Raw genomic sequence first — 112,474 nt, 5'->3', positions numbered from 1 at the left:
CCGTAGGTGTCGAGGAGAGAACGGACGGCGTCCGCGCCTCCCTCGTCGCGGAAGGAGAACCGCTTGGTGAACTTGCGGAAGAGGTCCCACACCTCGTCCGCGTCGTTGCGGGTGATCGTCTCGCGGACGGTGTCGTTGACCGCTTCGATCGAGTCGCCGTAGTCGAGGTACGCGGTGGTGTCCGAGTGCACGAGGAGGTGGCCGTCGACCTCCTCGACGGCGTCGAGGCGGGCCATCCACTGGAGGTGGTGGTCCTGGAGGCGGTCCATGTCGGACTTCTGGCCGCCGTTGAGCAGCCAGGCCGCCTGGAAGGTGGCGGTGCCCGCGCCGGAGTTGACGGGGGTGTCGCCGAACCGCTTGGCACCGAGCAGCAGCAGTTCGTGGTTGCCCATGAGGGCCTTGCAGTAGCCGCCGGCGGCGGCGGCCTCCGCGGACAGCCGCATCACGAGGTCGATGACGCCGATGCCGTCCGGGCCCCGGTCGGTGAAGTCGCCGAGGAACCACAGGCGGGCGGTGCCCGCGCACCAGTTGCCCGCCTCGTCGACCAGCCCCTGTTCCTGGAGCGCGGTCACCAGTTCGGTCAGGTAGCCGTGGACGTCGCCGACGACGAAGAGCGGGCCGGGGCCGGTCGCGGCCTGCGGGGCCGGGGCGGGCGCGGGGTCGACGGGCACCTGGAGGGTGTCGCCCCGGTTGATCACCGGCAGGTCGCGCTGGGTCGGTGTGTACCCCTCGGGGTGCTCCAGCGGCTCGTCGACGGGTACGGCGTTCCCGGGGTGGGTGCTGTCGGCGTACGGGCCGGTCTCGTGCACGTACGCGGGCACCCGGAAGTCGCGCACCGTCGCCGTGCGCTCCACCTCGGGTCCCGGACCGGCCCCCTGAGTCATCAGACCCCTCCACCATCGCGCCGCATCTGCACCGCATCGGACTGCCTGGTCGCGACGGCCCGCGGTGCCGTGCGCCCATCATAGGAATGCGGATCGTGCCGTGTGATGACCCAGGGGTGGTGAATCACGGCAAGGCGCGGGTTCGTCGGGGCTTTCGCCCTGATTGGGCCGGGCTTGGTCCGTCACCGCTCACCCACGGACCACCGTGCTCCCGCCCGTCCACCGTCCGCACGGCCGCCCCTCACCGTGCTCACGCCTCACCCTGTACGCCGCCGCGCCACCGTGTCCCCCCTCCCGGGCACCCGCGGCTACTTGCCCTCGGGTGTCCGGGGCGGGCTGACTGTCGTGCGCGGCGGACGCCGCTGGGACGAGGTGCGCACGATCAGTTCGGTCGGTATCACCTGCTCGACCGGCCGGTCCGCGTGGACGCCCTCGATCGCGTCGATGAGGAGCTGCACCACGGCCGTCCCGATGCGGCGCGGCTTCAGGGAGAGCGTCGTGATCGGCGGCTCGGTGTTGGCGTACACCGTGGACTCGCTGCAGCACACCAGCAGCAGGTCCTCCGGCACGCGCAGTCCGTAGCGGCGGGCGGCGGCGAGCAGGTCGGTGCCGTTGGGGTCGAACAGGCCGTACACCGCGTCGGGGCGGTCGGGGCGGGCCAGCAGCCGGTCGGCCGCGACGGCGCCCGCGCAGGGGTCGTGGGCCGGATAGGCCTCGTAGACCGGGTCCTGCCCGACGCGTTCGCACCAGTGCAGGTACGCGCTGGTCGACAGGTGCGTGTAGGTGTCGGTCGTGGTGCCCGTGAGCAGGCCGATACGGCGGGCGCCCGCGTCCGCGAGGTGGTCGAGGATGTCGAGGACGGCGGCCTCGTGGTCGTTGTCCACCCAGGCGGTGACCGGGAGTTCGCCGCCGGGTCGGCCGTCGGAGACGACGGGTAAACCCTGCCGGACCAGTTCGCCGACCACGGCGTCCTGGTCGGAGGGGTCGATGACGACCGTGCCGTCCAGGGCCACGTTGGACCACACGTCGTGCCGCGAGGTCGCGGGCAGGATGACCAGGGCGTAGCCGCGGGCGAGGGCGGCCGAGGTCGCGGCCCGCGCCATCTCGGCGAAGTAGGCGAACTCGGTGAAGGTGAAAGGTTCATCCCCGTACGTCGTCACGGTCAGGCCGATGAGCCCCGACTTGCCGGTACGGAGGGTGCGGGCCGCGGCCGAGGGCCGGTAGCCGAGTCGGTCGGCGACCTCGCGGACATGGCGGCGGGTGGCGTCCGGGAGCCTGCCCTTGCCGTTGAGGGCGTCCGAGACGGTCGTGATGGAGACTCCGGCGGCGGCGGCCACGTCCCTGATGCCCGCCCGGCCCGGCCGGCCGCCTCGGCGTGAGGTATCCGCGCGGCTCACCTGGTGCTTCCCTGCTGCTGTCATGGCGAGCCGATAGTAGGGCTCATCCGGTGGGGTAGGGCGGACGCATATGCACGTATTGACAGGCACGTTTCTGCATGGTCGCACAGGGTCAAACACATATGAAACCAAGGCAGTTGACGGCTTTGCTGGCAAGACGTGGGGCGTGGGTACGGATGAACCTGCCGAGGGGTCCATGTCTCGAAGAGGTCTCAACTCACCTGCACGAGGGATGCGCGCCAGGGCGTGAGCTACCGGCGCATAGATATATGTGCAGCGCGCCCCCTGATTCGTACGCCTTGGTAGGGCTTGATGCCCTTTCCTGGCGGGATGGGGAACGGCCGCTCGGCGGGCCCGGTTGCGCGGTCTCCGGAGGCTGGTGCCTCCTCGCCTGTACGCAGGAGCGGCGAATCCTCATAAGGTGTGGAGTATTCGAGCCGGTGGTGGTCACGAGGAGGACTGCGGTGAGCGAGACGAACCCCAAGCTGCGCGCCGAGCTGGCGGGTATCCCCACCTACAAGCCGGGCAAGCCGGCCGCGGTGGCGTCCGCGGGGCCGGTGGCCTACAAACTGTCCTCCAACGAGAACCCCTATCCGCCGCTGCCGGGCGTGCTGGAGCGGGTCACCGCGCTCGCCGCGTCCTTCAACCGCTACCCGGACCTGGCCTGCACGGGCCTGGTGAACGAGCTGTCCGAGCGGTTCGGCGTGCCCGCCTCCCACATCGCCACCGGCACCGGGTCGGTCGGCATCGCCCAGCAGCTGGTCCAGTCGACGGCCGGTCCCGGCGACGAGGTGCTCTACGCCTGGCGGTCCTTCGAGGCGTACCCGATCGTCACGCAGATCAGCGGCGCCGCCTCGGTGCAGGTGCCGCTCACGCCGGGCGACGTGCACGACCTGGACGCGATGGCCGACGCGATCACCGAGCGGACCCGGCTGATCTTCGTCTGCAACCCCAACAACCCGACCGGCACCGTCGTGGGGCGTGCCGCACTGGAGCGGTTCCTGGACCGGGTCCCGGACGACGTGCTCGTGGTGATCGACGAGGCGTACCGGGAGTTCGTCCGTGACCCCGAGGTCCCGGACGGCGTCGAGCTGTACCGCACGCGGCCGAACGTCTGCGTGCTGCGGACCTTCTCCAAGGCGTACGGCCTGGCCGGGCTGCGGGTCGGCTTCGCGATCGCCCACGAGCCGGTGGCGGCGGCGCTGCGCAAGACCGCCGTGCCCTTCGGGGTGAGCCAGATCGCGCAGGAGGCGGCGGTCGCCTCGCTCCAGGCCGAGGACGAGCTGCTCGGGCGGGTCGGCTCCCTGGTCTGCGAGCGCAACCGGGTCGTCGAGGGGCTGCGCGCCCAGGGCTGGACGGTGCCCGAGACGCAGGCCAACTTCGTCTGGCTGCGGCTGGGTGAGCACACGGTGCCGTTCGCGGCCGCGTGCGAGCAGGCCGGTGTCGTGATCCGGCCGTTCCCGGGCGAGGGGGTGCGGGTGACGATCGGGGAGACCGAGGCCAACGACATCTTCCTGAAGGCGGCCGAGGGGTACCGGCAGCACCTGTAGCGTCCGGCCACCCGGCCACCGACCCGCCCACCCGGCGTACGGCTTGAGGGCGCCCCGGTTTCACGTGAAACCGGGGCGCCCTTCGCTGTGCCCGCAGGCCGTCCGCCCCTCGCGCACGGAAGGCCTGATTCCGGCCAGGGCCGGACGGTCCGTCCCTGGTGGGGACCCTCGGGGCCGAAAGAGGACCCCCGCCGTACCGGCGTCGAACGGGTATGCGTCATACTTGCTTGTGAATGTGAACGCGTTCACAAGCGCGTCTCCCTTGTCATGTGATGTGCGTGACACAAGGGGCAATCCGCCGCCCGAGGGTGGCGACGTGGCGAGGTAAGGAGAGTGACGACGTGGACCTGGCTCTGGCGCCGGAGACACTGGCGCGCTGGCAGTTCGGCATCACCACCGTCTACCACTTTCTCTTCGTCCCCCTGACGATCTCGCTCGCGGCCCTGACCGCCGGCCTGCAGACCGCCTGGGTGCGCACGGAGAAGGAGAAGTACCTCAGGGCGACCAAGTTCTGGGGCAAGCTCTTCCTGATCAACATCGCGATGGGGGTCGTCACCGGCATCGTGCAGGAGTTCCAGTTCGGCATGAACTGGTCGGACTACTCGCGCTTCGTCGGCGACGTCTTCGGCGCCCCGCTCGCCTTCGAAGCCCTTATCGCCTTCTTCTTCGAGTCCACCTTCATCGGCCTGTGGATCTTCGGCTGGGACAAGCTGCCCAAGAAGATCCACCTGGCCTGCATGTGGATGGTCTCGATCGGCACGATCCTGTCGGCCTACTTCATCCTCGCGGCCAACTCGTGGATGCAGCACCCGGTCGGCTACCGGATCAACGAGGCCAAGGGCCGGGCCGAACTCACCGACTTCTGGCTGGTGCTGACCCAGAACACCGCACTCGCCCAGGCCTTCCACACCCTGTCGGCGGCCTTCCTCACCGGCGGCGCGTTCATGGTCGGCGTCGCCGCCTTCCACCTGGTGCGCAAGCGGCACATCCGGGAGATGAAGACCTCGCTGCGCCTCGGCCTGGTCACCGTCGCCGTCGGCGGGCTGCTGACCGCCGCCAGCGGTGACGTCCTCGGTAAGATCATGTTCGAGCAGCAGCCCATGAAGATGGCCGCCGCCGAGGCCCTCTGGGACGGCGAGGCACCCGCCCCCTTCTCGATCTTCGCGTACGGCGACGTCGAGAAGGGCCACAACAAGGTCGCCATCGAGATCCCCGGCCTGCTGTCCTTCCTCTCGAACGACGACTTCAGCTCCTACGTCCCCGGCATCAACGACGTCAACAAGGCCGAGCAGGAGAAGTTCGGTCCCGGCGACTACCGGCCCAACATCCCGGTCGCCTACTGGGGCTTCCGCTGGATGATCGGCTTCGGCATGGCGTCGCTGACGGTCGGCCTGGCCGGACTGTGGCTGACCCGCAAGAAGTTCATGCTGCCCCAGCACCTGCGGGTCGGCGAGGACGAGGTGCCGCGCCTGGTCCTGCTCCCGAGGAAGGAGCTGAGCCCGAAGTTCACCCGGCTCTACTGGCTCGTCGCGATCTGGACCATGGGCTTCCCGCTGATCGCCAACTCCTGGGGCTGGATCTTCACGGAGATGGGCCGCCAGCCGTGGGTCGTCTACGGCCTCTTCCAGACCCGCGACGCGGTCTCCCCCGGCGTCTCCCAGGCCGAGGTCCTCATCTCGATGATCGTCTTCACGTCCCTCTACGCGATCCTCGCCGTCATCGAGGTCAAGCTGCTCGCCAAGTACGTGAAGGCCGGTCCGCCGGAACTCACCGAGGCCGACCTCAACCCGCCCACGAAGATCGGCGGCGACGCCCGTGACGCCGACAAGCCGATGGCCTTCTCGTACTAGGCCGAGGGAGCTGCACTGTCATGGAACTGCACGACGTCTGGTTCGTCCTGATCGCCGTCCTGTGGATCGGCTACTTCTTCCTGGAGGGCTTCGACTTCGGGATCGGTGTCCTCACCAAACTGCTCGCCCGCGACCGGCCCGAGCGGCGGGTGCTGATCAACACCATCGGCCCCGTCTGGGACGGCAACGAGGTCTGGCTGCTCTCGGCGGGCGGCGCCACCTTCGCCGCCTTCCCCGAGTGGTACGCCACCCTCTTCTCCGGCTTCTACCTGCCGCTGCTGCTCATCCTGGTCTGCCTCATCGTGCGCGGGGTGGCCTTCGAGTACCGGGCCAAGCGGCCCGAGGAGAACTGGCAGCGGAACTGGGAGCATGCGATCTTCTGGACCTCCCTGCTGCCCGCCTTCCTGTGGGGTGTGGCCTTCGGCAACATCGTGCGGGGCGTCAAGATCGACCGTGACTTCGAGTACGTCGGCGGCCTCTGGGACCTCCTCAACCCGTACGCCCTGCTCGGCGGGCTGGTGACGCTCACGCTGTTCACCTTCCACGGCGCGGTGTTCGCCGCTCTCAAGACTGTCGGGGAGATCCGGGAGCGGGCGCGCGCGCTCGCGACCCGGGTCGGTGTCCTCACCGCCGTCCTCGCCCTGGTCTTCCTGCTGTGGACACAGGTCGAGAACGGTGACGGCACGAGCCTGGTCGCCCTGGTCGTGGCGGTCGCCGCCCTGGTCGCGGCGCTGGGGGCCAACCTGGCCGGACGCGAGGGCTGGTCGTTCGCCTTCTCCGGCCTCACCATCGTGGCCGCCGTCGCGATGCTCTTCCTGACGCTCTTCCCGAACGTCATGCCGTCCTCGCTGAACGAGGAGTGGAGCCTCACGGTCACCAACGCCTCGTCCAGCCCGTACACGTTGAAGATCATGACCTGGTGCGCGGCTGTCGCCACCCCGATCGTGATGCTCTACCAGGGCTGGACCTACTGGGTGTTCCGCAAGCGGATCGGTACGCAGCACATCGCCGACCCGGTGCACTGAGTCCCGATCAGGGTGTGTTTCCCGATCAGGGTGTGTTTCACGTGAAACACACCGCTCGAGAAGAGGGTGTGTTTCACGTGAAACCGATCGACCCACGACTGCTCCGGTACGCCCGTGCCACCCGTGTCTTCCTCGTGGCGGTCGTCGGCCTCGGTGCCGTCGGGGCGGTGCTGGTCATCGCCCAGGCGATGCTCATCGCCGAGGTCGTGGTCGGTGCGTTCCAGCACGGCTACGCGGTGGCTGAACTCCGCACCCCGCTGCTGCTGTTGGTGGCCGTGTCGGTCGGTCGCGCCGTCGTCTCCTGGCTCACCGAACTGGCCGCGCACCGTGCGAGCGCGGCCGTGAAGTCGGAGCTGCGGGGACGGCTGCTGGAGCGGGCGGCCCTGCTGGGGCCGGGGTGGCTGAGCGGGCAGCGCACCGGTTCGCTGGTCACGCTCGCCACCCGGGGCGTGGACGCGCTCGACGACTACTTCGCCCGCTATCTGCCGCAGTTGGGGCTCGCGGTGGTCGTCCCGGTCGCGGTGCTGGCGCGGATCGTGACCGAGGACTGGGTCTCCGCCGCGATCATCGCCGGAACGCTGCCGCTGATCCCCGTCTTCATGGTGCTCATCGGCTGGGCCACCCAGGCGCGGACGGACCGTCAGTGGCGGCTGCTGTCCCGGCTGTCGGGGCACTTCCTCGACGTCGTCGCCGGGCTGCCGACGCTGAAGGTGTTCGGCCGGGCCAAGGCCCAGGCGGACTCCATCCGCCGCATCACCGGCGAGTACCGCCAGGCCACCCTGCGGACCCTGCGGATCGCCTTCCTCTCGTCGTTCGCGCTCGAGCTGCTGGCCACGATCTCGGTGGCTCTGGTCGCCGTGACCATCGGCATGCGGCTCGTGCACGGCGACATGGACCTGTACATCGGCCTCGTCGTCCTGGTCCTCGCGCCCGAGGCGTATCTGCCGCTGCGGCAGGTCGGCGCCCAGTTCCACGCGGCGGCCGAGGGGCTCGCCGCCGCCGGGGAGATCTTCGAGGTCCTGGAGACCCCGGTCCCCGCGTCCGGAACCGGGCCGGTGCCCGAGGGCGGGCTCACCTTCGAGGGTGTGACCGTCCGCTACCCCGGCCGCTCGGCCGCGGCCGTCTCGGCGGCCACCTTCTCGGTCGCGCCGGGCGAGACGGTCGCCCTCGTCGGCCCCAGCGGCTCCGGCAAGTCGACCCTGCTCAACGCCCTGCTGGGCTTCGTCCGCCCGGCGGAGGGCCGGATCACCGTCGGCGGAGCCGACCTCACCGGCCTGGATCTGGCGCGGTGGCGGTCCCGGACCGCCTGGGTGCCGCAGCACCCGCACCTGTTCGCCGGGACGATCGCCGAGAACGTCCGGCTGGCACGGCCCGACGCCGACGACGACGCCGTCCGAAGGGCGCTGGCGGACGCGGGTGCCCTGGAGTTCGTGGACGGACTGCCGGACGGTGCCGACCATGTGCTCGGGGAGGGCGGCGCGGGACTCTCCGCGGGGCAGCGGCAGCGGCTGGCGCTGGCCCGCGCCTTCCTCGCGGACCGGCCGGTGCTCCTGCTGGACGAGCCGACCGCCGCGCTCGACGGACGGACCGAGGCCGAGGTCGTGGCGGCCGTACGGCGCCTCGCGGCCGGGCGGACCGTCCTGCTGGTGGTGCACCGCCCGGCCCTGCTGGCGGTGGCGGACCGGGTGGTGCGACTGGAGCCCCCGGAGGCGGAGCACGGCAGCCGGACGCGGGAAGCCAGCCGAGTGGACCGACCGGCCACGGGCGCGCCGCAAGCCGACGGCCCGGAAACGGCGGCCCACCCGACCTCGGGCGTCTCCGTGTACGCCGTGCGCGAGTCCTCGACGGCGGACGCGCCCCGGCCGGGGACGGCGGCCGGGGGCGTCCTCGCCCGGGTCCGCGCCATGGCCCGCGCCCGCCGAGGACGCCTGGGGCTGGCGCTCCTGCTGGGCAGCCTCGCCCTGGGCAGCGCCGTCGGCCTGATGGCCACCTCCGGCTGGCTCATCTCGCGGGCCTCCGAGCAGCCGCCGGTGCTCTATCTGATGGTGGCCGTGACCGCGACGCGGGCCTTCGGTATCGGGCGGGCGGTGTTCCGGTACGCGGAGCGGCTGGTGTCGCACGACACCGTGCTGCGGATGCTCGCCGACACCCGCGTGGCCGTCTACCGGCGGCTGGAACGGCTCGCCCCCGCCGGGCTGCGCGCCACCCGGCGCGGCGATCTGCTGACCCGTCTGGTCGCGGACGTGGACGCGCTCCAGGACTACTGGCTGCGCTGGCTGCTGCCCGCCGCGTCCGCCCTGGCCGTCTCCGCCGGGTCCGTCGCCTTCACCGCGTGGCTGCTGCCCGAGGCCGGTGCGGTGCTCGCCGTGGGACTGCTAGCCGCCGGGGTCGGTGTCCCGCTGGTCACCGGCGCCGTGGCGCGCCGCGCCGAGCGCCGGTTCGCCCCCGCGCGCGGACTGCTCGCCACCCGCGCGGCCGACCTGCTCACCGGCACCGCCGAACTGACCGTCGCCGGTGCCCTCCCCGCCCGGACCGCCGGAGCACGGGCGGCCGACGCCATGCTCACCCGGATCGCCTCGCGGGCCGCCGGGGCCACCGCGCTCGGCGGCGGCCTCACCGCCCTCGTCTCGGGCCTCACGGTCACGGCGAGCGCTCTCGTCGCCGCCCAGGCCGTCGCCGCCGGCCGGCTCGACGGCGTGGCCACGGCCGTCGTCGTCCTCACCCCGCTCGCCGCCTTCGAGGCCGTCCTCGGACTGCCCCTCGCGGTCCAGTACCGGCTGCGGGTGCGCCGCAGCGCGGAGCGCGTGTACGAGGTGCTGGACTCCCCCGAGCCGGTACGCGAACCGGAGCGGCCCCGGCAGGCGCCCGCCTCGCCGTTCCCGCTCGTGGTCAAGGGGCTGTCCGCCCGGCACGCGGGCCAGGACCGCGACGCGCTGGCCGACGTGGACCTGACCGTGCGGGGCGGGCAGCGGATCGCGGTCGTCGGGGCCTCCGGCTCCGGCAAGACGACCCTCGCCCAGGTGCTGCTGCGCTTCCTGGACCCGGCGGCGGGCGCGTACACGCTCGGCGGCGTGGACGCGTACGCCCTGGACAGTGACGACGTACGGCGGCTGGTCGGGCTGTGCGCGCAGGACGCGCACCTCTTCGACAGCTCGCTGCGGGAGAACCTGCTGCTCGCGAGGAAGGACGCGACCGAGGCCGAGGTGAGGGACGCGCTGGCGCGGGCCCGGCTGCTGGAGTGGGCCGACAGTCTGCCCGACGGGCTCGACACGCTCGTCGGCGAGCACGGTGCCCGGCTCTCCGGCGGTCAGCGGCAGCGGCTCGCCCTGGCCCGCGCGCTCCTCGCCGACTTCCCTGTCCTGGTGCTCGACGAGCCCGCCGAACACCTCGACCTGCCGACCGCCGACGCCCTCACCGCCGATCTGCTGGCCGCCACCGAGGGCCGGACGACGCTGCTGATCACCCACCGGCTGGCGGGGCTCGACGCGGTCGACGAGGTCGTCGTCCTGGACGGGGGCCGGATCGCGCAGCGCGGCACGTACGCGGAACTGGTCGCCGCGGAGGGGCCGTTGCGTGAGATGGCCGAGCGGGAGGACGCGGCGGAGCTGCTGGTGGGGGCGGCGTAGCGCGGCCCAAGGGAGGTCCGGGCCGGTGCGGTCCGGTTCGTCGTGGGTCCACCCGGTGGGTGATTCGGTCTTTCCGGCGGATAGCGGTCTTACTAGGCTCGGCGCATGTCCGCTCCGCCGCCCTCCGGGCCCGCCGCGACCGCCACCGTGCCGACCGGCGTCCCCGGCGCGGGCGACCTGCGCGCCACGCTGGAGCGGATCTGCGCGACGGCCGCGCGGGTGACGGGGGCACGGCACGTGTCCCTCTTCGTCGCGGCGGAGGACGGCGCGGACGGTGACGACGGCGAGAGCCGCAGGGACGCAGCCCCGCCGGTGCCCGACGGCACCGGACGGCCGTATGTCGTCGCGCACGGCAGCCCGGAACCCCGCGTGTGCGGCAGCGTCCTGGAGGAACCCGTCCGGCTGCGCGGCGAACTCCTCGGCACGCTCCGCCTGGCCGGGAAGCGCGGGCCGTGCGGAGGGCACGGCGAGGAGCCGTTCGGCGACGACGACCGGAGCGCCGTCCGCGCGCTGGCCACCGAGGCGGGCATCGCCCTCGGCAACGCCCGCCTGTACGAGGCCGCCCGGCGCCGCGAGCGGTGGATCGACGGGTCGGTGGCCGTCACCACGGCGTTGCTGTCCGGCGCCGACACCGACGACGCCCTCCAGGTCGTGGCCGAGCAGGCGCGGGAGCTGTCCGCCTCGGCGGCCGGGATCGTGCTGCTGGCCACCGAGGCGGGCGGTGCTCTGGAGGTCGCCGCCGTCGCCGCCGACCGGGACGCGCCGTCCCCACCCCTGGGCGTGCCGGTTCCCGCAGATGTCCCGCTCGTCGTCGAGATCCTGGCGGGACGGCCGGTGTTCCTGGCCGACGCGGCGACCGACCCGCGGGTGCGGTCCCCGCACGCGCGCCTCTTCGGCCCGGTCATGGTGCTGCCGCTGCGCGACGAGGGCCGGGTGCTCGGCGCCCTGGTCACCCCGCGCCCGCGCGGCGGGACGCCGTTCACGCGGGCCGAGCGCGCGCTCGCCCTCCGCTTCGCCGCCCAGGCCGCGCTCGCGCTGAAGATGGCCGACGCCCAGCGCGACCGCGAACGCCTGGCCGTGTTCGAGGACCGTGACCGCATCGCCCGCGACCTGCACGACCTCGTCGTCCAGCGGCTGTTCGCGACCGGCATGACGCTGGAGGCGGCCCGGCGCGCGCCCGTGCCGCCCGAGGTCCGCGACGGGGTCGGCCAGGCGGTGGACGCCCTCGACGTCACGATCCAGGAGATCCGCGCCGCCGTCTTCGCGCTCGGTGACGCGCCCGCCGAGGCCCCGGCCGGGCTCCGCGCCCGCGTCCTGCGGGAGATCACCACGGCGGCCGTACCGCTCGGGTTCACGCCCGCGTACCGGTTCGCCGGGCCCGTGGACACGGCTGTCCCCGAGCCCGTCCGCGCCCATCTCGTCGCGGCCCTGCGCGAGGCGCTCTCCAACGCGTTCCGGCACGCCTGCGCCACCCGGATCGAGGTGGTCGTCGACGCGGCGGCACCGCTCCCCGACGGGCGGCCGGGCGTACGGCTGACGGTCGCGGACGACGGCGTCGGCATCCCCGAGGGCGGTCGGCGCAGCGGTCTGCTCAACCTGGCCCGGCGCGCCGAGTCCCTCGGCGGCACCTGCTCCCACGGCCCCGGCCTCGGCGACGGCGGGCGGGAGACCCCGGCCGGGGCCGCCCCCGCCGGGAGGACGGCGCGCGGCACGACCGTGGTGTGGCACGTACCGCGCTGAACGGCTCCCCACCCGACCGTCCCCGTCCCGGCCGTGTCCGCCGGGTTGAGCCGTTCGGGAGCGCCGGTCCCCCGGCCGTACGCCTTCAACAGGACGGCTCCGCCGGGGCGGGACACGATCGCTGACATGCACTCACTTCGCCGTCGTCCCCTGCTCGTCACGGTCCTGCTGTGCGCGGGCGCCGTCCTCGTGGCACGTCCCACGACCGGTGACGGGCGCACGGACGGCGGGGACGGGCGCGGCGGCGCGGGCACCGGGGCGGGTGCGCGGGTGGCGACGCTGTACGAGGAGGCCGCCGACGCGAGCCGCCGGTACGAGGCGGGCCGGGTGGAGGCGGCGGAGCGGCGGCGCGAGGCCCGGCTGCTTGAGGGGCGCCTCGCCCGGGAACGGCGTGAGGCCGCCGCGCTGCGCGAGGAACTGGGGCGGCTGGCGCGCGCCCAGTACCGCGACAGCGGAGGCCTCTCCGCCGCCGCGCAGGCCGTTCTCGCCCGCGGCCCCGAGGAGTTGATGCGCCACGAGCACGTCTTCTCCCGGTCGAACGGGGCGGTCGAGCACGCCGTCGAGCGCAGCCGCGCCGCCGAGGCGGCCCTCGCCGCGGACGAGGCACGCGCGGTACGGGCCTGGCAGGCGCTGGAACGGCGCACCGCCCGACTCGCCGTGCTGAAGAAGGACATCGAGAGCAAGCTCGACGAGGCGCGCCGCCGGTTGCAGGGGCAGGCGGACGCCGCCGTCACGGCGGGCGCCTGCCGGGGCGCCGAACGGCTCGACCAGCCGCCCCTGACGGACCGGCGGGCCTGGGTCGCGCCCGTCGACGGCGCCACCCTGTCGGCGGCGTTCGGCAGCGGCGGCGACCACTGGGCGAACCGGCACACCGGCCAGGACTTCGCGGTGCCGATCGGGACACCGGTGAAGGCGGTCGGCGCCGGGCGGGTGGCGCGGGTGTCGTGCGGGGGGCCGTTCGGCATCGCGGTGGTGCTGAGGCACACGGACGGCTCCTTCACCCAGTACGCCCACCTGGCGTCGGTGGCGGTCGACCAGGGCGAGCGGGTCGCGGCGGGGCGGTGGATCGGCCAGTCCGGCACCAGCGGCAACTCCACCGGCCCGCACCTGCACTTCGAGGCGCGGGTGACGGCGGAGACGGGGTCGGCGGTCGATCCGGTGCCGTGGCTCGCGGACCGCGGGGTGCCCGCCGGGTAGGCCGGGCGGCGCCGGTCGGAGGGCGCTTGGCCCGCACGGACGGCGTGTGGGCCAGGCAGGGCCGCACCCAGACGGTGCGGGGCCCGGTGGCGGGCCGGGTCCGGGCTGTGGGGTCAGGCGTCGGCGCGGAGCCGTTCGGCGATCAGCCGCTCGACCACGACGGCCACGCCGTCCTCGTTGTTGGCGACGGTCTGCCCGGAGGCCGCCGCGATCACGTCGGGGTGGGCGTTGCCCATGGCGTAGGAGCGGCCCGCCCAGGTCAGCATCTCGACGTCGTTCGGCATGTCGCCGAACGCGACGACCTCCTCGTGCGAGATGCCCCGCTCCGCGCAGCACAGGGCGAGGGTGCTGGCCTTGGAGACGTCGGGGCCGCTGATCTCCAGCAGGGCGCTCGGGCTGGAGCGGGTGACGTTGGCACGGTCGCCGATGGCCAGCCGGGCGGTGCCGAGGAAGGCGTCCGGGTCGAGGGTCGGGTGGAACGCGAGGATCTTCAGCACGGGCTCCCCCGCTCCGGGCGCGTCGGGCGCCAGCAGCCGCTCGGCCGGGGCCAGCGCGTCGGGGACCTCCAGGTGCATCCGGGGGTACTCCGGCTCCTGGTAGAAGCCGTACGTCTGCTCCACCGCGTACATCGTGCCGGGGGCCGCGTCCCGCAGCAGCCGTACGGCGTCCAGGGCGTTCTCCCTGGCCAGCTCGCGCACCTTCACGAACCGGTGGGCGCCGGGGCCGCCGTGCAGGTCGACCACGGCGGCGCCGTTGCCGCAGATGGCCAGGCCGTGACCGTGGACGTGCTCGCTGACGACGTCCATCCAGCGGGCGGGACGGCCGGTGACGAAGAAGACCTCGATGCCCGCCTTCTCCGCGGCGGCGAGGGCCGCGACCGTGCGCGGGGACACGGACTTGTCGTCGCGCAGCAGCGTGCCGTCCAGGTCGGTGGCGATCAGCCGCGGCGGGGTGGTGGCGGCCGGGGTCTCGGGCTGTCTGGTCGCAGAGGTCACCGGGCCATTCTCCCGTACGCGTCCGCACGGTCGTGCGGGAGGCCGCACAGATGAGTCATCCGGCGGCACGGCCGGACGGCCCGCGGAGGAACGGCGGCCCATCTGGACGGCCGCCCGGCCCGCGGAGGACCGGGGGCCGGGTGCCGGGTGCTGGGGACCGGCCGGGCCAGGGGCCCGGCGGGGCGCCTCAGGCCAGTTGGGCGAGCGTCTCCGTGGCGATCGCGTCGAAGACCTTCTCGTCCATGGCGAAGTCGGAGTCCGGAATGGGCCAGTGGATCACCAGCTCCGTGAAGCCCAGCTCCTGGTGGCGCCCGGCGAAGTCGACGAAGGCGTCGAGCGAGGCGAACGGCGCGCCCCGGTCGGGGGTGAACCCGGTGAGGAGGACCTTGTCCAGGCCGCCGGGGTCCCGGCCGAGGGCCGCGCAGGCGTCACCGAGCCGCTCCAGCTGGCCGCGCAGCGCCTCCACCGACTGCTCGGGGGTGCCGGTCTCGTACAGCCGGGGGTCGCCCGTGGTGACCCACGCCTGGCCGTGACGGGCGGCCAGGCGCATGCCGCGCGGGCCGGTCGCGGCGACCGCGAACGGCAGCCGGGGCCGCTGGACGCAGCCGGGGATGTTGCGGGCCTCGTGCGCCGAGTAGAAATCGCCCTCGTAGGAGACGGAGTCCTCGGTGAGGAGGCGGTCGAGCAGGGGGACGAACTCCGCGAAACGGTCGGCCCGTTCCTTCGGTGTCCAGGGCTCCTGGCCGAGTGCGGTGGCGTCGAAGCCGTTGCCGCCCGCGCCGATGCCGAGGGTGATCCGGCCGCCGGAGAAGTCGTCCAGGGAGATCAGGTCCTTGGCGAGGGGCACCGGGTGGCGGAAGTTGGGCGAGGTGACCAGGGTGCCCAGGCGGAGCCGTTCCGTCGCCGCCGCGGCCGCGGTGAGGGTCGGGATCGCACCGAACCAGGGGCCGTCGCGGAAGGTGCGCCAGGACAGGTGGTCGTAGGTGTAGGCGGTGTGGAACCCGAGCTGCTCGGCCCGTGTCCACGCGGTACCGCCGCCCTCGTGCCAGCGTCGGTGGGGCAGGATCACGGTGCTCAGTCGCAGACTCATGGCGGGGAGCCTAGGCCCTGTCGTCCCCCGCAGTGTCCGGCGGCACCGACGTTTCACGTGAAACAGGCGGGGGCGGCTGCCGTGGTGGGCGCGAGCGCGGCGCCTGACGTACGAGCGGTCGGCGTGCAGGGGCTTGTCGTCCGGCGCACCGACGCGGCGCCGTATCGGCACCGAGGTGACCGGCGTACCGGCGCCGAGGTGACCGCCACCGTCGTGACCGGCGTACCGGTACCGACGTGACCGGCACACCGACGTACCCGACCGGCCGGCGGAGCCGTCAGCGGGCTCGGGCCGCGAGCCAGCGGGTGAGGCCGACCAGGATGAACTCCTTGTGCACCCGGTCGCCGGGGAGCGGCACCATCAGGAGGTAGCCGGGCGGGAAGCGGCGGATCTTCACCCAGGCGTGGCCGTCGTAGAGGGAACGGACGAAGGCGGGCACGTCGTCGCGGTCGATGTCGGGGCACTCCACGCCGTCGACCGTGATCATGCTGTCGCCGTCCGGGTAGAGCCGTACGTGCACATGGGGGAGTCCGCCGAGGTCGACGTAGGCCTCGTGGGGGAGGGAGCCGTCCGGGTCGGTGGTGACGCCGATGCCCGCGGCGCTGCGGCGGGAGGTCTGGTCGGCGCCGATGTCGTGGCTGACCTCGATCTCGCGCGCGTACTCGGTGGCTATGGCCCGCAGGGCATTGACCGCGGCTTCGGTGGTGGGGAGTCGGTTCACTCGTCGATCATGCCCGACGCGGAGCGTCACGCGCTGGGAAACCGCAGGTAGGCGGGGGGTACGGCGCGGGTCAGCCAGACTCCGTTGGCGCTCACGCGGAAGACGTGGCCGTCGCGGTGCATGGCGCCCGCGTCCACGGAGAGCACCACCGGTCGGCCGCGCCGGGCGCCGACCCTGGTCGCCGTCTCCCGGTCGGCGGACAGGTGGACGTCGTGCCGGTTCATGGGCCGCAGCCCCTCTGCCCGGATCGCGTCCAGGGTGCGGGCCACGGTCCCGTGGTAGAGGTACGCGGGCGGGGTCGCGGGGGGCAGGCCGAGGTCCACCTCGACGCTGTGGCCCTGGCTGGCCCGGATGCGGGTGCCCTCGACGGCGAAGCGCTTCTTGTCGTTGGCGGCGACCACGTGGTCCAGCTCGTCCCGGCTGAAGCGGAAGCCGTGCGCGCGGGCCGCCGCGATCAGTGTCTCGATCTCGGTCCAGCCGCCCTCGTCGAGGACCAGCCCGATGCGTTCGGGCTGGTGGCGCAGGTGCTTCGCGAGGTACTTCGACACCTTCACGGTGCGTTGTTCGTCCATCCGGACAGGATGGCGGGGGAGACACGGATCACGCAGCGAATTTTCGCGCACCAGGTTTGGTCCACAGCCAACTCGGCTTATCCACAGAATATTTGACGGTCCTGTGGACAACAGGGCCCCGGTGCGGGGGTTTTCGCCAACAGCCGCACCGGTAAGAGGAGTTCGCCAAACACCCTGCTCCGCATCCCCCTTGGCCGCTCGGCACCCAAGAGGGCCGTGTGCACACCCGGTTCTGGTGTCCGCACGACCCTCCCCGCCAACCGCCCTACAGGCGGGGCTCGTAGCGGGCGAGCCGCCTCAACACGCCCGGTGCGAAGCGCGACAGGCCGTGCACGACCCGCGCCTCCGGGGTCACGGGGACCACGGCCGCGTTGTCGAGCACGGACCGCAGGATCGCGTCCGCGACCTTCTCCGGCGGGTAGTTGCGCAGCCCGTACATGCGTGCCGAGCGCTCCTGGCGCCGCTTCTCCTCCGCCGCGTCGACCCCGACGAACGACGCCGTGGCGGTGATGTTGGTGTTCACCAGGCCGGGGCAGACGGCCGTGACTCCGATGTCCTGACCGGCGAGTTCGGCGCGCAGGCACTCGCTCAGCATGAGGACGGCCGCCTTGGAGGTGCTGTACGCGGGCAGGGCGCGGGACGGCTGGAAGGCCGCCGCGGACGCGGTGTTGACGATGTGGCCGCCCTGCCCGCGGTCCGCCATGTGCCGGCCGAAGAGACGGCATCCGTGGATGACCCCCCACAGGTTGACGTCCAGGACCCGGCGCCAGTCCTCGGGCGAGGTGTCGAGGAACGAACCCGACAGCCCCACACCGGCGTTGTTGACCAACACGTCCACCACGCCGTACTCCGCGAGCACCCGGTCGGCGAGCTTCTCCATGGCCTCGGCGTCGGAGACGTCCACGGTCTCCGCCCACGCCTCGGGAGCGCCGACCAGCCGCGCCATGTCGGCCGTGCGGGACGCGCTCTCGGCGTCCCGGTCGACGGAGATCACGCGGGCTCCCGCCTCGGCGAAGGCGAAAGCGGTGGCCCGGCCGATACCGCTGCCCGCGCCCGTCACCAGCACCAACTGCCCGCCGAAGCGCTGCGCGTAGGCCTCGCCGGACTTCGTCACGCCGCGCCGATCGGGCCGGTTCCGCCGATCCTTCCGGTTCCGCCGGTCCCCGTCGATGGCCTCGCCCGTACCGGGTTCCTGCCCCTGCGCGGACCCCGCGGCCGTGTCTTCCACCGACCGGACGAACTCCGTGACCCAGGCGGAGATCTGGTCGGGCCGGGTGCGCGGCACCCAGTGCTTCGCCTGGAGGGTGCGACGCGTCAACCGCGGCACCCACGCCTCCAGGTCGTCGTACAGCCGCTCCGACAGGAACGCGTCGCCCAGCGGTGTGACGAGCTGCACCGGCACATGCGCGTGGGCGTCGGGGCGCGGACGGCGCAGCCGGGGACGGACGTTGTCGCGGTACAGCCAGGCGCCGTGGGCGGCGTCCGAGGGCAGCGAGGCGGTCGGGTAGTCGCCGCCGGGCACGTTCTCCAGCCGCCGCAGCAGGCCGGGCCAGCGCTTGCCGAGCGGTCCCCGCCAGGCGAGTTCGGGCAGCGCCGGGGTGTGCAGCAGGTACACGTACCAGGACTTGGCGCCCTGGCCGAGGAGTTGGCCGACGCGGCGCGGGGTGGGCCGTTTCACGCGCCGGTCGATCCAGTGGCCGAAGTGGTCGAGGGAGGGCCCGGACATCGACGTGAACGACGCGATCCGGCCCCGCGTCCGCTCGACGGTCGCGAACTCCCAGCCCTGCACGGAACCCCAGTCGTGGCCCACGAGATGGACCGGCCGGTCCGGGCTCACCGCGTCCACGACCGCGAGGAAGTCGTCGGTCAGCTTCTCCAGGGTGAACCCGCCCCGCAGCGGGCGCGGCGCGCTCGACCTCCCGTGGCCCCGGACGTCGTAGAGCACCACGTGGAACCCGTGCCGGTCCGCCAGCCGGGTCGCGACCTGCGACCACACCTCCTTGCTGTCCGGATAGCCGTGCACCAGGACGACCGTGGGCCGCTCGGGGCCTGCCGGGCCGCCGAGTTCGGCCACGCACAGGTCGATCCCGCCGGTGCTCACCCGGCGCTCGCGCGCGCCCTCCAGCATCGTCATGCCTCCGCCTTTCCTCGCGCCCAGCGCCGCACGTGCGGCAGATCGTCGTCCAGCCAGAAGGCGTTCTCCACGGGGTCCCGGGAGTCGGTGACGACCAGGATCTCCTCGAACTTCGCGCCCGTGCCCCGGAATCCGAGGTGCGGCTCCACCGCCCACAGGCCCGGTCGCGGCGGATGGTCGGAGAAACGGTACGGGGACCACAGCGGCGACCAGCCCTCCCGGTGCCCGTGCAGCGCGTCGGACGCGAGCCCCTTCAGCGCCTGCGTCCCGAACCCGAACACCCTGGGCGACCAACGGCGTTCGCGCACCCGGTCGACCTTGTGGGCGATCACGCCGAACGGGTACGCGCGATGCCGGTTGGCGTAGCCCTGGCGGACCATCAGGCGGTCGACGTTCTCGTAGATCTCGCGCAGCGACCGCCGTTCGCGGACCTCCCGCAGGATCAGCTCCCGGTGGGCCGCGAGGTCGTCCCGCAGCCGCTCCTGCACCGGATGGGCGCCGAGCGCGCCCGAGTAGCCGATGTCGGCCGTGAACCCCTCGAACACCGGGGCCATGTCCAGGATGTACGGCATGCCCGGCTCCAGTCGGCGCCCGGTGGGGAAGAACTGGAGCGGCACCCGGAACCCCGCGAACGCCGTGCGGTCTCCGAACCAGGCGAACGGCAGGTGGAACCAGTCCCGCACCCCGCGCGCGGCCAGCCACTCCCGCTGCATCCGGGCCGCGTCGCGCTCCGTGATCCCCGGCTCCAGCCGGGCCGCGACCGCCTCGGCGCACTCGTACGCCAGCCGCTGCACCCGCCGGAACCCGCGCAAGGCGGCGGGGAGTTCACCGTCGTGCGGCGCACCTGTCGCCGTCCCCGCGGGACGCGCCCCTCCGGAGGAGGAAGCCGCCCCCGAAGGGCCTGCCGTCGCCCTGGCCTGTGTCGTCATGCCACCTCGTCCCACCGGTCCGCGCCGACTGCGGTACGTGCCCGTAACTTGACCCCGCCGAATCTGGCACTTGTTAGAGAAAGCGTCAATAGGGCGGGACGGCCGCGTCCGCCCCGGGCCGCGGGGCCCCGCTGTAGCTCTCAGGCACCAGAACCCCTACGGGCCCGTACATCTGGAGAGGGAGACGCGGACAGCTCTGCGGGCTGACGACCGGCGTGGCCCGCGTCACTATCGTCGTCCATGTGACTGTGATCGTGACCGAAAGCCTGAGCAAGCGGTTCCCCCGGGTGACCGCTCTTGACCGGCTCTCCGTGGACGTCGGGCCCGGTGTGACCGGACTCGTCGGAGCCAACGGGGCCGGCAAGTCCACACTGATCAAGATCCTGCTGGGTCTTGCCCCCGCGAGCGAGGGCCGCGCCGCCGTGCTCGGCCTCGACGTCGCGACCGAGGGCGCCGCCATCCGCGAGCGCGTCGGCTACATGCCGGAGCACGACTGCCTGCCGCCCGACGTCTCGGCCACCGAGTTCGTCGTGCACATGGCGCGCATGTCGGGCCTCCCGCCCGCCGCCGCCCGCGAGCGGACCGCCGACACCCTGCGCCACGTCGGGCTGTACGAGGAGCGCTACCGCCCCATCGGCGGCTACTCGACCGGCATGAAGCAGCGGGTCAAGCTCGCCCAGGCCCTCGTCCACGACCCGCAGCTGGTCTTCCTCGACGAGCCGACCAACGGCCTCGACCCGGTCGGCCGCGACGAGATGCTCGGCCTGATCCGCCGCATCCACACCGACTTCGGCATCTCGGTCCTGGTCACCTCCCACCTGCTGGGCGAGCTGGAACGCACCTGCGACCACGTCGTCGTGGTCGACGGCGGCAAGCTCCTGCGCTCCAGCTCCACCACCGACTTCACCCAGATCACCACCACCCTCGCCATCGAGGTCACCGACAGCGAGACCCACCCGGACGGCACCCGCGCGGTGCGCGAGGCCCTCGACGCGCGCGGCGTGGAGGTCCTCGACGCGCAGAACGGCCTGCCCGGCGCGGGCCACGTCCTGCTGCTGACCGCGCAGGGCGAGGAGACCTACGACGTGGTGCGCGACACCGTCGCCGACCTCGGCCTCGGCCTGGTCCGCATGGAGCAGCGCCGCCACCACATCTCCGAGGTCTTCCACGACAGCGACACAGAGCGGAAGGAGGCCGTCGGCCATGGCAGTTGAGCACCCGGTGACCACCCCCGCGGGCGACCAGACCCGCATCCACAACATCGGCTACCGCAGCTACGACGGCCCCCGCCTGGGCCGCGCCTACGCCCGCCGGTCCCTCTACTCGCAGTCCCTGCGCGGCGCCTACGGCCTCGGCCGCTCGGTGAAGTCCAAGGTGCTGCCGATGCTGCTCTTCGTCGTGATGTGCGTCCCCGCGGCCATCATGGTCGCCGTCGCCGTCGCCACCAAGGCCGACGCCCTCCCCCTGGACTACACGCGCTACGCGATCGTCATGCAGGCCGTCATCAGCCTCTACGTCGCCTCGCAGGCCCCGCAGTCCGTCTCCCGCGACCTGCGCTTCAAGACCGTGCCGCTCTACTTCTCGCGGCCTATCGAGACCGCCGACTACGTCCAGGCGAAGTTCGCGGCACTCGCCTCCGCCCTGTTCATCCTCACCGCCGCACCCCTGCTGGTGCTCTACGTGGGCGCCCTGCTGGCCAAGCTCGACTTCGCCGACCAGACCGAGGGATTCGCCCAGGGACTCGTCTCCGTGGCACTGCTCTCCCTGCTCTTCGCCGGACTCGGCCTCGTCATCGCCGCCGTCACCCCGCGCCGGGGCTTCGGCATCGCCGCCGTCATCGCCGTCCTGACCATCACCTACGGCGCTGTCTCCACCCTCCAGGCCATCGCCGACGAACAGGGCAGCGCGAGCGCCGTTCCGTGGATCGGGCTCTTCTCCCCGATCTCCCTCATCGACGGCGTCCAGTCCGCCTTCCTCGGCGCCGACTCCGCCTTCCCCGGCGGCATCGGCCCGTCGAACGGAGAGGGCGTGGTCTACGTCCTCGTCACCCTCGGCCTCATCGCCACCACCTACGCCCTCCTGGTGCGCCGCTACAAGAAGGTGGGACTGTGACCACGCTCTCGATCGACCACGTCTCCCGCTGGTTCGGCAACGTGGTCGCCGTCAACGACATCACCATGACCATCGGCCCCGGCGTCACCGGCCTCCTCGGCCCCAACGGCGCCGGGAAGTCCACCCTCATCAACATGATGGGCGGCTTCCTCGCCCCCTCCACCGGCACTGTCACCCTCGACGGCCGCCCGGTCTGGCGCAACGAGGACATCTACCGCCACATCGGCGTCGTCCCCGAACGCGAGGCGATGTACGACTTCCTCACCGGCCGCGAGTTCGTCGTCGCCAACGCCGAACTCCACGGCCTCGGCGCCAAGGCCGCCCAGAAGGCCCTGGCCACCGTGGAGATGGAGTACGCGCAGGACCGCAAGATCGCCACCTACTCCAAGGGCATGCGGCAGCGCGTGAAGATGGCCAGCGCCCTCGTCCACGACCCGTCGCTGCTCCTGCTCGACGAACCGTTCAACGGCATGGACCCGCGCCAGCGCATGCAGCTCATGGACCTGCTGCGCCGGATGGGCGACGAGGGCCGCACCGTGCTGTTCTCCTCGCACATCCTCGAAGAGGTCGAGCAGCTCGCCTGGCACATCGAGGTCGTCGTCGCCGGACGGCACGCCGCCAGCGGCGACTTCCGCAAGATCCGCCGCCTGATGACCGACCGGCCGCACCGCTACCTGGTGCGCTCCAGCGACGACCGCGCCCTCGCGGCCGCGCTGATCGCCGATCCGTCCACCTCAGGCATCGAGGTCGACCTCGCCGAGGGCGCGCTGCGCATCCAGGCCGTCGACTTCGGCCGCTTCACCGCGCTGCTGCCCCAGGTCGCCAGGGACCACGGCATCCGGCTGCTCACGGTCTCGCCGTCCGACGAGTCCCTCGAGTCCGTCTTCTCGTACCTGGTCGCGGCGTAGGAGGCCGAAGATGTACGACCCCACAGTCGCCCGACTCACCTACCGGGCCCTGCTCGGCCGCCGCCGGGCCCTCATCCTCGGCGCGCTGCCCCTGCTGCTGATCGTGATCTCGGTCGTGGTGCGCGCCCTCGCGGGCGCCGACGACCAGACCGCGGCCGACCTGCTCGGCGGACTCGCGCTGGCCACGATGATCCCGATCATCGGCGTCATCGCCGGGACCGGCGCGATCGGCCCGGAGATCGACGACGGCTCCGTCGTCTACCTGCTGTCCAAGCCGATCAAGCGGCCCACGATCATCTTCACCAAGCTGATCGTCGCCGTCGCCGTCACGATGGTGTTCTCCGCGCTGCCCACCCTGATCGCCGGGTTCATCCTCAACGGCAACGGCCAGCAGATCGCCGTCGCCTACACGGTCGCCGCGCTGGTCTCGTCCATCGCCTACGCGGCGCTCTTCCTGCTGCTGGGCACGGTCTCCCGGCACGCGGTCGTCTTCGGCCTCGTCTACGCCCTCGTCTGGGAGGCGCTGTTCGGCTCCCTCGTGCCGGGCGCGCGCACGCTGAGCGTCCAGCAGTGGTCGCTGGCCGTCGCCGACAAGGTCGCCGGGGGTGACCTCATCACCTCGGACGTCGGACTGACCACCGCCACTGTGCTGCTGGTCGTCGTGACGGTCCTCGCCACCTGGTACGCGGGACAGAAGCTGCGGACGCTGACGCTGGCGGGCGAGGAGTAGGACACCGGGGGAGGCGGGCGCGGGGGGCCCGCCTCCTTCTTGACGGGGCCTTCATCCGCCGCGCGGCACACTGGGGCGAGGTGGGTGAACCCACAACGACCGGGGCCGTACAGGCTCCCGCGGCGGCACCGGGCGGACGGCAGGAGGTCGGAATGGCTGAGCAGGCGAGGCGCTCCGGGGACGGCGAGCACGCCGGGGCCGCGGAGGGTGCCGGGGCCGCTGAGGGTGCCGGTGTCGCCGGGGACTGGTCCGACGACGACCTCGTGTTCGACGAGGAGTTCGTCCGGGGCGCCGGAACGTCCGAGCCGTCGGCCCGTGCGCGGATGCTGGCGGCGCGGTGGCGGACGGAGGCGCCCGAGCCGCAGCCCTGGCGGTCGGACGAGCCGCCCGCGGGGTGGTTCTTCAGCAAGGCGCGGCGTCGGCGGTGGCGGCGTAAGTAGGGGCTGCCGGCCGGGTGTGGCGGGGTCTGCCATCGGGGCCGGGGGGCGGGGCAAATTCGGTGGCGGTGGGCTTCTGTCCGGCGGGACCATGGGGGTGTTCGCGTCGCCGGGAGGGTCCGCCGGGGGACTGTCTCCGGGGGGATTCCGAGCGGCCGCTTCGAGCATGCGGCGGTCTGCGTCGTGTGGGTCGGTCGGGTCCGTCGCCGGAGGTGGGGCGGGGCCCTCCCGCGATGCGGGTGGTTGTCGGCGGGGGTTCGTGTTCGGGTGCGGGTGCGTTGTGGCTGGTCGCGCAGTTCCCCGCGCCCCTTGACGGCCTGCGGCCATCTCGTGCGGCGGCGTAGCCCTTGATGGCTGCGGCCAGCTCGGCGCGCGGTGGGGTGGCGCGCCCTCGGGACGCCTTGCGGTAGTCCCTTCGGGGCGCCGGGCACGTTGCCGAGTCACTCGCCGCCCCACCTGGCCTCGCGGCGCCGCCTCGCCCTGCGGCCCCATCTCGCCCTGCGGCGCGGCCTCGCCCCGCGGCCCCACCTCGTCCTACGGTCTACCCCGCCCCGCCCCGCCCCACGACGTGGCCTCGCCCCGCGATGCGTGATCGCTCGTGGCGCGTCAGTCCGCGCGTCCCGAACCGGGGCCTGGTCCCCCACGGGGCCACGGGGCGCGGTTCCTCGCGGTGCGCCCGTCGGGGAGCCGGGTCAGGGGAGGAGGCGGTTCAGGACGGCTGCGATGCCGTCCTCCTCGTTGGAGGTGGTGACCTCGTCGGCCACCGCCTTGAGTTCCTCGTGGGCGTTGGACATCGCGACGCCGTGGGCGGACCAGGCGAACATGGGGATGTCGTTGGGCATGTCGCCGAAGGCGATCGTGTCGGCGGACCGGAGGCCGAGACGGCGGGCCGCCAGGGAGAGGCCGGTGGCCTTGGAGAGGCCGAGCGGCAGCAGTTCGACCACGCCCTCACCGGCCATGGCCACGCCGACGAAGCCGCCCGCGGCCCGGCGGGCCGCCTCCGCCAGCTCGTCGTCGGACAGCTCGGGACGCTGTATGTAGATCTTGTTCAGCGGCGCGGTCCACAGGTCCGAGGCGTCCGTGAACGGTGTCGACGGCAACCGGTCGGTGACCGCGTACCCGGGGCCGACCAGCACCTCGCCGTCCAGGCCGTCGCGGCTGGCCGCAAGGTACAGCGGGCCGACCTCCGCCTCGATCTTGGCGAGGGCGACCCCGGCGAGCTGCCGGTCCAGGGTCACCGAGGTCAGCAGGCGGTGCGCGCCCGCGTCGTAGACCTGGGCGCCCTGGCCGCAGACCGCGAGGCCGTCGTAGCCGAGGTCGTCGAGGATGTGCCGGGTCCAGGGGACGGCGCGGCCGGTCACCACGATGTGGGCGGCGCCCGCCGCGGTGGCCGCGGCGAGCGCGTCACGGGTGCGCGCGGAGACCGACTCGTCGGAGCGCAGCAGCGTCCCGTCGAGGTCGGTCGCGATCAGCCGGTAGGGGAAGGCGGCAGCCGGGGCATCGCTCACCGGGTCACCGGCTCCAGGACCTCCCGGCCGCCGAGGTACGGCCGCAGCACCTCCGGCACCCGCACGGAGCCGTCGGCCTGCTGGTGGTTCTCCAGCAGCGCGACGATCGTGCGCGGTACGGCGCAGAGGGTGCCGTTGAGGGTGGCCAGCGGGCGGACCTGCTTGCCCTCGCGGACGCGGATCGACAGGCGGCGCGACTGGAACTCGGTGCAGTCCGAGGTCGAGGTCAGCTCGCGGTACTTGCCCTGGGTCGGAATCCAGGCCTCGCAGTCGAACTTGCGGGCGGCCGAGGCGCCGAGGTCACCGGTGGCGACGTCGATCACCCGGAACGGCAGCTCCAGCGAGGTCAGCCACTGCTTCTCCCACTCCAGCAGCCGCTGGTGCTCGGCCTCCGACTCCTCCGGGGTGACGTAGGTGAACATCTCCACCTTGTCGAACTGGTGGACGCGGAAGATGCCCTTGGTGTCCTTGCCGTGCGAACCGGCCTCGCGGCGGAAGCAGGGCGAGAAGCCCGCGTAGCGCAGGGGGAGGCGGTCGGCCTCGATGATCTCGTCCATGTGGTACGCGGCGAGGGGGACCTCGGAGGTGCCGACGAGGTAGAGGTCGTCCTTGTCGAGGTGGTAGACGTCCTGGGCGGCCTGGCCGAGGAAGCCGGTGCCGGCCATCGACTGCGGGCGGACCAGCGCCGGGGTGAGCATCGGGGTGAAGCCCGCGGCGGTGGCCTGCGCGATCGCCGCGTTGACCAGGGCCAGCTCCAGGAGGGCGCCCACGCCGGTGAGGAAGTAGAAGCGCGAGCCGGAGACCTTCGCGCCGCGCTCGACGTCGATGGCGCCGAGCAGCTGGCCGAGTTCCAGGTGGTCGCGGGGGTCGAAGCCCTCGGCGCCGAAGTCGCGGATCGTGCCGTGCGTCTCCAGCGTGACGAAGTCCTCCTCGCCGCCGACGGGGACGTCGGGGTGGACGAGGTTGCCGAGGCGCAGCAGCAGCTCATGGGTCTCGGTGTCGGCGGCGTCGCGCTCGGCGTCGGCGGCCTTGACGTCGGCGGCGAGCTGGCTCGCCCGCTTCAGCAGCTCCGCCTTCTCGTCGGGCGTCGCGCGGGAGATGAGCTTGCCCATCCCCTTCTGCTCGGCGCGCAGCTCGTCGAAGCGGACGCCGGACGACCTGCGCCGCTCGTCGGCGGAGAGGAGGGCGTCGACGAGCGCGACGTCCTCTCCACGGGCACGCTGGGAGGCGCGCACACGGTCGGGGTCCTCACGGAGCAGGCGAAGGTCAATCACGCGGCCAAGGCTACCGGTGCGCGGTGACGCCCCACGACTCACTATTGCGGAAAACGGCTTACGCGCCGCTATGCGGTGAATGCCGGATACGGGGCCGGTGGTCGGGGCGGCCGTGGGGGCGGTGCGATTTCCTTGTGCGGGCGGGGATTTGGGGCGGGTCTCTGTCCACAGGAATCCACAGCCGGAAAAAGTTATCCACAGGCTGTGTGGAAGATCTGTGGACGCGGGGAACGATCATTTCCTCCCGCCTGCCTTTGGCGTGAATTCCTTGATCAAACCCGCCGTGCGTCCACTTTCGAGTGGAAATGGGTTGTGTCAAGGGAGGGAGCGGGGGAAACAGGTGGACGAAGAGTGACCGGTGGGGCTGACGGTCCGACGGGGCGCTCCAGGGCGATTTGTCGATCGCGCGACGTGTTGTTGTCGACTTGTCCCCAGGTCGAGAAGCCGCCCTGTGGATAACTCCTGTGGATAACGAAGATATGCAGGTAGGACTGGTTGAAATCCGACCGTAAGACGGCCGTCGATTTCCCTTAACCCGCCCGCCGGGTCGACCGAAGGCACCCGGAAGGGGCGGCCCGGCCGCCCGCGGGCACCTCCGTACCGTCCTAGAACCGGCCGTCCTGGCAGCGCGTGACCCATTCCGCGGCGGCCATGAACTCACTCTCCGAAGTCCCCGGCAGCGGCGCCCGTACGTCGGCGACCGTCACGTCGGCCCGCGGGTAGGAGCCGAGGAACCGCACGTCCCGGCAGATCCGCTTCAGGCCCATCAGCGCCTCGGCCATCCGGCGCTCGGAGATGTGACCGGCGGCGTCGATGCAGAAGCAGTAGTTGCCGATGCCCGCCCCGGTCGGCCGGGACTGGAGCACCATCAGGTTGATGCCCCGTCCGGCGAACTCGCCGAGCAGGTCGCGCAGTCCGCCGGGATGGTCGTCGCGCTGCCACAGCACGACGGACGTCTTGTCGGCGCCCGTCGGCGCCGAGGGCCGCGCCGGACGGCCCACGAGCACGAACCGGGTCTGCGCGTTCTCCGCGTCGTGGATGCCGGTCTCCAGCGCGGTCAGCCCGTACCGGGCGGCGGCGAACTCGCCCGCGAAGGCGGCGTCGTAGCGGCCCTCCTGGACCAGACGGGCCGCGTCCGCGTTCGACGCGGCCGACTCCCAGGCGGCGTCCGGGAGGTGCGTCCGCAGCCAGTTGCGCACCTGCGGCTGGGCGGCCGGATGCGCCGAGACGGTCTTGATGTCGGCCAGCGCCGTGCCGGGCCGGACCAGCAGCGCGAAGGTGATCGACAGCAGCACCTCGCGGTAGATCATCAGCGGGGCGCCCGCCACCAGCTCGTCGAGGGTGGCCGTGATGCCGCCCTCCACCGAGTTCTCGATCGGCACGAACGCCGCTTCGGCCTCGCCCGTACGGACCGCGTCGAGCGCGGACTGCACGGACACGTACGGGAGCAGCTGCCGGGTGGCCGCCTCCGGAAGCGTGCGCAGGGCGACCTCCGTGAAGGTGCCCTCGGGGCCGAGATACGCGTAGCTCGCTGGCATGACCTCACCCTAATGGCCCTGGCCGGACCGGGCCGACGCGTCTCACGCCCGGCCCCTCGGCCGAGTGAACCGGCGTGACCCCGCCACGGCGCGGCGCGTCCCGGCGGACACCCGGTCAGCCCACCGCTTCCACCCCACCGCTTCCGCCCACGCGCCCCGCCTCACCCCTCCAGCAGGCGCTGTCCCACGTACTCGCCCTCCGCCGCCCCGCCCGGCACCGCGTACAGGCCGCTCGCCTCGTGGCGGACGTACGCCGACAGGGCGTCGCCGCGGTCCAGCTTCCGCTGCACCGTGACGAAGCCGCGCAACGGGTCCGCCTGCCAGCAGACGAAGAGCAGCCCGGCGTCCGGGACCCCGTCGGCGCCGATGCCGTCGTGGTAGGAGAACGGCCTGCGCAGCATCGCCGCGCCCCCGTTCTGGTCGGGCCGGGTGATCCGGGCGTGTGCGTTGACCGGGACCACCAGATCGCCGCGCGCGTCGGTCTTCTCCAGGTCCATGTCGGCCGTCTCGCCGCCCCCGGTCAGCGGCGCCCCGTCCGTCTTGCGGCGCCCGATGACCTGCTCCTGCTCCGCGACCGACAGGTCCTCCCAGTCGTCGAGGAGCATCCGGATACGCCGTACGACGACGTACGAGCCGTGGGCCATCCACGCGGGGTCGGCCGACCCCGACTCCGGGACGAAGATCCGCTTCTCGAAGTCCGCCTCGGCGGGCTTGGGGTTGCGGGTGCCGTCGACCTGGCCCATGAGATTGCGGGCCGTCATCGGGTGGGCGGTCGCGCCCGGCGTGCGGTTGAAGCCGTTCATCTGCCAGCGCACCCGCGCCGCGCTCCCCGCCTCCTTCTGAAGCGCGCGCAGGGCGTGGAACGCGACCAGGGCGTCGTCCGCGCCGATCTGCACCCAGAGGTCGCCGTCGCTGCGCGCCTTGTCCAGCCGGTCGGCGGAGAAGTCCGGCAGCGGATCGAGGGCGGCCGGGCGCTGCCCCTCCAGTCCGGTCCGGGCGAAGAGGCTGTGCCCGAAGCCGAAGGTGACGGTCAGCGAGGACGGTCCGGCGTCGCGGGACACGTCCGTGTCGCCGTGCGGGGCCGCCTCGCCCGCCATCAGCCGCCGTGCCGTCTCCGACCAGCGCCGCAGCAGGGCCGCCGCCTCCTTGCGGCCCGCCCCGGGGACGAGGTCGAAGGCGACGAGGTGGCCGCGGGCCTGGAGGCTCTGGGTGATGCCCGGCTGATGTTTCACGTGGAACATCGCGCGGCCGGACCCGATCGAGGTGAGCGGAGTGGCCGCGGCGGGCGCGGCGGCGTACCCGACCGCTCCGCCCGCGGCGGCGCCCAGCACCAGCCCGCCCGCCCCGGCGGCCCCGAGGAGGCGCCGCCGGGAGGGCCCGGGAGCGGCGGCGGGCCGGTCGGTCCCGCTGGTTCCACCGGTTCCGGAGGCCGCCGTCGCCCCGGCTGTCCCGGGCGGCCCGGTCACCCCGGTCGTCTCGGTCGACCCGGGCTTCCTGGCCGTACCCGCCTTCTTCTTCTCGGGCTTCGTCTTCTTCGTCGTGGTGCCGTGCGGCGGGAGGGTCTGGTCGGGCATGGTGCGGTTCAGCCGATCTGCGCGTTCTTGGAGACGGTCACCTGGTCGATGTCGGAGGTCCGTACGGTGACGGCGACCTTCCATTCCCCGGCGAGCGGGAGCTGGACGCCGCTCGCCGACCAGTGGCCGGTGGTGATGTGGTCCGGGGAGACCGGCAGCGGTCCGACGTCCTCGCTCTCCAGGGTGAAGGCGACCTTCACCTCGGGGACGTCGAAGGCGCGCCCGTTGGGCCGGGTGACGTAGACGTGCATCTCGTTGGCGCCCGAGCGGGCCGGGTCGAGGTCGATGCTGACGACGCCCTTGCCGTCCGTGCCCCCGGTGTCGAAGGCCATGTCGAGGGTCAGGGCCCCCGAGGCGCCGGTCGCCGCCGACGAGGACGACGCCGCCGCGGCGGCCTTGGCGTCCTGCTCCGTGCGGCCCGGCTCGGTCGAGGTCAGCACGGTGGTCACGGCGAGCAGGACGACCGCGACGCCCGCCTCGGCGAGCACCGAGCGGCGCAGGCCGAGCCGGTCCGGGTCGGCGTCCCGCCGCTGCTTCTGGCGCGCCGCGTCCACGGCGGCCCGCTGCCGCGCGAGCTGCGCGGCCCGCTTGGCGTCACCGGAGCCCTTGTCGGCCCCCGACGCCTTCGCGTCGCCGGAGCCCTTGCCCCCGACCGCCTTGCCGCCGCCCTTGCCCTGGGCGCCGTTCCGGCTCTCCTTCGGGTTCTCCTTCGTGCCCTTGGCCCCCGCCTTCCCCGCGGTGGCCGTCTCCTTGACCGCACCGGCCCGTGCCGCGGGCGACCCCTTGCGGGCGCGCGCCTTCGCCGCCGCGGAGGCCGCCGCCGCTGCCGCGGCCTCCACCATCCGCGCCGTCCAGCGCCGGGAGAACCAGGCGATGCCCACGAGGACGGCCACCAGCGCGATCTTGATCAGCAGCAGCTGTCCGTAGCGGGTCCCGGTGAACGCCGACCACGAGCCGAGCTGGCGCCACGACTGGTAGACGCCGGTCAGCACCAGGGCGGCGACACTGCCGAAGGCGAGCCGCGAGAACCGGCGTACGGCGGTGGCGTCGGGCGGGGTGTCCCCCCGGTACAGGGCGACGAGGAGGGTGCACAGCCCGCCCAGCCAGGCGGCGACGGCGAGGAGGTGGACGATGTCCACCGGCATCGCGATGCCCGGCTGGATACCGGCGGAGGCGTGCTCGGCCATGGCCCAGCTCGCCGCGAGCCCCGCCGCCACCACGGTCCCGCCGACGGCCAGCCCGAAGGTCAGGTCCCGCTTCTCCTCGTCCTCACGCTTGTCGTACGCGCCGAAGAGCACCGCGATGAACAGGGCCGCCGCCGCGAGCAGCAGCAGCCGGGAGACGAGCGCGGCGCCCGTCTTCGTCTGGAGGACGTCCCCGAGCAGTCCGAGGTCGAAGATGTCGCCGACCGCGCCGGACCCGGTGTAGGAGCCGCGCAGGAGCAGCAGGAACAGGGTGGCCGAGGTGAGCGCGACCCAGCCGCCGACGACGAGCCGCTGCACGGCCCGTACCCCGGTGCCGCGCTGCCAGCAGGCCAGGACGAAGGCGGCGCCGCCGACCAGCACGGTGAAACCGGCGTACGACACGTAGCGGCCGAAGCCGTAGAGCCAGCCGACGACGCCGCCGCCCGCCGCGCGGGTCTCGGCCGAGACGCTGGTCGCGGAGGGCGCGCCGATGGAGAAGGTGAAGGCGCCCGCGACGGGGTGGCTGTCGGCGGAGACGACCTGGTAGGTCACGGTGTAGGTGCCGTCGGGCAGCCCGGTGTGGAGCGGGACGGCGTAGGTGGCGCCGCCCGTGTTCGACGGCTTGCCGGTGTCGACCCGCTTGCCCTTGGGGTCGAGCACCCGCAGGCCGTCGGAGGTGGCGGAGACCTGCTCGGAGAAGGTCAGCGACACCTGGGTGGGCGCCTTGTCGACCACGGTCCCCTGAGCGGGATCGCTGCCGGTCAGCGCGGCGTGCGCGGCGGCCGGCCCGGCACCGGCGAACAGCGCGCCGCCGACGGCCAGGATCAGCAGCGCCAGCGCCCGTACCGCGCGGGCGAGAGGCCGGTGAGCGGGCGCCCGCGGAGCGAGGGTCCTGGGAGCGATGGTCGGGGACAAGGCGGTCCTTCCCTCAGGCCCCGGTCTTCGGGGTGTAGGTGGCGGCTTCCACCGGCATCTCGACCTGGACGGTCCCGGACTCCGCGAAGTGCAGTTCCACGGTCACCTTCTCGCCCTCCACCGGCTTGCGCTTCAGGTTCTCGAACATCAGGTGGTTCCCGCCGCTGGCGAGGACCAGCCGCCCGCCCGCCGGTACGGCGAGGGCGTCGGCCTCCCGCATCGCGCCGCCGACGGTCTCGTGCACGGTGACGCTGCCCGCGACCTCGCTGGTGACCGAGGTCAGCTCGTCCCGCGTACCGCCCTGGTTGGTGACGGTGAGGAAGCCCGCCGCCATCGAGTCGGAGACCGGCTGCGGCATGTAGGCGGACTTCACGGACAGTTCGGCGGCCGACCCGGAGGAGCCCGAGCCCGACCCCGAGCCGCAGCCCGCGAGGAGGAGCACGCAGGCCAGCGCACCGGCCACCGCCGCACCCCGGGCCCGCACGCGACCGGAACCCGAACCCGAACCGGAGCGCGACAAGGACGGGGGCATGGCACCGGGATCGGAACCGGAGCGGGAGCGGGAGCCCGGAGCCGGGCGGGTGCCGGACGGCCTCACGGCTTCTGCCCGTTGATGATCTTGGGCAGGTCCTTGGCGTAGTCGTCCACGGTGGCGTCCTCGCCGTAGAGGAGGTAACCGGCGTCGGTCTTCGGGGAGAAGGCGACGACCTGGGTGCCGTGGGTGGAGACGATCTTGCCGTTCTTGTCCTTGTGCGGCGCCTCGATGGAGATGCCGACGCCGCGCGCCGCGGTCTGGATGGCGGGGAACCCGCCGGTCAGACCGACGACCTGGGAGTCGATGCCCTTGAGCCAGGTGCCGAGGGCCGCCGAGGTGTCACGGGCGGGGTCGGTGGTCACGAACACGACCCGCAGCTTCTCCTGCATCGCCGCGGGCAGCTGCTTCTTCGCGACGGCGATGTTGTTCATCGTCAGCGGGCAGACGTCGGGGCAGTGGGTGTAGCCGAAGTAGAGCAGGGTCGGGTGCCCGGCGGTCTCCTTACGGAGGTCGTACTTCTTGCCGGTGGTGTCGGTGAGGACGAGGTCCGGCTTGGCGAACGGCTGGTCGAGCACGGTCGCGGCGCCCCGCGCGGCGGAGTCCTCCCCGACGGCGGAGACCGGGCTCGCGTCCTTGTCGTCGCCGCCGCTGCCGCAGGCGGAGAGGGTCAGAGTGGCCGCGGCGAGCAGCACGGCCGCGGCGAACGTCTTCTTGCGCATAGAGAAATGTCCCAGATGTGTGAACTCCGGTGCGCGCCGGGGCAGCCAGTGCCCCGGCGCGCACCGCGGACGAGCGGCCGGGCCGTCAGGCGGCGGCGTCGGAGCGGCGGCGGCCGGCGAGGACGCCGTAGGCGACCCCGGCGATGCCGACGACGATGCCGACCACGCCGAGGACGCGGGCGGTGGTGTCGGTGCCGTCGGAGTCGGACCCGGCGGCCTCGGTGGACTTCGAGGCGGCCTGGGCGTCCTTCGCGCCCGCCTCGTCGGCCTTCTCGTCGGAGTCCTCGGCACCGGCCGCGCCGTGCCCGTGGCCCTCCTCGGCGGCGGCCAGGGCGAGCGCCGGGGCCGGGTGCTCGGGCTCCTCGGCGCCGTCCGCCTGCACCTCGATCCAGCGGACGACTTCCTTGTTGGAGTACGTCTGGATCGCCTTGAAGACGATCTGGTCCTTCTCCGGCAGCGCGCCGACGGAGACCGGGAACTGCTGGATGTAGCCGGTCGGGATGCCCTTGCCGTCGGTCGCGGTCCACGTCACCTTGGAGACGGCCTCGCTCACCTGCCGGCCGTGCACCTCCAGCGGCTTGTCGAGCTTGCTCTTGACGATGTCGATCTTCCAGCCGTCGAGCTTCTCCGGCATCACCGAGGACAGCGGGGTGTCCAGCGGGAAGGTGACCTCCAGCTTGGTGGTCGTCGCGTTGTCGCGCTCGTTCGGGACACGGAAGTTGATGAGGGCGTAGCCGCCCTGGGACGCGGTGCCCTCCGGCTGCACGGAGACGTGCGCGAGGGCGGGCGAGGCCAGGACGACGACGGCGGACCCGGCGACGGCAGCGGCGGCGGCGAGACGGGAGATCTTCATGACAGGTGCACTCCACTCAGAGTGAGAGACATGGGTGAGGGGTGCGTGCCCCGGCGGCCGGGCGCGGTTCCGCGGCCCTGGCGGGCGGCGGCGGTCCGGGCGTACGGCGGGACGGCGGGCACGCGCGCGTGCCGCACGACGGCGGCCGCCCCCCCCCGATGAGAGTGGAGTGCTGGTCGTGTCGTGTCAGGCAGCGAGGACGAAGGGAGCGGCGGCGGGCGGCCCGCGCCGGATCACCGAGTGCTGGAGCGCTCCGGCCGACGGCCGGGCCGGTACGGGCGGCGCCGCGTGCGGCGGGCGCGGACCGGTGTGCGGCGCGCCCGGCAGACCCGCGAGCAGTGCGCGCGCCAGCGCGAGCGCGGCGCGCAGCGCGCGGACGAGCGCGCCCTCCGCGACGCCCTGCGCCGACAGGTCCGTCAGCCGCAGCAGCGCCGCGTCCCCGTGCCGCAGCAGCCACCCGGCGCCGACGGCCGCGAGGACGTGCCCGAGCAGCATCGGCAGCGAGGGCAGGAGCGCCATCGACATCGGCGTCGGGAACGGCGAGGCGGTCGCGCCGGTGCCGCCCATCCCCTCCGACGCGTGGTGCACGGCCGACGTGCCCGTGCCGCCGCCGGGGTAGATCCGCGCGTCCACCAGGATCTGCTGGGCCCGCGCCGGACTGAGCGGCGCCGCAGCGGCCCCGCACAGCAGCCGGGCCGCCCGCTCCACCAGCGCGGCGTCGGCCGCCCGGGACGCGGCCGACACGGCACCGCCGGACGGGGCGCTGTGCTGCCCGAGCCCGAAGAGCGTGTGCAGGACGGCCTGTCCGACGGTGAGCAGGGTGGCGATGGCGGGCAGCGAGCGGGCCCGCCCGGCGAGCGGCGCCGCGACCACCAGGACGGCGAGGAACCCCGCGCCGAGCGTCCACAGCGGGACGGCGTCGCAGGCGGCGAGGGTGTGACCGGCCCCGGCCAGCACGACGCAGACCGCGGCGAACACCGCGGCCCGCAGCAGCCGGAGGGCACCTCCGGAGCGCGCCGTGCGCTGATGGGGGTCGGTCATGGCGGGCTCATCATCGCACTGGCCCCACGCCTCTCCTACGCCAGGTCCGGACGTTTTCCCGCACCCCCCGGATCATCCGTTGTTACGACCGGGGGTGGTGAGGCACACGCGCAGGTGAGGGGCCTCCTATACACCGTTCCGGGTCTGCCGCGCATCCCCCGTATGGGCGGCGTCACGTCGGAATCGCGCTTAGTGACGGCCTCGGGCGGCAATACGTATCGGTATGTCGAGGCGCGGCCGGGAGGCTGGAGCATGAGCATCTGGTGGTCACTCCATCTGAGGCGTGAGGCAGCGAGCGTTCCGCTCGCCCGCCGCCTGCTGCTCGGCACGATGGAGACGGCGGGGGTCGACCCCGACGTGTCCTACGACCTCTCCGTCGCCCTCAGCGAGGCCTGTGCCAACGCCGTCGAGCACGGCGGGGGTGCCGCGCGCGGCGGCGGTTCCGGGGCCTACCGGGTCACCGCCTACCTCGACGGCGCGATGTGCCGCATCGAGGTCGCCGACTCGGGGCCGGGTTTCACCGGCGAGCGGCAGGCCCCCGCCCCCGCGGTCGTCCCCGCGCACACCGACGCCGAGGAGGGGCGTGGCCTGTTCCTGATCCGGGAACTCGCCGACCACGTCCACATCGGCAACAAGCCGGGCCGCGGCGGGGCCGTCGTCAGCTTCGACAAGATCCTCAAGTGGCGTGAGGACGCGGCGCCGTTGATGGCGGTCTGACCCACCGACGATGGCGATCTGACCCACCGCCCCCGGCCCACCGCCTCACACCCCGTCCAGCACCTTCACCAGCACGTCCAACGCCTCCGGATACGCCCCTTCCCGCGGCGTCCCGTACCCCACCACCAGCCCCTGCGGCCGCCCGCCATCGCCTGCGCCGCCCCTGGAACCACCGGCACCGCCACCGCCCGCGCCGCCCCCGGACCCACCGGCACCGTCGCCGCCTCCCTCGCCACCCTGTCCCTGTCCCCCCTTTCCGTCCTTTCCCCCCTCCCGCGCATGCCAGTGCTCCCCCAGGAACCCCACCGCGAGCCCGGCCGCCGCCGCCCGTTCCCGTGCCGCCGCCTCGTCGGGGACCTCCACCAGGGCGTGCAGCCCGGCCGCGACCCCGCGGACGCCCCGGTGCCCGCCGAGCCGCTCCAGCAGCAGGTCGCGGCGGCGCCGGTAGCGCAGTCGGCAGGCGCGGACGTGACGGTCGTAGGCGTGGCTCCCGATCAGGTCCGCGAGGGCGAGCTGGCCGAGGGTCTCGGTGTGGTGGTCGCTGTGCAGCTTGGTGTCGGCGACCGCGTCGACGAGGTGCGGCGGCAGCACCATCCAGCCGAGCCGCAGGGCCGGGCCGAGGGTCTTGGAGGCGGTGCCGAGGTAGACGACCTCGTGCGGCGCCATTCCCTGGAGCGCGCCCACCGGCTGCCGGTCGTAGCGGAACTCCCCGTCGTAGTCGTCCTCGACGAGCAGCGCCCCCTGCGCGCGGGCCCAGTCGGTCAGCGCCCGCCGGCGCTCGGGGTGCAGGGTCACGCCGGTCGGGTACTGGTGCGCGGGCGTCACCACCACCGCCCCGAGCGCCCCCGACTCCGTTGGCCGTACGCCCCGTTCGTCGACCGGCACCGGCAGCACCCGGCCCCGGCCCGCCGGACGACCTCCCGGTGGAAGGGCAGACCGGGGTCCTCCATGCCCACGGCCGGTCCGCCGAGGGCGCGCGTGAGCAGCGCGAGCCCCTGCACGTACCCGGTGGTGACCACGATCCGCTCCGGGGGCGCGACGACGCCGCGCGCCCGCCCCAGGTACGCCGACAGCGCCGTCCGCAGCTCCACGCGTCCCCGCGGGTCTCCGTAGCCGTACGCCGAGGCGGGCGCCGTGGCCAGGGCGCGGCGTACTGCGCGCAGCCAGGCCGTGGTGGGGAAGGCGCCGACGTCGGGGCTGCCGGGGCGCAGGTCGAAGCGGGGCGCGGTGGGGTCGGCCGCCGTGCCGGAGGGGCGCGCGGCGACGGCGGGCAGGTCGGCGACGCGGGTGCCCGAGCCCTGGCGGGCGGTGAGGTAGCCCTCGGCGACGAGCTGGTCGTAGGCCGCCTTCACGGTGTTGCGGGAGAGGCCGGCCTCGGCGGCGAGGCGGCGGGTGGGCGGCAGCCGGGTGCCGGGCGCGAGGCGTCCGCCGCGCACGGCGTCGCGCAGCGCGCGCTCCAGCCCCGCGCGCCGCCCCGTGCCGTCGCCGGGCTCGGGCTCCAGGTGCAGGTCGACGCCCGCGCCGGACCAGAAGTCGCTCACGTGCCCACCCTCGCACGACGCCCGGACACCGCACCCCCGTCCCGGCGGTGGCCGGACGCCACCCCCGCACGGCGGCGGCCGGACACCTCACCGGTGCCCGGCCGCCGTCACACCTCCGCGATCGCGGCCGCGGTCGAAGCCGCCGCCGAGGTCCGCGATCGCCGTGCCCGCCGTGTCAGCCCTGGAGCGCGGCCATCCAGGCCTCGACCTCGTCGGAGCGGCGCGGCAGCCCGTCGGAGAGGTTCCGGTTGCCGTCCTCGGTGACCAGGATGTCGTCCTCGATGCGCACACCGATGCCCCGGTACTCCTCGGGCACGGTCAGGTCGTCGGCCTGGAAGTACAGCCCCGGCTCGACGGTGAGGACCATGCCGGGCTCCAGCGTGCCGTCGACGTACGACTCGACGCGCGCGGCGGCGCAGTCGTGAACGTCCATGCCGAGCATGTGACCGGTGCCGTGCAGCGTCCACCGGCGCTGGAGGCCCAGCTCCAGCACCCGCTCCACCGGGCCCTCGACGAGGCCCCACTCCACCAGCCGCTCGGTCAGCACCCGCTGGGCCGCGTCGTGGAAGTCGCGGTACTTGCCGCCCGGCCGGACGGCCGCGATCCCGGCCTCCTGCGCGTCGTAGACGGCGTCGTAGATCTTCTTCTGGATGTCCGTGTAGCGGCCGTCGACCGGCAGGGTGCGGGTGACGTCGGCCGTGTAGTACGTGTGCGTCTCGACGCCCGCGTCGAGCAGCAGCAGGTCACCGGCGCGGACCGGGCCGTCGTTGCGGACCCAGTGCAGGGTGCAGGCGTGCGGTCCGGCGGCGGCGATGGTGCCGTAGCCGATGTCGTTGCCCTCGACGCGCGCGCGGAGGAAGAAGGTGCCCTCGATGTAGCGCTCGCTGGTGGCTTGCGCCTTGTCGAGGACCTTCACGACGTCCTCGAAGCCGCGGACGGTGGAGTCCACGGCCTTCTGGAGCTCGCCGATCTCGAAGTCGTCCTTGACCAGGCGGGCCTCGGAGAGGAAGGTGCGCAGCTCCTCGTCGCGTTCGGCGGTGACCTTGTCGGTCAGGGCCGCCTCGATGCCCGCGTCGTGGCCGCGCACGACGCGCACCGGGCCGGTGGCCTCGCGCAGCGCGCCGGGCAGGTCGCGCACGTCGGCGGCGGGGATGCCGTACAGCGCGGCGGCCTCGGTGAGGGAGTGGCGGCGGCCGACCCACAGCTCGCCCTGGCCGGAGAGCCAGAACTCGCCGTTCTCGCGGTCGGAGCGCGGCAGGAGGTAGATGGTCGCCCTGTGGCCCTCGGCGACGGGCTCCAGCACGAGGACGCCGTCCTCGGTCTGGTTGCCGGTGAGGTAGGCGTACTCGACGGAGGCGCGGAAGGCGTACTCGGTGTCGTTGGAGCGGGTCTTGAGGTTGCCCGCGGGGATCACCAGGCGCTCGCCGGGGAAGCGCGCGGAGAGCGCGGCGCGGCGGGCGGCGGTCTCGGCGGCCTGGGCGATCGGCTCCAGGTCACGCAGCTCGGTGTCGGCCCAGCCGGACTTCATGTGGTCGGCCAGCTCGTCGGACACGCCCGGGTACAGGCCGTTCTTGCGCTGCTTGATCGGCTCTTCTTCAGCGGTCTCCGGGGTCTCCGGGAGCTCTTCCGCCACGGTCATCCTCCTCGATACGGCACTGGCCCGCTACGGCACCGGGCCCGCTCCATCGTACGGTCGTACGGGAGAGGGCCCGGCGGCGCGGAACGCCGCTCACCACACCGTTCGCGGACGATCGCGCACGGTTGCCGGGCGCGGGCGGCTACTCGAAGCGGGCGGCCAGCAGGACGACGTCCTCCGCGTCCCCCTCCGCGCGGCCGGACCCGTCCGGTGCCCCGTGCCGGTCCGCGCCCTCCGGGAGCATGGCCCGCAGCACGTGGTCGGCGATCGCGCCCGGATCGTGCCGGATCGAGCGGGGGACGCCCGCGGCGGCGGCGTGCAGCCGCGCGAACGCCCGGTCGACCGGATCGCCGGTGCGGTGCAGCAGCCCGTCCGTGTAGAGGAGGACCGTCTCGCCCGGGTCGGCCTCCACCTCCACGCTCGGCGCCTCCCAGCAGGCCAGCATGCCGAGCGGCGCGGAGACGGACGTCTCGACGAACTCGGTGCGCCGCTCGCCCACCAGCAGCGGCGGGCAGTGCCCGGCCCCGGCGAGGGTGATCTTGCCGAGGGAGGGCTCGCAGTACGCGAACAGCGCGGTGGCGGACCGGGCGGGTTCGGTGAGCCGCAGCAGCAGTTCCAGGTCGGACAGGACGGCCACCGGGTCCTCGCCCTCCATCACGGCGTACGCCCGCAGCGAGGCGCGCAGCCGGCCCATCGCGGCGACCGCGCTCGGCCCGGACCCGGTGACCGAGCCGACCGCGAGGCCCAGCGCGGCGTCCGGCAGCGGCAGCGCGTCGTACCAGTCGCCGCCGCCGAAGGGGCCGGTGCGGTGCCGGGCGGCGAGCTGCACCCCGGCGACCCGCGGCAGCCGGGAGGGGAGGAGTTCCTCGGTCATCGTGGCCATGCCGTCGCGGGTCCGCTCGACCTCCAGCAGCCGCGCCAGGTGCTCGGCGGCGTGCCGGACGTACAGGCCGACCAGGTGGCGTTGCCGTTCGACGGGCTCGGCGGGCTCGTCGTAGAGCCAGACGGCGGCGCCGAGCCGGCCCGTCGCCCCGGCGGTCAGCGGCAGGGCGTAGCTCGCGGCGTACCCGAGGCGGGCGGCGACCTCGCGGTGACGTGGGTCGAGCCCGTCCTCGGCGAGCAGGTCCGGCTCGGTGATCTCGCCGTCCCCGCCGGGCAGTCCGTCGAGGATGCGGCCGTACGCCATCGAGCTGCGCGGGACGGTCTCGATGTGGCCGAGGTCGGCGCGGCCGAGGCCCAGGCCGATCGTGGTCTGCGGGCCGAGCCCGTCGGCCGGTTCCAGGACGACGAGTCCGCGCCGGGCGCCGACGAGGGCGGACCCGGCGCGCAGCACCTCCTGGAGGGCGTCGGTCAGGGTGTCGGTGCGGACCAGGCGTTCGGTGAGTTCGTGGAGCGTCGTGAGGTCGGAGACCCAGCCGGCGAGGCGGTCCTGGAGGAGCGCTCCCGCGCCGGGGGTGACCGCGGTACCGGTGGGGCCGACGGCCGCGGGGGAGGCGGGCGGGTCCGCTGACACGGGCGCGACAGTCTGTGCGGGCGAGGGAACCGTGGAATCGATTCCGGCCACTTTCGAAGAGTGAGGGGCGTTCATGGCGTCCGGCTCTCCGACCGGTGCGTATGGCTCAGAAGCATCGCAAACCCCCATGTCATTCTGCGCCGCCAGCAGTGTCTCCACATGTACACGCACTCGTGAGGGGATGTCCAGCATTGTCCTGCCGGGATCACTGGTGTCCACGGGGTCGACGTGATGGTCGGGCACGATTCGTCCGGCTCCCTTGCGGAAAGGCGAAGTTGGCTTGAAACTGCCTCGGGTGACGGGTGTCTGCGGTCGACTGGCCTTGCTCCACAGAGCGTCACAGCGGTCGTGGTGGGTACGTACTCGGTTAGGACCAGGGGTCGTCGGGAGTCTCCCGGAACCTGGTGACCCACCCGGGCGTCCTAGCCACCGACGACCGTGCCCCATCCTCCCGTGGCGGAGGCGGAGAGAAATACGCGGACGGCGAAAACGCCAGACTTCGCCACCCCGCGCCAGGCCCGTGATGCGGACGGGCGCAGTATTGGCTCGGAGTGACCGCCGACAGCAGTCCACGCTCTACCCCCTGGGGTTCCCCTTGTCTCGGACAGGGGTGTGATGCGCCAACAGGTACGCACAGTGAAGTGATCGACACATGGTGTGATGTGACCCACGGTGTTGCCAGCGGTGCAACGGAAAGGAACGAGCGCTGATGCGCGAGATCCTCGGAAGGCGACGCAGGCTGCTGTCCCGGCGCCGCGGCGGGAGGACCGAACTGCTCGACGCGGCCCTCACGTTCGCGTCGGCCTGGCAGTGGCCCGTTCTCCCGGGTGTGGCGGCGGACCCGCGGGCCGTGTCCCGCTGCGGCTGCCCCGACCCCGAGTGCACGGTGCCCGGCGCCCACCCCTTCGACCCCGGCCTCCTCGCGGCGACCACCGACGCCCGCATGGTCCGCTGGTGGTGGGGCAACCGCCCGACCGCGCCGATCGTCCTGGCCACCGGCGGCAGCGCGCCCTGCGCGATCAGCCTCCCCGCGCCCGCCGCCGCGCAGGCGCTCGCCGCGCTCGACGCCCTCGACGTGCGCACCGGCCCGGTGGTCGCCGCGCCTACCCGCTGGTCGATCCTCGTCCGCCCCTACTCCATGGAGCAGCTGGGCGAACTGCTGTACGCCAAGGACTTTGTCCCCGGCTCCCTCCGCTTCCACGGCGACGGCGGCTACATCGCCCTGCCCCCGTCCGAGACCGGGCGCGGCCCGATCCGCTGGGAGCGCGCCCCGCTGCCCGGCTCGGCTTCGCCCTGGGTCCCCGACGTCGAGGCCGTGGTGGACACGCTGGTCGACACCCTCACTCGTACGGGTGTGAGCGCGCCCGAGTTGTAGGGGTGTCGGGCGCGCGCCGGGCGGCGCGGCCCGCCCGGCTCGTTATCTTCCGCAGCATGAACCTTCGTCTGCTCGCCCTCGGGGGCGCCGTGGCCTGCGCGATCGCGGTGCCCCTGGCCATGGCGTCCGCGGGACCCGTGGGCGGCGAGGCACGCTCGGTCCTCCCGAAGTCGGCGGCGTCCGCGGTGTCCTCGGAGACGTCCGGCGCCGGCTCCCCGGACACCTCCCTCGCGGGGCGCGGCGCGGACGACGGCGCCGGGGGCGGTGACGGCGCCCGAGGCGGTGACGGCGGGGGAAGCGGTGACGGCGCGGGGCGCGGCCGGGTGTTCGCCGATCCCCGTACGGACCCGAAGGGGCCCGGTGTCCCGGCCGGTGCCGCCTCGCCCCCGACGGTCCCCGAGGCGTCGGACGCCTCCGACGTCGACCGGCTGCTCGGAGTGGGGGTGGCGACGGCGGCCCGCTGCGGACCCGAACTCACCTCCCCCGACGGCGTCGAGGCGCAGACCTGCGTCCTCGACCAGGGCGCCGACACCTGGGCGCGCACCTACTACCGCAACGCCACCGGCCGCGCCCTGGACGCCGTCCTCAGCTTCATGGGGCCCGACGGCCGCACGGTGCGGATGCGGTGCGCGGTCGGCGCCGACGACGAGCCGGGGACCTGCGAGACGCCGCGGGAGGCCCGCCGGGGCGGCCCCGGTCAGTACACGGCGGTCGCGGAGTTCGCGCGGACGGGCGGTGGCGGACCGCTGCTGCTGCGTTCCGGAAGCAACTCGACGCCCTGAGAGGGCAGTTGACGCACACCGTCGCAGAGGCGAAGACGGCGGTCATGGAAAGACCCGGTTGCTGGCGACGGGGGATGCACCAGCAACCGGGCTACTGGAACGGTAACAAGAGATCGGCTCCAAGCAAATTCGATCTGCTGTTTTCATCGGCTTTCCGGACACCGGGAGATCGCTTGCCATGGCGCCGACTCGCCTTGCGCGGCGGGGAGTTGTGAGCCGAGTCACGCGCGTCGGCCCGGAACGGGCCTGACCGACCGGTCAGGCCCGCCCGCTGTGCGGGGCCTGCGCGCCGCCCGTGGATCAGCTGAGCGTGACCTGTCGGTTGGTCAGGCCGCCGCGCGCGCGACGCTCGTCCGCGGTGAGCGGCGCGTCCGAGGCCAGGGCGGTGGCGAGCCGCTCGGCGAACTCCGCGGCCGGCTTCTCGACGTCCTCCGCGACGACCCCGCTCGGCAGGTCCCACACGGGGACGATCAGCCCGTGCGCCCGGAACGAGCCCACCAGGCGGGTGCCGTCGCCGAGGCCGGAGCTGCCCGCCGCGTGCAGCCGGGCGAGCGCGTCCAGAAGCCGCTCCTCCGGGTGCGGCATGACCCAGCGCAGATGGTTCTTGTCGGGCGTCTCGCACCAGTACGCGCTGTCGACCCCGGTGAGCCGCACGGTCGGGATCGCCGCGGCGTTGGCCCGCTCCAGGGAGGCGGCCACCTCGGGCGCCGCGTTCTCCGGGTCCGGCACCCAGAACTCGAACCCGCTGTGCACGACTGGCTCGAAGGTGCCTTCCGGGGCGAGCAGGTCCTGCATGCGCGGACCGTCGGCGGGCGCGCGCCGCGCCTGCACGGGCGTCCCCGGTCGCGCCTCCAGAGCGCGCAGGAGGGTGTCGGCCAGGTCGCGGCTGATGTCGCCGGACGGGGTGTCGTTCTGGAGGCCGAGCAGGACCGAGCCGTCGTCGCGGCGCAGCGCGGGCCAGGCCATCGGCAGCACGGTGGCGAGGGTGACCGACGGGACGCCCTCGGGCAGGCCGTCCTTCAGGGTCAGCTCGACCGTGGCCGCCGGGACCAGCTCGCGCAGGGCCACCCAGTCGCCCTCGCCCGGCAGCCCCTCGAAGGGGCGCTGCACCAGCTCGGTCACGGCGTGGGCGGCGGCCCGGCCGTGGCAGGCCTTGTAGCGGCGGCCGCTGCCGCAGGGGCAGGGCTCCCGCGCACCGACGACCGGGACCTCGCCGTCGGTGAGCTGCGGCCGCGTGGCCTTGGTCTGGGGGCGCTTCTTGGCCATCTGGCTGTCTCCCGGGTACGGCTCGTCTGGTACGGGCGGGAGCCTAGCCGCTCCCGCCGGGGCCGACGGCGACCTGTGGACAACGGCGACCTGTGGACAACGGCGGGCGCACAGGGGTGGGCTGAGGTGAGGTGCCGTACGGGCGGCGGGGCGGGAGCGCCGCGGGTACGCGTCGCGCGCGCTGGGGCCGGGGACGCGGCTGGGCGGCGCGGCTGGGGGCGCGGACGGCCGCGTACGTACGCGTCGCGCGCGCTCTGCGCATCCCTGCGAACCGCGCGCGTGCCGCGTCCGAACCGCGTGCGTCCTGCGTCAGGCCAGGTCGTCGAAGACGCCCGCGGTGACGCCCGGTCCGGGCATCGACGCGACCGTGGGGGCGGCGACGCGGGAGGCGAAGTCGTCGCGGCGGCACCCGGCGTCGGGATCGTGCACGTCGGCGTGGACGATCACCCACACCGTGACCTCGCCGCGGGTGTCGTCGCGGACGCCCCAGTCGGCGGCCAGCGCCGTGATGATGTTCAGCCCGCGTCCGCCGTACGCCGTGACCGAGGGCGTCGCCGGGGACGGCCGGGTCGGCCCGCCGCCGTCGGTGACCTCGACGATCAGCCGCCCGCCCGGGTCCACCTGCCACGCGGCCCGCACGTCGCCGTCCCCGGCGAACGCGTCGCCCAGCGGACGCCCGTGCTTGCACGCGTTGCTCAGCAGCTCCGACAGGATCAGCACGGCGTCGTCGATCACCGCCTCGGCGACCCCGCCGCCGCGCAGCTGATCGCGCATACGGTGCCTCGCCCGGCTCACGCCCGCAGGGCCGTGGGGTACGGCCATGCTCGACGACGTGGGCACCTCATGTGCCACCACCAACGCCACCCCCGAGACCTCCTTCGCCCCACGCCACGGTGTGGATGCCCCTCTGGCCTGTACCGGAAACCGGCCGATCCGGCTCCTGGGACGCAGGGAGCCGCATCGTCACGGAACGAACACGCCGGGGCACTCCTCGTCATGAAAAGGGGAGTGTGTGGCTGGATTCACTCGGTATGGCTGAGAACGGAGGATGGAACAGCTGTGCGCCGGGGTCAAGGGGGGCAGGTGGGACTTGTGAGGCTTCTGTGACCTCAGGGGTGCCGCCGGACCACCCCCGTGCCTCATCGGCCCAGCTGGTCCAGCACCGCCCGCGGCCGGTTGGTGATGATCGCGTCGACCCCCAGCTCCAGGCAGAGTTCGACGTCCTCCGGCTCGTTCACCGTCCACACGTGCACCTGGTGGCCCGCCTGCTTCAGCCGCCGGACGACGGCCGGGTGGTTGCGCACGATCCGGACCGAGGGCCCCGCGATGCCCACCCCGGCGGGCAGCCTGCCGTCGCGCAGCCGGGGCGAGACGAACTGCGTCAGATAGACGGTCGGCAGGGTCGGCGCCGCCGCGCGCACGCGGTGCAGGGAGCGCGCCGAGAAGCTCATGATCCGCACGGTGGAGTCCGCGGCCTCGGCGGGCGCATCCAGGCCGAACCGCTTCAGAAGCAGCAGCAGCCGCTCCTCGACCTGCCCGGCCCAGCGCGTCGGGTGCTTGGTCTCCACGGCCAGCTCGACCCGCCGCCCGGCGTCGGCCACCAGCTCCAGCAGCCGCTCCAGGGTGAGCACCGAGGTCGCCTCGCGGTCCTCCGGCCGTACCTCCCAGTCGGGCTCCTCCCCGCCGTCGGCCCCGCCCTCCGGGACGGTCCGCGTCTTCCAGGAGCCGAAGTCCAGGGCGGCGAGATCGGCGAGTTCGAGCGCGGAGACGGCGCCCCGGCCGTTGGACGTACGGTTCACGCGCCGGTCGTGGACGCAGACGAGATGACCGTCCGCGGTCAGCCGTACGTCGCACTCCAGGGCGTCGGCGCCGTCCTCGATCGCCTTCCGGTAGGCGGCCAGGGTGTGCTCGGGGGCCTCCTCGGAGGCGCCGCGGTGGGCTACGACTCGGACGAGCTGCTGCTGTCGTGCATGGGTCACCGCGTCATGGTGCCACCGGCGGGTGGAGCGCGTACGGCGGAGGGCCGCGGTGCGCGGATCGAGGGGCGCGCGACGGGGTACCGGGGGGCGTGGGGCGGAGCGCGGGGCCGTTCGTCTGAGAAGCGTCTTAGATGTTCCGAGATGTGTCGCTCTTGCGGTCAAATGCCCTTTATAAAGAATAGCCATGGACCCACAGCCACCGCTTATGGTGCTCTGACGGCCCGTGGGAAAAGCTGACACGTACACAAGCACATGCACAGCTGAAGCGCGCCGGGTCGACGAGGAGCGTGAGCAACCGTGATCGCGTGCGACCGAGTGCGACCGAGAACAACAGCCGTGGATCGAGGAGTAGAGCTGTGAGCACCGAGAACGAGGGCACCCAGGAGGGCACCACCCTTCCCCCGGCCCCGTCCGCACCCCCCGTGCCGGTGGAATCCCCCACGGCCTCCCCCCGGGCGACCGCGCCCGACCCCGGCGCGCCCACCGCCCCGCTGCCGCCGACGCCCCCACAGGCACCGCCCGCGGCCCACGACGCGCCCTCCCCCGGCCCGACCGGCGGCACCGAGGGCGACTGGCCGCCGCCCCCTTCGCACAGCGCCCCGCACGACGCTCCCCAGCCCGCGCCCGTCGCGGACGGTTCCGGCGCCTGGCCGCCCCCGCCGCCGCCCACCCCGTCGTACGGCGACCCCGCGACGACGGCCGCCCCCGCGACCCCGTCGTACGCGGACAGCGGCTACGGCGCGCACCAGACCGCCCCGGCCGCCCCCGCGTTCACGGGCGCCGGTACGCCCGGCGGTCCCGGCGACACCGGCACCTGGGGCGCCGCGTACCAGCAGCCCGTCCCGCCCAAGCCGCGCCGCGGCCGGGGCGGACTCGTGGCGGGCGTCCTGATCGCCGCCCTGGTCGCGGGCGGTCTCGGCGGCGGCCTCGGCTACACCCTCGCCAAGAACGACGACGACGGCGGCTCGACCACCGTCTCCGCCTCCGACAGCGGCGGCTCCGTGAAGCGCGACCCGGGCACCGTGGCCGGCGTCGCCGCGAAGTCGCTGCCGAGCACGGTCACCATCGAGGCCGAGTCGAGCAACGGCGAGGGCGGCACCGGCACCGGCTTCGTCTTCGACACCCAGGGCCACATCATCACCAACAACCACGTCGTCGCCGACGCGGTCGACGGTGGCAAGGTGACGGCCACCTTCCCGACCGGCAAGAAGTACGACGCCGAGGTCGTGGGCCACGCCCAGGGCTACGACGTCGCCGTCATCAAGCTGAAGAACGCCCCGTCGGACCTGAAGCCGCTCACCCTCGGCAACTCCGACAAGGTCGCCGTCGGCGACTCCACGATCGCCATCGGCGCGCCCTTCGGCCTGTCCAACACGGTCACCACCGGCATCATCAGCGCCAAGAACCGCCCCGTGGCCTCGTCGGACGGCTCCGGCAGCAGCTCCTCGTACATGAGCGCGCTGCAGACCGACGCGTCGATCAACCCGGGCAACTCCGGCGGCCCGCTGCTCGACGCCCAGGGCAACGTGATCGGCATCAACTCCGCGATCCAGTCCACCGGCAACGGCGGCCTCGGCGGCACCACCCAGTCCGGCTCGATCGGCCTCGGCTTCGCCATCCCGATCAACCAGGCCAAGTTCGTCGCCCAGGAACTCATCCGGACCGGCGTGCCCGTCTACGCGAAGATCGGCGCCTCCGTCTCCCTGGAGGAGTCCACCGACGGCGCGAAGATCACCGACCAGGGCGCGGGCGGCTCCGCGGCCGTCGAGGCGGGCGGCCCCGCGGACAAGGCCGGACTCAAGCCCGGCGACGTCATCACCAAGCTCGACGACACCGTGATCGACAGCGGCCCCACCCTCATCGGCCAGATCTGGACCCACCAGCCCGGCGACAAGGTCAAGGTCACCTACGAGCGCGGCGGCAGGACCAGCACCGTCGACCTCACCCTCGTCGCCCGCAAGGGCGAAAGCTGACCCACCCGCCCGCTACTCTTGTCCCCGCGCCACCCACACCGGCAGGCGCGGGGTGGGTTGCCCGAGCGGCCTAAGGGAACGGTCTTGAAAACCGTCGTGGCAGCGATGTCACCGTGGGTTCAAATCCCACACCCACCGCGTAAGGGAACGGCCCCTGACCAGCACGTCTGGTCGGGGGCCGTTGTCGTTGCCGGGTTGGTGTCGCGCCTCCGCCAGGCCCCCGGTCCGTGGTCGGGCGGAGTGTGGGGTGGTGGGGGGTCGGGGGTGCCTGGTCAGGGTGGAGTCGGCATGGATACGGTCGGGCTTCGTGCTCTTTCGGTCCTGGGGGGACATTCATGTACGTCCGTGCGCTGCGGCCCGTGCCGTTGGTCGGCGTGGTGGTCGTCGCGGTCCTGGTGGGTTCCGGGTGTTCGGCGGGGTCCGGGGCGACTGGGGCGGGCGGGGCCGTACCGGTGTTGACGCAGGCGCAGTTGCGGGGGCTCGCCTTCAAGGAGGGGGAGGTCGTGGGGGCGCATCCGGACGGGGTTCCGGTGCAGGCTCCCCGGCCGCAGGGCACGCCGCGGTCGCGTCCGCCGGTGTCCGATCCCGCGTGCCGGACCGTGCTCGACGTCCGGAGCGGGAAGCGGGCCGCCGCCGTCGTCCGCCAAGTCTTCAACTGGCAGGGGGACTTCTGGGGCGGCGGTTCGACGCTCGCCTCTTACCGGGACGGTGAGGCCCGGCGCGCGTTCGACCGGCTCCAGCGGGCGCTCGGCGCCTGCCGCTCGTACGAGGACACGGGCTGGGAAGGCCGGTTCACGGCCACGCTGACCGCCGAGCCGACTCCCGACATCGGCGACGAGGCCGTACGGTTCCGGGAGACCGTGCCGCCCGGTCCCGGCGAACTCGGCGCGCGGGACGAGCAGTTCACCGTGGTGCGGGCCGGGAACACCATCGCCACGTTCCACAAGCTGAGCGTCGGCGGCAGTGTGTCCTTCCCCGCCGATCTGGTGAACCGGCAGGTCCGGCGGTTGCAGGACGCGCAGCGCCCCTGAGGCGCCGGCTCCGGGCGTCGGGGATCAGGCGCGCGTCCCGCTGAACGGCGCCCCCGGTCCGGGGCCTCTCTCGCGTGCGTCGTAGGCCGCTCGTGCCGCGCGGACGGTGTCGAGATTGGTCTGGGACCAGGTGGTGATCTGCTGGATCAGGGCGCCCATCTCCCGTCCCAGCGGCGTCAGTCGGTAGTCGACGCTCGGCGGGACCGTCGGGTGGACCACGCGCGTCAGAAGACCCTCGCGTTCGAGGGCGCGCAGGGTCTGGGTGAGCATCTTCGGGGTCACGCCGTCGAGGCGGCGCCGCAGTTCGGCGTAGCGCATGGGGCGGCCGGACTCCAGGGCGACCAGCACCAGCATGGTCCACTTCCCGGCGATCAGCTCCAGCACCGCCCGCGTCGGGCAGTCGCGCAGGAACGCCTCCGCACCGCCGTGTTTCCTCAGGTCGAAGCCGGTATCCATGACGAACCTCGGTATCGGAGAAGTGCCTTCTTACGGCGGGCCACCGTCCCGGTCGAGCATGGACGCACGTACTCCCCGCTGTCGACCGCCGATCGCCGACCGCCGCCCGCCCGTCAGGAGAACCGATGACCGTCCCCGCCCGTATGCGCGCCGTCGTCCAGTCCGCGTTCGGCGGGCCGGAGACGCTGGTGCTCACCGAGACCGACGTGCCCGAGCCCGGACCCGGCGAGGTCCTCGTGCGGGTCGCCGGGGCGGGCGTCAACCCCGGTGACGCGGTGCTGCGTTCGGGCCGGGTGCCGGAGCTGGTGACCCTGCCGTGGACGCCGGGAAACGACGTCTCCGGCACCGTCGAGCGGCTCGGCGCGGGCGTCACCCGCTTCGCGCCCGGCGACGCCGTGTACGGGCTGCTCGCCCTGGCCCGGCGCGGCGCCTACGCCGAGTTCACCGCCGTACCCGCCGACGCCCTCGCGCCCGCGCCCCGCACCCTCGACCTCGTCCACGCGGGCGCCGTCCCGCTCGTCGCGTTCACCGCCTGGCAGGCGCTCGCCGTCCTGGCCGAGGTCCGGCCGGGGGACCGCGTCCTGGTGCACGCGGCGGCCGGCGGCGTCGGCCACGTCGCCGTGCAACTCGCCAAGGAGCGGGGCGCGTACGTCATCGGCACCGCCCGCGCCGCCCACCACCCCTACCTCCGCGACCTCGGCGCCGACGAACTGGTGGACCACACCGTCACCGACTTCCGGGCCGCCGTCGCACCGGTCGACACCGTCCTCGACCTGGTCGGCGGCGCGTACGGTCCGCGCTCGCTCGACGTGCTGCGGCCCGGCGGGCTGCTGGTCGGCGCGGCCATCGACCCCGGTACGGACGGGCGCCGCGCCGCCGAGCGCGGGCTGCGCTACGTCTGGGTCAGCGCCCGTCCCTCCGGGGCCGCCCTGGAGCGGATCACCGAACGCGTCGACACAGGTCGGCTGCGTATCACCGTCCAGCGTGTCCACCCGCTCGCCGAGGCCCCCGCCGCCCACCGCGCCATCGAGGAACGCCGCACCCGCGGCAAACTCGTCCTCGCCCCGGCCGTCGACTGAACGGCCGCTGGCTGAGCGGCCGCCAACTGAACGGCGGCCGTCAGGCTCACCCCCGCTCCCGCTCCCGCCCCCGCCCCCGCGTCAGCCGTTCCGCCGACGCCACCGTCGAGCGCGCCTCGCGGGCCGTGAGTCCGGCGTGTACGGCGGCCGCGGCGAGCGCGTCCGCCAGGCGCGGGCCGAGGCCGTCCTCGTACGCGCGGCAGGCCGCCCAGAACAGGCGCGTGTTGCGCTGACCGGGGTGGGCGTCCAGGACGAAGCGGACCAGGCCGCGGCCGTGCGCCCCGACGCCGTTCCCCCGGCCCGCCCCGGCCGTACGGGGCTGCCGGACCGGTGCTGGCGGAAGCAGCAGTCGCAGCAGCGGGCGCGGGCAGGGCGCGGGGGGCATGTCGGCCGTGCCGGGGGCGGTCGTGTACACGCCGTGCGCGGTGCGGCTGCCGGGGCCGACGAGGTAGCCGCCGGTACCGCGGATGTCGATGCCGGGGGCGAGCCGCCCGGCCGAGTTGGGGACGACCACGTCCGGCGGGCCGGTGAGCCAGAGGTGGCGGCCGCCGGACGGGGTGTGTACGACGATCGTCGGCGGGAGCGCGAAGAGGTGGCGTACGGCGAGGTCGCGCAGCGCGCGCTGCGGGTCCGCGCCGTTCTTGGTGTCGAGGTCGACGCCGATCAGGTGGTACGGGGGGAGCCCGCAGGCGATGCCGTAGCCCGTGGCCCAGGGGGCGGCGGCGAAGAGGCGGCGTACGCGGACGGGGTCGCGCGTGGCGTCGTACACGCCGTGACCGGGGAGTCCGCACTCGCCGTGGCAGGGCAGGGCGGCCGGGTCGGCCCGGTGCGGGGAGCGCAGCGCCGGGAGCTTCGTCCGGGAGAGAGGGAGGACGGCCAGCCCGCGTTCGGCGGCCGACAGGGCGTGGGCGAGGGCCAGGGCGTGCGCGTGGGCGGCGTGGGCCGGGGTGCGGGCGGCGGAGGGGCGGGTGGGGTGGCGGGTTCGGGGGGCGTCGGGGGAAGGGGCGGGTGCCTGCGGGGCGGCGGCCTGCCGGGGGGACCGGGGACCGTCGGGGTCACGGGTGGCCATGAGCCCATGGTCGTACATGCGTTCGAAAAGGGAAAGTGGGGGGCCGGTCGACGCGCCGCGGGGGGCGGGGAATGGCTGGAAATGCGGCGAAACGGTTCGCCCCTTGGGAGGCCTGAGCTGCGGGTGTCCGTCTTGCCGGGGATTGTGGTAGCTCGGGAAGAAAAGGCGAGCTAGGGGTTTATCGACTTGTCCTCACGCTTGCGTGGTAATCACGGCTTCCGGGGTGGTTCCCGGGGTTCGCCTGGGCAACTCTGATCTCGCGACGTCGTCACGACGCTGGGGCGGTAGGCCAACTGCCTTGGCAACAGGGGTACTTCACACGACCAATGGCTTCACGCAAGCAACAGCTCCACCCGATCGCCGGATTCACGAGCTGCATCAGTCCTTGAGCTGCATCAGCCCATGAACCGCATCGGTCCCGCGAGTTTCACGTGCCGAGCAGCACGCAAGTCCCTTTCTGGAGGAACACCATGGCATGCATCCGTACCGCCCGCGTCATCGCCGCCGTCTCCGCCCTCCCGCTGGCAGCCGCCCTCTTCACCGGCGTCGCGGCGGCGGACAACGGCGCCCTCGCGGACGACGGATCGAACGCCGGTGTCGCGAGCGTCGTGGGCAGCGGTGTCGGCCGCGACAACAGCGGCAACTCGTCCACCACGCAGCAGAGCGCCGTGGGTTCGGGCGCCTCGAACCAGTCCAACACCGCGCAGGTCAACGGCTCCGCCTTCACCGCGGTCAACCAGGGCAACAGCAACGTCGCCGTGAGCTTCACCCCGCTCTGGTGGTGACCTGAGGCGGGGCGAGCCGGGGCGGGCTCGGGGGAGACCGCCTCCCACGCCCGGGGGGTGCGGTGGGGCGTGACGCGTCTGCGCGGCGGTGCTTCGGCGCCGCCGCGCAGGCGTGTCTCCGCGTCCGCGGTGTCCCTGCCCGGAGGTGTGCGGCCTCTCCCGACCTCGCATCCCCCTGGAATGCCTTGACAGTCCCCCATATCTGACGGACAGTCAGAAAATCTCGGACGAAGGCGCGGGAGGGGGCAGTTGCATGGCGCGCACGGATGAGGTGACGGGCGGGGCGACCGGCTCGGCGGCGGACGGGACTGCGTACGGCGCGGCGGACGGGACTGCCTATGGTGCGGTGGACGGGGAGACCGGCGAAGCGGCAGACCCCGCGCCCGGCCCCGCGACAAACCAGCCGCCCGGCGCCACACCGGACCACCCGGACCAGCCGGACCCAGCCCGCGGCGCCCCCGCCCTCAACGCCCCCGCCCTCGACGCCCGGCTCAAGACCTACGAAGGCCGCCCCGCCTCCCCGGTCACCCGTACCGGCCGGGACCCCGTCAATCTGCCCATGATCCGGCACTGGTGCGAGGCGATGGGGGACACGCACCCGGCGTACACCGGCCCCGACGCCGTCGCCCCGCCCACCATGCTCCAGGCGTGGACGATGTCGGGCCTTGCCGGGCGCACGGGCCGGGCCCCGGTGTACGAGGAACTCCTCGCTCTCCTCGACGACATGGGCTGCACGGCCGTCGTCGCCACCGACTGCGAGCAGGAGTACCTGCGCCCCCTGCGCCCCGGCGACGAGGTCACCTACGACACGGTCATCGAGTCGGTCTCCGCCCGCAAGTCGACCCGGCTGGGCCCCGGTCACTTCGTCACCACCCGCACCGACCTGCGTGTCCGCAGCGGGGATCTGGCGGGCACTCACCGCTTCCGCATCCTCAAGTACGCGCCCAGGCAGCGGAGTTCACCTGAACCGCGGCCCCGCCCGGTGGTCAACCGGGACAACGCCGGTTTCTGGGAGGGGGTCCGCGCCCACCGCCTCCTCATCCAGCGCTGCACGGCCTGCGGCACCCTGCGCCTGCCCTGGCTGCCCGGCTGCGGCGCCTGCGGCTGCCCCGACTGGGACACCGTGGCGGCGGGCGGCGACGGCACCGTCTTCTCGTACGTCGTCCAACACCACCCCTCCTTCCCGGCCTTCGCCGAACCCGACCCGGAGACCGGCCGCCCGGCGCGCGGCCCGTACGCCGTCTGTCTGGTCGAACTCGCCGAAGGTGTACGGCTGGTGAGCAACGTGGTCGGCGTTCCGTACGACGCGATCCGCGTCGGCCTGCCCGTACGGCTCGCGTTCCGCCGTTACGACGACGACCTCGTGCTGCCCGTCTTCCACCCCGTCGCCGAGGCCGCGGCGTGAGGCCCGGTGACGTGCTGCCCCCGCTGGAGGTGCCGATCACGCGCACCCTGATCGTCGCGGGCGCGCTCGCCTCCCGCGACTACCAGGACGTGCACCACGACCCGGAGGCGGCCCGCGCCAAGGGCTCTCCGGACATCTTCATGAACATCCTCACCACCAACGGCCTGGTCGGCCGCTACGTGACCGACCGCCTCGGACCCACGGCGGTGCTGCGCCGGGTCGCCATCCGGCTCGGCGCGCCCAACCACCCGGGCGACACCCTGGTGTTGAGCGGCACGGTCGAGGACGTCGACGGCGACACGGTGGTCGTACGGATCACCGGCGGGAACGGCCTCGGCCGCCACGTCACCGGAACGGTCACGGTCACCGTCCCCGCCCCGGCACCGCACCCGGCCTCCACCTCCGCGCCACGAGGCCCCACCCCCACCCCCACCCCCACTCCACCCCCTGGAGGCACCCCGTGAGCCTCCACGCCCGTGACGGCCTCGGTGGCCGGGCCGCCGTCGTGGGGATCGGGGCGACGGAGTTCTCCAAGGACTCGGGCCGCAGCGAACTGCGGCTGGCCGCCGAGGCGGTGCGGGCCGCGGTGGACGACGCGGGACTGCGCCCCTCGGACGTGGACGGCCTGGTCACCTTCACCATGGACACCAGCCCGGAGATCACCCTCGCCCAGGCGTGCGGCATGGGCGAGCTGTCGTTCTTCTCGCGCGTCCACTACGGCGGCGGCGCGGCCTGCGCGACCGTGCAGCAGGCGGCGCTGGCGGTCGCGGCGGGCGTCGCCGAGGTCGTCGTCTGCTACCGCGCCTTCAACGAGCGCTCGGGCCGCCGCTTCGGTTCCGGCGTCCGTCACCGGGAGCCCACGGCCGAGGGCGCCGCGCTCGGCTGGACGCTGCCGTTCGGGCTGCTCACCCCGGCCGCCTGGGTGGCGATGGCGGCCCGGCGCTATCTGCACGTCCACGGGCTGACCCCGGAGGCGTTCGGCCCGGTCGCGGTCACCGCCCGCCGGCACGCGGCGGCCAACCCGGCCGCGTACTTCCACCGCCGCCCGATCACCCTCGCCGACCACGCCGCCTCCCGCTGGATCGCCGAACCGCTGCGGCTGCTGGACTGCTGCCAGGAGACCGACGGCGGCCAGGCGCTGGTGGTGACCTCGGTGGAGCGGGCCCGCGACCTGCCGCACCCGCCCGCGGTGATCGCCGCGGCCGCCCAGGGTTCCGGGCCCGCCCAGGAGCAGATGACGAGCTTCTCCCGCGCCGACCTCACGGGCCTGCCCGAGATGGGCGTCGTCGCGCGCCAGCTGTGGCGCACCTCCGGTCTCGGGCCCGCCGACATCGACGTGGGCATCCTGTACGACCACTTCACGCCGTTCGTGCTGATGCAGCTGGAGGAGTTCGGCTTCTGCCCGCCCGGCGATGCCTCCGCGTACGTCGCCGAGGACCGCCTCCCGCTCAACACCCACGGCGGCCAGCTCGGGGAGGCGTACCTCCATGGGATGAACGGTGTCGCCGAGGCCGTACGCCAGATCCGGGGCACCTCCGTCAACCAGGTGCCGGGCGCCGCCCGCACCCTGGTGACGGCGGGCACCGGGGTGCCCACGTCGGGCCTGCTGCTGGTCGCGGACGGATGAGCGGGCCCCGCGCGGCCGGGGGGTGCCCTCAGGGGGATACCCCAGGGGTACGGGAGCCGCCGTAGGGGAACGCCGTACGGGACCCGCCGTTCCCGGGGTGAACCCCCAGAGCGCGTGCCCCGCTCGTCCACCTTCAGGAGGTGGCCCTGGCACCACCCCTACAACCTGAGGCGGACGCGGCTTCGGCACCTGCGGCCGATCCGCCGCGCGCGGTTTCGAACCTAGCGTGGAGCCATGACCACACCCGTCTGCACCAGCGCTTCGAGCGGCATGACGCGGCCCGCTCCCTACCCGTCCTTCGCGTCGTACGTCAGAGCCCGCCAGCCCGTCCTGCTGCGCACCGCCCGGTCGCTCACCGCGAACCCGAGCGACGCCGAGGACCTGCTCCAGACCGCGCTCACCAAGACGTACGTCGCGTGGGAGCGGATCGAGGACCACCGCGCGGTGGACGGCTACGTCCGCCGGGCCCTGGTCAACACCCGGACCTCGCAGTGGCGCAAGCGCAAGGTCGACGAGTTCGCCTGCGACGAGCTGCCCGAGCCCGAGCCGCTGCCGGGCACCGACGACCCGGCCGAACGGCAGGCGCTGCGCGACGCGATGTGGCGGGCGATCATGAAGCTGCCCGCGCGGCAGCGGGCGATGGTCGTCCTCAGGTATTACGAGGACCTGAGCGAGGTCCAGACGGCCGAGGTGCTGGGCGTCTCCGTCGGCACCGTGAAGTCCGCGGTCTCCCGCGCCCTCGGCAAACTCAGGGAAGACCCCGAACTGGTCCTCGCCCGCTAGCGCACGCCCCCCCGTGTACCTCTGGGGCGCACCCCCGCGCCTCTCACCCCCGCGTCTCCCGCCCCTTACGGGAAGTCAGGGACCTTACGGGACGTCAGGGACGCCTCACGGGAAGTCAGGGACGTCAACGAACACGGACCCCCCGCCGTGCCCGACTTGACCTTCCCTTTAACGTGACCTGATCGATCGCCGCCCCCTAGTGACATACCGCGTGGTATGTGCGCAGAATCAGCGCAACCGTTACCACCGCGTAGGCAATGACGCCGCACCTGGGAGGACGCCGTGCTGAGCACCATGCAGGACGTACCGCTGCTGATCTCGAGGATTCTGACGCACGGGTCCACGATCCACGGCTCGTCGCAGGTGACGACATGGACCGGCGAGGCGGAACCGCACCGCCGCAGCTTCGCCGAGATCGGCGCCCGCGCCGCCCAGCTCGCGCACGCCCTGCGCGACGACCTCGGCGTCGCCGACCACGAGCGGGTCGCCACCCTCGCCTGGAACAACGCCGAGCACGTCGAGGCGTACTTCGCGATTCCCTCCATGGGCGCCGTCCTGCACACCCTCAACCTGCGGCTGCCCCCCGAGCAGCTCGCGTTCATCGTCCAGCACGCCGCCGACCGCGTCGTCATCGCCAACGGCTCCCTGCTGCCGCTGCTGGCCCCGCTGCTCCCGCACCTCAAGACGGTCGAGCACGTCGTCGTCACCGGCCCCGGCGACCGCTCCCTCCTCGACGCGGCGACCACCGGCACGGGCGTACGCGTCCACGAGTACGAGGACCTGATCGCGGGCAAGCCGACCACGTACGACTGGCCCGAGCTGGACGAACGCCAGGCCGCCGCCATGTGCTACACCTCCGGCACCACCGGCGACCCCAAGGGCGTCGTCTACAGCCACCGCTCGATCTACCTGCACTCCATGCAGGTCAACATGGCGCAGTCGATGGGCCTCACCGACCAGGACACCTCCCTCGTCGTCGTCCCCCAGTTCCATGTGAACGCCTGGGGCCTGCCGCACGCCACCTTCATGACCGGCATCAACATGCTGATGCCGGACCGCTTCCTCCAGCCCGCGCCCCTCGCCGAGATGATCGAGCGCGAGCGCCCCACCCACGCCGCCGCCGTGCCCACCATCTGGCAGGGCCTGCTCGCCGAACTGACCGCCCGGCCGCGTGACGTCTCCTCCCTCACCCAGGTCACCATCGGCGGCTCGGCCTGTCCGCCCGCCCTGATGTCCGCCTTCGACGACCTCGGCATGCGCGTCTGCCACGCCTGGGGCATGACCGAGACGTCCCCGCTGGGCACCGTCGCCCGCCCGCCGGCCGGCGCGGTCGGCACCGACGAGGAGTTCGCCTACCGCCTCACCCAGGGCCGCTTCCCGGCCGGTGTCGAGGGCCGCCTCACCGGCCCCGGCGGCGAGCGCCTGCCCTGGGACGGCGAGTCCGCGGGCGAACTGGAGGTGCGCGGCCCCTGGATCGCGGGCGCCTACTACAACGGCCCCGACGCCGAACCCCTGCGCCCCGCCGACAAGTTCAGCGAGGACGGCTGGCTGAAGACGGGCGACGTCGGCACCATCTCCCCCGACGGCTTCCTCACCCTCACCGACCGCGCCAAGGACGTCATCAAGTCCGGCGGCGAGTGGATCTCCTCGGTCGACCTGGAGAACGCCCTCATGGCCCACCCCGACGTCGCCGAGGCCGCCGTCGTCGCCGTCCCCGACGAGAAGTGGGGCGAGCGCCCGCTGGCCACCGTCGTCCTCAAGGAAGGCGCCACCACCGACTTCGAGACCCTGCGCGCCTTCCTCGCCGCCGAGGGCGGCATCGCCAAGTGGCAGCTCCCGGAACGCTGGACGATCGTCGAGTCCGTCCCGAAGACCAGCGTCGGCAAGTTCGACAAGAAGGTCCTGCGCAGGCAGTACGCGGAGGGCGGCCTGGACGTCACCCGGCTCTGAGCCCCCGGCTCTGAGGCACCGGCTCCCCGCCGGGAGCCCCCTGCTCCCCGCCTCACCGGGCCGGGCGTCCCGCACCGCGCGGCGCCCGGCCCGGCCCCTTGTCCGGAGTCCTCCGAGGCGGGTCAGCGGCCGGTCAGTTGGTCCCGATCCGCGCCAGCAGATCCACGATGCGGGTCTGGACGTCCGGGCTGGTGGAGCGTTCCGCGAGGAACAGGACCGTCTCGCCGGACGCCAGCCGCGGCAGGTCCGCCTGGTCGACGGCGGCCGTGTAGACGACCAGCGGGGTGCGGTTGAGCTGCCGGTTCGCGCGCAGCCAGTCCACGATCCCGGCCTGCCCCCGGTGCATCTGGAGCAGGTCCATCACCACCAGGTTCGGCCGCAGCTGCCCGGCGAGGGTGACGGCGTCGGCGTCGCTGGCCGCCCGCGCGACCTGCATCCCGCGCCGCTCCAGCGTCGCCGTGAGCGCCAGCGCGATCTCCGCGTGCTCCTCCACCAGCAGCACCCGCGGCGGATGCTGCTCGCTGTCGCGGGGCGCGAGCGCCTTCAGCAGGACGGCGGGGTCGGCGCCGTACGCCGCCTCGCGCGTCGCCTGCCCCAGCCCGGCCGTCACCAGCACCGGCACCTCGGCGGCGACCGCCGCCTGCCGCAGCGACTGGAGCGCCGTACGCGTGATGGGCCCGGTCAGCGGGTCCACGAACAGCGCGGCCGGGTACGCCGCGATCTGCGCGTCGACCTCCTCGCGCGAGTTCACGATCACCGGGCGGTAGCCGCGGTCGCTCAGCGCCTGCTGGGTGCTGACGTCCGGCGCGGGCCACACCAGCAGCCTGCGCGGATTGTCCAGCGGCTCCGGCGGCAGCTCGTCGTCGAGCGGCTGCTGCCGCGGCGGGTCGGCCACCTCGACGGCCCCGCCCGGCCCGTCCAGCGGCTCGGGCCCCTCGGCGGCGTCGCGGTCCGGCGCCCCTATGGCGTACGACCGCCCGGCGCCCTCGGTGCCCGGCGCGAGCCGGTTCTGCCCGGCCAGGGACTGCCCGGCCTGCGGCTGCGGAGGCGCGGCGGGCGGGGTGCCCGGCGCCGTCGCCGGTACGCCCGGCTGGTCGCCCGCCGGGTGTCCGGCGTGGGGCGGGTGCGGGCGGCCCTGCGGCTCCGCCCCGGCCTCCGGGTCGGGCCGCGTGCCCAGCTTGCGGCGTCGGCCGGAACCGTTGGGCCCGTGCGGGGCGGGGGTCGCGGTGGCGGTCGTGGCGGGCGCGACCGGGTGCGCGGCGGTCTGCCGCGGGGCCTGCGGCGTCGGCGCCTGCGGGGCCGGTGCCTGGGGCGGCGGTCCTGCCTGCTGCACCTGCGCGGCCTGCCGGGTGAACGGCACGCCCTGGCCCAGCGTGCGGACACTGATCGCGCGCCCCTGGGTGGAGTGGGGGTCGACGGCCGGTACGGCCGGTGCCGCCGTCGCGGCCTCGGCGGGCAGCGGCTGCGCCGCGCGCGGCTGCGGCACGGAGGCCTCGGGCGGCAGCGGCGTCCCCGAACTCGGCGTCGAGGAGGCCACCTCCGGGGCCGGTACGGCAGCGGCCGGGGCCGTCTCGGCGGGCAGCGGAAGCGGCTGGCCCCCGGGCACCTGAGCGCCGGGCACCTGCGCGCCCGGCACCGGCGCACCGGGCACCTGGCTCACGGCCGCCGCCGGTGCCACCGCCGGAGCGGGTGCGGGTGCGGGCAGTCCGCCGCCCGGCGGGACCGGCTGCGCCTGTGCCGGAACGGCCCCCGGCGGCACACCGGGCCCGGAACCGGGCACGCCCTGCGGGGGCGCGGCCGGGGCGAGGGGCGCCCCCTCCGCTCCCGGCGCCCCCACCGCGCGGCGCCGACGCCCGGTGGGCGCGTCGGTGGGGTGCGGCTGCGGCGGCGTGTGATCGTCGGCCGGGCCGTGCGGTAGGGCGTCGTCGCGGCCGTGGTCGATGCCGGAGTGGGCGGCGTCGGGAGCGGGGCCCGGACCGGCGGCCGGGGCCTGCGGAACGCTCTGCTGCCCCGGAAGCAGGACGGGGGCGAGACCCTGCGCCGGAACGGGCTGCGCCGCGCCACCGGGCCCGCTCGCTGCAGAGGGGGACGGCGGCTGGGGCTGCTGCGGCGGCTGCCCGGCGGGGACCGCGGCCCCCGCACCAGCGGCGCCACCGCCGCCCTTTCCGTCTCCGCCGCCGTCTCCGTCTCCGTCGTCGTCGGTCCGGTCCGCCTCGGCGGGCGGCAGCGCGAACACCGTACGGGGCCCGGCCTCCTGGGCGGCGGCACGCTCGTTGGCGGCGGCCAGCGCGCGGCGGCGGCGTCCGGTCGGCTGCCCGTCCGCACCGGGCACCGGCGCCTCGTCCTCCGCCGACAAGGGCGGCTGTCCTCCCGCGACGGCGGGCAGCGCGGGCGGCAGCGCGGCGCGCCCGGCGTCGTCACCGGCCGGCGCGGTCCGCGCGCCCGGCACGGGCACCCCCTGCGGCGGTACGGCACCGAGCCCCGTACCGGCGGCAGCGGTCCCCGCCGCGTGCTCGGCGGCCGTCCGCACAGCGCCCTCCGACACCCCACCGTTCCCGGCCGGTTCGAGGGCCCCGCCGACCGGACCACCGACGCCGCCCACCCCGCCGCCGTCCGCCTGCTCGGCCGCGCGCGCCCGGCGCCGTCCGGTCCCGCCGGAGGCCTCCGCCTCGGCGACCGGGGCGACCGGCTCGCTCTCCTCGGCGGCGGGCCCCCGCCGACGCCGCCGCCCGGTCGGTACGGCGGGCCCACCGGCCCCGCCACCGTCCGCCTCGGCACCGCCGTCCCCCGCGCCCGCGCCGGGCACCTCGCTCAGTTCGCTCTCCAGGAAGGCGTCCACGGAGGACCGCCGGGCCCGCCGCCGCCCCGCCCCGGCCTGCGGCACACCCGCCGCGTCGACGGGGACCATGCCCTCGGCCGCGACCGGCGCGCCGTCCGCCGAACCGGCGGGCAGCGCCATCGCGGACCCCATCGGCGGCGGTGTGATCATCTGCCCGGCGCCCCCGCCGAGGGGCACCTCCAGGACGTACGCGCTGCCGCTCATGCCCGGCACCTCGTGCGTCTGGAGGACGCCGCCGTGCGCCCGCACGATGCCCCGCACGATCGGCTCGTGCACCGGGTCGCCGCCCGCGTAGGGTCCGCGCACCTCGATGCGGACGACCTCGCCGCGCTGCGCGGCGGCCACGACGACCGTGCTGTCCATGTAACCGCCCGTGGAGACGGGCGCGTTGCCGGTCGCGTCGACGCCCGCGACATCGGCGACGAGGTGTGCCAGCGCGGTCGCGAGGAGCCGTACGTCGACCTCGGCCTCGATCGGCGGCGCGTGCACCGCGAACTGCACCCGGCCGGGCCCGACCAGCTCGATCGCGCCCTCGACGCCCGCCGCGACGACCGCGTCGAGCATCACCTTGGTCCGGCTGACGGCGCCCTCGCCCGCGTCGAGACGCTGGTAGCCGAGGACGTTGTCGATGAGGGTGGTGATGCGGGCGTACCCGGCGGAGAGGTGGTGCAGGACCTGGTTGGCCTCCGGCCACAGCTGCCCGGCGTCGTCGGCGGCGAGCGCGGACAGCTCGCGCCGCAGCTCCTCCAGGGGGCCGCGCAGCGACCGCCCGAGGAGGGTCAGCAACTGCTCGTGCCGGGCGGCGAGGGCCTCGAACCGGTCCTTCTCGCGCTCACCGAGGGCCGCGTACCGCTCCTCGCCCGCCGCGAGTTCCTCGGCGTGCTGCTCGCGCAGCTCCTCCACCTCGGTGACGTGCCGCTGGCGCAGCGCGGTCAGATCGGAGGCGTGCTCCTCGGAGAGCTTCTCCAGCTCCTCGGCGTGCCGCTGCTCCAGGACGTCCTTCTCCTCGGCGAGCGAGTCGTAGGACCGCCGGTCGGTGAAGGTCATCACCGCGCCGACCAGCTGATCGCCGTCGCGGACCGGCGCGGTGGTCAGGTCCACCGACACCTGGTCGCCGTTGCGCGACCACAGCACCTGCCCGCGCACCCGGTGCTTGCGCCCGGAGCGCAGGGTGTCCGCGAGCGGCGACTCGTCGTACGGGAAGGGGGCGCCGTCGGCGCGCGAGTGCAGGACGAGGGTGTGCAGCTCCTTGCCGCCGAGGTCGTTCGCCCGGTAGCCGAGGATCTGCGCGGCGGCCGGGTTGACCAGGACGATCCGCCCGTCGGTGTCGGTGCCGACCACGCCCTCGGAGGCGGCCCGCAGGATCATCTCGGTCTGCCGCTGCGAGCGGGCCAGCTCGGCCTCGGTGTCGACGGTGCCGGACAGGTCCCGTACGACGAGCATCAGCAGTTCGTCGCTGGCGTAGCCGTAGCTGTCGTAGGCCTGCTGGCCGTTCTCCAGGGTGGCGCTGGTGACCTCGACGGGGAACTCGGAGCCGTCGGTGCGCCGGGCGACCATGCGCGTCGGCTTGGTCCGCCCGCGCGGGTCCATGTGGTCGGGCCGCCGCATCGAGCCGGGGATGAGCTTGGAGTCGAACTGCGGCAGCAGATCGAGCAGCCCACGCCCCACCAGGGCGGTCCCCGGTGTCTCGAACGCCTCCAGCGCGATGGTGTTCGCGTTCACGACGGTCCCGTTGGCGTTGACCAGGACCAACGCGTCGGGCAGAGCGTCGAGTATCGCTGCGAGGCGAGCAGCGCCTCGGGATGGCCTGCTGCTCACGAGTCGCTTCCTCCCTGTTACCGCACCTTGCCGACCGCTCGGGCCATCTTGCCAACCGTCCCGCAGCGTGTCACGCGAGGGAGTCTAAGGGCTGGGGTCGTGCGAGGGGCGCCGGATGAGAGGCAGCTCGCACGACGAAGTGACCCAGAACGTATGACCGCCTCCCCCGGCTTCGCGGGACTTTCGCAGGAGGTTTACGGGACGGGTGCTTTTGTGGGGCCCTGCGGAGAGCAGCCATCGGTGGCCATCAGTGGGCCATCGATCGCCCTCCTGATGGCTCCTCCGGTGGCCCCGCGGGGTCGGCGAGGTCGGGCTGGGCGCCCCTGCCGGGTCAGCGCAGGTCGGGCAGAAGCGGGACGAACCGGTCCCACCGCTCCATCTGGCACCCGTCCTTGCGGGCGAACGTGGCGTCGACGGGCCGCCCGGCCCACCGCCCGGTGACGCGCGCGGTGGCGGCGCCGCCGTACTGCAGCGTGCAGAAGCTGCCCGCCGGTACGGGCGCGAAGGGGTCGGTGCCCCAGACGGTGTTGCGGTCCAGGGTGGCGCAGGCGCCGGGCACGTTGGGGTGGTCGCCGCGCTCGGGATGGCAGGAGACCCGGAACGTCCCGTCCGCCCCGACGCCGGCCCCGCGAACGGTGACGACGAGATGGTCGGCGGACTCCGGGGCGACCGCCCGGACCCGTGCCCCGTCGTCCCCGTACGCGAGGGCGGCGGGCCCCAGCCCCACGGTCGACGCGGCGGCGAGCGCGAGCACGGAGAGACCGAGGCCGAAGCGGCGGAGGGAGGTGAGGGGTGCGGCGGTGGGCGTCGCGGGCGCGGCGGTCGTGCCGGAGGCGTCGCCGGACGGGGAGACCGGGACGGTACGGGCGGTACGGACGCCACGTGAGACCGGGACGGTGCGCGGGGCGCGGGCGGTGCGCGGTGCGGGAGACATGCGCTGACTAACGCCGGGCGGAGGCCGACGTGACGCCCGGAGAACACCTTTGCCCCACGGCCCGCCCGCCTAGTACCGTGGACGTCGATTGGTGACAGCACGCGCGACTGTGTCATCATCTGCACGCACCACTCGCACCCACGCGAGCGGCTGTGCTGGAGGCGTCGCCTAGTCCGGTCTATGGCGCCGCACTGCTAATGCGGTTTGGGTCTTAAAGCCCATCGAGGGTTCAAATCCCTCCGCCTCCGCGCGACACCGAAGCCCCGGTCCACCCGACCGGGGCTTCGCCCGTTCAGCCCCCCCGGCACGCACCCCCGTTTGACCGCATCTCCGCAGCTCACAAGGGGTACGGGAATCGGATTTCACATGGCGGCGGCAGTCATGTAATGTTCTTCCTGTCGCCGCGAGGGGGCCGAAAGAACCGCAAGCAAGACAAAAAAACAGCACAACACAAGCACTCGTAGCTTAACGGATAGAGCATCTGACTACGGATCAGAAGGTTGCAGGTTCGAATCCTGCCGAGTGCACAGCAGAGCAGAGGCCCTAAGGATCACTCCTTAGGGCCTCTGGCTTTTGCGTTGACGGCAGTGTTTGACGGCAACCGTCTCCAGCCGTGACTGGTGCGACCGTGAGTCGTCGGAGCACGCATCTTTTGTGGAGCAGTCGAGATCGTGCGGTCGGCCGGTGCGTGCCCGCCCGCCTCTGGCTCACATCACGGTCCCGACCGCGAGTCTGGATCATCGAGGGTCTGCGTAGGTGAGGGCCGCTGTCGCTTCGGATTCCCTTCGTCTCCGTTGGGCCACCCTCACTGTCAGTGGGCGCCGGTATCCTGGTGTCGAGCTCTCGCCTGAAACACAAGATGTTGTGGTGGACTCCCCATTTCCCGGTACATGTTGGGGTGTCCTTGCTTGCTGACGGGTCGTCTGGGGTGCTTCACTTGATCCGCCAAACCAAAACAGGCCCCAGCCGGGGCCCAACTTGAGGTTGGGCGCGTGGATGGGGCCTGATGCGTTGGTCGCGCCTTCGGACCCTATCGCCGTCTCTTGGTTCCTCCAAGATGGCCGTCCTGCGCGTCCAATCTCGGAAACGGATGTTTCATGACAGGGCAACCCAACATTCGGGACGTGTCGAAGCGCGACGACGGCTGGGCAGTGACGAAGCCTGGGGCTGAACGAGCCAGCGCCGTTCTGCCGACTCAGGCTGAGGCGGCCGCGCGTGCCAAGGAGATCTTGGCCAACGACGGTGGCGGAGAACTACGCATCCGGGGCACGAACGGTCAGGTGCGAGAGCAGAACACCGTCCCGCCGGGCAGTGACCCGAAGAAGTCGAAGGGCTGATCGCGATGGACAAGTACGTGATCAATAAGGACTTCAGCGGGAAGCGCGAGGTCGAAGCCTCCGGGTTCAAGACCGTTGGCGACTTCATCGACTTCTACGCGGTCGACAGCGACGGTGACGTCGTCGTGACGCTCAGAATCCGGTCCGCTCGGGTCGAAACCATCGACCTGATCAGCGGCTGACCAGGTAGTCCGTTCTGAGACGGAGCCCCTACCAACGCGGCGGGGACTCCGTCTTAGCGCCGGAATGTGCGGAGCCACAGTGGGTTCCGGTCAGAGCCTCGACTGCGCCTCCGTCTATGCACCCGGCTTCGTGTCGTCGTCCTTCCGCAGGGCATCCCCCACTCGATCGAACGCCGAGCGCTGCGAGTCGAGCCGTACGAACGTGTAGATGTCCATGGTCACGCGGATCGAGCTGTGGCCGAGGACTTCCATGATCATGCGGGCGTCGGCGCCCTGTTCGTGGAGGAGGGACGCGCAGGTGTGGCGCAGGTCGTGAAAGCGGACCTTGCGGACGCCGGCGCGGAGGCTCAGCACCTCGAAGGAGCGGTTCAGGTTGCGCGGCTCGATGGGGGTTCCGTTCTTGGTGGTGAAGACGAGGCCGTGACCCGTCCCCTTCCAGTTGTGGCCCGCCGCCTTCCTGTCGGCGATCTGCTGGGCGCGCTGAGCCCGGAGCGCGGTTACACACTCGCCAGGGAGAGCCACGCGGCGGGCCGAGCGCTGTGTCTTGGGCGCGACGATCAGCAACTCGCCGCCGACCCGCTGTAGGGCCTGCCGCACGGTGAGGACGCCTTCGTGGAGATCCACGTCTGACCAGCGCAGCCCGAGCACCTCGCCGCGCCGCAGGCCGATACGGACCGCCATTTCGTACGCGGCCCACAGCCGGTTGTCTCGGGCCGCCGCCAGGAGCTGACGCCCCTCCCTCACCGAGAGCGGTTCGATCTCGCGCTTCGTTCCCATGCTCAGCTCCACGTTCCGGGCCACATTGCGGGGCAACTCGTCTTCGCGTACGGCGTGCTGGAGAGCGGCGCGCATGATCACCAGCAGGAAGCGCACGGTCCGATCAGACGGGAGCTTCTTGCAGCACTTGCCGAGGGCACAGCAGCGCCGCTTGTGCTCTGGACGCTTCTTGTCCTTGCCCTGTGCGCAGCACTGGCAGGCGACCGCAGTCTTCGCGAGGAAGGCGCGGATGTCGCGAGCGGTAAGCCGGACCAGCTTCTTCGTGCCGAACTCCGGGGTGACGTAGTTGCGCACCAGCGACTCGTAGTTGACGTACGTGGTCTTGCGGACCTTGTTCTTGGCGATGTTCGTCAGCCAGTACGTCAGGTACTCGGCGATCGTCATTTTGCTGGTGGCGACCGGGAGACCGTTGAGAGAGTCGGCCTTGAGCTTGGTCAGCTTCTCGTGCGCCTCGTCCCAGGTCTTGCCGTAGACGCTGCGCCGCTTGTACGTGCCGTCCGTCGTCAGTACGTAGGCGCTGCCTTCCCAACGGCCGTCCTTGCGCTGGTAGATGGTGCCCTCGTTGTTGGCGTTCTTCTTCGGCGTGGCCATCAGGCGGCTTCCTGTTCGGTGCGGAGGGATACATAGGCGTCCAGTGCGGTTTCGCTGATGCGGCGGCAGCGGCCGATCTTGAAGGAGGCGAGTTCGCGGGAGCGGATCAGGTCGTGGACCTTCCAGCGGCTGATGCCGAGGCGCGTCGCGACCTGGTCCACGGTGAGTACGGCGGTCGTCATGCAGGCTCCAGCCCTTCGTGCTTGCGGCGTTGGGCCTGGTTGATGTCGTGGCGGGTCTGGTTGGCGAGGAGTTCTTCGCCGGGGTGGTAGCCCGAGGCGAGGTAGGCCCAGGAGGCTTCGGTGACGAGGACGGTGTCCGGGGTGGGCGCGGGGATGCCGGCGCGGGTGCGGGCTGCTTCGGCTTGGGCGAGGCGCCAGGCGCGGCGTACGTCGCGGAGGGCGCCGAGGGTGGTGGAGTAGGCGCGAGACTTGGTGGAGAAGTGGCCGCGGAAGCCGAGCATGTGGGCCCACTTGCAGAGCTTGAGGTCCGCGAATTCGGGCAGGCCACCGAGGTCCCAGGCGGTGCGGATCATTTGCCGAACGTGCTGGTGGACGGGCAGGTCCCGTAGGGGTTCGGCCTGGCGGGTGCCTTCGCAGTCGGGGCACAGGTCCCGAATACGGTCGCCGACGGTGCCGTGGCCGGAGCAGGTGCGGCAGACCAGGGAACGGTCGACGGTGCCGGAGTCCTCAGCGCTCTTGGTGGCGTACTTGGCGATGTATCCGGCCACGGCGGCGTCGGTGAGTTCGCCGTCGCCGAGCGCGGTGATTTCCTGTACGTCGAGCATCTGTCCCCAGCGGATCTTGTGGTCTCCGACGGTGTCGGAGGTGACGGTGAGCGCGGTGCGGGGGACTGCGGCGCGGATGGCGTGGGTGAGGTCGTCCACGGTGGCCCAGGTCGGTGGGGAGCTGGTGTGGCCGTCGGGGCCGTCGATGCGGATGACGGCGTGGAAGTGGACCAGGCCGCGCTTTTGGTACTCGGCGACCTTGGCGAAGGACACTCGCAGAATCTGCTTCATGTCCTTCTGTGTGATGCCGAAGTGGGCGGCCAGGGCGCGGCGGAGGTTGAGGGTGAAGCGGGCCCACAGGGCTCCGGCGTGGGCGTTCCACAGCACGGCGCCGGTGTAGTCGTAGGAGGCCGGGTGCAGTGGTGTGCCGAGTGCGGGGGCGTCGTCTGCGTGGTGCTTTCCGCAGCGGCAGGCGTGTGGCTTGCCGTCCTTGGTGATGGGCCGGTTGTGGACGGCTCCGAACGAAGGGGCGGTGAGCGTGGCGAAGACGCGGGGGTGGGAGCGGACGGTTTCGGGGACGTTCTTGCCGCCGGAGAGTCCGGCGCGGATGAGGTGGTAGATGTCGGCTGCGTAGACGCGGGAGCAGGTGGCGCAGCGGGAGGTGCGGCGGTTGCCGCAGGTGGTCAGCAGGCGTCCGGTGGGTTCGTCGCTGGTGGAATATGAGCGGATCGTTTCGCCAGTGGCTGCGTCGCGGGTGTGGGTGTGGCCGACGAGGTTGATGGGGCGGGTGCAGCCGCGCAGGCGGGAGACCTGGTCGCGGGTGCGGTCGAAGTCGCCGAGGTTGGCCAGTTCGATCAGGTCCCGGACAGCGGGGCTGATCACGTGCCGCAGGTTGAGGTCGCGGGGCATCGGCAGGTGCGTCCTTTCCGCTGATGGAGGGCCCTGGGCAGCACTGAGGGCGGGGCTGGGTGCTGCCCGAGGGCGTGACGGGGCAGGCCCAGGGGGCCAGGGAGGAGGAGCGCCGGGAGGCCGGCGGGAGGTTCAGGCCGTCAGGGCCGCGTGTGCGGCGGTGGCCAGAGGCAGGCTTACGCCGAGGCGAGCCTTGAGCTGGGGCGCGGTGATCGGCTGGCCGTGTGCGGCGCGGTGGGCGTCGGCGATCTCGCGGGCGGCGTCGAGCAGGGCCGGGGCCACCTTGACCGGTGAATGCGGCGCAGAGACTGGAGAGAGGGCGGGGGCCAACGGGGCGGGAGCCGGGGGCATCGCCGGCTCCGGGGCAGGAGCGGCTTCGGTCGGGTCGTCATCCGGCACGGTTTCCCTGCTCGGCTCCGGAAGGGCTACGGGGGCCGGGTGTCCAGCCCATACACCGGCTGGGGTGGCGACGGCGTGGAAGTGGCGCAGTAGCGCCGGGCCGACAGCGCCCCAGCCGAGTAGGAGCAGCGGGGCGACCGAGTCGACGCAGGCGCGGCCGTAGTGCCCGGCGATGATGGGTTCGGCGATGTTGAGGGCGAGAGTGAAGAAGCCGGAGGTGTGCATCAGCCGGGTCGCGCCCTTGAGGGCGTCGGCGGGGACGCCGCGCAGGGACAGGTAACGCAGGGCGACCAGGAGACCGAGGACGGACAGGTCGACCATGGGGGCGATCAGCGGTGCGATCGGGTTGGGGACGCCCAGGCGCAGGGCGAGGTTCCAGACGTTGCCGAAGGAGAACACGAACGCCAGCAGGGCGATGACCGCCATGACCACGGTGATCGTGCGCTGAGTGATCCGATCTTCTGACATGAGGGGTTTCACCTCCTTCCAGGACGAGTTGAGGGCAAGAGCAGGGGTCAGTCGCGGTCGAGGCCGGCCCGGTGGGCGGCGTTCGGCCCGAGGTAGGTCTCCAGAACCCGGCGTTCGCTGGCGTTGGCGACGAGGTAAGCGGCGATGCCGATCCGATCAGCCATGTCAAAGTCCTGGGCGGTGATCGCCCTGCGCATGTGCCGGATGTAGATCCTCATGACGCGGCGCATGTCAGGCCACCTTTGCCGGGGGCTCGGGGTCGGGCTTGGTGAGGTCCACCACCGGGCGGCCCGTCAGGTTCTCCAGCAGCCGCGCCGGGTGCTGCGTCAGGTGGGCGGTCTGCTCGGAAATGTGGGCGGCGTCTTCGTCGGCGACGTAGGGGGTACGGATGCGTACGAAGCCGGGGCGCCCGTGCTGGGACATGACCGCGACACCGACGTAGGCGGGGTCCTGGAGGTTGACCGGGCTGGCGTCGGGCCACTCGCGGATGTCGTCGCCGAGCGCGGCCACGGCGGCATCCGCGGTCTTCTGCGCGAAGGACAGACCGACCGGGCACACATCCCGGATGAAGGTGGGGATGGCGTCCCCGGTGGTCTTCTGCGTGGTCAGTACGGTCAGGAAGCCGACCGAACGGCCCTTCTTCACCAGGTCCTCCGTCAAACGGGCGTTGTCCGCCGCGAACGCGGCGAGCTTCCTCGTGGCCGGGTCGGAGCCTTTGTGGTCGCGATAGTAGGTGTGGGCTTCGTCGATGACGATGACGATCAGTGGCCAGTCGGCGGACGGGCCGACGTGCCACATGTTCTTCACGCCCAGGACGCTACGGATAGAGGCGGAGCGGGCGCGGCGCAGCTGCACCAGTTCCTTCAACAGCTTGTTCGCCTGCTCCAGGTCGTCGCCGCAGAACGCGAACGCCCGCTGGACGAGGTCGGCGTAGTCGCCCTCATAGGCGTGGGAGACCTTGCCGTCGAAGAAGACGAACTGCACGGCCGGCGAGGGTGCCCAGTCGCACACCAGCCGGTTCACGCATGAGGTCTTCCCGAAGCCCGGCAGGCCGCCGACAGCCATGCCGGGCACTTCCCTGAGGGGTACGACGACGGGCATGCCGAACTCGTCGACCCCCAGGTCCCATTTCGCGTGCTCCTCCAGAGGGCGGCCGGTGGGCACGTGCACGGTCGGCACGATCAGCGGGTCCACCCGCACCCCGCGCAGCAGGACCTGTCCGGGCCTGTCCCCGGGTAGTGCGGACACCCGCGTCATGCGCCAGGCGTCCGCCAGGTAGGGGGCTGCCTTCTGGAACTCCGCCAGACCCACCTTCGGCAAGCAGTTGGCCCACGCCATCACTCCGAAGGCGTCCGGCGTGACCTTGAGGGCCGGAACCAGGACCCGGGGCTTGGGCGGCGTGCCGTCCGTGTTCGCGAGCGAGGCCAGGGGGGTGGGCATCTTGTCCGTGACCGATAGTCCGCACATCTGGGCGAGTCGCTTCCAGCCCCAGCGAATCCGTATCGCCTGTCGGATACTGATCCGCTCCATCGGCGACGCCCGCAGGTAGCGGACGACCCAGATCACGGCCCACAGGGCGATCAGGCCGAGTCCCAGCCACGTTGCTCCGCGGAGCCAACCAGCCGCTTCGTTGAGTTCGTTCACCAGTCTTCCTTCGTGTCGTTCGGGAAACGCGCGGCATCGGACGCGCGGAGGAGCACAAGGGATGGGGGCGCATGCCCCAGAGGGGCAGCCGCTCCGTCGATGAAGATTGCGAACGGGCGGCTGCCATCTGGGGTCTCACCCCAGCCATGCGGGGAGCGGCGTCACGCCGCAGCGGACTCGGGCGCGGCCATGTCCTGCTGCACGTGACCGTCGACGAGTTCCAGCGCAGAGCAGCGGTAGGCCACGCCTTCCTGAAGCTGATCGTTGAAGATCCGCGCCCACGGGCTCGCGAAGAGGTCCACCGGGCGGACCAGTCGGCCCGGGTGCAGGCCGTTGGGCAGACCGGTCTGCGGGACGGTCACCTTGATCGCCTCGGCGCGCTCGCCTTCCATCACGAAGAGGGTCAGCGTGCACAGCGGCGCACCGGTCTCGAAGTCCACCGCGCGGACGCCGTTCTCCTGGTCCTTCCACTTCGGCACCGTCGGCGTGCCGACCATGACGTTCGTGGAGTCCAGCACGTGCACACGGATAACGGTCCTGGCCATGACAGTGAGGCCCTTCCTGTAGGGGGTGACCGGTAAATCCGGCCAGGACCAGATACAACCACATGTTTCAGTTAGCTGCAACGCTAGTCAACTGAAACGCTGAGGGTGCGAGTTCGCTGGTACTCCCGCGTGATCTAGCTGGGTGGCCGTATCCTGCGGCCATGACACTGCCCCTTGATCGGGACCACCGGCCCCCCTATGTGCAGGTCGCCGAGTACCTGCGACGCCAGATTCAGGCCGGCGTCCTGAAGCCTGGTGACCAGATCCCCCCGTCGCGGGAACTGCAGGAGAAGTTCGGCATCGCCAGCGCCACCGTGCAGAACGCGTTCCGCATGCTCAAGAACGAGGGGCTCATCTACGGCGTCCAGGGCAGGGGCAGTTTCGTGCGCCGGCCCGAAGGTGAACCCGAGCAAGCTCAGGACGAACCGGCCGGCGAGGGTGCACCCGAGAGCACGCCCCCCAAGCCGACGCCTTCCGAGACTCGCTACTTCAACCTCGCCATGGAGGTGGAGGAGCTGAAACATGAACTGGCAGGGCTGAAACAGGACATGGCCAAGATGGTCACTCTGATGCAGAAGATGGCAGACCACATCGACGAGCAAGAGAGTTGAGTTCCTGCGCTGCCCGCCGCATAAGCTCCGCGAACTCCGCTATCTCGATGGATAGTTGCTCCACGTCCGCTTCCAGCGCTGCGATCTCCCGCTCGTCCACCGCTTCCCCGTCCGTCGCTGTGCCGTTCATCCGTGTCGCCTCGTGAAACCCCTTGGTGGCCCGTTCTGGCGAAGCGCGCGTGCACCATTCGGCCGCTCGTCCGGGAAGCCTGCTGAAACCGGTCCTGCTGCCGCAACCCACGTGCCCGCCGGGCGGGAGCGGGCAGGAAAATCCTTTGTGACCTCCCGTCGCGCGGGCGGCGGAGTCGCAGGACGGCACGCCTGACGGGAAGCAATCGGCTGCTGTGGCCGACGCAGAGCCCGCCAGTCGTCTCCCACTCGCTCCACCTCCGTTGCCCTGCCCGCTGGGCCGTAGCCCTCCGGAAATTCGCAGAGAATCCGGACTCTCACTGGTTACAGGTGCCGGAAGGGCTGAGCGTGTGACGGTCAGCTGAGTGGCTTGAGTCACATCTATCGCCTTCGGTGGGCATGGGCTCCAGGCTCTCCGGCGTGAGCCGCGCGCGATCAGCAGAAGCTGATGACCCATCAGGTAGCGCACCTCACTCCCCCTTTCCGATGGCCCGCGCCCGGCGGGCATGCCTGTGGATAACTTTCAGCAGGGACATCAGACATGGCGGGGCCTGTGGATAGAGAACGGCGATCCGACGAATAGAACAGACTGAAACGGCAATAATGCGGATGAGATATGCCGAACACATCGAAACAGCCCGCCACCTACTGGCCGAAGCGACCGAAGGAGCGAGCTGTCCAAAGTTTCTTTACTGGATCAAGGCGGCCCGCTGGCGCGGGCCGCGCGGCGCGGCGGGCCCGCCCGCCGCTGGCTCCATGTCTCCGCCACCGCCCGCAGCGGCCCCGCCTGCTCGCGCCGCAGCCCGAGGAGCAGTCAGCCGGAACCGCGAAGAACCCTGTCAGTCACCCCAAGGTGCGCACGGTCGACAGAAGCGTGACGCTCGCCAATTCGGCACATATCACTGCGAATTGCTGTCAGCCACTTGCGGCGGGCGGCCAGCCTCAGCGCCGCAGACAGAAGCCATTTTTCAGCCGCAACCGACGGAGCGCCGGGGCCGGTGTGATGCGGAGGCTCGTGACGTTCGAAGAAGCGTGGCTGATGCCGGTGGGTGGTTGCTGGAGACACACGTGACGGGTGCGCGTTCGGCGCACCCGTCGCCGTGGCTGACTTTCGATGGTTCAGGTCAGGACCCTTCTCCAACTCGATGACAGAAAGCCCCGGTTGAGCAGGACCTCTGTTAGCGCACGCCAACCAGCCCGGTGCCATCCGCACCGGGGTCCTGACCGAGAACCGGGGATTCCGAGACCGGACCACCCGGATTGCTGTCCAGCCTGAAGGGTGGTCCGGCTTTCAGCTGTTGGCGCTCCCTCGGAGGAAGCCGCACCGCCCTCGGGGGCGAGACCGTACGACGGGACTACAGGGGAAGCCGTTCGATTTCGATGGCGAGCGCGCCGAGTGCTTCCTTCTCCGCCGGGTAGATCTCGCGGATGTTGGCGAGCTGCTGCTCGCGGGAGGACGCCGGGTTGACGTTCGCCGGGTCCTCCCCGTCGAGGAGTTCCTCGAACGTCTTGTACTCCGTCACCCGATTCACGTGAACGTCGCACGTCTCGTCCGTGCCCTTGATCCGGAAGCGGATGACGTCTCCGGCGGCCAGGTCTTCGAGGTGGGGGTACTTCACCCTCACCTCGATGGTCTTCTCACCTGCGGCGACGAGATCGAAGTACCGGCGGTAGAGGTTCAGTTCGCGGACGCGAGCGGCGGCGGTTTCCGTCATGGGGCGGGAACGCTCCTAGCTATTGCGGTGGTCATCAGCCGGCCGAGTTCACCGGCCGAGTACGAGCGGAAGAAGTGGCGTGGATCAGCGAGTAACACGTCGGTCAGACCGAGCAGACGGTCGACGTACTCAGCCAACGACCCCGGCCACTCCCGGGTGTCGAGCATCCACGGGGCCGCACCGTCCGGCAAGGGCGCTTGTCCCTCCCTGATAAGGGATTTGGACAGTTTCGCGCCCGTGTCGGTGACCACCTGCGGGCAGAACAGCCGGGCGGGCATCTGTCCGTGGGTGAGGCCAACGGCCTGTAGGGCGCCGTCGACGAGGAGACAGCCAGGCATCCAGTCGCCGCCCTTGACCATGACGTACAGCGTGCCGTCCGCTCCGGCGATGGCCAGTTCCTTGACGAGGTTCCGGTACAGGGTGGCGAGGTCGAGGTAGCCGCCGCTCGCAGGCTCGATGACGACCTCGTATGCGCCGTGGTGCAGGCACACGGCTGAGATGGTCGCCCGCTCGAAGCCGTCGTCACGGACGCGGGTGCGTTCGGCGTGCTTCTCGGCCCATCCGCAGCCGGGGCGCGGGCAGGGAACGCGAACGTGTGGCCGACCGGAGGACGGAGACAGGTACCAGCGGGCTGCTGCCATACGGGGCAACACACGCAGCCAGGTACGGCGGTAGTGCTCGCCTGCTTGCTGCTGGCTGTAGGTCTCGATGGAGTACGGCACTTCCAGCCGCTCGGACAGAGCGGCGAAGAGCGGGCGGTACAGCTTGTCGACCTGTTCCGCGATGCCGTCTTCACCGAGGGCTTGCGCGTAAGCCCGTTGGTAGCGGTGACCGGTCTCCTTGTCGGTGACGATGGCGTACGGGGCGTTGTCGAGGGCGCTGAACTGGACTTCGGCCGGTACGTCGAACTTGCCCCGGATGCGGGCCGCCGTGGCGAACGTGAGCGACTGAACCAGGGACGTTCCGATGTGCGGCGCTCCGTTGATCTGCGTTCCCACCACGAACACGATCCGCTCCGGAGCCGCAGTGACGATGTGCGGCCTGAGCAGGTCCTCAGCGTTTGTGAGCGCGTTGGCGAGAACGGTGTTCGGCGATACGGGATAGGTGGTCACCGCGCGTCTTCCCCTCGGTAGATGGGCAGGACTGCGCCGCAGAGCGGCGGATGTGCGTTCAGCGGTTGAACTGTGATTTGCGTGGTGGACCCGCCCCGCGCCGGGGGGAACCGGAAGAGACGCGGGGGCGGGAGTCATCGGGTCGGGCGACGCCCGCGGGAGCGTCGGTGACGGCCCACCCTCGTCGAGGGATCGGGCGGACCCTCGGCGAGGGCGGGATGTTGCGGGAGGCGTGGCCGGCGGGCCGGTAACGGGTACACGCGGAGGGAGTACCGGGCGTCGTAGTCCGTCACGGTGAACATGAACGTGTGGCCTGCGGCGAGAGCGCGTAGCGCGTGCTCGTACGCCTGGTCGCTTTCGGCCCAGGCACGCAACTCCACATCGGGACGCGGGATCTCCGGCCCGGTGACGACGAGCGGCGCGTCAGCGAGACTCATGGCCCCGAGGCCCGGGGACAGCAGCCGGGCGAGGCGGTGCGCGGAGGCTCTCAGCCACCGGGCCGCGAGGCGTGGGGAACGGCCGCGGTAGGTGGCGAGTAGGACTTCGCAGGAGCCACTGAGGTCGTGGGCGGTGGATTCACAGCGGAATGCGACAGGAGGTCGCACGAGGGCACGTGCAGAGGTCGGTGGGGCGAGCATCAGCACGTTCGGGCTCACCGCTTACGATCCTGGGCCGATTCCCTCGCCTTGATCATGCGGTCGAGCTGGGTGTGGAACAGCTCGACTTGCGCGGGGGTGAGAACGAGGAGCGACTCGCATGCGCCCCCGTCCTCGTAGTGGACGGTTACCGCCAGGCCCGCCTGCTGTGCACGGGGGTCGTATGCAGCGTCTCGGCGCATGGGCGTGACGTGGGTGACAGGTACCGGCACGGGCCGGAGGGTGCTTCCGTCCGACCTCGCGCGCCAGTCCACGCCACCGCCAGGCGGACGCAGTTGGTACGACGCCGAACTGTCGCTGGGCAGGGCGACGACCACCCCGACCGTTCCGTCCTTGGCGAGGTCGACAGCGAGGTCGCCAAGGCGTGGGTGAAAGGGGCTGCCTGCGGCTAACGCAGTCCTGGGCGTGGGGAGTTGCTTCGAGGTTCGATCGGCCATGCCCCGAAGCTAGGTGTGTGCTCAGGGTCCAATATGAACCGCAGGAATACGACCCTTACCCGTCGAGGTGGAAGCGGTCCGACATGCGGCGCAGCTTCTCACGGGTGCTCGCTCGCTCGGCGTACACGATGCTGCGCAGGGTTGACCGAGCGATGGGGTGGTTCCGAACGAGCTGGGGCGCGATGCGCTCGGCCTTCTCCAGTTCCTTCAGCGCCGAGTCGCGATTCCCGTCCCACAGCCAGGCACGCGCCAGGTCCATGTGGTGATGACCACGGCGGGAGTTGGGGAGCGACTCGATCAGGTCCGGACTTGTGCGCCGGTTTATCGACAGTGCCTTGCCCTGTTCGTGCATCTCCAGTGCGACGCTGATTGCGTGGATCTGCACATTGCCGGGCGAGAAGGTTGTGCTGTGGCGGTCGTACACCGGGGGGCCGGCGTACTCCGTCACTCGATCGGCTGCGGTCCGCGCGTGGTCGACTCGCTCGCGAGCTTCCGCACGGTGACCACCCCGAGCGGCGGAGATGGCCGCACGCAGTTGCAGGGAACCCCACGCCCGCACGGCGAGCGGCTCACCCAGGTCGTATCCCTCCTGCACGCTGCGGATGGCCTTGTCCGACAGGGCAATGGCGTCGTCCCAGTCCGCAGTAGCCCACATGTCCCAGACGCGCATCCAGTCGGCGACAGCCGGCAGGACGGGATCACCGGACTGTCGCGCAGACCATGCAGCCCGCTCACAGGCCATGGCGACCAGCTCCGGGTGCCCGAGGGCATGCGCGGAAGTGTGGGCGAACTTGCAGCACACCGCGTAAATCGCGTACGCCTCTTCCCGCTCGTGCCCCGTGGCGACCTCGGCCAGGGCGCGCGTCTCGCGGAACAGGTCAGGCAGCACCTCCATGATCGCCACGTTGGCGGCGGCATCGCGGAGACGGTGGAGCCGGGTGGTTTCCTGCCAGAGCTGACGGGCCGACCTGGGCGTGCCGTCAAAGACGGGGGTCAGGTCGTATCGACGCAGCTCGCGCATGATGGACGCGGCAGCGACCTGCCACTGATTCTCGGCCGGAGAGCTGTTGTACGGACGCCCGATGAGGTCGTTGGGGTGTACGTGCAACTCCGAGGCGAGCAGATTGAGCAGGCCGACGCGGTCGAGTTCGATGTGCCCGCGCTCCATCTTCGAGACCCACCCCTGCGTCTTGCCCAGGGCGGCAGCGAGGTCGGCCTGCGTCATGCCGAGGCGGAGCCGTGCGCGGCGTGCGCGACGGCCGATCTCTTCGGCTTCCTCCAGCATCGGTGCTCCATCCGTAGAGGCTTCTTCTCACGAAGGTACCGAGGGTGTGAGCCGAGTGTGGAGTGCTACAGGTCAGGACGGGCTCGGCAATGCCTTATGCGTCAGCGAATCGCCTCGTCCACAAGGACGACGTAGAGCAGGCCCCACGAGCGAGCCACTGCTCACGATGGCGGTCGATCATGCCCTGCGCCTCTGAGAGGGGATCCACTCGATGCGGTCGGATTCGTTCTTCTCCGTGGGCGGTCCGGCGTAGATGGCGTCGTCGATGCGGAAGACGTTGCGAGTCGGTGTGTTGGGTCCGGCAGGTGTCGGGCCCACTCGTGATGTTCTACATGCCATGTGAGGCTTCGAGGCCGGTCACTCCTACTACGCTAGGGCGCGATCGTGAGGGTCTGATCGGAGGGGGAAGCAGCGAGCTATGGGGCGTCCCTTCTGGGCCAACTTGGATGACGCATGGAACCGCCTATTTCATGGCCGTGGGCGCTCGGAGATACCGGACATTATCAATTGGGCGGATGTCAAGGAATCGTGGGGTGACATCCGTTCAAATGTAATCAACTCCTTGCGGAGCGGGCAGGTTGGTCCTGACTATGTTGAGGTTCTAGACCTTCCAAAGAATGCAGTAGCAGTACGCCCGATTTCCCGACTTTCGGTGCATGACCGTCTTGTTTATGACACGCTTATCTTCTCTATCGCAGAGCTAGTTGAGAAGCAACTACACGACAGTGTTTACAGTGCGAGGTGGGGAGAGAACGGTAAGTCATTCTGGAAGCCAATCGATTCATGGGTATCCATGCAAAAACGCGGCGTCAGAATGGTCAGCAAGACGCCGTTTCAGTTGGCCCGTACAGACGTTGTCTCTTTCTATGAGCATATAGATGTGGGTACGCTCGCAGTAGATATTCAATCGGCGGGTGCTAACTCATGGGTGACAGAGAGACTGATTTCTTGGCTCCGTATGTTTCAGTCGTCTAGCCACGCATGGGGGATACCGCAAGGACCGGACTCTTCGGCGATCCTGGCCAACCTTTACATGCTGCCGGTAGACGAGTTCGTGCATCGCTCCAAGTTCAAATATCTCCGATACTCCGACGATATGATGATATTTGACACGGAGCGTGAATCATTGCGAAGCGCTCTCCTGGAGATAAATTCCATTCTGCGCTCTCGCCGTCTTTCGATGTCGATGACGAAGACCAACATCTACGACGCCATATCAGCTCTCTCGCAACTCGAAAGTTTGGAAAAAGATGCAATCGCCTACGGGCTTAGAATCGGCGAGGTGGGTGTCGAGGAGAGACTGTACAAGCTATTTCTGGAAGCCGCTGAAGGTGAACAGAATGACCGAGACGTCAAGTTTTCCCTCTTCCGCATGGGAAACCATGATGACGATCGGGCGATTGCGTGGGTGCTGCGCAACCTAAAGGAAAGTCATCACTTGGCTAGCGAGCTTCTCAGATACTTGGAGTGTTTTCCGAGCCGACTTCCCGCAATTACCCGATCCTATATTTCGGCAATGCAGCGGGCCGCTGGCCATAAATACGACAACCTTGAACAGCGGATATTGCAGGCATCCGCGAGGCAAAATATTCACTCTGCAGATATTCGTGATATGGCATGGGCTATATTGGGGGACAAAAATAAGTCGAGTCTCCCGCGCGAATTTGCTGCTCGCTATCTCGGGAGGGTGAGTACCATCGCGGATGGACAGCTCCTGCGACGCGAGTTTGAGAATGAGGCGGATGTAAACGTGAGACGCGCCCTGCTCGTCGCAATGTATGAAGCAAGATCCGTCTCCCGTCCGCTTTTGAAGGCTCTGGCTGGTTCGAACTCGCAACTAACCTGGGTTAGCCGGTACTTGCTCGGAAATCCGCTGGTTCCACTACCGCGTTAGGAGTTGCCTTGCTAAGGCTCACCATTTACTTCTTGCTGGCCCTTGGGTCTGGGGTGGCTAGCTTCTTTATTACTAACTCAACCGTCGTCAATATGACGGCCGGCCTCAGCATGGGCCTTGCAGTTCCGGTCTTTGAGCAAATCGCCCAGAATCGAGAAAATCTGAGAATTCTCTGGTATTCATACCGCTATCGCAACCAGTCCGTCAGGATTTCGACCTCATACCTCTTCAAGATTTATGTTGACGGAAAGTATCTTTTGATTCATGGCTCTCGATGGCGTAACCAGTTCCAGCCCGTTGGTGGCGTTCACAAAGTGTCGCCGCAGGGAAGCGCCTCACTGTCTGCGATGGGCGTAACTGACGACGACCTGATTCCTGTAGACGCGGCCAGCTATCGTGATTTGCGTGTACGAGTTCCAGGGAGGAACCTCTTTCAGTTCTTCCGGTGGTTCGAATCTCGAGTAGGTCGGGAAGATTCTCCCTGGCGGGAATTTCAAGAAGAGTTGCTAGCTTCGCAAATCCTGCCGCAGGATAAATTTCCCCACATTATGCACAACTACCTTAAGCGCGAGGTGGACCCCATTCGATGGAGTGAATGGGCGCAGGCATTCGAAATCCTAGTGGCTGACATCTATGAAATCGTCCCGACTCCGGAGCAGACGCAGGCTTTTAGGGACCTTGTATCAACTCAGAACTCTGAGGTTGCGTGGGTGACAGCTGAGCAGATCAAACGTCGTGGGATAATCCCTGGGCAGCCTCCTACAATTGAAATTTCGGCCCACAGCAGGCGGATCCTATGACGCAGCCTAGAATTGACCTTCTGGCATCTATTTAATGACGACTACCTGATGGTCTTTCGCGACACAGATCCCGTTCTGGACGACGTAGCACTCAACGTAGTGTTTGCCGCGATATTTCGTCGGTTCGCTGCGAAACCGAGATCCGTTGTCTCGCTCGATCTGGCCGCGAATGCAATTCGCGGACACTGCCTCTGCGCCGGTGTTTCTCACCTTCCAATAGATCTCGTATGAACCGGGAACTGTGCACTCGGAGACGCGGAACTCAATGGCCCGTTCACGCCCAACCGCATTTCCATGCCTGCGTAGATTGAAATTTCGGAATCCGCGTTTTGCCACCACGTTAGCTGTGATCCTCACCCTGTATCTTGCGTTCAGCAACTCAGGGATTCCGTAGTCGCGATCGAGAAATTGCTCGGTGTCCGTGAAATTGGGCAACGTGACCGCTGCTTCCGAAGATTTCGTGACGGAGGAGACTGGGGTCTCAGCGAACGACTCGCCGAAGATCTTCCGCCACAGTCGGATACTTTCAGATCTATCTTCTTCAGCGAATGCTGCTCGAGCCCAGTCATTGTAAGTCTCTACTCTGTTGCGAAAGTTCTGATACTGGTCTTCATCCCAGCGATGATTAAAATTCTGTCCCGGGCAACTCGGGTCGTCAACGCTTGGCATCGTCGGATTGGATTGAAGGTAGTCATTCAGGTCCGAGAGGATATTCGTGAACGCAGTGGGCAAATCACAGTAGCGCTTTGAATCTCCAAGTAGCAGCACACTGTTCACCCTACCGCCAAGGAGGATATTCAGGATGATCGACTTGGCCGAGAAGGTATTCTTGTAATCTCGTAGGTATTTGAAGAGTCGAATAACTTTGACGAGTCGACCACTTGCAGTTCTGTTCTTCTCATCGAGCCATTCGTTGAATCCTTCCGGATTCGTTAGCTCAAATACGTCGTCGTCGCGATTTGTGACGTAGCGGCCGCCATGCCGCTCAAGATAGGGGACGACATCAATGTGGAACTCATTCGCGTAGTCGACCTTAACGCAGTGTGCGTGACGGCTCACCATGTGCCCGTAGGTTCCGCTCGCGTGAAATACCTTGTACAGTTCCTCGACGTAATCTTTCGCTGACCAGTCTGCGTTCTCTTCCATCTCCAGCAGTACATCGGCGTCGAACTCGTCGTACTTGCCAACTGGGTTGATCATGGTTCTGTGAGCGTAGGATCCTTGCGGAATCATGCCAATGTAGCGATTGGAGATGGGGGTTTCGCCATTTTTGAGAAAGTTGGAAACACTATTCACTCTGGAGTCTAGGGATTGTAGGCGAGTCTCGGACAGATTTACGCGGTCCGATAAAAATGTATTGAAGTGCTTAATTAGCTTCATGCCGGGTGTGCCTTTTCTGTCGTCTCTGGCTCGAAGGCGGCGAGGATCTCTGTAGTGATATGCTTATGGCGGGGTATTAGTGAAGCATTTATGTGCCTGGTGGGCAACGGGCTGTCGCGTATCGAAATTTGGTTCGCCTCTTCCCGCCCTCTGCGGGCCAACTCAACCAGGTGGCCCCAGTCCCGACGTCCGCTTCTCTGGCATCACGCGGTGCGCGGCGCGGGCGCTAGCCGTGTGGGAGCCGGGCGAAGACGGGAGCGCAGGCTCGGCCGGGGGTTGGGCCTGCGCCCGGGGAGCGGGGTGAGTCGCCTTGTGGAAAGGTCGCAACTTACTGGGTGAACCGCTCCGGCTCGAATGGAGAAGAAACCCGGCGGTTCAGGTGGACGCTAGTTCGAGAGTCTGACAGGTGGTGGCACACCCGTTGTTGATCGATCACTCGTGTTCAGGTGAGGTACTGGGTGAGCACGCCGGCGACGGCAGTGGCGACGGTGATCACAGCGGCGAAGGTAGCGGCAGCACGCATCAAAGCGGCCGGGTAGGTGGAGCTATCGAGGCGGGCCAGTGTGCCTGCGGCAGCGGCGGCCAGGAGTGCGAACACAACAGTCACGGTGGCTGTCAGTAGGACGACGGCGACACGGGTCACGATGATCTCCCTGCACATGGTGGGACGTTGATGTGACCGAAGTTCGCCGAAGCGATGTTCGCCGTGGTTCGGCCGGACGATGATGAACATCGGCGAACACATGCGACTGGGGGCCTCATGCCGAGCGCAGAACCCGATGGACGGGAAAGCCCGCTGGCCAAGCTGCGTGACAAGCTCAGCGATGGGCTGGCTCACAAAAGGCTGACCAAAACCCAGCTCGCTACCCGGTCGGGGCTGGGCCGTACGACCATCCAGGAAGCGTTCCGGGCGGACGGGGCTGTCCCGTCGGCTGAAACGGTAGTGGCGCTGGCCCGAGTGCTCGGCGTTTCCGAAGCGGAATTGCTGGATCTGCGGCGTAGGGCTGCCGCCCACCGGATCGGTTCAGTGCCCGGACACGGCGAAGGACCTGGCAGGCCGATCGGACAGTGGGATCCGCACGACCTAGAGGTCCATCCATCCGGATCCGCCGCAGCCGACAGCTCGGTGCGGGTGTTGTCCGGCTACGTCAGCCGTGCCCACGACCAGGTGTTGGTTGAGGCGGTGAGCGAAGTAATGGAGGGCCGCAGCCGGATGTTGGTCCTGGTCGGCTCGTCGTCTACGGGCAAGACACGGGCGTGCTGGGAGGCTGCCCAGCTGCTTGCTGAAGAGGGGTGGCGGCTCTGGCACCCCTACGACCCGACCAGGGCGGAAGCGGCGCTCGCCGACCTCGAACGCGTCGCGTCGTTCACGGTGGTGTGGCTTAACGAAGCCCAGCACTACTTCGGCCACCCCCAAGCAGGTGAGCGCATCGCCGCCGCCCTGCATACCCTCCTCACCGACCCCAGCCGCGGACCGGTCCTCATTCTGGGAACCCTCTGGCCCGAGTACGAGGACCAATACACCGCTATGCCCAGACCCGGCAGTCCCGACCCGCACAGCCGAGCCCGCGAGTTGCTCGCTGGCCGCACAGTGGCTGTCCCCGACACCTTCAACCAGGATGCGCTCAGAACTGCCGCTATCCTCGCCCAGGACGGTGACCGGCTGTTGGCGGATGCCCTTACCCGCGCTGGCACCCACGGGCGCGTCGCCCAAGACCTCGCTGGCGCCCCCGAACTCCTGCGCCGCTACAAGCACGGCGCCCCGGCCGTCCGGGCTTTGCTGGAAGCCGCGATGGACGCCCGCCGTCTCGGGATGGGCCTCCACCTCCCCCAAGCGTTCCTCACCGACGCCGCCGCCGACTATCTCACCGACGACGACTGGGATCGGCTCACCAACGACTGGGCAGAAGCCGCTTACGCGGACCTCGCCCGCCCTGTCCACGGCAAGCAGGTACCACTAGGCCGGACAAACCCCCGACCCGCGCGTCGTCCCCCGATCGGTCCGACGCCGGTCAGCGCTGCGGCTCCGCCAACGGGTCCTATGCTCCGCCTCGCCGACTATCTCGAACAGCACGGGAGAACCGCCCGCCGCCTACTCTGCCCACCAGCATCCTTCTGGCATGCCGCTCACACTCATCTCACTCACCCCGGCGACCTCAACAACCTCGCTGAAGCCGCCGCGGACATGGGCCGTTCGCAATGGGCCCACCACCTCCGCCTCCGAGCTGCCGGGGCCGGCCAACCCGACGCCGTGATCAAAGTGGCCTGGGCGCGGGAGAGAGCCGGGGACCGGGAGGGCGCTGAATCCTTGTTCTGGCAGGCTGCGGGTGCTGGGGACCCCAGAGGCCTGAAATTCTTGGGCCAGAGACTAGAGGGGGCCAGGGATTGGGAGGGTGCCGAGGCCTTTTACCGGCGGGCTGCCGACGCCGGTGACACAGATGCGACACGCGGTCTGGCGCGGCTGCGGGAACAGGTCGGAGATCTGGAGGGTGCCGAGGCTCTTTACCGGCGGGCCGCCGACACAGGTGATCCCAATTCCCTGTCCAATCTGATGATGATGTGGGAGCACGCCGGGGACCGGGAAGGTGCCGAAGCCATCGCCCGAGAAGCTACCGACGCCGGCGATACCTTGTGCTTCGAGATCCTTGCGGGAATGCGGGATGAAGCCGGGGACTGGGAAAGTGCCGAAGCCATCGCCCGGGAAGCCGCCGACGCCGGTGACATCTTCCCTCTGTTGCAGCTGTGGCGAGCGCGGCTCGACAACGGCGACTTGGAGGGCGCAGAATCCGCCTTCCGGCAGGCCGCGGAGGTCAACGGCGGCCCCACCCCCGCCCACCTGGCACGGAGTCGGGAGGAGGCCGGGGACCGAGAGGGTGCCGAAGCTCTTGCCTTGAAGGCTGCGGATGCTGGTGACTTCTACGTCCTTCGCGACCTAGAGCGAATGCGGGACGAGGCCGGGGACGATGAGGGCCTTGACGCCCTCTACCGACACGCCGCCGATGCTGGCCATCTCACCCCACTGCTGGGCAGGGGAATATGGCAGTACGGGCTGGACCCGGACGGCTCACCTTCATCTCCGTGGAGTGCGGAATAGGGGCAGCAGTTCAATCGTCGGGGATCCATGAGTGACGGCAACCCTGACGGCAACGACGGCACACAGAGGCTGATGATCACCACCGTTGGCGATCACTCCGGGAGGAGGCGACCCACCCTCCCAACAAGCTGCCCGATCCTACGGATCAGAAGGTTGCAGGTTCGAATCCTGCCGAGTGCACAGCAGAGCAGAGGCCCCGGAGAGATCCGGGGCCTCTGGTGTTTTCGCCTGGACAGTAGCGTGTGACGGCAACCGTTTCGGCGATGGGGGTACGGCGTCTTCGACGCGGTGATCAGCGGCTCACGGGCAGTGGAGCTGTTCAAATTTTCCTTACTGGATCGAGGCGGGCCCGCCTACGGCGGTCCGCGTGGGCTGGCGGCTCGTGGCCGCCGACGCTCCTTGTCTCCGCCACCGCTCCGGCGGTTTCCACCCGCTCAGCGCGCAGCACAAGAGAAGGGTGACCATGGCACGGACCGAGTACTACGACGACCCGGCGGCACCTGAGCCCAACAGCATGGTGGTCGCTGCGTCCGCCGTGGTCACCGACGACGAAGGGCGCCTGCTCCTGCAGCGCCGACGGGACAACGACCTTTGGGCTCTCCCCGGCGGCGGCATGGAGATGACGGACTCACTTCCCGGCACCGCCGTCCGGGAAGTGAAGGAGGAGACGGGGCTGGACGTGGAGATCACCGGGCTCGTGGGCACATACACCGACCCTCGCCACGTCATCGCCTACTCGGACGGCGAGGTGCGTAGACAGTTCAACGTCTGCTTCACCGCCCGCATGGTGGGCGGCCGACTTGCGATCTCGGACGAGTCCACGGAGTTGCGATTCGTCCAGCCGGAAGAGATCGATGAACTGCCGATGCACCACACACAGCGGCTCCGGATCCGTCACTTCCTGGAGCAGCATGAGCGGCCCTATCTCGGCTGACGTCATGCACCTGGAACCGGCATCCGAAATCTGGCCATATGGCACTGGACTACGAACGTGGTTACCACTGATCCACGCTGATCACGAGGAAGGCTGGTTGGTCGTCTGAAGACAGCGTGCGCGGCAGTGGCGCTGTCAGATCCTGGGTTTACGGTCCGGTGCATGGCGATCAGACCCTCAGTGCGTTGGCGTGTGCGTGTGGATGAAGAGGCGGCGGAGATCTCGGCGGGGAGGCGTTCGCCGCGGGATGCTTTTCTCGCGGAACTCTTTCCGGAGGCGCTGCTTGTGGCGACGGATGAGGCGTTGCGCGTATTCGAGGCGGGAGTGGAGACGCTTCGCGGCCAGGAGGACGCGAAGGTGTTCGAAGCGATCAGGCGTGTCGTTCTCGTGCTGAACGAGATCAACGAGGACCACGACGGCGCGGCTTACGAGACCGAAGAGCGTGAAGAACTGTGCCTCTACATCGATCAGACCCTGACGGAACACGGCGTCGACGTCCCAGCTCTGGCGGCGAGGCGGGGGATCAGCCGCACCGAGATCACTGACGACTGGCGAGACTGGTAGGCAGTTTCCGTACGGAGACGTGGCGACGGAGCGACGACGCTCTGGGGTGGCTTTGTCGGGGTGCCTCTCGCGTGCACCGTGTGACCTGCCCGGATCGGTTTCGGCGGAAGTATGTGTCGTGTTCGCCGACAGGGGAGCGGGGGAGGTGGGGGACATGGCGGTGCGGGGTGGGGGAAACCGGGAGGTCCAGGCAAGTTCGTGGAGAGCGCGGCCCGTTGGGGCTGTGCGACGGCAACCAGGAGATTCTCATGGCGAGTTACGGCGGCCACTCGACCGCGTCCACCGGTTCCCGCACCAACGGGCTGGCGATCGCGAGTCTCTGCTGCGGCATCATCGGCCTGTTCCTGCTGAACATCGTGCTCGGGCCGCTGGCCATCGTCTTCGGTGTCGTCGCCCGCCGTCAGGCCGGGGTGAAGTCCGGGGCCGGGATGGCCAAGGCGGGCATCGTCCTCGGCGTCGTCGACGTCGTGCTGTGGGTGCTGCTGATGGTCATCGCCGCCAGCAACGGCGGGTTCAGCTGGTACGTGGGCGGTTGATGAGCGCGCCGGTGGCGGAACGGGCCTCGTGCGGTGGGTGGTTCAGCACCCACCGCACTGCCATGTCCGGGGACGGGACCGTGGCCGTGGCCGGGTCCGTCAGTGGAACTGGCCCGGCTGGTAGTCGCCCGCCGGGGTCCGGAGGATGACGTTCATGCGGTTGTACGCGTTGATCAGGGCGATCATGCCGATCAGTGCGGCGAGTTGGTCCTCGTCGTAGTGCTTGGCCGCGTCCGCCCACACCTCGTCGGGGACGCCGCCCGCCGCGTCGGCGATCCGGGTGCCCTCCTCGGTCAGGGCGAGGGCCGCGCGCTCGGCGTCGGTGAAGACCTTCGCCTCCCGCCACACCGCGACCAGGTGCAGACGCTGGGCCGTCTCGCCCGCATGCGCCGCGTCCTTGGTGTGCATGTCGGTGCAGAAGCCGCAGCCGTTGATCTGGCTGGCGCGGATCTTCACCAGCTCCTGGGTCGCGGCGGGGAGCGTGGACTCCGCGATCTCCCGGCCCGCCCCGTTGAACTGCTTCACGAGCTTGCCGGCGAGCGCGTTGCCGAAGAGGTTCAGTCGGGCTTCCATCGTGGGTTCCTCCGTCAGTGGTCTGGCAGTGGTCTGGCAGTGGTCTGGCAGTGGCCGGCCGGTGGTCCGGCAGCGGTCTGTCAGGCGTTGGTTCTTGCCTGTCGCGTGCCGAAGCGGTGCGACACCTTCCTGACGGGGCAGCCCGGTGGGATGTGACATGAGGAGGGGGGAGGGGGGTGTGGTCTGCGTCACGCCATCGGTCAGGGTGGTGGCTCAGTGCAGTGCGTCCACCGCGTACAGGCCTCCCAGCGCCGTCGCCAGGCCGCCCAGCAGCAGGCGCAGTGCCTTCTCCGGGACCCGGGGCTGGAGGCGGGCGCCCAGGTAGCCGCCGATGAGGCCGCCGACTCCGCAGGCCAGGCCGAGGGGCCAGACCGGCGCGATGTCCTCCGCGCCGGTGAGGGAGAGCAGGGAGAACACGGCGGCGCCCACCACCGACGTCGCGAACGTCGACGCCAGCGCGGCCGGGGCCACCTGCGCCACCGGCATCCCGCGGCCGACCAGGATCGGGCCCAGCAGGGAGCCGCCCCCGATGCCGTAGACCCCGCCGATCGCGCCGACCGTGAGGGCGAGGACCGTCAGGGTGCGGGGGGAGGGCGGACCCGCGGGGCGGTCGGGGGTGAGTGGGCGCTGGTCCCCTCGCCCCGTGGTACGTACGCGCCGGGCCCGCCGCCCTGGACCTTGCCCTCGCCCTCCGCCGACCGGGTGCAGCGTCCGCGCGACGAGCCACGCGCCCAGCGGCAGCAGCAGCCCCGCCACCAGTACCCGGAAGACCGCCGGGCCGGGGACCGCGAAGACCCGTACGACCGCGCCGACGACGACACCGGGCAGGGTGCCCGCCACCAGACGGCGGGTCAGAGGGCTGTTCAGGATGCCGTCGCGGCCGTAGCGGAGGAGGGCGCCGGGGCCCGCCACCACGTTGAAGAGCAGGTTCGTGGGGGTGACCGCGGGGCTCGGGACGGCGAACACGCTCAGCTGGACCGGGAGCAGGAACACCGCGCCCGAGACGCCCACCGGGGCCGTCACCAGGGCCATCAGCAGACCGGCGGCGAGTCCGTACACCTCCGGCGGAAGCGCGGCGAACGGCAGCACCTCGGCGGCGGACCCGAACGGCGCAGCGGCTCGCAGGACGTCCGTCACGACGTCCCGTCCCCGGAGCGGACTTCCCCGTCTCCGGAGCCGAGTTCCCCGTCTCCGGAACGGAGTTGCTTGTCTCCGGACCGCAACTCCTCCCGGTACGCGTACGACAGGCCCGTCGCGCGGGTGAACCAGTCCGTCAGGACGGCGATCTCCTCGGGGGAGTACGTCGCGAAGAGGGCCGTCAGGCGGGCGTAGTACGGCTCGTACACGGCGTACACGCGCGCCACCGCCTCCGGTACGGCCGCCACGCGCACCCGGCGGCGGTCGCGCGGGTCGGGGCGGCGGGTGACGTAACCGGCGCGTTCGAGGCGGTTGAGGATGCCGGTCACCGCGCCCGTCGTGACGTGCACGCGCGCGGCCAGGTCGCCCGCGGTGAGGAGGTTCTCGCCCGCCTGGACGACGTAGCCGAAGCAGGTCAGGTCGGTGACGTTCAGGCCGAGGCGCTGCGCCGTCTCCTGCTGGCCTACCAGGTGGGACGCGATGAGGTCGTCCATCGCCGCCAGGGCCTGCGCGGGCGTGGCGGCGGGACGGGAGGGCTCGGCGGCGGTCATCGCGGGGTGCTGCTCCCTGGTGGTCGGCGAGGGGTGGTCCGGCGTGGCGCGGGGTGCGGGGCGGCGGTGGTGCTCTTTGTGCTGGGTCCTTGTTATCTGCTTTCTGTTTGTCTTACCTTGTAAGAGGTTCAGGAAATTAACTTCTTAGATCGTGAGGTTTCCGTGTCGCTGTACGACGAAGGGCATACGGTCGCCGGCTGGACAGGCGTCGCCGTCGTGACCGTCGGGGGCTCGGTCGCGGGCGTCGGCGTCTGCGCCGGGAGCGGCGCGCTCGTGTGGGTCGGGCTCGCCGTGGTGGGGCTCGCCGCGCTGATCACCTGGGCGCTGCACCTCACCGGATGGGGCAAGCCGCCCGGGGTCCGGCCGCGCGCGGAGTGGGGGATGGGGGTGCGCGATCCGCACGCGCGGGGCGGGCACCCCGGCTGCCTGGGGTGCCGGATGGCCGGACGCGGGCGGGAGGCGGAGCGGCAGCGGGCGCGGGCGCGGGTGCCGGTCCTCGGGGAGGCCGATGACGTGCTCGCGGCCGGAACCGGAACCGTGGCCGGGGTCGGCGCGCGGGGCGTTGTCAGTGGTGGGGGATAGCGTGGCCGGTGATGGGACGGGCGTGGAGGTGTGCGGGGCTGCGGTGGTCGGCGCGGGGCCCCGAGCTGGCGTGGGACGGCGGGCCGCGTAGCGCGTTGACCTGGGGGAAAAGGGTGGCCTTCGGGGTCGCGGACGGGGGTGGGCGGCGGTGTGTGGGGGCGCGCGGGCATCCGTGTCCGGTGCGGGCCGCCTTGTCGGCGCGCACCGCGGGCGCCCGCTGCGAGGAGTGCGGGCGGCTGGACCGGGCGCACTCCGTCGCCGCGGACGGCATCGCCGACGATCCGCGGCCCTACCGGGTGTACCTCGCCTGGTTCGGGCCGGGCCTCGTCAAGGTCGGGATCACCGGCGTCGGGCGGGGGCCGGACCGGCTGCTGGAGCAGGGCGCCGTCTCCTTCAGCTGGCTCGGGACCGGCCCGCTGATGGCCGCCCGGCGCACCGAGGAGCTGCTCCGCGCCGCCCTGCGCGTCCCGGACCGGATTCCGTACGGCGTGAAGCGCGCCGTCCGCGCCGGGCTGCCGCCGGGGGAGGCGGAACGGGCCGCCGAGATCAGGGAGTTGCACGCGCGGGCCGTACGGCTCGACGGCTGGCCGGAGACGCTCGCGCGCGAACCGTTCCGCCCCGTCGACCACCTGGACGCCTTCGGGCTCGTTGGGACGCCCGCCGCCGTCGCGGAGGTGACCGAGCTGGTCCCCGGCGGGCGGGTCGGCGGTGACCTCGTCGCGGCGGCCGGACCCGACCTGCACCTGTCCACCGCGCGCGGGGTCGTCGTCCTCGACACCCGGCTGCTGCGGGGGTGGGAACTGGTCCCCGCGAGAGCGGAGGGCGCGGCGGGCGCGCAGGATGGGGCGGGTCCTGCGGGAGGCGATGGTGCGCCCCCGGACGTCACCCTGCCCGAAGTCACCCTGCCCGTACGGGACCTGACCAAGGCGGCGGCCCCGCTCCAGGACGAGTTGTTCTGAGCCTGAGAGGGGCCCGAGCGGAAGAGGGAGAGCGGACCGACCCGTACCGCGGACCCCGTACCCCAGCCCCGGGGATGTTTCTCAGGAGAATCACAGACGGGCGAAAGAGTGCTCTCAGAGGCCCTCGTCAGGGTGGCCCGCATGACCACGACCTCGCCCCAGGGGCGCACCGCACTGCTGAGGCCGGACGGGAGCCCCGTCCGCGTCCTGGTGGTGGACGACGAGACGTCGATCACCGAACTCCTGTCGATGGCCCTCCGGTACGAGGGGTGGCAGATCCGCAGCGCGGGCGACGGCACGGGCGCCGTGCGGACCGCGCGCGACTTCCGGCCCGACGCCGTCGTGCTCGACATGATGCTGCCCGACATGGACGGCCTCGCCGTCCTCGGTCGCCTGCGCCGCGAACTGCCGGACGTGCCCGTGCTGTTCCTGACCGCCAAGGACGCCGTCGAGGACCGCATCGCGGGGCTCACCGCCGGGGGCGACGACTACGTCACCAAGCCGTTCTCCCTGGAGGAGGTCGTGGCCCGGCTGCGCGGGCTCATCCGGCGCGCGGGCGCCGCCGACCACCGTTCGGACTCGGTGCTCGTCGTCGGCGACCTCACCCTCGACGAGGACAGCCACGAGGTGGCGCGGGCCGGACACGACATCCACCTCACCGCCACCGAGTTCGAACTGCTCCGCTTCCTGATGCGCAACCCGCGCCGGGTGCTGAGCAAGGCGCAGATCCTCGACCGCGTGTGGTCCTACGACTTCGGCGGCCAGGCCAACGTGGTCGAGCTGTACATCTCCTACCTCCGCCGCAAGATCGACGCCGGGCGGGAGCCGATGATCCACACCCGGCGCGGCGCCGGGTACCTGATCAAGCCCGCCGCCGTCGCGTGAGCGGGTGGCGGCGGCCGCGCACGCTGCGTACCCGGCTGATCGTCGCCTCCGTGGCGCTGATCGCGGTGGTCTGCACAGTCATCGGCACCGTGACCACCCTCGCGCTCCGCTCCCACCTCTACGAGCAACTCGACGACTCGCTGCGGGAGGCCGCCGCCCGCGTCTCCGGCGGCCCCGCCCCGACCGACCCCCTCCACGAAGGCGCCGGCGACAGCAACGGCGACGGCGACGCACACAAGTCCGACGGCAGCGACGGCAACGGCAACGGCAACAGCAACGGCAACGACGACCTCGCCCTCTTCGTCACCCGCGGCCCCCAGCCCAACGGCACCCTCGCCGCCCGCGTCGAGACCGGCCTGATCACCGAGGCCCGGGTGGGCGCCGAGTCCGCCGACGACACCGGCGTCACCGGCATGACCGCCGAGACCCTCACCGCCGCCCAGCTCACCGCGCTCGGCGAGGTCGCCCGCGACGGCGCGGACCACACCGTCACCCTGCCGGGCCTCGGCGACTACCGGGTCCGCTACGCCGAGGGCGACAAGGGCGCGTACTACGTCGGCATACCGACCGTCGACGCCGACACCACCGTCACCACCCTCGTCCTCGTCGAGGTCAGCGTCACCGCCGCGGGTCTGCTCGCCGCCGGGATCGCGGGCTGGGTCCTGGTCAGTGTCGCCACCCGGCCGCTGCGCAAGGTCGCCGCCACCGCCACCCGCGTCGCCGAACTCCCCCTGCACAGCGGCGAGGTCAACCTCAGCGAACGCGTCCCCGAGGCCGAGACCGACCCGCACACCGAGGTCGGCCGGGTCGGCGCCGCCCTCAACCGGATGCTGGACCACGTGCACGGCGCGCTGCACGCCCGCCAGGAGAGCGAGACCCGGGTCCGGCAGTTCGTCGCCGACGCCAGCCACGAGCTGCGCACCCCGCTCGCCTCCATCCGCGGCTACGCCGAGCTGACCCGCCGCGGCCGGGAACGCGTCGGCCCCGACACCCGGCACGCCCTCGGCCGGATCGAGTCCGAGGCCGGCCGGATGACCCTCCTCGTCGAGGACCTGCTGCTGCTCGCCCGGCTCGACGCGGGCCGCCCGCTCCGCTTCGGGCCCGCCGACGTGGTCCCCCTGGTCGTCGACACCGTGAGCGACGCCCGCGCCGCCGGACCCGACCACGTGTGGCGGCTGAGCCTGCCCGACGACGGCGTCCCCGTCGCCGTGTCGGCCGACCCGGAACGGCTGCACCAGGTCCTCGTCAACCTGCTCGCCAACGCGCGCACCCACACCCCGCCCGGTACGACCGTCACGGCGCGGGTGGAGCGGCGCGGGCCGTGGGTGTGCGTGGACGTCCACGACGACGGGCCGGGCATCCCGCCCGAGCTGCTGCCGCATGTCTTCGAGCGGTTCGCCCGCGGCGACTCCGCGCGCACCCGGGTCAGCGGGTCGACCGGTTCGACCGGGCTCGGACTGGCCATCGTGCGGGCCGTGGCGACCGCGCACGGCGGCGAGGTGACCGTGGACAGCCGACCGGGGCGGACGGTGTTCACCGTGCACCTCCCGGCCGCGCCCGCTCCGGAGTCCCCGGCCGGCCCGGCCTCTCCGCCCGCCGCGACCTCCCCGACCGCCCCGGCCTCCCCGTTCCTGGCGTCCGGGGCCGACCCCGGGGAAACCTCCCGGCAACAGCACCCACAGCCGCACCACAGCGCCACCACACGGGTGCGACAGGGCGTCTGAGCAGAGTCGTCGGTATGCGAACCGACCCTCTCCCCACGCTGCGGAACGGCCCCTCGCCCGGCACGCTCCCCGTCCGGGACCACCTCCCCGTGACCGCCCGCCCCACTCCTGCCCCAGGCACTCCGGCCCCCGGCACCCCGGCCCCCGGCCACCCGACCGCCCCCGGGCACGTGCCGCTCGCCGCGCCCGCCCCGGCCGTCTCCGCCGTCGCGGCCGATCCGGTCGCCCCGGTCGCCGCCGAGCCCCCCGTCCTGGACGTCGTCATCCCCGTCTACAACGAGGAGAAGGACCTCCAGCCCTGTGTCGGGCGGCTCCACGCCCACCTGGTGCGGACGTTCCCGTATCCGTTCCGCATCACGATCGCCGACAACGCGTCCACGGACAGCACCCCCGAGGCGGCCCGGCTGCTGGCGGCCCGCGTCCCGCAGGTGCGGTCCGTCCGGCTGGAGGAGAAGGGCCGCGGGCGGGCGCTGCGGACGGTCTGGTCCGCGTCGGACGCGCCGGTCCTCGCCTATATGGACGTGGACCTGTCCACCGATCTCAACGCTCTGCTGCCGCTGGTGGCGCCGCTGATCTCCGGCCACTCCGACCTCGCGATCGGCACCCGCCTGGTGCGGGGCGCGCGCGTGGTGCGCGGGCCCAAGCGGGAGTTCGTGTCCCGCGCGTACAACTTGATCCTGCGCGGCTCGCTCCGGGCCCGCTTCTCCGACGCCCAGTGCGGCTTCAAGGCGATCCGCCGGGACGTGGCCCGCCCGCTGCTGCCGCTGGTGGAGGACTCGGGCTGGTTCTTCGACACTGAGATGCTGGTACTCGCCGAACGAGCCGGACTCCGTATCCACGAGGTGCCGGTCGACTGGGTCGACGACCCGGACTCCACGGTCCGGATCGTGCGGACGGCGACCGACGATCTGAGGGGGGTATGGCGCGTGGGCCGCGCGCTGGCCACCGGTTCGCTGCCCCTGGACCGGCTGGCCAGGCCGTTCGGCGACGACCCCCGCGACCGCGAGATCATGGACGTACCCAAGGGACTCGCCCGTCAGCTGGTCGGCTTCTGCGTCGTCGGAGGCCTGTCCACGCTGTTCTACCTGCTGCTCTACAGCGGCTTCCGGCACGTCACGGGCGCGCAGACCGCCAACGCGGCCGCGCTGCTCGTCTCGGCGCTCGCCAACACCGCCGCCAACCGGAGGCTCACCTTCGGGGTGCGCGGCCGGGGCGGGGCGGTCCGGCACCAGGCGCAGGGACTGGTCGTCTTCGGCATCGGGCTCGCGCTGACCAGCGGCTCGCTGCTCGCGCTGGACGCGGCGACCACCCGCCCGGCGCGCGCCACCGAGCTGGCCGTGCTGGTCGCCGCCAACCTCGCCGCGACCGTGCTGCGCTTCCTGCTGTTCCGGGTGTGGGTCTTCCCCGACCGGCGGCGCCCGGACCGCGCGGGACCGCCGGAACAGCCCCTGCGCCGGGCCGGTCAGGACGACATCCGGTGAGCGCCCGCCCCGACGCGACGTCCCCCACGGCGTCGCGCCCGTCGCCGTACCCGCACACCGGGCCCGCCGACGCGGCCGACGCCGCCCGCGCCCCCCTCCCGCCCTCCACCGGCCGCCGCTCCCGCGCGCGCCGGCTCCTCCGCGGCCGCCCAGAGGACCCCCGCTGGGCCCGCCCCGCGTTCCTCGGGCTGCTCGCCGCCACGCTCGCGCTGTACGTCTGGAACCTGAGCGCCTCCGGCTACGCGAACTCCTTCTACTCCGCCGCCGTGCAGGCGGGCAGCCAGAGCTGGAAGGCGTTCTTCTTCGGCTCACTGGACGCGGGCAACGCGATCACCGTCGACAAGCCCCCGGCCGCACTGTGGCCGATGGCGCTGTCGGTGCGGGTGTTCGGGCTGAGCAGCTGGGCGATCCTGCTGCCCGAGGTCCTGATGGGCGTCGGCACGGTCGCCGTGGTGTACGCGGCGGTCCGCCGCCGGACCGGCCCGGTGCCCGCCCTGCTCGCGGGCGCGGTGACGGCGCTGACCCCGGTGGCCGCGCTGATGTTCCGCTTCAACAACCCGGACGCGCTGCTCACCCTGCTGATGACGGTGGCGTGCTACCTCGTGGCCCGCGCCCTGGAGGACGGCCGCACCCGCTGGCTGCTCTGGGCGGGCGCGGCGATCGGCCTCGCCTTCCTGACCAAGACCCTCCAGGCCTTCCTGATCCTGCCGCCGCTGGCCCTCGTGTACGCGGTGTGCGCGCCGGTGCCGCTGCGCAGGCGGCTCACCCAACTCGCCCTCGCCACCGGCACATTGATCGTCTCCGGCGGCTGGTGGCCGGCGGCCGTCGAGCTGTGGCCCGCGGACTCCCGCCCGTACATCGGCGGCTCGCAGAACAACTCCTTCCTGGAGCTGACCTTCGGCTACAACGGGCTCGGCCGCCTCAACGGCGAGGAGACCGGCAGCGTCGGCGGCGGTGGAGGCGGCGGGTACGGCTTCGGCGGGGGCGGCGCGGGCGGCGGCGGGCGCTGGGGCGAGACCGGCTGGTCGCGGATGTTCGGCGACGCGGTGGGCGCCCAGGTGTCGTGGCTGCTGCCCGCCGCGCTGGTCCTGCTGGTCGCCGGGCTCCTGGCCACCCGCCGCGGCGGCCTCCGGGCGCGCCGGGGAGGGAACCCGGCGGTGACCCCCCGTCCGGTCCCGGCCGCCCCCGCGCCTCCCGGCGGGCTCGCGGCCACCCGTGGCACGCTCCTCGTCTGGGGCGGCGCGCTGCTGATCACGGTGGTGGTGTTCAGCTACATGGCGGGCATCTTCCACGAGTACTACACGGTGGCCCTCGCGCCGTACATCGCCGTGGTCGTCGGCGTCGGCGCCGGGACGCTGTGGGAGCGGCGGACCGCGACGTGGGCGTCCCTCGCCCTGGCCACCGCCGCCGTGGCGGCCGCGGTCTGGGGGTACGTCCTGCTGACCCGCGCCCCCGACCATCTGCCCTGGCTGCGCTGGCTCGTACTGACCGGCGGCCTGGCCGGGGCGCTCGGCCTGGTCTTCGCGGGGCGGCTGCCGGGGCGGCTCGCGCTCGGCTCGGCCGCGGTGGCGGTCCTCGCGGGGCTGGCCGGACCGACGGCGTACACCCTGAGCACGGTGGACTCCGCCCACACGGGCTCGATCCCGACGGCCGGACCGGCGGCCGCGTCCCAGCGGGGCGGCGGTGGCCGGGGCGGTCCGGGCGGCGGCTTCCCCGGCGGCGGGCCGGGCGGCGGCCAGGCACCCCAGGCGCCCCCCGGCCAGAACCTCCCGGCACCGGGAACGGCCCCCGGCGGCACGGCTCCCGGCGGTACGGCTCCCGGCGGTACGGCGCCCGGCAACGGTGAGACCGGTGCGCGGGGCGGCGGCGGGGGCGGCATGGGCGGCCTCATCGACGGCGTCGCGGTGTCGTCGGAGGCCCGCGCGCTCCTGAAGGAGGACGCCGACCGGTACACGTGGGCCGCCGCGGCGATCGGCTCCCAGAACGCGGCGAGCTACCAACTCTCCAGCGGCGAACCGGTGATGGCCATCGGCGGCTTCAACGGCACCGACCCGTCGCCCACGTTGGCGCAGTTCCAGCAGTACGTCGCCGAGGGCCGCGTCCACTACTTCCTGGCCGAGGGCGACGACGGCCGCGGCGGCCGGGGCGGCGACGACACCACGAGCACGTCCGCCCGGATCACCGCCTGGGTCGAGGCGACGTACACGAAGGTCACGGTCGGTTCGGCCACCTTCTACGACCTCACCCAGAAGGCGAGCGACTGACCGGACCGGCCCCCGCCCAAAAATAGCCGTACACCGTATAGGAGTCCCTATACGGTGTACGGCATGACCGCCGCCGACGACTCCCGGTCCACCACCCCCGCCACCTCCGCGACTCCCGCCGCTCCCGTCACTCCCGCCGCTCCCGTCACTCCTGTCTCTGCCGTCGATGCCGCGACCGCCACCCCGGCCCCCGGCGACGGGCCGACGCCGCAAGGCCATCCGCGCCGCTGGCTGATCCTTGGGGTGATCTGTCTGGCGCAGCTCACGGTGCTGCTCGACAACACCGTGCTGAACGTCGCGATCCCGTCCCTCACCCGCGAGATGGCCGCGGGGACCTCCGACATCCAGTGGATGATCAACGCGTACGCGCTGGTCCAGTCCGGTCTGCTGCTGACGGCGGGCGCCGCCGCCGACCGCTACGGCCGCAAGAGGATGCTGCTGACGGGCCTGGCCCTGTTCGGCGTCGGTTCGCTGGCCGCCGGACTCGCCGACGGGAGCGGCCAGTTGATCGCCGCGCGGGCCGGGATGGGCGTCGGCGGGGCGCTGTTGCTGACCACCACGCTCGCGGTGGCGATGCAGATCTTCACCGTCGAGCAGCAGCCGCGGGCGATCGGCGTCTGGGCGGCGGTGAACTCGCTCGGCTTCGCCACCGGGCCGCTGGTCGGCGGCTTCCTCCTCGACCACTTCTGGTGGGGCGCGATCTTCCTGGTCAACCTGCCGGTGGTCGCGCTGGCCCTGGTCGCCGTGGCGCTCCTGGTCCCCGAGTCGAAGGCGACGCCCTCCCGCCCCGCCACCACCCCCCTCTCCTCCGGCACCCCCGCCACTCCCGGCGCCCCTGCCACCCCCGGTTCCCCGCCCCCGCCGGACCGCCCCGACCTGCTCGGCGCGCTGCTCTCCACCGTCGGCATGGGCGCCCTCGTCCTGGCGATCATCTCCGGCCCCGAGCACGGCTGGACCTCGCCCCGCGTGCTGCTCGGCGCGTCGCTCGCGCTGGTCGTCCTCGCCCTGTTCGGCGTCTGGGAGACCCGCGTCCCGTACCCCATGCTCGACCTCCACTTCTTCCGCGACCGCCGGTTCACGGGCGCGGTGGCCGGGGCGGTGCTGGTCACGTTCGGGATGGGCGGCGCGCTGTTCCTGCTCACCCAGCACCTCCAGTTCGTCCTGGGCTACGGGCCGTTGGAGGCGGGCGCGCGGATCGCGCCGCTGGCGCTGACCGTCGTCGTCCTCAACTTCTCCGGTCTGTCGGCCCGGTTGATCGCCGGGCTCGGTGCCCCGCGGGCGATCCTGCTGGGGATGACGACGATGGCGGCGGGCCTGGTGTCGATCGCCACCACCGCCTCCGGCGGCTACCCGGGCACGCTGGCGGGCCTGTTGCTGATCGGCGCGGGCACGGCGGTGGCCAGTCCGGCGATGGCGCACACCATCATGAGCGCGATCCCGCCCGTGAAGGCCGGGGTGGGCGCGGGCATCAACGGCACGCTGGCCGAGTTCGGTTCGGGCCTCGGCGTGGCAGTGCTCGGGGCGGTGCTGACCGCGCGGTTCGCCGCCGACTCCCTGCCCGCGGAGCTGGCGGCGGCGGACACGGCGGCCGAACGGGACCGGGTGATCGACGCGTTCTCCGCCGGGCTGGAGACGAGCCAACTCGTCGGCGCGACGGCCGTCCTCCTCGGCGGAGCTGTCGCGTCGACCCTCCTTCGCCGCGCCGCACGCACGACCTGAGACGGGCCCGCGCGGACAGGGCGGGGCCGACGGCCCGGACCCGGCCCGTCCGCTTGTGCGGGAGCGCCCGGCCCGCCCCGTGTGCCGAAGCGCCCAGCCCGGCCCGGACCGGGCGCCCAAGCGCCCGCGGTCGTGGTCGCCGTCAGCCGTACCGCTCGACGAGTGCCCTGCCGATCGCGGCCAGGTGGTCGCGGACGCCCGGTGGGCCGGTCACCTCCAGCCAGTCGACCAGTCCGGAGAGTTCACCGGCGAGCATCTGCTCGCTGTGGCCGCGGATCACGATCTCTACGCGGCCATCGGCCGTGGAGCCTCCCACGTCGAGCCGGTCGCCGAGCGCCATCCGGAGGACGCCGATGCCCCGGGGTGTGCAGACCGCGCGGATCTCCAGGGGCGTGCGTCTGCGGTCGACCTCGTCGGCGATCTCGGACCAGCTGCGGGCCAGGTCGAAGTCGTCGGGCCGGTGCACGGGGTCGTCGGTCGGGTCGGCGGACGACACGCGGTCGATCCGGAAGGTCCGCCGACCGGTCCCGGTGTCGGCGACGAGGTACCACACCGGACCCTTGGCGACGACGCCCAGCGGGTGGACGGTTCTCAGGGTGTCGGCACCCTTGCCGTCGACATAGCCGAGCCGCACCTGGACGCTCCGGATCACCGCGTCCTGGAGTGCGTCGAGGAAGGGGGGCGGCCGGTCCTCGACCCGGCTCACCCCCCATCGGTGCGGGTCCACGTGCAGCGACGCCGCCGCCGCCTCGGCCTGCTCCCGGAAGGGCTCCGGCAGGGCGTGGACGAGCTTGCGCAGGGCCGCTCTCACGGCCGGCGTCGCGGCCGAGGCCGGGCCGACGGCGACGAACAGGGCGCGGGCCTCCCGGGCGGTCAGCCCGGACAGGTCGGTACGGGCGCCGCCCACGAGCCGCCAGCCGCCGCCCCGGCCCTGCACGGAGTACACGGGGACCCCGGCCATGACGAGGGCGTCGAGGTCGCGGCGGGCGGTGCGTTCGGAGATCTCCAGCTCTCGGGAGACCTCCGCCGCGGTCACCTGCTCGCGCCGTTGCAGCATCAGGAGAATGGCCACCAGCCGGTCGGTTCGCACGTCGACAAAGCTTCCACACAAACCGGTCATGGGGTGACCGGTTTCGGTCGGCAGGATGGCGCCCTGACCTCATCGAGGAGGTCTGTTGCCGTCAACGAACGCCCAGCGAGGACACGCACATGGTCGATGCAGTCGATTTTCCCGAGCCCACCCGCATCCCGGTCAACGGTGTGGAACTTGAAGTCTTCGAAGCGGGCCGGGAGAACGCGGGACATCCCGTCGTGCTCTGCCACGGCTGGCCGGAGCACGCCGCCTCCTGGCGCCACCAGATGCCCGCCCTCGCCGCGGCCGGCTACCACGTCATCGCACCGAACCAGCGGGGCTACGGCAACTCCTCCCGCCCGGCCGAGGTGACGGACTACGACATCGCGCACCTGTCGGGTGACCTCGTCGCCCTCCTCGACCACTTCGGGTACGAGGACGCCGTCTTCGTCGGCCACGACTGGGGCGCGTTCGTCGTCTGGGGACTGACCCTGTTGCATCCGGACCGGGTGAGCAAGGTGATCAACCTGAGCCTGCCCTACCAGGAACGCGGGGAGAAGCCCTGGATCGAGTTCATGGAGGAGGTGTTCGGCGGCGACTTCTACTTCGTCCACTTCAACCGGCAACCCGGTGTCGCGGACGCCGTGTTCGAGGACAACACCCACCGGTTCCTCCGCAACCTGTACCGGAAGAACGAACCCCCCAGGGAGCCGCAGCCGGGCATGGCGCTCATCGATCTCGCCAGGGCCGGGACGCCCCTCGGTGATCCCGTCCTGAGCGACGCCGAACTCGCCGCTCTCGTCTCCGCTTTCGAAGCGTCGGGGTTCACCGCCAGTATCAACTGGTACAGAAACCTCGACCGCAACTGGCACCTGCTGGCCGACGTCGACCCGATCATCAAGCAGCCCACCCTCATGATCTACGGCGACCGCGACATGATCGCGCGGTCCGAGAGGCTGACGGAGTTCGTGCCGAACGCGGACGTGGTCAGCCTGGACTGCGGCCACTGGATCCAGCAGGAGAAGCCGGACGAGACGAACCGGGCCATCCTCACGTGGCTGGACCGGCGGGACGCCGTCTGAGGACCGCCCCGTGGTCCCCCGCGCCCGCCGGGGGGTGCGGAGGACCACGGGACGGCACTTAGCATCTCTGACAGGGGCACCGTCGTGGTGCGGTGCCCGTGATCCGGAGGGTGCGCCATGGTGAGGGCTGCCGCATGGTGAGGGGTGCCGGGCGGACCGCGCGGGGCAGCGTGTGGCTGACCGGGAAGACGCGGCGGAGCCGGGGCGGCGGCGGGCAGCCCTCCGGCCTGGACCGGGAGCGCATCACCGAGGCCACCGTCCGCCTCCTGGACGCCGAGGGCCTGGACGGCTTCTCCATGCGCCGCCTCGCCACGGACCTGAACGTGACGGCCATGTCCCTGTACTGGTACGTCGACACCAAGGACGACCTGCTCGAACTCGCCCTCGACGCGGTCTACGAGGGCCTGGAGCTGCCCGACCTCGACACCGCGGCATCCGGCTCCCCGGACCCGGACGCCGCCCCGGACCCGGACGCCGCCCCGCACCCGGCCGACGCCCCCGACCCGGAGTGGCCCACCCACCTGCGCGCCCTGGCCACCGTCTACCGGGCCCTCCTGGTGCGCCACCCCTGGCTCTCGGCGCTGGCCGGCCGCTACCTCAACATCGGCCCGCACGCCCTGGTCTTCTCCCGTACGGTCCAGCGCGTCGTCCGCCGCACCGGCCTGCCCGAGCACCGCATCTCCAGCGCCATCTCGGCCGTCTTCCAGTTCGTGTACGGCTACGGCACGATCGAGGGCCACTTCTTCGGCCGGGTCGCGGACGCGGGGATGACCCCCGACGAGTACTTCCAGCACTCCCTGGCCACCGCGACCGAGGCGCCGCGCGCCGCCGAGGTGCTGGCGGAGTCCAGGAACCTGATGGCGGCGCGCGGCGGTGACACGGTCGCCGAGATGTTCGACCACGACTTCACGTACGCCCTGGACCTGCTGATCGCGGGCATCGAGGCGATGGTCGAACGAGGCTGAGGCCCCCCGCCCCGACCCCACCCCTACGGGACCGGCCCCCTACGGGTCACGCCGGGGGTGCGAGCCGGGCCGGGAACCCGCCGGTGGCCACCGGGCTCCACCGCTGCGGGGTCACCCGGATGATCGACTTGCCCTGCCGGAGCATCGCGGCCCGGTACTCGTCCCAGTCCGGGTGCTCACCGGCGATGTTCCGGTAGTACTCCACCAGCGCCTCGACGGAGTCCGGGGCGTCGATGACCTCGGCGGTTCCGTCGACCTGCACCCAGGGCCCGTCCCACTCGTCGCTCAGCACGAGCAGGCTGACCCGCTCGTCGCGCTTGGCGTTGCGCGTCTTGGCACGCTCGGGGTAGGTGGAGACGACGATCCGCCCGGAGTCGTCGACCCCGCAGGTCAGCGGCGACCCCTGGGGCCCGCCGTCGGCCCGCCGGGTGAGCAGGATCGCGCGGTGCCGGGGCCGTACGAAGTCCAGCAGCTCGTCGAGCCCGACGGTGGTGTTGGTAGCGATGTTGGGTGCCATGCCCGCCAGCGTAGGCCGCCCCGGCCCGTCCGGCGCCCGAGGACGAGGCCCGCCGCCACGGGCACCCCGCGCGCCCCTACACCGACGGCACCCCGTCCCCCCGTACCGCCTGGATGTCCAGCTCGACCCTCAGCGTCGTGCCGATGGCGGCGATCCCCGCCTGGAGCACCTGGTTGTAGTGCATCGCGAAGTCCTCGCGGCGCAGCTCGGCCGTCGCCCGGAACGCCACCCGCGTCCCGCCCCAGGGATCGTCGCCGCTGCCGAGGAGGGCGAGGTCCAGGTCGACGGGCCGCACGATCCCGCGGAGCGCCAGCTCGCCGTGGACCGTCCACCGGTCGGGCCCCGCCGCCGTGAGCCCGGTCGACCGGTAGGTGATCTCGGGGTGCGCGGCGACGTCGAGGAAGTCCGCCGACCGCAGATGGGCGTCGCGCGCCTCGTTCCCGGTGTCGATCGAGTCGGCCCGGATCACCGCCTCCACCCGCGACCGGCCGACGTCGCCCTCCGCGATGTCGACGGTGGCCGCGAACCCGGTGAACCGTCCCCGCACGCTGGAGATCCCCAGATGCCGGGCGACGGCGCCGACGGTGGAGTGCGCGGGGTCGACGGTCCAGCGGCCGGGCGGCGGCAGCGCGGTGCCGCCCTGCCGGGCGAGGGTCACCGTGCCGACCTCGGCCCGGCCGCTCGCGGTGACGAGGGCGCTCGCGGCGGCGGGCGCGTGGCCCACGGCGGTGACGATCACCGTGTAGGCGCCGGGTGCCAGCGCCGTGCCGTCGTGGACGGCGCCCTCGGGGTCGGCCTCGGCGCGCAGCACCTGCGCGCCCGACGCGTCGGTGAGGGTGACGACCGCGTGGCCGACGGCCCAGCCGTCCCGGGTGCGGATTCTGGCGGTCAGTCCCATGTCCTCGTACGTCCTCGTCTGCGCTGTTCCTGCCACCGGGCCCCGGAGGTCGCCCCCGGGGCCCGGCCCGTCGACTCGCCCCGCACGCGGGGCCGGTGCCGCCCGCCGGAGCGGGCCGCGCCTCAACTCCCGTCGCCCGAAGGCCCGCCCGGGTGGCCGAGGGCGATGTCGTGCCCGTCGGTGCCGCCGCCCTCGACGGTCAACGACGTGGCCACCGGCGGGTAACCGGTCGCGATGACGGTGTACTCGCCGCCGTCCAGGTCCGCGAAGGCGTACGCCCCGTCGGGACCGGTGGTCGCGGTGCCGAGGACGTTGCCCGCCGCGTCGACGAGCGTGACGCGGGCGTCGGTGAGGGGGCCGTGCGGCGCCCGGACGACGCCCCGCAGGTGCGCCCCGGCGTCGAGGACCGCCTCGACCTGGCTCACCCCGGCCGTGCCGACCTCGACGGGCAGCGCGCGCGGCCGGAACCCGGCGGCGTTCACGGCGACCGTCACGGTGCCCGGCACCAGCTCGGTGAAGCCGAACTCGCCCTGCGCGCCGGTGGTCCCGGTGGCGAGCAGGTCCCCGCGCACATCGGTCACGATCACCATCGCGTCCGGCACGGGCTGCCCGGTCGCGGCGGCCCGTACGGTCCCGGCGAGCCCGCTGGTCCCGCTGAGCAGGACGTCGTACGCCACCGGCTCCCCGTTGACCACCACGGTGGACGCCTGCGGCTGGAAGCCGTCGGCGGCGGCGATCAGGACGTACGAGCCGCTGCCCGGCGCGTCGACGGCGTAGGAGCCGTCGGCCTGCGCCACCGAGCGGCCCAGCTGCCGGCCCGCGAGGGAGATCAGCGTGACGGCCGCCCGCGGGACCGGCGCGCTCTCCGCGCCGCGCACGAAGCCGCGCACCGGGACACCGGGGGCGGGGGCGATGGTGCCGCCTGCCGGAGCCTCGTCGACGGCCGTGGCCACGGCGCTCACCGCGGGCGCGGCGCCCGTCCCGGGCGCGGCGGTGACCGCGGCCGGGCCACCGGCCGGGGCGCCCGAGCCGGGCACCGGCCCGGACCCCGTCTCCGCCGCGTCGCTCACCACGGCGATCCCGACGGCCGCCTCCGCGGTGGCCGCCGTGTCCGTCTCCGAGGCCGCCTGCGCCAGCGCCCCCTTGGTCCGCAGCGGGACCTCCTTGATGAACAGGGTGATGAGGAAGGCGAGCAGGGCCAGCACCGCGGCGATCATGAACACGTCGGCGATGCCGTGGCCGTAGGCGCTCTCCATGACGGTGCGCAGCGGCAGGGGCAGCTTGTCCATGTTGGGGATGGCGCCGCCGGAGTCGGCGGCCAGGCGGGCGTACTGCGGGTCGAGGCCCGCGATGCCGTCCCGCGCGTAGTCGGTGATGCGGTGGGCCATGACGGCGCCCAGCGCGGAGACGCCCATCGCGCCGCCGAGCGACCGGAAGAAGGTGACCGTGGAGCTGGCCGCGCCGAGGTCGCCCGGAGCGACCTGGTTCTGCGTGGAGAGCACCAGGTTCTGCATCATCATGCCGACGCCGAGACCGAGCAGCGCCATGAAGACGGCGGTCTTCCAGTACGGGGTGTCGTAGCGGATCGTGCCCAGCAGGCCGAGGCCCGCCGTGATGAGGACACCGCCGCCGACCAGCCAGGCCTTCCACCGGCCGGTGCGGGTGATGAGCTGCCCGGAGACCGTGGAGGAGACGAACAGGCCGCCGATCATCGGGATGGTGAGGACACCGGACATGGTGGGCGACTCGTCGCGGGCCAGCTGGAAGTACTGGGCGAAGAAGACCGTGCCGGAGAACATCGCGACGCCGACGAAGAGCGAGGCGAGCGAGGAGAGGGTGATGGTCCGGTTGCGGAACAGGCGCAGCGGGATGATCGGCTCCGCCGCCCGCGACTCCACCAGCACGAAGACCAGCCCGAGCAGGACCGACCCCGCGACCATCGTGTACGTCTGCCAGGACAGCCAGTCGTACTTGTCACCGGCGAAGGTGACCCACACCAGCAGCAGGGAGACGGCCGCCGAGATGAAGAACGCGCCCGCCCAGTCGACCTTCACGTCCCGCTTCACGACGGGCAGGTGCAGGGTCTTCTGGAGCACGATCAGCGCGATCACCGCGAACGGGACGCCCACGTAGAAGCACCAGCGCCAGCCGAGCCACGAGGTGTCGGTGATGACCCCGCCGAGCAGCGGGCCGCCGACGGTCGCGACGGCGAAGGTGGCGCCGAGGTAGCCGGAGTACCGCCCGCGCTCGCGCGGGGAGATCATCGCGGCCATCACGATCTGCGCCAGCGCGGAGAGCCCGCCGACGCCGACGCCCTGCACCACGCGGCAGGCGATCAGCATGCCCGTGTTCTGCGACAGACCGGCGGCGGCCGAGCCCAGGACGTAGATCACCAGGGCTATCTGGACCAGGGCCTTCTTGTTGTAGAGGTCGGCTAGCTTGCCCCACAGGGGCGTGGTCGCGGTCATCGCCAGCAGGGTGGCGGTGACGACCCAGGTGTAGGCGGACTGGCCGCCGCCGAGGTCGCCGATGATCTGGGGGAGGGCGTTGGAGACGATCGTGGACGACAGGATCGCCACGAACATGCCGAGCAGCAGCCCGGAGAGGGCCTCCATGATCTGCCGGTGCGTCATCGGAGCGTCCGCGCCGGACCCTCCGCCGTGCTTCGCGTGCGCCCGCACACCGGCTGGTGTGGTCGTTGCCATGGGCTTCCTTCTCTTGTGTCTCTGACGTCTCGTACGTCGGTGTCTGTGTGCGCGACCGCGTCTACGCGGCGGGTGCGGGGGTACGGGGGGCCGGGCCGGGCGGCGGTGGTCGGCGGGGGGCCGAACGGAAGTCGCCGAAGCTGGCGCGCAGCCGGGTCATCAGGCGGATCAGCTGGCCGACCTCGTCGTCGCTCCAGTCCCGCAGCCGCTCGGCCAGCAGGGCGGTGCTGCGCCGCGTGAGGTCCGCGAGCACCGCGTCGCCCTCGGGGGTGAGGCGCAGGATGCGGGAGCGCTTGTCCGCCGGGTCGGGGGACCGGACGATCCAGCCCCGCTCGGCGAGGTGCGCCGCGTGTCTGCTGGTCACCGACATGTCCACGGCGAGCAGTTCGGCCAGCGCGCTCATCCGCAGATCGCCGTGGCGGTCGAGGAGGGTCAGCACGGCCGCGGACCCCGCCGGACAGTCGGACGGCAGAATCCGCCCGAGGTCCCGCTTCACGGCTCCGACGCCGCTGAGCTGACGGGCCAGCTCCTCGTACTGCGCCTGCTCGGCCATCACACCTCCCGGATTTGTTGCTTAGGGCAACCATGGAGAGGTTAGAAGTGATTGGTTGCCACAGGCAAATAAATCGGCGGTGACGGCCGCAAAAAATTGGCAAAGGCATGTATTACGGCGGTAAACGCGCAGGTCGCGCGGGTGGTGCCGGGGTTTCGGCCGGGGAGGCGTGGAGCGGACCCCCGCTTGGGGCCGCCCGCCGGGTTTCGCTAGGGTCTCGGGGCATGGCTAACACCCAGGGCCCGCAGGGCCACCAGGACCCCGCAGGCAGCACCCAGATGTTCCGCGCGTTCGTCGACGAGGGCGCCCCGCAGGGCTCCCGGCAGGCGGCCCCCACCCAGTCCTCCGGCCCCCGGATCGGCCTCGTCGTCGGCATCGTCGCCGTGGTGGCGATCGTCGCGGCGGTGGCCTGGCTGGCGCTGAAGTGACCCACGGAACGGCCTCGCCGACGCGGGGCCGTTCCGAGTTCCGCCGGTCGCTGGCGGGTTGGGCAAGACGGTGCCCGACGCGGCCTGGAACGGGCGTAGTTGAGGCGCGTCCGGCAGGCCCCGTCTGGCGGCACAGGTCAGGCGGCCCCTGGTCGGCGGTGGCTTCGGCGTGCCCTGAGCGAGACGCCGACGCCCGCCCCGAGCAGGGGCACGGGCGCGCCCCGAACCCCGCTCGCGCGAAGGGGACTTGAGGGCGACTCGGGGACCGCGCGGGCCAACTACCGCTGGAGCGCCCGTCGTCGGCCGGTGCGCGCGCCAGGTACGGGTTCCGCGCGGGCCCGGACGGCCGGTGGGACGGCCGGGCCCACCGCGTCAGTCGGAGATGAGCCCCTCGCGGAGCTGGGACAGGGTGCGGGTCAGCAGGCGCGAGACGTGCATCTGGGAGATGCCGACCTCCTCGCCGATCTGCGACTGCGTCATGTTGGCGAAGAAACGCAGCATGATGATCCGGCGCTCGCGCGGCGGCAGCTTGGCCAGCAGCGGCTTGAGCGACTCCCGGTACTCCACGCCCTCCAGCGCCGTGTCCTCGTAGCCGAGGCGGTCGGCGAGGGAGCCCTCGCCGCCGTCGTCCTCGGGGGCCGGGGAGTCGAGCGAGGAGGCGGTGTAGGCGTTGCCCACGGCGAGGCCGTCGACCACGTCCTCCTCGGACACGCCCAGCACGGTGGCCAGTTCGGCGACCGTCGGCGAGCGGTCCAGCTTCTGGGAGAGCTCGTCGCTGGCCTTGGTGAGCGCCAGCCGCAGCTCCTGGAGGCGGCGCGGCACCCGCACCGACCACGAGGTGTCGCGGAAGAACCGCTTGATCTCGCCCACGACGGTCGGCATCGCGAACGTCGGGAACTCCACGCCGCGTTCGCAGTCGAAGCGGTCGATCGCCTTGATCAGGCCGATGGTGCCGACCTGGACGATGTCCTCCATCGGCTCGTTGCGCGAGCGGAAGCGGGCCGCGGCGTAGCGCACGAGCGGGAGGTTCAGCTCGATGAGCGTGTCCCGGACGTAGGCGCGCTCGGGGCTGTCCTCGTGGAGGGCGGCCAGCCGCAGGAACAGGGAGCGGGACAGGGTGCGGGTGTCGATGGCCCCCGTGGCCGGGAGGGCCGGGGTCGGCGCGGTCTCGATGGCCGTGACGTCGTCGAGGATGTCGGGCTCGACAGGCGCGACGGCCTCGGGCCCGCTCTTCGTGAGCGTGAGCACCTTCGAGCTGCCCTGGTCTGCGGACATGCCACCCCCTTTGGGTCGCGGGACGGTCGTGGCGAACACTCCGATCGAGGAACGCCGACCTTCACCTGAATACCGGAGCCGAAGCTCTGGCAAACGCGCTTCCGGAAGAATGTCACATGTCGGCAACACGCTGTAGTGACATGTCGACACAGCTGTGATGAATCCGCCCTGGAAACAGGGGGTGTGACGGTTTTTCAGACTGAATATGTCGACACATCACGTCCGGGACGATTCGCTCTTGCCGCGTACAGCTCGACCGCGCGTACGAACGTCCCGATTGTTATGAAAAGACCCCTGCGGAGCGCCCTGCCCGACCCCCTTGCGCCCCGTGCGCCCCCCGCGCCCCCGCGTCCCGCACCCGGTTCCGCGGCCCGACACCGGCCAGGAGGTCCCCACGGCGCCGTACCGCCACGCCTGGACCGCTACGCCCGGACCGCTACACCCGGACCGCTACGCCTCGATCCGGTTCGCGGAACGCAGCCGCTGGAAGCTGCGGGCGAGGAGCCGGGAGACGTGCATCTGGGAGACGCCCAGTTCGGCGCTGATCTGCGACTGGGTGAGGTTGCTGTAGTAGCGCAGCAGCAGGATGCGCTGCTCGCGTTCGGGGAGCTGGACCAGCAGATGGCGGACCAGGTCGCGGTGTTCCACGCCGTCCAGGGCCGGGTCCTCGTAGCCGAGGCGGTCCAGCAGGCCGGGCAGGCCGTCGCCCTCCTGCGCGGCCTCCAGCGAGGTGGCGTGGTAGGACCGTCCGGCCTCGATGCAGGAGAGCACTTCGTCCTCGCCGATGCGCAGCCGCTCGGCGATCTCGGCGGTGGTCGGCGTCCGCCCGAAGGCGGTGGTCAGGTCCTCCGTCGCGCTGTTGACCTGCACCCACAACTCGTGGAGGCGGCGCGGTACGTGGACGGTGCGCACGTTGTCCCGGAAGTACCGCTTGATCTCGCCGACGACGGTCGGCATCGCGAAGGTCGGGAACTGCACGCCCCGCTCGGAGTCGAAGCGGTCGATGGCGTTGATCAGGCCGATGGTGCCGACCTGGACGACGTCCTCCATCGGCTCGTTGCGGGAGCGGAAGCGGGCGGCGGCGTAGCGCACGAGGGGGAGGTTGGCCTCGATGAGCGCCCCGCGTACGCGGTCGTGTTCCGGGGTGCCGGGGCGGAGGTTCTTGAGCTGGCCGAAGAGCACCTGGGTGAGCGCGCGGGTGTCGGCGCCGCGGCGCTTCTCCGGTGCGGCGGGCGCCGCCGGCACGGTCGGGGCCGTGGGCGAGGCGGGAGCCTGGGGTGCCGCGGGAGCCGGGGACGCGGTGGGGGCCTGGGGTGCCGGGGGCGCCGTGGGCGCGGCCGGGGTGGAGGCCGGGGGCACCGTGGGGGCCGGGGCGGTTGCGGAGGCGGGTGCCTGGTCCTGGGGTGGCGCAGTACTGGCCGACACGGTCAACGCCACCTCTTCGTCAGGTCAATATCGGTCAACTCATCCGTCAAAAGCGGTCATAGCATCACAAGACATGTGCACTGTGTGCAAGCACCCCATCACACCGTGTTGAGGGACAAGGCGGACGCCTGATACACGGAAGCCCTCCGCCATTGCGGCGAAGGGCTCGGTGCGGCGGCGCGGCCGGGGGCCGCGGTCGGCTCAGAACGTGTAGTCGGCGACCACCCAGGTGGCGAACTCGCGCCACAGCGCGGCGGCGGCCTGGTGGTCGGGGTGCTCGACGTACCGCTTGAGGGCGTCGGCGTCCTCGACGGCGGAGTTGATGGCGAAGTCGTAGGCGATGGGCCGGTCGCTGATGTTCCAGCCCAGTTCCCAGAAGCGCAGTTCCTCGATCCGGCCGTCGAGGGCGCGGAAGCGGGCCTCGCCCTCCACGACGCGGGGGTCGTCGCGCTCGACGCCCTCGTTGAGCTTGAAGAGGACCAGGTGGCGGATCATGGGCACTCCCTACTGCGCTCCGTCGGCGAGCCAGGTGAAGAAGTCACCGACCGCCTTCGCGGCGTCCGATATGCCCTCGAACCCTATCTGCACGTAGTCCGCGGCCTTGGCCGGGTCCGTGATGATCACGTACAGGATGAAGACCACGAGCACGTAGACGGCGATCTTCTTGGCGTTCACCGCCACCGCACCCTCCCACTGACTGTCCTGCCCCCGGAGCGGTCGCCGCCCCCGGGGCCCCCTGTTGCCGGGCGCGAGTGTATCCCTCACATCGTTTTTTCCGACCAACGGCACCCGGCGGGCGGGGTTTTCGTGCCCCACGACACAGCGGCGCCCACGGACGGCGCCCCGCACGTCGGCCGTCGGCGCGGGCGCACAGCAGAACACCCCCCGCTCCGTGTCTCCACGGTGCGGGGGGTGTTGTCAGCGGTAGCGGAGGGATTTGAACCCTCGGTGACGGGTTACGCCACACTCGCTTTCGAGGCGAGCTCCTTCGGCCGCTCGGACACGCTACCGAGGGAGACCTTACAGCACGCCCGGCCGTGCTCAGAAATCGGTATTCAGGGGGTGCGGAAGAAGCCGGTGAGCAGGTCCGCGCACTCCTCCGCGAGGACGCCCTCGATCACCTCGGGGCGGTGGTTGAGGCGCCGGTCGCGGACGACGTCCCAGAGGGAGCCGGCCGCGCCCGCCTTGTCGTCGCGGGCGCCGTAGACCACCCGCTCCACACGGGACTGGACCAGGGCGCCCGCGCACATCGTGCACGGTTCCAGGGTCACCACCAGCGTGCAGCCGGTGAGCCGCCACGCGCCGGTGACGGCGGCGGCCCGCCGCAGGGCGAGCACCTCCGCGTGCGCGGTGGGGTCGCCGGTCGCCTCGCGTTCGTTGTGCCCGGCCGCCAGGACGGTGGTGCCGTCGGCGGCGAGCACGACCGCGCCGACCGGGACGTCCCCGTCCCGGCCGGCCAGCGCGGCCTCGTCCAGGGCGAGCCGCATCGCGGCCCGCCAGCGGTCACGTACGGGGTCGGCGGACCGGTCCCCGGGGGGCGGTGTGGTCAGCGGACGGTCTCCAGGACCTCCGAGGCGCCCAGCGACTCGGCGATCTCGGTGAGGGCGTCCCCGGACTCCCCGGCCAGCGACTTCAGCTCCTTCTCGCCGACCCCGAGGTCGTCGAGGATGCCGGGGTCGCCGACCGGGCCGTGCGGCACCGCGTCGGCGCCGGACGCGTCGGAGGACTCGTCCCCGTCGTCGTCCTCGCCGTCCTCGGTCCCGTCCAGGTCGAGGGCGTCCAGATCGTCCCCGTCACCGGAGCTGCGGCCGAGCAGTTCGTCGGTGAGGAGGATCTCGCCGTAGGAACTGCGGGCCGCGGCGGCGGCGTCGGAGACGTAGATGCGAGGGTCCTCCTCGCCGTCGATGCGGACGACCCCGAACCAGGAGTCCTCCTGCTCGATCAGCACGAGCACCGTGTCCTCGTCGGGTGATGCCTCCCGGGCCAGGTCGGCGAGATCCGACAGGGTCTCCACATCGTCGAGCTCCGTGTCGCTCGCTTCCCACCCGTCTTCGGTGCGCGCGAGCAGTGCGGCGAAGTACACCGTGACTCTCCCACTGGTCTTAGGCGTGCCGGTCGGGGTAGCCCCCCGGCGGAGGTTACGGGCGGGGAGAGCTGGGCTCCGAGCCCCACCCACTCGGAATCGTGGCAGAAACAAGGCGTCCAGGGGACGTCTTCGGCACCCTGTGTCCGGTCGTTTCGACCGCGGCCCCGCAGAGAGGCCCGCGACCGACTCACCAGCGCACTCGCTGCCGCCACCGCGGATCGTACGCGGCTTTCGGATGCGGCCCGCACGGCCACCCCCCGACGGGCCCCCGGCGCACCGCCGACACGCGCCGCCCGCCGGTGATCTTCCCCCGCGCCGCCCCGCGCCCGACCGGCGCTCTTCCCGGAAACCCGGCCCGCGGACGGCCGTCGGCACTTACCAGCGGAACGTGCGCATGCGCATCGCGTGTCGCAGGCGGGCGGTCTTGGCGCGGCGCGGCTGCACCCGGTCGCGCAGCTCGCGCGCCTCGGCCAGCTCGCGCAGGAATCTGGCGCGCCGTCGGCGGCGCTCGGTCTCGGTCTCCGGCGGCTCGTCCGGGGCCGCGCGGTCTGGCAGGTCAGGCATGGGGTCACCACCCTCGTCCGTGCTCCCCACCTTCCCTCCGACGGGCGGTTTGATGCCAGGGAACGGCCCGAGCGCGGGGCAGAGCGTCACGGAGTGTGGGGACGCTTCGCCTGTACGGCCCGGTTACTGTTGTGGACATGCGTCTCCACGTCGTCGACCACCCCCTGGTCGCCCACAAGCTCACCACGCTGCGCGACCGCCGCACGGACTCCGCCACCTTCCGCCGTCTCGCCGACGAGCTGGTCACCCTGCTCGCCTACGAGGCCACGCGGGACGTGCGCACCGAGCAGGTCGACATCGTCACCCCGGTCGCCGGGACGACGGGCGTCAAGCTCTCGTACCCGCGCCCGCTGGTGGTGCCGATCCTGCGGGCCGGTCTCGGCATGCTGGACGGCATGGTCCGGCTGCTGCCGACCGCCGAGGTCGGCTTCCTCGGCATGATCCGCAACGAGGAGACGCTGGAGGCGTCCACGTACGCCACGCGCATGCCGGAGGACCTGTCCGGCCGTCAGGTGTACGTCCTGGACCCGATGCTGGCGACCGGCGGCACCCTGGTCGCCGCGATCCGCGAGCTGATCCGGCGGGGCGCCGACGACGTCACCGCGGTGGTCCTGCTGGCCGCCCCCGAGGGCGTGGCCGTCATGGAGCGCGAGCTGGCGGGCGCCCCGGTCACGGTCGTCACGGCCGCCGTGGACGACCACCTCAAC

At 71.9% G+C, this 112,474-nt stretch carries 99 protein-coding genes, 4 tRNA genes and 1 pseudogene (2 of these 104 only partly in view); 46 read left to right on the top strand and 58 right to left on the bottom strand.

Annotated elements, in window-relative coordinates:
- Both ACIQPQ_RS21970 and ACIQPQ_RS21965 read right to left on the bottom strand, forming a co-directional pair.
- A protein-coding gene (locus ACIQPQ_RS21970; RefSeq protein ID WP_383768242.1) for a metallophosphoesterase crosses the window boundary here: on the bottom strand, window positions 1-884 show its 5' portion. It extends 196 nt beyond the left edge of the window; only the first 884 of its 1,080 coding nucleotides appear in the window; the start codon lies at window positions 882-884; its stop codon lies off the left edge, out of view.
- A gap of 308 nt (window positions 885-1,192) precedes the next feature.
- Window positions 1,193-2,305 (bottom strand): LacI family DNA-binding transcriptional regulator, encoded by a 1,113-nt coding sequence (locus tag ACIQPQ_RS21965; RefSeq protein ID WP_383768244.1) that lies wholly within the window; start codon window positions 2,303-2,305, stop codon window positions 1,193-1,195.
- A gap of 440 nt (window positions 2,306-2,745) precedes the next feature.
- Between ACIQPQ_RS21965 and hisC the strand changes: the two genes are divergently transcribed.
- The 6 genes from hisC (at window position 2,746) to ACIQPQ_RS21935 (ending at window position 13,269) form a co-directional block, all read left to right on the top strand.
- On the top strand, window positions 2,746-3,831 hold the full coding sequence (gene hisC / locus ACIQPQ_RS21960; protein WP_383768247.1) for a histidinol-phosphate transaminase: 1,086 nt from the start codon (window positions 2,746-2,748) through the stop codon (window positions 3,829-3,831).
- Window positions 3,832-4,172: 341 nt separating this feature from the next.
- Window positions 4,173-5,681, top strand: a complete 1,509-nt coding sequence (locus ACIQPQ_RS21955; RefSeq protein ID WP_401306116.1) for a cytochrome ubiquinol oxidase subunit I — start codon at window positions 4,173-4,175, stop codon at window positions 5,679-5,681.
- A gap of 20 nt (window positions 5,682-5,701) precedes the next feature.
- On the top strand, window positions 5,702-6,706 hold the full coding sequence (cydB, locus tag ACIQPQ_RS21950) for a cytochrome d ubiquinol oxidase subunit II (RefSeq protein WP_401306115.1): 1,005 nt from the start codon (window positions 5,702-5,704) through the stop codon (window positions 6,704-6,706).
- A 77-nt stretch (window positions 6,707-6,783) separates the two neighbouring features.
- Window positions 6,784-10,332, top strand: a complete 3,549-nt coding sequence (gene cydD / locus ACIQPQ_RS21945) for a thiol reductant ABC exporter subunit CydD (RefSeq protein WP_401306114.1) — start codon at window positions 6,784-6,786, stop codon at window positions 10,330-10,332.
- A 105-nt stretch (window positions 10,333-10,437) separates the two neighbouring features.
- Window positions 10,438-12,072, top strand: a complete 1,635-nt coding sequence (locus ACIQPQ_RS21940; protein WP_401306112.1) for a GAF domain-containing sensor histidine kinase — start codon at window positions 10,438-10,440, stop codon at window positions 12,070-12,072.
- Between the two features lie 126 nt (window positions 12,073-12,198).
- Window positions 12,199-13,269, top strand: a complete 1,071-nt coding sequence (locus tag ACIQPQ_RS21935) for a M23 family metallopeptidase (protein WP_401306110.1) — start codon at window positions 12,199-12,201, stop codon at window positions 13,267-13,269.
- 113 nt (window positions 13,270-13,382) lie between these two features.
- Here ACIQPQ_RS21935 and ACIQPQ_RS21930 read toward each other — a convergent pair whose 3' ends face one another.
- The 6 genes from ACIQPQ_RS21930 to ACIQPQ_RS21905 all read right to left on the bottom strand — a co-directional run bounded on the left by ACIQPQ_RS21930 (window position 13,383) and on the right by ACIQPQ_RS21905 (window position 19,575).
- Entirely contained in the window at window positions 13,383-14,264 is an 882-nt protein-coding gene (locus ACIQPQ_RS21930) for an HAD hydrolase family protein (protein WP_401306108.1), read from the bottom strand.
- 187 nt (window positions 14,265-14,451) lie between these two features.
- Complete coding sequence (locus ACIQPQ_RS21925; RefSeq protein ID WP_401306107.1) at window positions 14,452-15,354, bottom strand: LLM class flavin-dependent oxidoreductase; 903 nt, start codon at window positions 15,352-15,354, stop codon at window positions 14,452-14,454.
- A gap of 277 nt (window positions 15,355-15,631) precedes the next feature.
- Window positions 15,632-16,075: a hypothetical protein gene (locus ACIQPQ_RS21920; protein ID WP_401306105.1), complete on the bottom strand. Its 444-nt coding sequence runs from the start codon at window positions 16,073-16,075 to the stop codon at window positions 15,632-15,634.
- 26 nt (window positions 16,076-16,101) lie between these two features.
- A complete protein-coding gene (locus ACIQPQ_RS21915) occupies window positions 16,102-16,647 on the bottom strand; it encodes an RNA 2'-phosphotransferase (RefSeq protein ID WP_401306104.1) in 546 nt (181 codons plus the stop codon).
- 265 nt (window positions 16,648-16,912) lie between these two features.
- Complete coding sequence (locus ACIQPQ_RS21910) at window positions 16,913-18,781, bottom strand: SDR family oxidoreductase (protein ID WP_401306102.1); 1,869 nt, start codon at window positions 18,779-18,781, stop codon at window positions 16,913-16,915.
- Window positions 18,778-19,575, bottom strand: coding sequence for a M24 family metallopeptidase (locus ACIQPQ_RS21905; RefSeq protein WP_401306100.1), 798 nt, complete (start codon window positions 19,573-19,575; stop codon window positions 18,778-18,780). Before ACIQPQ_RS21905 ends, ACIQPQ_RS21910 begins: the two co-directional genes overlap by 4 nt.
- 383 nt (window positions 19,576-19,958) lie before the next feature.
- Here ACIQPQ_RS21905 and ACIQPQ_RS21900 point away from each other — a divergent pair, with 383 nt between their 5' ends.
- From ACIQPQ_RS21900 to ACIQPQ_RS21880, 5 genes are all read left to right on the top strand, one after another.
- Window positions 19,959-20,924 (top strand): ABC transporter ATP-binding protein, encoded by a 966-nt coding sequence (locus tag ACIQPQ_RS21900; RefSeq protein WP_401306471.1) that lies wholly within the window; start codon window positions 19,959-19,961, stop codon window positions 20,922-20,924.
- Window positions 20,914-21,822 (top strand): ABC transporter permease, encoded by a 909-nt coding sequence (locus tag ACIQPQ_RS21895; protein ID WP_383768278.1) that lies wholly within the window; start codon window positions 20,914-20,916, stop codon window positions 21,820-21,822. The genes ACIQPQ_RS21900 and ACIQPQ_RS21895 overlap by 11 nt, the downstream gene beginning before the upstream one ends.
- Entirely contained in the window at window positions 21,819-22,730 is a 912-nt protein-coding gene (locus ACIQPQ_RS21890) for an ABC transporter ATP-binding protein (protein WP_383768281.1), read from the top strand. Before ACIQPQ_RS21895 ends, ACIQPQ_RS21890 begins: the two co-directional genes overlap by 4 nt.
- Before the next feature lie 10 nt (window positions 22,731-22,740).
- Window positions 22,741-23,460: an ABC transporter permease subunit gene (locus ACIQPQ_RS21885; RefSeq protein WP_383768283.1), complete on the top strand. Its 720-nt coding sequence runs from the start codon at window positions 22,741-22,743 to the stop codon at window positions 23,458-23,460.
- Between the two features lie 152 nt (window positions 23,461-23,612).
- The gene (locus tag ACIQPQ_RS21880; RefSeq protein WP_401306492.1) at window positions 23,613-23,900 is read left to right on the top strand and encodes a hypothetical protein; all 288 of its coding nucleotides are present in this window, start codon (window positions 23,613-23,615) and stop codon (window positions 23,898-23,900) included.
- A gap of 689 nt (window positions 23,901-24,589) precedes the next feature.
- On the opposite strand, the gene ACIQPQ_RS21875 is transcribed toward ACIQPQ_RS21880, so the two are convergent.
- From ACIQPQ_RS21875 to ACIQPQ_RS21835, 9 genes are all read right to left on the bottom strand, one after another.
- Entirely contained in the window at window positions 24,590-25,405 is an 816-nt protein-coding gene (locus ACIQPQ_RS21875; protein WP_401306099.1) for an HAD family hydrolase, read from the bottom strand.
- A complete protein-coding gene (gene serS / locus ACIQPQ_RS21870; RefSeq protein ID WP_401306097.1) occupies window positions 25,402-26,679 on the bottom strand; it encodes a serine--tRNA ligase in 1,278 nt (425 codons plus the stop codon). Before serS ends, ACIQPQ_RS21875 begins: the two co-directional genes overlap by 4 nt.
- Window positions 26,680-27,284: 605 nt before the next feature.
- Window positions 27,285-28,217 carry a prephenate dehydratase gene (pheA, locus tag ACIQPQ_RS21865; protein WP_401306096.1) on the bottom strand — a complete coding sequence of 311 codons (933 nt, stop codon included), beginning with the start codon at window positions 28,215-28,217 and terminating at the stop codon, window positions 27,285-27,287.
- Between the two features lie 161 nt (window positions 28,218-28,378).
- Window positions 28,379-29,791, bottom strand: a complete 1,413-nt coding sequence (efeB, locus tag ACIQPQ_RS21860; RefSeq protein WP_401306094.1) for an iron uptake transporter deferrochelatase/peroxidase subunit — start codon at window positions 29,789-29,791, stop codon at window positions 28,379-28,381.
- 8 nt (window positions 29,792-29,799) lie between these two features.
- Window positions 29,800-31,890, bottom strand: coding sequence for a copper resistance CopC/CopD family protein (locus ACIQPQ_RS21855; protein ID WP_401306093.1), 2,091 nt, complete (start codon window positions 31,888-31,890; stop codon window positions 29,800-29,802).
- Window positions 31,891-31,903: 13 nt separating this feature from the next.
- Entirely contained in the window at window positions 31,904-32,422 is a 519-nt protein-coding gene (locus tag ACIQPQ_RS21850; RefSeq protein WP_401306091.1) for a copper chaperone PCu(A)C, read from the bottom strand.
- Between the two features lie 62 nt (window positions 32,423-32,484).
- The gene (locus ACIQPQ_RS21845) at window positions 32,485-33,144 is read right to left on the bottom strand and encodes an SCO family protein (RefSeq protein WP_401306090.1); all 660 of its coding nucleotides are present in this window, start codon (window positions 33,142-33,144) and stop codon (window positions 32,485-32,487) included.
- 85 nt (window positions 33,145-33,229) lie between these two features.
- Complete coding sequence (locus tag ACIQPQ_RS21840) at window positions 33,230-33,997, bottom strand: YcnI family protein (RefSeq protein ID WP_401306088.1); 768 nt, start codon at window positions 33,995-33,997, stop codon at window positions 33,230-33,232.
- Window positions 33,998-34,183: 186 nt separating this feature from the next.
- Window positions 34,184-35,038: a hypothetical protein gene (locus tag ACIQPQ_RS21835; protein ID WP_401306086.1), complete on the bottom strand. Its 855-nt coding sequence runs from the start codon at window positions 35,036-35,038 to the stop codon at window positions 34,184-34,186.
- Between the two features lie 252 nt (window positions 35,039-35,290).
- On the opposite strand from ACIQPQ_RS21835, the gene ACIQPQ_RS21830 reads away from it, so the two are divergent.
- Window positions 35,291-35,755 carry an ATP-binding protein gene (locus tag ACIQPQ_RS21830; RefSeq protein ID WP_401306084.1) on the top strand — a complete coding sequence of 155 codons (465 nt, stop codon included), beginning with the start codon at window positions 35,291-35,293 and terminating at the stop codon, window positions 35,753-35,755.
- Window positions 35,756-35,800: 45 nt separating this feature from the next.
- Here ACIQPQ_RS21830 and ACIQPQ_RS21825 read toward each other — a convergent pair whose 3' ends face one another.
- From ACIQPQ_RS21825 to ACIQPQ_RS21810, 4 genes are all read right to left on the bottom strand, one after another.
- Window positions 35,801-36,550, bottom strand: a complete 750-nt coding sequence (locus ACIQPQ_RS21825) for an aminotransferase class I/II-fold pyridoxal phosphate-dependent enzyme (protein ID WP_401306468.1) — start codon at window positions 36,548-36,550, stop codon at window positions 35,801-35,803.
- 26 nt (window positions 36,551-36,576) lie between these two features.
- Window positions 36,577-37,296 (bottom strand): aminotransferase class I/II-fold pyridoxal phosphate-dependent enzyme, encoded by a 720-nt coding sequence (locus ACIQPQ_RS21820; protein WP_401306082.1) that lies wholly within the window; start codon window positions 37,294-37,296, stop codon window positions 36,577-36,579.
- 175 nt (window positions 37,297-37,471) lie between these two features.
- Complete coding sequence (locus ACIQPQ_RS21815; RefSeq protein WP_401306080.1) at window positions 37,472-38,935, bottom strand: aminopeptidase P family protein; 1,464 nt, start codon at window positions 38,933-38,935, stop codon at window positions 37,472-37,474.
- A 139-nt stretch (window positions 38,936-39,074) separates the two neighbouring features.
- Window positions 39,075-40,637 carry a PP2C family protein-serine/threonine phosphatase gene (locus tag ACIQPQ_RS21810; RefSeq protein WP_401306466.1) on the bottom strand — a complete coding sequence of 521 codons (1,563 nt, stop codon included), beginning with the start codon at window positions 40,635-40,637 and terminating at the stop codon, window positions 39,075-39,077.
- A 517-nt stretch (window positions 40,638-41,154) separates the two neighbouring features.
- On the opposite strand from ACIQPQ_RS21810, the gene ACIQPQ_RS21805 reads away from it, so the two are divergent.
- Window positions 41,155-41,820 carry a bifunctional DNA primase/polymerase gene (locus ACIQPQ_RS21805; RefSeq protein WP_383768319.1) on the top strand — a complete coding sequence of 222 codons (666 nt, stop codon included), beginning with the start codon at window positions 41,155-41,157 and terminating at the stop codon, window positions 41,818-41,820.
- Between the two features lie 56 nt (window positions 41,821-41,876).
- Entirely contained in the window at window positions 41,877-42,602 is a 726-nt protein-coding gene (locus ACIQPQ_RS21800; RefSeq protein ID WP_401306078.1) for a hypothetical protein, read from the top strand.
- Window positions 42,603-42,902: 300 nt separating this feature from the next.
- On the opposite strand, the gene ACIQPQ_RS21795 is transcribed toward ACIQPQ_RS21800, so the two are convergent.
- From ACIQPQ_RS21795 to ACIQPQ_RS21785, 3 genes are all read right to left on the bottom strand, one after another.
- The gene (locus tag ACIQPQ_RS21795; RefSeq protein ID WP_401306077.1) at window positions 42,903-43,868 is read right to left on the bottom strand and encodes a DUF5926 family protein; all 966 of its coding nucleotides are present in this window, start codon (window positions 43,866-43,868) and stop codon (window positions 42,903-42,905) included.
- Between the two features lie 309 nt (window positions 43,869-44,177).
- A complete protein-coding gene (locus ACIQPQ_RS21790) occupies window positions 44,178-44,819 on the bottom strand; it encodes an ATP-binding protein (RefSeq protein WP_401306463.1) in 642 nt (213 codons plus the stop codon).
- 188 nt (window positions 44,820-45,007) lie between these two features.
- Window positions 45,008-45,847: a glycerophosphodiester phosphodiesterase gene (locus ACIQPQ_RS21785; protein WP_401306075.1), complete on the bottom strand. Its 840-nt coding sequence runs from the start codon at window positions 45,845-45,847 to the stop codon at window positions 45,008-45,010.
- Window positions 45,848-46,203: 356 nt separating this feature from the next.
- On the opposite strand from ACIQPQ_RS21785, the gene ACIQPQ_RS21780 reads away from it, so the two are divergent.
- From ACIQPQ_RS21780 to ACIQPQ_RS21770, 3 genes are all read left to right on the top strand, one after another.
- The gene (locus tag ACIQPQ_RS21780) at window positions 46,204-47,820 is read left to right on the top strand and encodes a S1C family serine protease (RefSeq protein WP_401306073.1); all 1,617 of its coding nucleotides are present in this window, start codon (window positions 46,204-46,206) and stop codon (window positions 47,818-47,820) included.
- 51 nt (window positions 47,821-47,871) lie between these two features.
- Window positions 47,872-47,958 (top strand) — tRNA-Ser (locus ACIQPQ_RS21775).
- A 437-nt stretch (window positions 47,959-48,395) separates the two neighbouring features.
- Window positions 48,396-48,851, top strand: a complete 456-nt coding sequence (locus ACIQPQ_RS21770; protein ID WP_401306071.1) for a hypothetical protein — start codon at window positions 48,396-48,398, stop codon at window positions 48,849-48,851.
- A gap of 24 nt (window positions 48,852-48,875) precedes the next feature.
- On the opposite strand, the gene ACIQPQ_RS21765 is transcribed toward ACIQPQ_RS21770, so the two are convergent.
- Complete coding sequence (locus tag ACIQPQ_RS21765; protein WP_401306070.1) at window positions 48,876-49,307, bottom strand: winged helix-turn-helix transcriptional regulator; 432 nt, start codon at window positions 49,305-49,307, stop codon at window positions 48,876-48,878.
- 125 nt (window positions 49,308-49,432) lie between these two features.
- Between ACIQPQ_RS21765 and ACIQPQ_RS21760 the strand changes: the two genes are divergently transcribed.
- Window positions 49,433-50,386 carry an NADP-dependent oxidoreductase gene (locus ACIQPQ_RS21760; RefSeq protein ID WP_401306068.1) on the top strand — a complete coding sequence of 318 codons (954 nt, stop codon included), beginning with the start codon at window positions 49,433-49,435 and terminating at the stop codon, window positions 50,384-50,386.
- A 46-nt stretch (window positions 50,387-50,432) separates the two neighbouring features.
- Here ACIQPQ_RS21760 and ACIQPQ_RS21755 read toward each other — a convergent pair whose 3' ends face one another.
- A complete protein-coding gene (locus tag ACIQPQ_RS21755) occupies window positions 50,433-51,455 on the bottom strand; it encodes a bifunctional DNA primase/polymerase (RefSeq protein WP_401306067.1) in 1,023 nt (340 codons plus the stop codon).
- 470 nt (window positions 51,456-51,925) lie between these two features.
- On the opposite strand from ACIQPQ_RS21755, the gene ACIQPQ_RS21750 reads away from it, so the two are divergent.
- The 6 genes from ACIQPQ_RS21750 (at window position 51,926) to ACIQPQ_RS21725 (ending at window position 58,005) form a co-directional block, all read left to right on the top strand.
- Window positions 51,926-52,240: a hypothetical protein gene (locus ACIQPQ_RS21750; RefSeq protein WP_383768345.1), complete on the top strand. Its 315-nt coding sequence runs from the start codon at window positions 51,926-51,928 to the stop codon at window positions 52,238-52,240.
- Window positions 52,241-52,493: 253 nt separating this feature from the next.
- Window positions 52,494-53,645: an OB-fold domain-containing protein gene (locus ACIQPQ_RS21745; protein ID WP_401306066.1), complete on the top strand. Its 1,152-nt coding sequence runs from the start codon at window positions 52,494-52,496 to the stop codon at window positions 53,643-53,645.
- On the top strand, window positions 53,642-54,109 hold the full coding sequence (locus ACIQPQ_RS21740; RefSeq protein ID WP_401306064.1) for a MaoC/PaaZ C-terminal domain-containing protein: 468 nt from the start codon (window positions 53,642-53,644) through the stop codon (window positions 54,107-54,109). Before ACIQPQ_RS21745 ends, ACIQPQ_RS21740 begins: the two co-directional genes overlap by 4 nt.
- Complete coding sequence (locus tag ACIQPQ_RS21735) at window positions 54,106-55,272, top strand: lipid-transfer protein (protein ID WP_401306062.1); 1,167 nt, start codon at window positions 54,106-54,108, stop codon at window positions 55,270-55,272. Before ACIQPQ_RS21740 ends, ACIQPQ_RS21735 begins: the two co-directional genes overlap by 4 nt.
- Before the next feature lie 234 nt (window positions 55,273-55,506).
- The gene (locus ACIQPQ_RS21730; RefSeq protein ID WP_383768353.1) at window positions 55,507-56,055 is read left to right on the top strand and encodes a SigE family RNA polymerase sigma factor; all 549 of its coding nucleotides are present in this window, start codon (window positions 55,507-55,509) and stop codon (window positions 56,053-56,055) included.
- 282 nt (window positions 56,056-56,337) lie between these two features.
- Window positions 56,338-58,005, top strand: a complete 1,668-nt coding sequence (locus tag ACIQPQ_RS21725) for a long-chain fatty acid--CoA ligase (protein WP_401306060.1) — start codon at window positions 56,338-56,340, stop codon at window positions 58,003-58,005.
- Window positions 58,006-58,138: 133 nt separating this feature from the next.
- Here the strand turns inward: ACIQPQ_RS21725 and ACIQPQ_RS21720 are convergent, their stop codons facing one another.
- Both ACIQPQ_RS21720 and ACIQPQ_RS21715 read right to left on the bottom strand, forming a co-directional pair.
- Window positions 58,139-62,662: a PAS domain-containing protein gene (locus ACIQPQ_RS21720; RefSeq protein WP_401306058.1), complete on the bottom strand. Its 4,524-nt coding sequence runs from the start codon at window positions 62,660-62,662 to the stop codon at window positions 58,139-58,141.
- 331 nt (window positions 62,663-62,993) lie between these two features.
- Window positions 62,994-63,596 carry an SSI family serine proteinase inhibitor gene (locus ACIQPQ_RS21715; protein ID WP_401306056.1) on the bottom strand — a complete coding sequence of 201 codons (603 nt, stop codon included), beginning with the start codon at window positions 63,594-63,596 and terminating at the stop codon, window positions 62,994-62,996.
- A gap of 157 nt (window positions 63,597-63,753) precedes the next feature.
- On the opposite strand from ACIQPQ_RS21715, the gene ACIQPQ_RS21710 reads away from it, so the two are divergent.
- The 4 genes from ACIQPQ_RS21710 to ACIQPQ_RS21695 all read left to right on the top strand — a co-directional run bounded on the left by ACIQPQ_RS21710 (window position 63,754) and on the right by ACIQPQ_RS21695 (window position 65,115).
- Window positions 63,754-63,844, top strand: a tRNA-Ser gene (locus tag ACIQPQ_RS21710).
- A 206-nt stretch (window positions 63,845-64,050) separates the two neighbouring features.
- Window positions 64,051-64,123 (top strand) — tRNA-Arg (locus tag ACIQPQ_RS21705).
- Window positions 64,124-64,720: 597 nt separating this feature from the next.
- Window positions 64,721-64,933 (top strand): DUF2188 domain-containing protein, encoded by a 213-nt coding sequence (locus ACIQPQ_RS21700; RefSeq protein ID WP_401306054.1) that lies wholly within the window; start codon window positions 64,721-64,723, stop codon window positions 64,931-64,933.
- A gap of 5 nt (window positions 64,934-64,938) precedes the next feature.
- Window positions 64,939-65,115: a hypothetical protein gene (locus ACIQPQ_RS21695; protein WP_401306052.1), complete on the top strand. Its 177-nt coding sequence runs from the start codon at window positions 64,939-64,941 to the stop codon at window positions 65,113-65,115.
- 114 nt (window positions 65,116-65,229) lie between these two features.
- Here the strand turns inward: ACIQPQ_RS21695 and xerC are convergent, their stop codons facing one another.
- The 7 genes from xerC to ACIQPQ_RS21660 form a co-directional block, all read right to left on the bottom strand.
- Entirely contained in the window at window positions 65,230-66,483 is a 1,254-nt protein-coding gene (xerC, locus tag ACIQPQ_RS21690; protein ID WP_401306051.1) for a tyrosine recombinase XerC, read from the bottom strand.
- Window positions 66,483-66,665 carry a helix-turn-helix domain-containing protein gene (locus ACIQPQ_RS21685; RefSeq protein WP_249639482.1) on the bottom strand — a complete coding sequence of 61 codons (183 nt, stop codon included), beginning with the start codon at window positions 66,663-66,665 and terminating at the stop codon, window positions 66,483-66,485. The genes xerC and ACIQPQ_RS21685 overlap by 1 nt, the downstream gene beginning before the upstream one ends.
- Window positions 66,662-68,119, bottom strand: coding sequence for a replication initiator (locus ACIQPQ_RS21680; protein WP_401306049.1), 1,458 nt, complete (start codon window positions 68,117-68,119; stop codon window positions 66,662-66,664). The genes ACIQPQ_RS21685 and ACIQPQ_RS21680 overlap by 4 nt, the downstream gene beginning before the upstream one ends.
- A gap of 132 nt (window positions 68,120-68,251) precedes the next feature.
- Complete coding sequence (locus tag ACIQPQ_RS21675; RefSeq protein ID WP_401306048.1) at window positions 68,252-68,986, bottom strand: DUF2637 domain-containing protein; 735 nt, start codon at window positions 68,984-68,986, stop codon at window positions 68,252-68,254.
- Window positions 68,987-69,033: 47 nt separating this feature from the next.
- Window positions 69,034-69,204 (bottom strand): hypothetical protein, encoded by a 171-nt coding sequence (locus ACIQPQ_RS21670; protein ID WP_401306047.1) that lies wholly within the window; start codon window positions 69,202-69,204, stop codon window positions 69,034-69,036.
- 13 nt (window positions 69,205-69,217) lie between these two features.
- Entirely contained in the window at window positions 69,218-70,630 is a 1,413-nt protein-coding gene (locus ACIQPQ_RS21665) for an FtsK/SpoIIIE domain-containing protein (protein WP_401306046.1), read from the bottom strand.
- A gap of 161 nt (window positions 70,631-70,791) precedes the next feature.
- Entirely contained in the window at window positions 70,792-71,175 is a 384-nt protein-coding gene (locus ACIQPQ_RS21660; protein WP_401306044.1) for a hypothetical protein, read from the bottom strand.
- A gap of 161 nt (window positions 71,176-71,336) precedes the next feature.
- Between ACIQPQ_RS21660 and ACIQPQ_RS21655 the strand changes: the two genes are divergently transcribed.
- Entirely contained in the window at window positions 71,337-71,786 is a 450-nt protein-coding gene (locus tag ACIQPQ_RS21655; protein ID WP_401306043.1) for a GntR family transcriptional regulator, read from the top strand.
- Window positions 71,787-73,270: 1,484 nt separating this feature from the next.
- Here ACIQPQ_RS21655 and ACIQPQ_RS21650 read toward each other — a convergent pair.
- The 5 genes and pseudogenes from ACIQPQ_RS21650 to ACIQPQ_RS21630 all read right to left on the bottom strand — a co-directional run.
- A complete protein-coding gene (locus tag ACIQPQ_RS21650; protein ID WP_401306042.1) occupies window positions 73,271-73,630 on the bottom strand; it encodes an ASCH domain-containing protein in 360 nt (119 codons plus the stop codon).
- A complete protein-coding gene (locus ACIQPQ_RS21645) occupies window positions 73,627-74,742 on the bottom strand; it encodes a hypothetical protein (protein WP_401306041.1) in 1,116 nt (371 codons plus the stop codon). Before ACIQPQ_RS21645 ends, ACIQPQ_RS21650 begins: the two co-directional genes overlap by 4 nt.
- A gap of 652 nt (window positions 74,743-75,394) precedes the next feature.
- Entirely contained in the window at window positions 75,395-75,835 is a 441-nt protein-coding gene (locus ACIQPQ_RS21640) for a hypothetical protein (RefSeq protein WP_029183420.1), read from the bottom strand.
- Window positions 75,836-75,890: 55 nt separating this feature from the next.
- Entirely contained in the window at window positions 75,891-77,120 is a 1,230-nt protein-coding gene (locus ACIQPQ_RS21635; RefSeq protein WP_401306040.1) for a helix-turn-helix domain-containing protein, read from the bottom strand.
- A gap of 101 nt (window positions 77,121-77,221) precedes the next feature.
- A pseudogene (locus tag ACIQPQ_RS21630) lies at window positions 77,222-77,399 on the bottom strand (NUDIX hydrolase); the annotation flags it as partial.
- 139 nt (window positions 77,400-77,538) lie between these two features.
- Here ACIQPQ_RS21630 and ACIQPQ_RS21625 point away from each other — a divergent pair.
- The gene (locus ACIQPQ_RS21625; protein WP_401306038.1) at window positions 77,539-79,014 is read left to right on the top strand and encodes an RNA-directed DNA polymerase; all 1,476 of its coding nucleotides are present in this window, start codon (window positions 77,539-77,541) and stop codon (window positions 79,012-79,014) included.
- 8 nt (window positions 79,015-79,022) lie between these two features.
- Window positions 79,023-79,814 carry a hypothetical protein gene (locus ACIQPQ_RS21620; protein WP_401306036.1) on the top strand — a complete coding sequence of 264 codons (792 nt, stop codon included), beginning with the start codon at window positions 79,023-79,025 and terminating at the stop codon, window positions 79,812-79,814.
- Between the two features lie 27 nt (window positions 79,815-79,841).
- On the opposite strand, the gene ACIQPQ_RS21615 is transcribed toward ACIQPQ_RS21620, so the two are convergent.
- A complete protein-coding gene (locus ACIQPQ_RS21615; RefSeq protein ID WP_401306034.1) occupies window positions 79,842-81,194 on the bottom strand; it encodes a cyclic GMP-AMP synthase DncV-like nucleotidyltransferase in 1,353 nt (450 codons plus the stop codon).
- A 442-nt stretch (window positions 81,195-81,636) separates the two neighbouring features.
- Window positions 81,637-81,927 carry a hypothetical protein gene (locus ACIQPQ_RS21610; RefSeq protein WP_401306032.1) on the bottom strand — a complete coding sequence of 97 codons (291 nt, stop codon included), beginning with the start codon at window positions 81,925-81,927 and terminating at the stop codon, window positions 81,637-81,639.
- A 27-nt stretch (window positions 81,928-81,954) separates the two neighbouring features.
- Here ACIQPQ_RS21610 and ACIQPQ_RS21605 point away from each other — a divergent pair, with 27 nt between their 5' ends.
- The 4 genes from ACIQPQ_RS21605 to ACIQPQ_RS21590 all read left to right on the top strand — a co-directional run bounded on the left by ACIQPQ_RS21605 (window position 81,955) and on the right by ACIQPQ_RS21590 (window position 86,322).
- On the top strand, window positions 81,955-84,288 hold the full coding sequence (locus tag ACIQPQ_RS21605; protein WP_401306030.1) for a helix-turn-helix domain-containing protein: 2,334 nt from the start codon (window positions 81,955-81,957) through the stop codon (window positions 84,286-84,288).
- A 463-nt stretch (window positions 84,289-84,751) separates the two neighbouring features.
- Window positions 84,752-85,222: an NUDIX domain-containing protein gene (locus ACIQPQ_RS21600; protein WP_401306028.1), complete on the top strand. Its 471-nt coding sequence runs from the start codon at window positions 84,752-84,754 to the stop codon at window positions 85,220-85,222.
- Between the two features lie 162 nt (window positions 85,223-85,384).
- Window positions 85,385-85,786, top strand: a complete 402-nt coding sequence (locus ACIQPQ_RS21595) for a hypothetical protein (protein WP_401306026.1) — start codon at window positions 85,385-85,387, stop codon at window positions 85,784-85,786.
- 248 nt (window positions 85,787-86,034) lie between these two features.
- Complete coding sequence (locus tag ACIQPQ_RS21590) at window positions 86,035-86,322, top strand: DUF4190 domain-containing protein (RefSeq protein ID WP_401306024.1); 288 nt, start codon at window positions 86,035-86,037, stop codon at window positions 86,320-86,322.
- 99 nt (window positions 86,323-86,421) lie between these two features.
- Here the strand turns inward: ACIQPQ_RS21590 and ACIQPQ_RS21585 are convergent, their stop codons facing one another.
- From ACIQPQ_RS21585 to ACIQPQ_RS21575, 3 genes are all read right to left on the bottom strand, one after another.
- Window positions 86,422-86,895 carry a carboxymuconolactone decarboxylase family protein gene (locus ACIQPQ_RS21585; RefSeq protein WP_401306023.1) on the bottom strand — a complete coding sequence of 158 codons (474 nt, stop codon included), beginning with the start codon at window positions 86,893-86,895 and terminating at the stop codon, window positions 86,422-86,424.
- A 213-nt stretch (window positions 86,896-87,108) separates the two neighbouring features.
- The gene (locus ACIQPQ_RS21580; protein ID WP_401306461.1) at window positions 87,109-87,954 is read right to left on the bottom strand and encodes a TSUP family transporter; all 846 of its coding nucleotides are present in this window, start codon (window positions 87,952-87,954) and stop codon (window positions 87,109-87,111) included.
- 74 nt (window positions 87,955-88,028) lie between these two features.
- On the bottom strand, window positions 88,029-88,583 hold the full coding sequence (locus ACIQPQ_RS21575) for a MarR family winged helix-turn-helix transcriptional regulator (protein WP_401306021.1): 555 nt from the start codon (window positions 88,581-88,583) through the stop codon (window positions 88,029-88,031).
- Between the two features lie 162 nt (window positions 88,584-88,745).
- On the opposite strand from ACIQPQ_RS21575, the gene ACIQPQ_RS21570 reads away from it, so the two are divergent.
- The 7 genes from ACIQPQ_RS21570 (at window position 88,746) to ACIQPQ_RS21540 (ending at window position 98,197) form a co-directional block, all read left to right on the top strand.
- Window positions 88,746-89,165 (top strand): HGxxPAAW family protein, encoded by a 420-nt coding sequence (locus ACIQPQ_RS21570; RefSeq protein ID WP_401306019.1) that lies wholly within the window; start codon window positions 88,746-88,748, stop codon window positions 89,163-89,165.
- Window positions 89,166-89,176: 11 nt separating this feature from the next.
- On the top strand, window positions 89,177-90,124 hold the full coding sequence (locus tag ACIQPQ_RS21565; RefSeq protein WP_401306017.1) for a DUF2797 domain-containing protein: 948 nt from the start codon (window positions 89,177-89,179) through the stop codon (window positions 90,122-90,124).
- A gap of 141 nt (window positions 90,125-90,265) precedes the next feature.
- Entirely contained in the window at window positions 90,266-91,009 is a 744-nt protein-coding gene (locus tag ACIQPQ_RS21560) for a response regulator transcription factor (protein WP_401306015.1), read from the top strand.
- On the top strand, window positions 91,006-92,733 hold the full coding sequence (locus ACIQPQ_RS21555) for an ATP-binding protein (RefSeq protein WP_401306014.1): 1,728 nt from the start codon (window positions 91,006-91,008) through the stop codon (window positions 92,731-92,733). Before ACIQPQ_RS21560 ends, ACIQPQ_RS21555 begins: the two co-directional genes overlap by 4 nt.
- A 14-nt stretch (window positions 92,734-92,747) precedes the next feature.
- Complete coding sequence (locus tag ACIQPQ_RS21550) at window positions 92,748-94,214, top strand: glycosyltransferase (protein ID WP_401306012.1); 1,467 nt, start codon at window positions 92,748-92,750, stop codon at window positions 94,212-94,214.
- A complete protein-coding gene (locus tag ACIQPQ_RS21545) occupies window positions 94,211-96,478 on the top strand; it encodes a glycosyltransferase family 39 protein (RefSeq protein ID WP_401306010.1) in 2,268 nt (755 codons plus the stop codon). Before ACIQPQ_RS21550 ends, ACIQPQ_RS21545 begins: the two co-directional genes overlap by 4 nt.
- A 63-nt stretch (window positions 96,479-96,541) precedes the next feature.
- Entirely contained in the window at window positions 96,542-98,197 is a 1,656-nt protein-coding gene (locus tag ACIQPQ_RS21540; RefSeq protein ID WP_401306008.1) for an MFS transporter, read from the top strand.
- 142 nt (window positions 98,198-98,339) lie between these two features.
- Here ACIQPQ_RS21540 and ACIQPQ_RS21535 read toward each other — a convergent pair whose 3' ends face one another.
- On the bottom strand, window positions 98,340-99,287 hold the full coding sequence (locus ACIQPQ_RS21535; protein WP_401306007.1) for a helix-turn-helix transcriptional regulator: 948 nt from the start codon (window positions 99,285-99,287) through the stop codon (window positions 98,340-98,342).
- 119 nt (window positions 99,288-99,406) lie between these two features.
- Here ACIQPQ_RS21535 and ACIQPQ_RS21530 point away from each other — a divergent pair, with 119 nt between their 5' ends.
- Both ACIQPQ_RS21530 and ACIQPQ_RS21525 read left to right on the top strand, forming a co-directional pair.
- Window positions 99,407-100,351 carry an alpha/beta fold hydrolase gene (locus ACIQPQ_RS21530; protein ID WP_401306005.1) on the top strand — a complete coding sequence of 315 codons (945 nt, stop codon included), beginning with the start codon at window positions 99,407-99,409 and terminating at the stop codon, window positions 100,349-100,351.
- 134 nt (window positions 100,352-100,485) lie between these two features.
- Window positions 100,486-101,316 (top strand): TetR/AcrR family transcriptional regulator, encoded by an 831-nt coding sequence (locus tag ACIQPQ_RS21525; protein WP_401306003.1) that lies wholly within the window; start codon window positions 100,486-100,488, stop codon window positions 101,314-101,316.
- A gap of 46 nt (window positions 101,317-101,362) precedes the next feature.
- Here the strand turns inward: ACIQPQ_RS21525 and ACIQPQ_RS21520 are convergent, their stop codons facing one another.
- From ACIQPQ_RS21520 to ACIQPQ_RS21505, 4 genes are all read right to left on the bottom strand, one after another.
- Entirely contained in the window at window positions 101,363-101,833 is a 471-nt protein-coding gene (locus tag ACIQPQ_RS21520) for a PPOX class F420-dependent oxidoreductase (protein WP_401306001.1), read from the bottom strand.
- Between the two features lie 76 nt (window positions 101,834-101,909).
- A complete protein-coding gene (locus ACIQPQ_RS21515) occupies window positions 101,910-102,731 on the bottom strand; it encodes a YceI family protein (protein WP_401305999.1) in 822 nt (273 codons plus the stop codon).
- 122 nt (window positions 102,732-102,853) lie between these two features.
- Complete coding sequence (locus ACIQPQ_RS21510; RefSeq protein WP_401305997.1) at window positions 102,854-105,436, bottom strand: MFS transporter; 2,583 nt, start codon at window positions 105,434-105,436, stop codon at window positions 102,854-102,856.
- 61 nt (window positions 105,437-105,497) lie between these two features.
- On the bottom strand, window positions 105,498-105,989 hold the full coding sequence (locus ACIQPQ_RS21505) for a MarR family winged helix-turn-helix transcriptional regulator (protein WP_401305995.1): 492 nt from the start codon (window positions 105,987-105,989) through the stop codon (window positions 105,498-105,500).
- A gap of 224 nt (window positions 105,990-106,213) precedes the next feature.
- Between ACIQPQ_RS21505 and ACIQPQ_RS21500 the strand changes: the two genes are divergently transcribed.
- Window positions 106,214-106,417: a hypothetical protein gene (locus ACIQPQ_RS21500; protein ID WP_383768436.1), complete on the top strand. Its 204-nt coding sequence runs from the start codon at window positions 106,214-106,216 to the stop codon at window positions 106,415-106,417.
- A 372-nt stretch (window positions 106,418-106,789) separates the two neighbouring features.
- Here ACIQPQ_RS21500 and ACIQPQ_RS21495 read toward each other — a convergent pair whose 3' ends face one another.
- From ACIQPQ_RS21495 to ACIQPQ_RS21460, 8 genes are all read right to left on the bottom strand, one after another.
- Window positions 106,790-107,692: an RNA polymerase sigma factor SigF gene (locus tag ACIQPQ_RS21495; RefSeq protein WP_383768438.1), complete on the bottom strand. Its 903-nt coding sequence runs from the start codon at window positions 107,690-107,692 to the stop codon at window positions 106,790-106,792.
- A gap of 450 nt (window positions 107,693-108,142) precedes the next feature.
- Window positions 108,143-109,117: an RNA polymerase sigma factor SigF gene (locus ACIQPQ_RS21490; protein WP_401305994.1), complete on the bottom strand. Its 975-nt coding sequence runs from the start codon at window positions 109,115-109,117 to the stop codon at window positions 108,143-108,145.
- A 201-nt stretch (window positions 109,118-109,318) separates the two neighbouring features.
- A complete protein-coding gene (locus ACIQPQ_RS21485) occupies window positions 109,319-109,612 on the bottom strand; it encodes a Dabb family protein (RefSeq protein ID WP_383768443.1) in 294 nt (97 codons plus the stop codon).
- 9 nt (window positions 109,613-109,621) lie between these two features.
- Window positions 109,622-109,792, bottom strand: coding sequence for a hypothetical protein (locus tag ACIQPQ_RS21480; protein ID WP_383768828.1), 171 nt, complete (start codon window positions 109,790-109,792; stop codon window positions 109,622-109,624).
- Between the two features lie 247 nt (window positions 109,793-110,039).
- Window positions 110,040-110,127, bottom strand: a tRNA-Ser gene (locus ACIQPQ_RS21475).
- 45 nt (window positions 110,128-110,172) lie between these two features.
- On the bottom strand, window positions 110,173-110,604 hold the full coding sequence (tadA, locus tag ACIQPQ_RS21470; protein ID WP_401305992.1) for a tRNA adenosine(34) deaminase TadA: 432 nt from the start codon (window positions 110,602-110,604) through the stop codon (window positions 110,173-110,175).
- A gap of 59 nt (window positions 110,605-110,663) precedes the next feature.
- Window positions 110,664-111,200 (bottom strand): hypothetical protein, encoded by a 537-nt coding sequence (locus ACIQPQ_RS21465; RefSeq protein WP_401305990.1) that lies wholly within the window; start codon window positions 111,198-111,200, stop codon window positions 110,664-110,666.
- 378 nt (window positions 111,201-111,578) lie between these two features.
- A complete protein-coding gene (locus tag ACIQPQ_RS21460) occupies window positions 111,579-111,767 on the bottom strand; it encodes a hypothetical protein (protein WP_383768451.1) in 189 nt (62 codons plus the stop codon).
- Between the two features lie 137 nt (window positions 111,768-111,904).
- On the opposite strand from ACIQPQ_RS21460, the gene upp reads away from it, so the two are divergent.
- Window positions 111,905-112,474, top strand: the 5' portion of a protein-coding gene (upp, locus tag ACIQPQ_RS21455; protein WP_383768454.1) for a uracil phosphoribosyltransferase. Its footprint extends 66 nt past the window's final position; the window shows 570 of its 636 coding nt (coding positions 1-570); it begins with the start codon at window positions 111,905-111,907; its stop codon lies off the right edge, out of view.

Origin of the sequence: Streptomyces sp. NPDC091281 (assembly GCF_044757425.1) — a bacterium.
Taxonomy (GTDB): domain Bacteria; phylum Actinomycetota; class Actinomycetes; order Streptomycetales; family Streptomycetaceae; genus Streptomyces.
The sequence above is the reverse complement of the archived record's forward strand: the minus strand, read 5'-3'. Positions and strand labels throughout refer to the sequence as shown.

Bases quoted from the DNA above. Each gene is read 5' to 3' on its own strand.
- ACIQPQ_RS21965 (WP_383768244.1), bottom strand. From the start codon at position 2,305: ATGACAGCAGCAGGGAAGCACCAGGTGAGCCGCGCGGATACCTCACGC.
- cydB (WP_401306115.1), top strand. From the start codon at position 5,702: ATGGAACTGCACGACGTCTGGTTCGTCCTGATCGCCGTCCTGTGGATC.
- ACIQPQ_RS21940 (WP_401306112.1), top strand. From the start codon at position 10,438: ATGTCCGCTCCGCCGCCCTCCGGGCCCGCCGCGACCGCCACCGTGCCG.
- ACIQPQ_RS21935 (WP_401306110.1), top strand. From the start codon at position 12,199: ATGCACTCACTTCGCCGTCGTCCCCTGCTCGTCACGGTCCTGCTGTGC.
- ACIQPQ_RS21925 (WP_401306107.1), bottom strand. From the start codon at position 15,354: ATGAGTCTGCGACTGAGCACCGTGATCCTGCCCCACCGACGCTGGCAC.
- ACIQPQ_RS21915 (WP_401306104.1), bottom strand. From the start codon at position 16,647: ATGGACGAACAACGCACCGTGAAGGTGTCGAAGTACCTCGCGAAGCAC.
- ACIQPQ_RS21910 (WP_401306102.1), bottom strand. From the start codon at position 18,781: ATGACGATGCTGGAGGGCGCGCGCGAGCGCCGGGTGAGCACCGGCGGG.
- ACIQPQ_RS21895 (WP_383768278.1), top strand. From the start codon at position 20,914: ATGGCAGTTGAGCACCCGGTGACCACCCCCGCGGGCGACCAGACCCGC.
- ACIQPQ_RS21885 (WP_383768283.1), top strand. From the start codon at position 22,741: ATGTACGACCCCACAGTCGCCCGACTCACCTACCGGGCCCTGCTCGGC.
- ACIQPQ_RS21880 (WP_401306492.1), top strand. From the start codon at position 23,613: ATGGCTGAGCAGGCGAGGCGCTCCGGGGACGGCGAGCACGCCGGGGCC.
- pheA (WP_401306096.1), bottom strand. From the start codon at position 28,217: ATGCCAGCGAGCTACGCGTATCTCGGCCCCGAGGGCACCTTCACGGAG.
- efeB (WP_401306094.1), bottom strand. From the start codon at position 29,791: ATGCCCGACCAGACCCTCCCGCCGCACGGCACCACGACGAAGAAGACG.
- ACIQPQ_RS21850 (WP_401306091.1), bottom strand. From the start codon at position 32,422: ATGCCCCCGTCCTTGTCGCGCTCCGGTTCGGGTTCGGGTTCCGGTCGC.
- ACIQPQ_RS21845 (WP_401306090.1), bottom strand. From the start codon at position 33,144: ATGCGCAAGAAGACGTTCGCCGCGGCCGTGCTGCTCGCCGCGGCCACT.
- ACIQPQ_RS21840 (WP_401306088.1), bottom strand. From the start codon at position 33,997: ATGAAGATCTCCCGTCTCGCCGCCGCCGCTGCCGTCGCCGGGTCCGCC.
- ACIQPQ_RS21835 (WP_401306086.1), bottom strand. From the start codon at position 35,038: ATGACCGACCCCCATCAGCGCACGGCGCGCTCCGGAGGTGCCCTCCGG.
- ACIQPQ_RS21830 (WP_401306084.1), top strand. From the start codon at position 35,291: ATGAGCATCTGGTGGTCACTCCATCTGAGGCGTGAGGCAGCGAGCGTT.
- ACIQPQ_RS21815 (WP_401306080.1), bottom strand. From the start codon at position 38,935: ATGACCGTGGCGGAAGAGCTCCCGGAGACCCCGGAGACCGCTGAAGAA.
- ACIQPQ_RS21810 (WP_401306466.1), bottom strand. From the start codon at position 40,637: ATGCTGGACATCCCCTCACGAGTGCGTGTACATGTGGAGACACTGCTG.
- ACIQPQ_RS21805 (WP_383768319.1), top strand. From the start codon at position 41,155: ATGCGCGAGATCCTCGGAAGGCGACGCAGGCTGCTGTCCCGGCGCCGC.
- ACIQPQ_RS21800 (WP_401306078.1), top strand. From the start codon at position 41,877: ATGAACCTTCGTCTGCTCGCCCTCGGGGGCGCCGTGGCCTGCGCGATC.
- ACIQPQ_RS21795 (WP_401306077.1), bottom strand. From the start codon at position 43,868: ATGGCCAAGAAGCGCCCCCAGACCAAGGCCACGCGGCCGCAGCTCACC.
- ACIQPQ_RS21765 (WP_401306070.1), bottom strand. From the start codon at position 49,307: ATGGATACCGGCTTCGACCTGAGGAAACACGGCGGTGCGGAGGCGTTC.
- ACIQPQ_RS21760 (WP_401306068.1), top strand. From the start codon at position 49,433: ATGACCGTCCCCGCCCGTATGCGCGCCGTCGTCCAGTCCGCGTTCGGC.
- ACIQPQ_RS21755 (WP_401306067.1), bottom strand. From the start codon at position 51,455: ATGGCCACCCGTGACCCCGACGGTCCCCGGTCCCCCCGGCAGGCCGCC.
- ACIQPQ_RS21750 (WP_383768345.1), top strand. From the start codon at position 51,926: ATGGCATGCATCCGTACCGCCCGCGTCATCGCCGCCGTCTCCGCCCTC.
- ACIQPQ_RS21745 (WP_401306066.1), top strand. From the start codon at position 52,494: ATGGCGCGCACGGATGAGGTGACGGGCGGGGCGACCGGCTCGGCGGCG.
- ACIQPQ_RS21730 (WP_383768353.1), top strand. From the start codon at position 55,507: ATGACCACACCCGTCTGCACCAGCGCTTCGAGCGGCATGACGCGGCCC.
- ACIQPQ_RS21715 (WP_401306056.1), bottom strand. From the start codon at position 63,596: ATGTCTCCCGCACCGCGCACCGCCCGCGCCCCGCGCACCGTCCCGGTC.
- ACIQPQ_RS21695 (WP_401306052.1), top strand. From the start codon at position 64,939: ATGGACAAGTACGTGATCAATAAGGACTTCAGCGGGAAGCGCGAGGTC.
- xerC (WP_401306051.1), bottom strand. From the start codon at position 66,483: ATGGCCACGCCGAAGAAGAACGCCAACAACGAGGGCACCATCTACCAG.
- ACIQPQ_RS21685 (WP_249639482.1), bottom strand. From the start codon at position 66,665: ATGACGACCGCCGTACTCACCGTGGACCAGGTCGCGACGCGCCTCGGC.
- ACIQPQ_RS21680 (WP_401306049.1), bottom strand. From the start codon at position 68,119: ATGCCCCGCGACCTCAACCTGCGGCACGTGATCAGCCCCGCTGTCCGG.
- ACIQPQ_RS21675 (WP_401306048.1), bottom strand. From the start codon at position 68,986: ATGTCAGAAGATCGGATCACTCAGCGCACGATCACCGTGGTCATGGCG.
- ACIQPQ_RS21670 (WP_401306047.1), bottom strand. From the start codon at position 69,204: ATGAGGATCTACATCCGGCACATGCGCAGGGCGATCACCGCCCAGGAC.
- ACIQPQ_RS21660 (WP_401306044.1), bottom strand. From the start codon at position 71,175: ATGGCCAGGACCGTTATCCGTGTGCACGTGCTGGACTCCACGAACGTC.
- ACIQPQ_RS21655 (WP_401306043.1), top strand. From the start codon at position 71,337: ATGACACTGCCCCTTGATCGGGACCACCGGCCCCCCTATGTGCAGGTC.
- ACIQPQ_RS21650 (WP_401306042.1), bottom strand. From the start codon at position 73,630: ATGACGGAAACCGCCGCCGCTCGCGTCCGCGAACTGAACCTCTACCGC.
- ACIQPQ_RS21640 (WP_029183420.1), bottom strand. From the start codon at position 75,835: ATGGCCGATCGAACCTCGAAGCAACTCCCCACGCCCAGGACTGCGTTA.
- ACIQPQ_RS21635 (WP_401306040.1), bottom strand. From the start codon at position 77,120: ATGCTGGAGGAAGCCGAAGAGATCGGCCGTCGCGCACGCCGCGCACGG.
- ACIQPQ_RS21625 (WP_401306038.1), top strand. From the start codon at position 77,539: ATGGGGCGTCCCTTCTGGGCCAACTTGGATGACGCATGGAACCGCCTA.
- ACIQPQ_RS21615 (WP_401306034.1), bottom strand. From the start codon at position 81,194: ATGAAGCTAATTAAGCACTTCAATACATTTTTATCGGACCGCGTAAAT.
- ACIQPQ_RS21610 (WP_401306032.1), bottom strand. From the start codon at position 81,927: ATGTTCATCATCGTCCGGCCGAACCACGGCGAACATCGCTTCGGCGAA.
- ACIQPQ_RS21605 (WP_401306030.1), top strand. From the start codon at position 81,955: ATGCCGAGCGCAGAACCCGATGGACGGGAAAGCCCGCTGGCCAAGCTG.
- ACIQPQ_RS21600 (WP_401306028.1), top strand. From the start codon at position 84,752: ATGGCACGGACCGAGTACTACGACGACCCGGCGGCACCTGAGCCCAAC.
- ACIQPQ_RS21595 (WP_401306026.1), top strand. From the start codon at position 85,385: ATGGCGATCAGACCCTCAGTGCGTTGGCGTGTGCGTGTGGATGAAGAG.
- ACIQPQ_RS21590 (WP_401306024.1), top strand. From the start codon at position 86,035: ATGGCGAGTTACGGCGGCCACTCGACCGCGTCCACCGGTTCCCGCACC.
- ACIQPQ_RS21585 (WP_401306023.1), bottom strand. From the start codon at position 86,895: ATGGAAGCCCGACTGAACCTCTTCGGCAACGCGCTCGCCGGCAAGCTC.
- ACIQPQ_RS21575 (WP_401306021.1), bottom strand. From the start codon at position 88,583: ATGACCGCCGCCGAGCCCTCCCGTCCCGCCGCCACGCCCGCGCAGGCC.
- ACIQPQ_RS21565 (WP_401306017.1), top strand. From the start codon at position 89,177: ATGGGACGGGCGTGGAGGTGTGCGGGGCTGCGGTGGTCGGCGCGGGGC.
- ACIQPQ_RS21560 (WP_401306015.1), top strand. From the start codon at position 90,266: ATGACCACGACCTCGCCCCAGGGGCGCACCGCACTGCTGAGGCCGGAC.
- ACIQPQ_RS21550 (WP_401306012.1), top strand. From the start codon at position 92,748: ATGCGAACCGACCCTCTCCCCACGCTGCGGAACGGCCCCTCGCCCGGC.
- ACIQPQ_RS21540 (WP_401306008.1), top strand. From the start codon at position 96,542: ATGACCGCCGCCGACGACTCCCGGTCCACCACCCCCGCCACCTCCGCG.
- ACIQPQ_RS21530 (WP_401306005.1), top strand. From the start codon at position 99,407: ATGGTCGATGCAGTCGATTTTCCCGAGCCCACCCGCATCCCGGTCAAC.
- ACIQPQ_RS21525 (WP_401306003.1), top strand. From the start codon at position 100,486: ATGGTGAGGGGTGCCGGGCGGACCGCGCGGGGCAGCGTGTGGCTGACC.
- ACIQPQ_RS21520 (WP_401306001.1), bottom strand. From the start codon at position 101,833: ATGGCACCCAACATCGCTACCAACACCACCGTCGGGCTCGACGAGCTG.
- ACIQPQ_RS21515 (WP_401305999.1), bottom strand. From the start codon at position 102,731: ATGGGACTGACCGCCAGAATCCGCACCCGGGACGGCTGGGCCGTCGGC.
- ACIQPQ_RS21510 (WP_401305997.1), bottom strand. From the start codon at position 105,436: ATGGCAACGACCACACCAGCCGGTGTGCGGGCGCACGCGAAGCACGGC.
- ACIQPQ_RS21505 (WP_401305995.1), bottom strand. From the start codon at position 105,989: ATGGCCGAGCAGGCGCAGTACGAGGAGCTGGCCCGTCAGCTCAGCGGC.
- ACIQPQ_RS21500 (WP_383768436.1), top strand. From the start codon at position 106,214: ATGGCTAACACCCAGGGCCCGCAGGGCCACCAGGACCCCGCAGGCAGC.
- ACIQPQ_RS21495 (WP_383768438.1), bottom strand. From the start codon at position 107,692: ATGTCCGCAGACCAGGGCAGCTCGAAGGTGCTCACGCTCACGAAGAGC.
- ACIQPQ_RS21485 (WP_383768443.1), bottom strand. From the start codon at position 109,612: ATGATCCGCCACCTGGTCCTCTTCAAGCTCAACGAGGGCGTCGAGCGC.
- tadA (WP_401305992.1), bottom strand. From the start codon at position 110,604: ATGCGGCTCGCCCTGGACGAGGCCGCGCTGGCCGGCCGGGACGGGGAC.
- ACIQPQ_RS21460 (WP_383768451.1), bottom strand. From the start codon at position 111,767: ATGCCTGACCTGCCAGACCGCGCGGCCCCGGACGAGCCGCCGGAGACC.